At 67.3% G+C, this 114,250-nt stretch carries 98 protein-coding genes and 2 riboswitches (1 of these 100 cut by a window edge); of the genes, 45 read left to right on the top strand and 53 right to left on the bottom strand.

Translation table 11 applies throughout. From position 1 onward, the window contains the following. Both rpoD and dtd read right to left on the bottom strand, forming a co-directional pair. Positions 1-1,023: the 5' portion of an RNA polymerase sigma factor RpoD gene (gene rpoD / locus ACQG3P_RS12140; protein ID WP_068854157.1), read on the bottom strand. Its footprint begins 828 nt before the window's first position; the window shows 1,023 of its 1,851 coding nt (coding positions 1-1,023); its start codon is at positions 1,021-1,023; its stop codon lies beyond the left edge, outside the window. Positions 1,024-1,112: 89 nt separating this feature from the next. After that, a complete protein-coding gene (dtd, locus tag ACQG3P_RS12135) occupies positions 1,113-1,553 on the bottom strand; it encodes a D-aminoacyl-tRNA deacylase (protein ID WP_068854158.1) in 441 nt (146 codons plus the stop codon). Positions 1,554-1,625: 72 nt separating this feature from the next. Between dtd and ACQG3P_RS12130 the strand changes: the two genes are divergently transcribed. The 4 genes from ACQG3P_RS12130 to ACQG3P_RS12115 all read left to right on the top strand — a co-directional run bounded on the left by ACQG3P_RS12130 (position 1,626) and on the right by ACQG3P_RS12115 (position 5,880). Then, a complete protein-coding gene (locus tag ACQG3P_RS12130; RefSeq protein ID WP_426805185.1) occupies positions 1,626-2,543 on the top strand; it encodes a lauroyl acyltransferase in 918 nt (305 codons plus the stop codon). 65 nt (positions 2,544-2,608) lie between these two features. Then, a complete protein-coding gene (gene ribA / locus ACQG3P_RS12125) occupies positions 2,609-3,745 on the top strand; it encodes a GTP cyclohydrolase II RibA (RefSeq protein WP_217537991.1) in 1,137 nt (378 codons plus the stop codon). A gap of 87 nt (positions 3,746-3,832) precedes the next feature. Continuing rightward, complete coding sequence (locus tag ACQG3P_RS12120) at positions 3,833-4,354, top strand: PH domain-containing protein (protein ID WP_245356735.1); 522 nt, start codon at positions 3,833-3,835, stop codon at positions 4,352-4,354. After that, positions 4,351-5,880 (top strand): PH domain-containing protein, encoded by a 1,530-nt coding sequence (locus tag ACQG3P_RS12115; RefSeq protein ID WP_426805184.1) that lies wholly within the window; start codon positions 4,351-4,353, stop codon positions 5,878-5,880. Before ACQG3P_RS12120 ends, ACQG3P_RS12115 begins: the two co-directional genes overlap by 4 nt. Positions 5,881-5,883: 3 nt before the next feature. On the opposite strand, the gene ACQG3P_RS12110 is transcribed toward ACQG3P_RS12115, so the two are convergent. Next, positions 5,884-6,942 carry a CDP-glycerol glycerophosphotransferase family protein gene (locus tag ACQG3P_RS12110; protein ID WP_426805226.1) on the bottom strand — a complete coding sequence of 353 codons (1,059 nt, stop codon included), beginning with the start codon at positions 6,940-6,942 and terminating at the stop codon, positions 5,884-5,886. Here ACQG3P_RS12110 and ACQG3P_RS12105 point away from each other — a divergent pair. Together ACQG3P_RS12105 and ACQG3P_RS12100 are read left to right on the top strand one after the other, a co-directional pair. Continuing rightward, positions 6,941-7,762 carry a glycosyltransferase family 2 protein gene (locus tag ACQG3P_RS12105; RefSeq protein WP_426805183.1) on the top strand — a complete coding sequence of 274 codons (822 nt, stop codon included), beginning with the start codon at positions 6,941-6,943 and terminating at the stop codon, positions 7,760-7,762. The genes ACQG3P_RS12110 and ACQG3P_RS12105 overlap by 2 nt on opposite strands. Before the next feature lie 44 nt (positions 7,763-7,806). Then, a complete protein-coding gene (locus ACQG3P_RS12100) occupies positions 7,807-8,934 on the top strand; it encodes a glycosyltransferase (protein ID WP_426805182.1) in 1,128 nt (375 codons plus the stop codon). A gap of 48 nt (positions 8,935-8,982) precedes the next feature. Here ACQG3P_RS12100 and ACQG3P_RS12095 read toward each other — a convergent pair whose 3' ends face one another. From ACQG3P_RS12095 to def, 5 genes are all read right to left on the bottom strand, one after another. Next, the gene (locus ACQG3P_RS12095; RefSeq protein ID WP_426805225.1) at positions 8,983-10,275 is read right to left on the bottom strand and encodes an O-antigen ligase family protein; all 1,293 of its coding nucleotides are present in this window, start codon (positions 10,273-10,275) and stop codon (positions 8,983-8,985) included. A 70-nt stretch (positions 10,276-10,345) separates the two neighbouring features. Then, positions 10,346-12,070, bottom strand: a complete 1,725-nt coding sequence (locus tag ACQG3P_RS12090) for an ArnT family glycosyltransferase (RefSeq protein ID WP_426805181.1) — start codon at positions 12,068-12,070, stop codon at positions 10,346-10,348. Between the two features lie 24 nt (positions 12,071-12,094). Further along, positions 12,095-13,435, bottom strand: a complete 1,341-nt coding sequence (gene rsmB / locus ACQG3P_RS12085) for a 16S rRNA (cytosine(967)-C(5))-methyltransferase RsmB (protein ID WP_426805180.1) — start codon at positions 13,433-13,435, stop codon at positions 12,095-12,097. A gap of 1 nt (position 13,436) precedes the next feature. Then, positions 13,437-14,360, bottom strand: a complete 924-nt coding sequence (gene fmt / locus ACQG3P_RS12080; RefSeq protein WP_217537986.1) for a methionyl-tRNA formyltransferase — start codon at positions 14,358-14,360, stop codon at positions 13,437-13,439. Between the two features lie 74 nt (positions 14,361-14,434). Then, a complete protein-coding gene (gene def, locus ACQG3P_RS12075) occupies positions 14,435-14,947 on the bottom strand; it encodes a peptide deformylase (protein ID WP_217537985.1) in 513 nt (170 codons plus the stop codon). A 125-nt stretch (positions 14,948-15,072) separates the two neighbouring features. On the opposite strand from def, the gene ACQG3P_RS12070 reads away from it, so the two are divergent. From ACQG3P_RS12070 to ACQG3P_RS12030, 9 genes are all read left to right on the top strand, one after another. Then, positions 15,073-16,206, top strand: a complete 1,134-nt coding sequence (locus ACQG3P_RS12070) for a LysM peptidoglycan-binding domain-containing protein (RefSeq protein WP_068854170.1) — start codon at positions 15,073-15,075, stop codon at positions 16,204-16,206. A gap of 127 nt (positions 16,207-16,333) precedes the next feature. After that, entirely contained in the window at positions 16,334-17,473 is a 1,140-nt protein-coding gene (dprA, locus tag ACQG3P_RS12065) for a DNA-processing protein DprA (protein ID WP_426805179.1), read from the top strand. 42 nt (positions 17,474-17,515) lie between these two features. Then, positions 17,516-17,989, top strand: a complete 474-nt coding sequence (locus ACQG3P_RS12060; protein ID WP_068854172.1) for a DUF494 family protein — start codon at positions 17,516-17,518, stop codon at positions 17,987-17,989. Positions 17,990-18,028: 39 nt separating this feature from the next. After that, positions 18,029-18,826, top strand: coding sequence for a pilin (locus ACQG3P_RS12055; protein ID WP_426805178.1), 798 nt, complete (start codon positions 18,029-18,031; stop codon positions 18,824-18,826). 37 nt (positions 18,827-18,863) lie between these two features. Beyond that, entirely contained in the window at positions 18,864-19,772 is a 909-nt protein-coding gene (locus tag ACQG3P_RS12050) for an RDD family protein (protein WP_426805177.1), read from the top strand. A 189-nt stretch (positions 19,773-19,961) separates the two neighbouring features. Next, the gene (locus ACQG3P_RS12045; RefSeq protein WP_426805176.1) at positions 19,962-22,430 is read left to right on the top strand and encodes a DNA topoisomerase I; all 2,469 of its coding nucleotides are present in this window, start codon (positions 19,962-19,964) and stop codon (positions 22,428-22,430) included. A gap of 60 nt (positions 22,431-22,490) precedes the next feature. After that, on the top strand, positions 22,491-23,051 hold the full coding sequence (locus ACQG3P_RS12040) for a Sua5/YciO/YrdC/YwlC family protein (RefSeq protein WP_426805175.1): 561 nt from the start codon (positions 22,491-22,493) through the stop codon (positions 23,049-23,051). A 50-nt stretch (positions 23,052-23,101) separates the two neighbouring features. Further along, positions 23,102-23,896: a DUF4124 domain-containing protein gene (locus tag ACQG3P_RS12035; protein ID WP_426805174.1), complete on the top strand. Its 795-nt coding sequence runs from the start codon at positions 23,102-23,104 to the stop codon at positions 23,894-23,896. A gap of 33 nt (positions 23,897-23,929) precedes the next feature. Continuing rightward, on the top strand, positions 23,930-24,649 hold the full coding sequence (locus tag ACQG3P_RS12030) for a DUF4124 domain-containing protein (protein ID WP_426805173.1): 720 nt from the start codon (positions 23,930-23,932) through the stop codon (positions 24,647-24,649). A 24-nt stretch (positions 24,650-24,673) separates the two neighbouring features. Here the strand turns inward: ACQG3P_RS12030 and ACQG3P_RS12025 are convergent, their stop codons facing one another. Further along, positions 24,674-25,450 (bottom strand): SDR family oxidoreductase, encoded by a 777-nt coding sequence (locus tag ACQG3P_RS12025; protein ID WP_068854179.1) that lies wholly within the window; start codon positions 25,448-25,450, stop codon positions 24,674-24,676. 122 nt (positions 25,451-25,572) lie between these two features. Here ACQG3P_RS12025 and ACQG3P_RS12020 point away from each other — a divergent pair, with 122 nt between their 5' ends. Next, positions 25,573-25,788 carry a hypothetical protein gene (locus ACQG3P_RS12020; protein ID WP_320457882.1) on the top strand — a complete coding sequence of 72 codons (216 nt, stop codon included), beginning with the start codon at positions 25,573-25,575 and terminating at the stop codon, positions 25,786-25,788. Positions 25,789-25,907: 119 nt separating this feature from the next. Here ACQG3P_RS12020 and sppA read toward each other — a convergent pair whose 3' ends face one another. The 4 genes from sppA to ACQG3P_RS12000 form a co-directional block, all read right to left on the bottom strand. After that, positions 25,908-27,812 (bottom strand): signal peptide peptidase SppA, encoded by a 1,905-nt coding sequence (sppA, locus tag ACQG3P_RS12015; RefSeq protein ID WP_426805172.1) that lies wholly within the window; start codon positions 27,810-27,812, stop codon positions 25,908-25,910. An 85-nt stretch (positions 27,813-27,897) separates the two neighbouring features. Beyond that, positions 27,898-29,268 (bottom strand): MATE family efflux transporter, encoded by a 1,371-nt coding sequence (locus ACQG3P_RS12010; RefSeq protein ID WP_426805171.1) that lies wholly within the window; start codon positions 29,266-29,268, stop codon positions 27,898-27,900. Positions 29,269-29,339: 71 nt separating this feature from the next. Further along, entirely contained in the window at positions 29,340-29,894 is a 555-nt protein-coding gene (locus tag ACQG3P_RS12005; protein WP_426805170.1) for a DUF3106 domain-containing protein, read from the bottom strand. After that, entirely contained in the window at positions 29,887-30,888 is a 1,002-nt protein-coding gene (locus ACQG3P_RS12000; protein WP_426805169.1) for a hypothetical protein, read from the bottom strand. Before ACQG3P_RS12000 ends, ACQG3P_RS12005 begins: the two co-directional genes overlap by 8 nt. A gap of 65 nt (positions 30,889-30,953) precedes the next feature. On the opposite strand from ACQG3P_RS12000, the gene ACQG3P_RS11995 reads away from it, so the two are divergent. Together ACQG3P_RS11995 and ACQG3P_RS11990 are read left to right on the top strand one after the other, a co-directional pair. Next, the gene (locus ACQG3P_RS11995) at positions 30,954-31,124 is read left to right on the top strand and encodes a hypothetical protein (protein WP_426805168.1); all 171 of its coding nucleotides are present in this window, start codon (positions 30,954-30,956) and stop codon (positions 31,122-31,124) included. Between the two features lie 201 nt (positions 31,125-31,325). After that, positions 31,326-33,557, top strand: coding sequence for a primosomal protein N' (locus ACQG3P_RS11990; RefSeq protein ID WP_426805167.1), 2,232 nt, complete (start codon positions 31,326-31,328; stop codon positions 33,555-33,557). 40 nt (positions 33,558-33,597) lie between these two features. Here the strand turns inward: ACQG3P_RS11990 and ACQG3P_RS11985 are convergent, their stop codons facing one another. Continuing rightward, positions 33,598-34,218, bottom strand: coding sequence for a glutathione S-transferase family protein (locus ACQG3P_RS11985; protein WP_068854185.1), 621 nt, complete (start codon positions 34,216-34,218; stop codon positions 33,598-33,600). 234 nt (positions 34,219-34,452) lie between these two features. On the opposite strand from ACQG3P_RS11985, the gene ACQG3P_RS11980 reads away from it, so the two are divergent. After that, positions 34,453-35,763 carry an NAD(P)/FAD-dependent oxidoreductase gene (locus ACQG3P_RS11980; protein WP_426805166.1) on the top strand — a complete coding sequence of 437 codons (1,311 nt, stop codon included), beginning with the start codon at positions 34,453-34,455 and terminating at the stop codon, positions 35,761-35,763. Here the strand turns inward: ACQG3P_RS11980 and ACQG3P_RS11975 are convergent. Both ACQG3P_RS11975 and ACQG3P_RS11970 read right to left on the bottom strand, forming a co-directional pair. Further along, entirely contained in the window at positions 35,736-36,053 is a 318-nt protein-coding gene (locus ACQG3P_RS11975) for a hypothetical protein (RefSeq protein ID WP_426805165.1), read from the bottom strand. The genes ACQG3P_RS11980 and ACQG3P_RS11975 overlap by 28 nt on opposite strands. Then, positions 36,050-36,322, bottom strand: coding sequence for a GIY-YIG nuclease family protein (locus tag ACQG3P_RS11970; RefSeq protein WP_095363055.1), 273 nt, complete (start codon positions 36,320-36,322; stop codon positions 36,050-36,052). Before ACQG3P_RS11970 ends, ACQG3P_RS11975 begins: the two co-directional genes overlap by 4 nt. A 44-nt stretch (positions 36,323-36,366) precedes the next feature. Continuing rightward, positions 36,367-36,461: riboswitch (glycine riboswitch) on the top strand. 8 nt (positions 36,462-36,469) lie between these two features. Next, positions 36,470-36,560, top strand: a riboswitch (glycine riboswitch). Between the two features lie 83 nt (positions 36,561-36,643). On the opposite strand from ACQG3P_RS11970, the gene ACQG3P_RS11965 reads away from it, so the two are divergent. Next, positions 36,644-37,261, top strand: coding sequence for a trimeric intracellular cation channel family protein (locus tag ACQG3P_RS11965; RefSeq protein WP_068854189.1), 618 nt, complete (start codon positions 36,644-36,646; stop codon positions 37,259-37,261). On the opposite strand, the gene ACQG3P_RS11960 is transcribed toward ACQG3P_RS11965, so the two are convergent. From ACQG3P_RS11960 to ACQG3P_RS11950, 3 genes are all read right to left on the bottom strand, one after another. Continuing rightward, on the bottom strand, positions 37,258-37,695 hold the full coding sequence (locus tag ACQG3P_RS11960) for a GNAT family N-acetyltransferase (RefSeq protein ID WP_426805164.1): 438 nt from the start codon (positions 37,693-37,695) through the stop codon (positions 37,258-37,260). The genes ACQG3P_RS11965 and ACQG3P_RS11960 overlap by 4 nt on opposite strands. Positions 37,696-37,741: 46 nt before the next feature. After that, positions 37,742-38,011, bottom strand: coding sequence for a DUF1778 domain-containing protein (locus ACQG3P_RS11955; RefSeq protein ID WP_426805224.1), 270 nt, complete (start codon positions 38,009-38,011; stop codon positions 37,742-37,744). A 183-nt stretch (positions 38,012-38,194) separates the two neighbouring features. Continuing rightward, positions 38,195-39,268, bottom strand: coding sequence for a 3-deoxy-7-phosphoheptulonate synthase (locus tag ACQG3P_RS11950; RefSeq protein ID WP_426805163.1), 1,074 nt, complete (start codon positions 39,266-39,268; stop codon positions 38,195-38,197). 301 nt (positions 39,269-39,569) lie between these two features. Between ACQG3P_RS11950 and ACQG3P_RS11945 the strand changes: the two genes are divergently transcribed. Beyond that, positions 39,570-40,733, top strand: a complete 1,164-nt coding sequence (locus ACQG3P_RS11945) for a serine hydrolase domain-containing protein (RefSeq protein WP_426805162.1) — start codon at positions 39,570-39,572, stop codon at positions 40,731-40,733. A gap of 69 nt (positions 40,734-40,802) precedes the next feature. On the opposite strand, the gene groL is transcribed toward ACQG3P_RS11945, so the two are convergent. Next, positions 40,803-42,452, bottom strand: coding sequence for a chaperonin GroEL (groL, locus tag ACQG3P_RS11940; RefSeq protein ID WP_093534776.1), 1,650 nt, complete (start codon positions 42,450-42,452; stop codon positions 40,803-40,805). 90 nt (positions 42,453-42,542) lie between these two features. After that, the gene (locus tag ACQG3P_RS11935) at positions 42,543-42,830 is read right to left on the bottom strand and encodes a co-chaperone GroES (RefSeq protein WP_068854195.1); all 288 of its coding nucleotides are present in this window, start codon (positions 42,828-42,830) and stop codon (positions 42,543-42,545) included. 279 nt (positions 42,831-43,109) lie between these two features. On the opposite strand from ACQG3P_RS11935, the gene ACQG3P_RS11930 reads away from it, so the two are divergent. From ACQG3P_RS11930 to ACQG3P_RS11915, 4 genes are all read left to right on the top strand, one after another. After that, a complete protein-coding gene (locus ACQG3P_RS11930) occupies positions 43,110-44,894 on the top strand; it encodes an endonuclease (RefSeq protein WP_426805161.1) in 1,785 nt (594 codons plus the stop codon). A 147-nt stretch (positions 44,895-45,041) separates the two neighbouring features. Next, entirely contained in the window at positions 45,042-45,380 is a 339-nt protein-coding gene (gene cutA / locus ACQG3P_RS11925) for a divalent-cation tolerance protein CutA (RefSeq protein WP_426805160.1), read from the top strand. Then, positions 45,380-47,746: a protein-disulfide reductase DsbD domain-containing protein gene (locus tag ACQG3P_RS11920; RefSeq protein ID WP_426805159.1), complete on the top strand. Its 2,367-nt coding sequence runs from the start codon at positions 45,380-45,382 to the stop codon at positions 47,744-47,746. Before cutA ends, ACQG3P_RS11920 begins: the two co-directional genes overlap by 1 nt. Next, on the top strand, positions 47,743-48,354 hold the full coding sequence (locus ACQG3P_RS11915) for a TlpA family protein disulfide reductase (RefSeq protein WP_426805158.1): 612 nt from the start codon (positions 47,743-47,745) through the stop codon (positions 48,352-48,354). Before ACQG3P_RS11920 ends, ACQG3P_RS11915 begins: the two co-directional genes overlap by 4 nt. A gap of 31 nt (positions 48,355-48,385) precedes the next feature. Here the strand turns inward: ACQG3P_RS11915 and ACQG3P_RS11910 are convergent, their stop codons facing one another. From ACQG3P_RS11910 to ACQG3P_RS11880, 7 genes are all read right to left on the bottom strand, one after another. Beyond that, positions 48,386-51,022 carry an excinuclease ABC subunit A gene (locus ACQG3P_RS11910; protein ID WP_426805157.1) on the bottom strand — a complete coding sequence of 879 codons (2,637 nt, stop codon included), beginning with the start codon at positions 51,020-51,022 and terminating at the stop codon, positions 48,386-48,388. 69 nt (positions 51,023-51,091) lie between these two features. Next, positions 51,092-53,620 (bottom strand): methyl-accepting chemotaxis protein, encoded by a 2,529-nt coding sequence (locus ACQG3P_RS11905; protein ID WP_426805156.1) that lies wholly within the window; start codon positions 53,618-53,620, stop codon positions 51,092-51,094. A gap of 206 nt (positions 53,621-53,826) precedes the next feature. Further along, entirely contained in the window at positions 53,827-54,450 is a 624-nt protein-coding gene (locus ACQG3P_RS11900; RefSeq protein WP_426805155.1) for a bestrophin family ion channel, read from the bottom strand. 131 nt (positions 54,451-54,581) lie between these two features. Next, positions 54,582-55,088 carry an Ohr family peroxiredoxin gene (locus ACQG3P_RS11895; protein WP_426805154.1) on the bottom strand — a complete coding sequence of 169 codons (507 nt, stop codon included), beginning with the start codon at positions 55,086-55,088 and terminating at the stop codon, positions 54,582-54,584. Positions 55,089-55,120: 32 nt separating this feature from the next. Continuing rightward, entirely contained in the window at positions 55,121-55,876 is a 756-nt protein-coding gene (locus tag ACQG3P_RS11890; RefSeq protein ID WP_426805153.1) for an SDR family oxidoreductase, read from the bottom strand. 128 nt (positions 55,877-56,004) lie between these two features. Beyond that, positions 56,005-57,039, bottom strand: coding sequence for a LysR substrate-binding domain-containing protein (locus ACQG3P_RS11885; RefSeq protein WP_426805152.1), 1,035 nt, complete (start codon positions 57,037-57,039; stop codon positions 56,005-56,007). Next, positions 57,030-57,293, bottom strand: a complete 264-nt coding sequence (locus tag ACQG3P_RS11880) for a sigma factor-like helix-turn-helix DNA-binding protein (protein ID WP_426805151.1) — start codon at positions 57,291-57,293, stop codon at positions 57,030-57,032. The genes ACQG3P_RS11885 and ACQG3P_RS11880 overlap by 10 nt, the downstream gene beginning before the upstream one ends. A gap of 137 nt (positions 57,294-57,430) precedes the next feature. Here ACQG3P_RS11880 and ACQG3P_RS11875 point away from each other — a divergent pair, with 137 nt between their 5' ends. Together ACQG3P_RS11875 and ACQG3P_RS11870 are read left to right on the top strand one after the other, a co-directional pair. After that, entirely contained in the window at positions 57,431-58,318 is an 888-nt protein-coding gene (locus ACQG3P_RS11875) for an RNA polymerase sigma-70 factor (protein WP_426805150.1), read from the top strand. Then, positions 58,318-58,929 carry a DNA-3-methyladenine glycosylase gene (locus ACQG3P_RS11870; RefSeq protein ID WP_426805149.1) on the top strand — a complete coding sequence of 204 codons (612 nt, stop codon included), beginning with the start codon at positions 58,318-58,320 and terminating at the stop codon, positions 58,927-58,929. Before ACQG3P_RS11875 ends, ACQG3P_RS11870 begins: the two co-directional genes overlap by 1 nt. 17 nt (positions 58,930-58,946) lie before the next feature. Here ACQG3P_RS11870 and ACQG3P_RS11865 read toward each other — a convergent pair whose 3' ends face one another. After that, positions 58,947-59,579 (bottom strand): M23 family metallopeptidase, encoded by a 633-nt coding sequence (locus ACQG3P_RS11865; protein WP_426805148.1) that lies wholly within the window; start codon positions 59,577-59,579, stop codon positions 58,947-58,949. A 62-nt stretch (positions 59,580-59,641) separates the two neighbouring features. Next, on the bottom strand, positions 59,642-60,580 hold the full coding sequence (locus tag ACQG3P_RS11860) for a DUF1254 domain-containing protein (RefSeq protein WP_426805147.1): 939 nt from the start codon (positions 60,578-60,580) through the stop codon (positions 59,642-59,644). A 402-nt stretch (positions 60,581-60,982) separates the two neighbouring features. Here ACQG3P_RS11860 and ACQG3P_RS11855 point away from each other — a divergent pair, with 402 nt between their 5' ends. The 3 genes from ACQG3P_RS11855 (at position 60,983) to ACQG3P_RS11845 (ending at position 62,826) form a co-directional block, all read left to right on the top strand. Continuing rightward, the gene (locus ACQG3P_RS11855) at positions 60,983-61,369 is read left to right on the top strand and encodes a response regulator (protein WP_068854208.1); all 387 of its coding nucleotides are present in this window, start codon (positions 60,983-60,985) and stop codon (positions 61,367-61,369) included. Positions 61,370-61,435: 66 nt separating this feature from the next. After that, positions 61,436-62,041: a TetR/AcrR family transcriptional regulator gene (locus tag ACQG3P_RS11850; RefSeq protein WP_426805146.1), complete on the top strand. Its 606-nt coding sequence runs from the start codon at positions 61,436-61,438 to the stop codon at positions 62,039-62,041. 101 nt (positions 62,042-62,142) lie between these two features. Beyond that, on the top strand, positions 62,143-62,826 hold the full coding sequence (locus ACQG3P_RS11845) for a type 1 glutamine amidotransferase domain-containing protein (RefSeq protein WP_426805145.1): 684 nt from the start codon (positions 62,143-62,145) through the stop codon (positions 62,824-62,826). A 44-nt stretch (positions 62,827-62,870) separates the two neighbouring features. Here the strand turns inward: ACQG3P_RS11845 and arsN2 are convergent, their stop codons facing one another. After that, on the bottom strand, positions 62,871-63,296 hold the full coding sequence (arsN2, locus tag ACQG3P_RS11840) for an arsenic resistance N-acetyltransferase ArsN2 (RefSeq protein WP_426805144.1): 426 nt from the start codon (positions 63,294-63,296) through the stop codon (positions 62,871-62,873). 46 nt (positions 63,297-63,342) lie between these two features. Further along, positions 63,343-63,762, bottom strand: coding sequence for an arsenate reductase (glutaredoxin) (gene arsC, locus ACQG3P_RS11835; RefSeq protein WP_426805143.1), 420 nt, complete (start codon positions 63,760-63,762; stop codon positions 63,343-63,345). Positions 63,763-63,857: 95 nt separating this feature from the next. On the opposite strand from arsC, the gene ACQG3P_RS11830 reads away from it, so the two are divergent. Together ACQG3P_RS11830 and arsB are read left to right on the top strand one after the other, a co-directional pair. Next, positions 63,858-64,172 carry an ArsR/SmtB family transcription factor gene (locus tag ACQG3P_RS11830; protein WP_217537950.1) on the top strand — a complete coding sequence of 105 codons (315 nt, stop codon included), beginning with the start codon at positions 63,858-63,860 and terminating at the stop codon, positions 64,170-64,172. 9 nt (positions 64,173-64,181) lie between these two features. Beyond that, positions 64,182-65,249, top strand: coding sequence for an ACR3 family arsenite efflux transporter (gene arsB / locus ACQG3P_RS11825; protein WP_426805142.1), 1,068 nt, complete (start codon positions 64,182-64,184; stop codon positions 65,247-65,249). Between the two features lie 27 nt (positions 65,250-65,276). Here arsB and ACQG3P_RS11820 read toward each other — a convergent pair whose 3' ends face one another. Beyond that, on the bottom strand, positions 65,277-66,170 hold the full coding sequence (locus ACQG3P_RS11820; protein WP_217537948.1) for a LysR family transcriptional regulator: 894 nt from the start codon (positions 66,168-66,170) through the stop codon (positions 65,277-65,279). A 158-nt stretch (positions 66,171-66,328) separates the two neighbouring features. Between ACQG3P_RS11820 and ACQG3P_RS11815 the strand changes: the two genes are divergently transcribed. Together ACQG3P_RS11815 and ACQG3P_RS11810 are read left to right on the top strand one after the other, a co-directional pair. Beyond that, positions 66,329-66,982 (top strand): hydrolase, encoded by a 654-nt coding sequence (locus ACQG3P_RS11815; RefSeq protein ID WP_426805141.1) that lies wholly within the window; start codon positions 66,329-66,331, stop codon positions 66,980-66,982. A gap of 69 nt (positions 66,983-67,051) precedes the next feature. Next, positions 67,052-70,090 (top strand): sensor histidine kinase, encoded by a 3,039-nt coding sequence (locus ACQG3P_RS11810; RefSeq protein WP_426805140.1) that lies wholly within the window; start codon positions 67,052-67,054, stop codon positions 70,088-70,090. A 53-nt stretch (positions 70,091-70,143) separates the two neighbouring features. On the opposite strand, the gene ACQG3P_RS11805 is transcribed toward ACQG3P_RS11810, so the two are convergent. The 8 genes from ACQG3P_RS11805 to ACQG3P_RS11770 form a co-directional block, all read right to left on the bottom strand. Further along, entirely contained in the window at positions 70,144-70,737 is a 594-nt protein-coding gene (locus ACQG3P_RS11805) for a TetR/AcrR family transcriptional regulator (protein WP_095363083.1), read from the bottom strand. A gap of 12 nt (positions 70,738-70,749) precedes the next feature. Then, on the bottom strand, positions 70,750-71,349 hold the full coding sequence (locus ACQG3P_RS11800; protein WP_426805139.1) for an NAD(P)H-dependent oxidoreductase: 600 nt from the start codon (positions 71,347-71,349) through the stop codon (positions 70,750-70,752). A gap of 159 nt (positions 71,350-71,508) precedes the next feature. Then, positions 71,509-71,793 carry a hypothetical protein gene (locus tag ACQG3P_RS11795; protein WP_426805138.1) on the bottom strand — a complete coding sequence of 95 codons (285 nt, stop codon included), beginning with the start codon at positions 71,791-71,793 and terminating at the stop codon, positions 71,509-71,511. After that, positions 71,790-72,140, bottom strand: a complete 351-nt coding sequence (locus ACQG3P_RS11790; protein ID WP_426805137.1) for a SymE family type I addiction module toxin — start codon at positions 72,138-72,140, stop codon at positions 71,790-71,792. The genes ACQG3P_RS11795 and ACQG3P_RS11790 overlap by 4 nt, the downstream gene beginning before the upstream one ends. 391 nt (positions 72,141-72,531) lie before the next feature. After that, a complete protein-coding gene (locus ACQG3P_RS11785) occupies positions 72,532-73,653 on the bottom strand; it encodes a hypothetical protein (protein ID WP_426805136.1) in 1,122 nt (373 codons plus the stop codon). 299 nt (positions 73,654-73,952) lie between these two features. Continuing rightward, on the bottom strand, positions 73,953-74,897 hold the full coding sequence (locus tag ACQG3P_RS11780; protein ID WP_426805135.1) for an ATP-binding protein: 945 nt from the start codon (positions 74,895-74,897) through the stop codon (positions 73,953-73,955). Continuing rightward, positions 74,830-75,336, bottom strand: coding sequence for an AlbA family DNA-binding domain-containing protein (locus ACQG3P_RS11775; protein WP_426805134.1), 507 nt, complete (start codon positions 75,334-75,336; stop codon positions 74,830-74,832). Before ACQG3P_RS11775 ends, ACQG3P_RS11780 begins: the two co-directional genes overlap by 68 nt. Positions 75,337-75,817: 481 nt before the next feature. Next, positions 75,818-76,672: a hypothetical protein gene (locus ACQG3P_RS11770; protein WP_426805133.1), complete on the bottom strand. Its 855-nt coding sequence runs from the start codon at positions 76,670-76,672 to the stop codon at positions 75,818-75,820. A gap of 186 nt (positions 76,673-76,858) precedes the next feature. On the opposite strand from ACQG3P_RS11770, the gene aroQ reads away from it, so the two are divergent. The 3 genes from aroQ (at position 76,859) to accC (ending at position 79,232) form a co-directional block, all read left to right on the top strand. Then, positions 76,859-77,302, top strand: a complete 444-nt coding sequence (gene aroQ / locus ACQG3P_RS11765) for a type II 3-dehydroquinate dehydratase (protein ID WP_068854220.1) — start codon at positions 76,859-76,861, stop codon at positions 77,300-77,302. 63 nt (positions 77,303-77,365) lie between these two features. Beyond that, entirely contained in the window at positions 77,366-77,854 is a 489-nt protein-coding gene (gene accB, locus ACQG3P_RS11760) for an acetyl-CoA carboxylase biotin carboxyl carrier protein (RefSeq protein ID WP_184125873.1), read from the top strand. A 10-nt stretch (positions 77,855-77,864) separates the two neighbouring features. Continuing rightward, positions 77,865-79,232 carry an acetyl-CoA carboxylase biotin carboxylase subunit gene (accC, locus tag ACQG3P_RS11755; RefSeq protein WP_068854222.1) on the top strand — a complete coding sequence of 456 codons (1,368 nt, stop codon included), beginning with the start codon at positions 77,865-77,867 and terminating at the stop codon, positions 79,230-79,232. A 143-nt stretch (positions 79,233-79,375) separates the two neighbouring features. On the opposite strand, the gene ACQG3P_RS11750 is transcribed toward accC, so the two are convergent. From ACQG3P_RS11750 to ACQG3P_RS11740, 3 genes are all read right to left on the bottom strand, one after another. After that, entirely contained in the window at positions 79,376-81,556 is a 2,181-nt protein-coding gene (locus ACQG3P_RS11750) for a hypothetical protein (RefSeq protein WP_426805132.1), read from the bottom strand. Positions 81,557-81,703: 147 nt separating this feature from the next. Further along, complete coding sequence (locus ACQG3P_RS11745; RefSeq protein ID WP_068854224.1) at positions 81,704-82,075, bottom strand: hypothetical protein; 372 nt, start codon at positions 82,073-82,075, stop codon at positions 81,704-81,706. Continuing rightward, positions 82,072-83,031, bottom strand: a complete 960-nt coding sequence (locus ACQG3P_RS11740) for a hypothetical protein (RefSeq protein ID WP_068854225.1) — start codon at positions 83,029-83,031, stop codon at positions 82,072-82,074. The genes ACQG3P_RS11745 and ACQG3P_RS11740 overlap by 4 nt, the downstream gene beginning before the upstream one ends. A gap of 171 nt (positions 83,032-83,202) precedes the next feature. Between ACQG3P_RS11740 and prmA the strand changes: the two genes are divergently transcribed. The 6 genes from prmA (at position 83,203) to purD (ending at position 89,352) form a co-directional block, all read left to right on the top strand. Further along, on the top strand, positions 83,203-84,123 hold the full coding sequence (gene prmA / locus ACQG3P_RS11735; protein ID WP_426805131.1) for a 50S ribosomal protein L11 methyltransferase: 921 nt from the start codon (positions 83,203-83,205) through the stop codon (positions 84,121-84,123). A gap of 8 nt (positions 84,124-84,131) precedes the next feature. Continuing rightward, on the top strand, positions 84,132-84,872 hold the full coding sequence (locus ACQG3P_RS11730; protein WP_426805130.1) for a DUF3426 domain-containing protein: 741 nt from the start codon (positions 84,132-84,134) through the stop codon (positions 84,870-84,872). Between the two features lie 112 nt (positions 84,873-84,984). Beyond that, complete coding sequence (gene fis, locus ACQG3P_RS11725) at positions 84,985-85,260, top strand: DNA-binding transcriptional regulator Fis (protein ID WP_068854228.1); 276 nt, start codon at positions 84,985-84,987, stop codon at positions 85,258-85,260. 64 nt (positions 85,261-85,324) lie between these two features. Further along, positions 85,325-86,908: a bifunctional phosphoribosylaminoimidazolecarboxamide formyltransferase/IMP cyclohydrolase gene (gene purH, locus ACQG3P_RS11720; protein WP_249833215.1), complete on the top strand. Its 1,584-nt coding sequence runs from the start codon at positions 85,325-85,327 to the stop codon at positions 86,906-86,908. Positions 86,909-86,985: 77 nt separating this feature from the next. After that, positions 86,986-88,020, top strand: a complete 1,035-nt coding sequence (locus ACQG3P_RS11715) for a virulence RhuM family protein (RefSeq protein ID WP_426805129.1) — start codon at positions 86,986-86,988, stop codon at positions 88,018-88,020. Between the two features lie 45 nt (positions 88,021-88,065). Further along, positions 88,066-89,352, top strand: a complete 1,287-nt coding sequence (gene purD, locus ACQG3P_RS11710) for a phosphoribosylamine--glycine ligase (protein ID WP_426805128.1) — start codon at positions 88,066-88,068, stop codon at positions 89,350-89,352. Between the two features lie 120 nt (positions 89,353-89,472). On the opposite strand, the gene rpoH is transcribed toward purD, so the two are convergent. The 4 genes from rpoH to ACQG3P_RS11690 all read right to left on the bottom strand — a co-directional run bounded on the left by rpoH (position 89,473) and on the right by ACQG3P_RS11690 (position 107,305). Next, positions 89,473-90,348 (bottom strand): RNA polymerase sigma factor RpoH, encoded by an 876-nt coding sequence (rpoH, locus tag ACQG3P_RS11705; protein ID WP_068854233.1) that lies wholly within the window; start codon positions 90,346-90,348, stop codon positions 89,473-89,475. 305 nt (positions 90,349-90,653) lie between these two features. After that, positions 90,654-94,268 (bottom strand): hypothetical protein, encoded by a 3,615-nt coding sequence (locus ACQG3P_RS11700; protein WP_426805127.1) that lies wholly within the window; start codon positions 94,266-94,268, stop codon positions 90,654-90,656. 10 nt (positions 94,269-94,278) lie between these two features. Further along, a complete protein-coding gene (locus tag ACQG3P_RS11695; protein ID WP_426805126.1) occupies positions 94,279-105,279 on the bottom strand; it encodes an Ig-like domain-containing protein in 11,001 nt (3,666 codons plus the stop codon). 97 nt (positions 105,280-105,376) lie between these two features. Then, entirely contained in the window at positions 105,377-107,305 is a 1,929-nt protein-coding gene (locus ACQG3P_RS11690; protein ID WP_426805125.1) for a hypothetical protein, read from the bottom strand. A 456-nt stretch (positions 107,306-107,761) separates the two neighbouring features. On the opposite strand from ACQG3P_RS11690, the gene ACQG3P_RS11685 reads away from it, so the two are divergent. Beyond that, positions 107,762-108,238 (top strand): helix-turn-helix domain-containing protein, encoded by a 477-nt coding sequence (locus tag ACQG3P_RS11685; protein ID WP_426805124.1) that lies wholly within the window; start codon positions 107,762-107,764, stop codon positions 108,236-108,238. 30 nt (positions 108,239-108,268) lie between these two features. Here ACQG3P_RS11685 and ung read toward each other — a convergent pair whose 3' ends face one another. The 5 genes from ung to rhlB form a co-directional block, all read right to left on the bottom strand. Continuing rightward, positions 108,269-108,973, bottom strand: a complete 705-nt coding sequence (gene ung, locus ACQG3P_RS11680) for a uracil-DNA glycosylase (protein ID WP_093534854.1) — start codon at positions 108,971-108,973, stop codon at positions 108,269-108,271. Further along, positions 108,970-109,812 (bottom strand): response regulator, encoded by an 843-nt coding sequence (locus ACQG3P_RS11675; protein ID WP_068854238.1) that lies wholly within the window; start codon positions 109,810-109,812, stop codon positions 108,970-108,972. The genes ung and ACQG3P_RS11675 overlap by 4 nt, the downstream gene beginning before the upstream one ends. A 12-nt stretch (positions 109,813-109,824) precedes the next feature. Continuing rightward, entirely contained in the window at positions 109,825-110,775 is a 951-nt protein-coding gene (gene ftsX, locus ACQG3P_RS11670; RefSeq protein WP_426805123.1) for a permease-like cell division protein FtsX, read from the bottom strand. After that, positions 110,772-111,458: a cell division ATP-binding protein FtsE gene (ftsE, locus tag ACQG3P_RS11665; protein WP_068854240.1), complete on the bottom strand. Its 687-nt coding sequence runs from the start codon at positions 111,456-111,458 to the stop codon at positions 110,772-110,774. The genes ftsX and ftsE overlap by 4 nt, the downstream gene beginning before the upstream one ends. Positions 111,459-111,599: 141 nt before the next feature. Further along, positions 111,600-113,312 (bottom strand): ATP-dependent RNA helicase RhlB, encoded by a 1,713-nt coding sequence (gene rhlB, locus ACQG3P_RS11660; protein ID WP_306987367.1) that lies wholly within the window; start codon positions 113,310-113,312, stop codon positions 111,600-111,602. 539 nt (positions 113,313-113,851) lie between these two features. Between rhlB and trxA the strand changes: the two genes are divergently transcribed. Continuing rightward, positions 113,852-114,181: a thioredoxin gene (gene trxA / locus ACQG3P_RS11655; protein ID WP_068854242.1), complete on the top strand. Its 330-nt coding sequence runs from the start codon at positions 113,852-113,854 to the stop codon at positions 114,179-114,181. Positions 114,182-114,250 lie beyond the last annotated feature (69 nt).

Below are 114,250 nucleotides of genomic sequence, written 5' to 3'. Positions count from 1 at the left end.
GGCAATGATCTGGTCCTTGACGTCACGCAGGGCCGAGGACCACTTCTGCTTGCGCTTCAGTGCGTCTTCCACCCACTCCAGGTTGGTCTGGTTGCCTTCCCAGGAACGGATGAAGTCCTTGCGCGGCATGCGGGCGGTCACGGTGGCCAGGTTCAGCACGCGGCGCTCGTGGCCCTTGATGTCGGCCATCACGTCGCGCAGCTGCTTGACCAGCACGTCGGTCAGCGGCAACGGCAGCTTCAGGGTGACGAACACGGCGGCCATGTCGTCGCGCAGCTTGGTCAGCGGCTTGCGGTCGGCCTTGGTCGCCGCCTTCTTGAAGGCAGCGTAGGCAGCAGCCAGCTCGGCCATGCGGCGGGCGACTTCTTCCGGGTCCGGACCGGTCGGGCCGGCTTCTTCTTCGACGTCGTCGCCGTCTTCTTCGTCTTCGTCGGCGTCCGCATCGGCGTCGTCGCTGGTGTCTTCAGCCACGACCGGGGCCGGGACTTCTTCCACCAGGTCGTTGAAGCCGACGATCACTTCGGCCAGGCGCTTCTTGCCTTCCTTGTGCGCTTCGTAATCGGCCAGCAGCGATTCCACCGACACCGGGAAGGTGCCGAGTGCAGCCTGGACCTGGCCCAGGCCTTCTTCGATGCGCTTGGCGATGGCGATTTCGCCTTCGCGGGTCAGCAGCTCCACAGTACCCATTTCGCGCATGTACATGCGCACCGGGTCGGTGGTGCGGCCACCTTCGGTGTCGAGTGCGCTCAGTGCGGCGGCAGCTTCTTCGGCCGCGGTGTCATCGACTTCGCGGTTACCGGTGTTGCCGTCGTTGAGCAGCAGGGTTTCGGCATCGGGCGCAACTTCATGGACATCAATGCCCATGCCGTTGATCATGCCGATGATGTCTTCGATCTGCTCCGGGTCGACAATGTCGTCGGGCAGGTGGTCATTGACTTCGGCGTAGGTCAGGTAGCCCTGTTCCAGGCCCTTGCTGATCAGAAGCTTGATGTCGTTTTGCTGGGCAGGACGTTCGTTGGCCATGTAGTGCTCGCGCCACCGGCAGGGATAGGGAATAGAACCTAGCATTATACCAGCCCAGCGCCCCTCGGGCCCGGGCGGTGGTCCCGGGGTCAGGGTCTGAGCAGGAAGGTCACCGGACCATCGTTGATCAGGCTGACAACCATATGGGCGCCAAACTGACCGGTTTCCACCCCTGAAACGTGCTTTTGACGACAGATCTCCACCAATCTGTTGAATCCACGTTCAGCCTCGTCAGGCGGCGCGGCGGTACTGAAGCCCGGGCGCATCCCGCTGGCCGTGTCTGCCGCGAGGGTGAACTGGCTCACCAGCAGCAGGCCGCCCCCTGTCTCCCCCAGGGATCGGTTCATTTTCCCGCTCTCATCTGCAAACACACGGTAACCAAGCAGGCGATCGGCCATCCGCCGGATCTGGGCCTCGGTATCGCCGGGCTCCATGCCCACCAGGGCCAGCAGGCCCGGGCCGATCTGGCCCACCACGGCGTGGTCCACGCTGACGCTGGCCTGGGTAACACGCTGGATGAGGACAAGCATGGTGGGCATTTCCGGTAAACGTGGCGCCCTACCTTAGGGGTTGGGCGCACGCACCGGCTAGACTTTGCCACGATGAAACCGCAAACCACCGCCCGCCTGGCCTACCGCGCCGCTGCCCTGTTCACCCGCCTGCCCTGGTCCTGGCTGCGCGGCTTTGCCCATGGCCTGGCCGGGCTCTGGATCGCCCTGAACGCCCGCGAGAGCCGGGTGACCCGGCGCAACCTGGAGCTGGCCTACCCCGAGCTGTCGGCCGAGGACCGCGCCGCCCTGCACAAGGCGGTGCTGCGCTCGACCGCGCTGCAGGCGGTGGAAACCCTGCGCCTGTGGACGCGCCCGCGCGACCGGAACCTGGCCCTGCTCACCGAACGCCATGGCGAGGCGCTGTACGACGCGGCCCTGGCCAGCGGCAAGGGCGTGATCGTGGCCGCCCCGCACTACGGCAACTGGGAGCTGCTCAACCAGTGGCTGGCCTCGCGCGGGCCGATCGCCATCGTCTACAAGGCGCCGGATGAAGCGGTGGGCGATGAATTCCTGCAGCTGGTCCGGGGCGGCAGCAACGTGCAGCAGGTCCGGGCCGAAGGGCCAGCGGTGCGCCAGCTGTTCAAGGTGCTCAAGGACGGCGGCGCCACCGGCATCCTGCCGGACCAGCAACCCAAGGCCGGCGATGGCGTGTTCGCCCCGTTCTTCGGGGTGGAAGCGCTGACCATGACCCTGGTCAACCGGCTGGCCGAGCGCACCGGGGCCACGGTGCTGTACGGGTGGTGCGAACGCACCGGGCCGGGCATGCAGTTCGCCCTGCACATCACGCCGGCTGACGCCGCCGTGGCCGATCCTGACGCGCGCACGGCCGCCAGTGCGCTCAATGCCGGCATCGAGGCGATTGCCCGCCGCGATCCGGCCCAGTACCAGTGGACCTACAAGCGTTACACGCTGCGCCCGCCGCACAGCGACGAAGTGGACCCGTACGCCACCGACCGACATCCGCACTGAGCGCGACGCTGCGTCGCACCGGCCACGATTGAATCGGCGCCTTCCGACCCCACTGTGAAACCACGATGTCCCCCACGGCCCCTGCCATGTCCCCAGTTGCTTCTTCCCCGTTCGGCGATCCGGCCGCGATCCGCTGCGAGCGCGCGGTGGCCGAACTGCGTGCCGGCCGCCCGGTGGTGATCGACGACGGCCACGGCCAGCGCCTGGCTTTCATCGCCCTGGACAGCAGTACGCGCAGCAGCTACACCGCCTTTGCCGGGGTGGCCGCCGGGCAGCATTACCTGTTCCTGACCGCTACCCGTGCGCGGGTGCTGGGGGTGGCCGCCGAAGACGGCGCACGCGTCCCGCTGGCGGGGGTCGACTTTGATGCACTGCCCTCGCTGAGCTACCTGCGCGATGCCGAGCCGATGCCGGCCGGCTGGACCGCCGGGCAGGCCCTGGATGAGGGCGCGGTGGAAATCGCCCGGCTGGGCCTGCTGCTCCCGGCCATGGTCGGGGTACTGCTGGCCCCGGGCGATGCCCGCTTCGACAGCTGCGCGCAGGTATCTCTGTGCGACCTGGCCCAGGGCGCCGAGCAGGCCGCCCACGCCTATGAGCTGGTGGCACGCTCGCCGGTGCCGCTGCGCGAAGTGGGCATGACCGAATTTGCGGTGTTCCGCGGCGGCGTGGCCCAGCGCGACCAGGTGGCGATCATCGTGGGCAACCCCGATCTTGCCGGCGTGGTACCGGTGCGCGTGCATTCCTCGTGCCTGACCGGCGATCTGTTCGGCTCGCTCAAGTGCGACTGCGGCGACCAGCTGCGGCGCGGGCTGCGCAAGCTCAAGGAACTGGGCGGTGGGGTGCTGCTGTACCTGGACCAGGAAGGCCGCGGCACCGGCATTGCCGCCAAGATGCGCGCCTATGGCTACCAGCACGATGGGCTGGATACGATCGATGCCGATGCACAGCTGGGCTTCGGCGCCGACGAGCGCCGCTATGGCAGCGCGGTGGCGATGCTGCAGGGCCTGGGCGTACAGCGCGTACAGCTGCTCAGCAACAACCCGACCAAGGCCCAGCGCCTGCGCCATGCCGGGATCGAGGTGGTGGACTGCGTGCCGGTGACCGGCGACATCACCGCCGAGAACGAGCACTACCTGCGCACCAAGGCCGAACGCGCCGGCCACCTGCTGGATGTGGACGCGCTGATCCAGGCCGCGCAATAGCCCGCGCCAACCTGCTACCGTCTGCGCGACGGGCGCAGCCGACCTGATGTGGACGCCCGGCATGTTTCCTCCTGCCGAGCGCTTGCCTTGTCCGACCCGTCCCCTGCCCCGTTGCCGTCCCCGCCACCCCTGCCCGACCAGGGCACGTGGCAGCCGCTGCCGCTGCGCGCGGCCACCATCGCCGGCGTGGCCGGCGCCATCACCGGTGCAATCTTCATCGGGGGCGTGCTCGGCACGCTGTGGGTGGTCTTCGACCTGCCGATGCGCTGGATCGCGGGACCGGCCATGCTGCTTCCCGGCGCGCTGATCGGCGGCGTCTTCGGCTTCCGCCGGCAGCGCCGCACGTGGTGGCGGCTGGATGCGCAGGGGCTGGGCGTGCGCCGTGACCTGATGTGGCAGCTGGAGACCCGGGTGCCGCTGTCGCGCGTGCAGCACCTGGACCTGCGCCGTGGCCCGATCGAACGCACCGCGCGGCTGTCCACCCTGGTGGTGCATACCGCCGGCAGCCGTTTCAGTGCGGTGTCGCTGGCCGGGCTGGACCAGGCCGATGCCGAGCACCTGCGCGATACGCTGGGGCGCCAGCTGGACCAGGACGACGACGCCCTGTGAGCACGCCCCTGGCTGACGACGGCGCCCCCGACCAGCGCCTGCATCCATGGTCGTGGCTGTTCGTGCTGCTGATGCAGCTGCGCCAGTTCCTGCTGCCGCTGGTAGCGCTGGTGGTGTTCGGTGGCCGCGGCGACAGTGACCAGGAGGAGATGTGGTCGAACCTGGCGGCGCTGGTGGTGATCGTGGTGCTGGTGGCCGTTTCCATCCTGCAGTACCTCACCTTCCATTACCGGATCGGCCGCGATGCGATCAGCGTGCGCAGCGGGGTGATTTCACGCAACCGGCGCGAGATTCCCTTCGCACGCATCCACAACGTGGTGGTGCACCAGAATCCGTTGCACCGGCTGTTCGGCGTGGCCGAACTGCGCCTGGAATCGGCCGGCGGGAACCGGCCGGAAGCGGAAATGCGCGTGCTCAAGCTGGACCAGGCGCTGGCGCTGGAGCAGCTGGTGCGCCAGCGCGGGCAGCAGCAGGTGGCCAGCGGGGATACGACGGCGGTGCAAACCCCCGACGTCCCGGCCGAAGATGTCCTGCTGCAGCTGGGTACCACCGATGTGGTGCGCGTCGGGCTGTTGTCCAATCGCGGCTGGGTGGTGGTGCTGGCCGCTATCGGTGCGTCGTACCAGCTGTTCCCGCGCGGCGCGGTCGACGACGCCATTGAACACGGTGGCCGCCAGGCGTTCGGCTATGCCAGCTCCCTGCACCCGGCCACCTGGGTCTGGGTCGTGGCGGCACTGGTAATGGTGATCGGCTTCTGGGCACTGCTGCGGGTGTTCTCCGTGGCGTTGGCGCTGCTGCGCTATCACGGCTTCCGGCTGACCGAACACGAGCGCCGCCTCACCGTGGCCAGCGGCCTGCTCACGCGTATGCGCACCAGTGTGGCGCGCCGGCGGATCCAGGCCTGGACGCTGCGCGAAACCGCGCTGCAGCGCTGGTTCGATCGCCGCCACCTGCGCATCGATATCGCCGCCGGTGTATCCACCGATGGCGAACGCCGCGACCTGCGCGAACTGGCGCCGCTGGCAACGCCCGAGGCCTGCAACACGCTGGTGCAGCACCTTCTGCCGCAGCTGAAGTGGCCACCGGCGCAGTGGCGGCCGGTGCCGCTGCGCGGCTGGTGGCGGTTGTGCCTGCCGGCGCTGGTGATCGTGCCGCTGCTGGCTGCCGGTGCCGTGTGGGAAGTGGGGCCGTGGGGCGCGCTGGTGCTGGCGTGGCTGCCGTGGTCGGCGCTGCGCGCACATCGCACCATGGCGCATATGGGCTGGCACCTGGATGCGCGTTACGTGGCCGTGCGCGGTGGCTGGTGGCAACGCTGGTGGCGGTTTGCCGAGCTGGACAAGCTGCAGGCGCTGCGGCTGGGCCGCTCGCCGCTGGACCGGTGGCTGGGCACGTCCAGCGTATGGCTGGATACGGCGGGGGCAAGCGGCAGCATCGCGTTGTGCCTGCGGTATCTGCCGGAAGCCGAGGCGCGGGCGGTGTTCGAGCAGCTCAATGCTGCGTTCGTGAAGCGCCGCCCGTATCGGTAACCGTTACCGCTTGGAGGGGCCCCAATAACCCAGGTCCCTGCGGATCTGCAGGCCGCGCGTCCACGCGCCGAACGGCTTGCGCTTCAGGATACCCATCTCGCCTGCCAGGAAATCCTCGGTGGCGGCGATTACGCGCTCGCTGGAGCGGCCGTCTCGCCACGGGTGGATGTCGTCGGCGTAGCGGCGGATCTCCGCCATCAACGCCGGCTCCGGGTGCAGCGCGCGTGCCAGCATCGCCGGCAGCTGGGCCGGATCGTCGAAATCGATCATGTGCGGCTGCGGGACGCGGTTGCGGAAGGTCACCACGGGTTTGTGCTGCACCACGAACTCGGAGACGATCGAGGAGGTGTCCGACACCAGCACATCGGCGGCGCGCTGCGCGGCCATCACCTGCTCCGGTTCGATGAAGGCGGCGTTGGCGCCGGCCAGTGCGCGGTAGCGCGCGAACAACTCCGGCGGGCACTTGGGGTGCAGGGTCAGCAGCCAGTAGTGGCCGCCCCGTGCGATGTCCCCGGCGATCTGCTCGTAGAGGTGCGGGGCCGCACTGAGGCGCTCGGTGAAGGTGGAGCCGAACAGGATCACCGGCCGCCCCTGCGCGGGCGCGCGCAGCGCCGCACTGGCGCCGCCGTCGTCCAGGAACAGCGGGTCGAGCTTGGGCCAGCCGGTCTCGGCTACCGCGAAGTGGCCCTCACGTGCGGCCAGCTCGCGGAACGGGGTGGTGGTGGCCGGACCCTGGGTGCAGTACAGGTCGAACAGCCCCCGCACGCGGAAGTGGCCACGGGCACTGTCGCGCTTCTGCACGTTGAAGCCATGGAAGACCTGCACCTTGGCCCCGGCAATGAACGGCGGCACCCAGTTGGCCGCGCTGAACACCGCGCGCGGGCGCAGCGCCAGCGCCTGCTGCAGGCCCACGTTGGGCACGCCTGGCAGGCTGGCCCCGGCCGCTCCGTCGGCAAACCACGCCGACACCGATTGACCGGAGGCGTGCAACGCCTGGGCCAACGGGGCGAGAATAGGCAACGCATAGCGTTCCGTCGCAAACAGCAGGTACTCGGCCATCATGTCCTCCACGACCGCTCCCGTTGAACGGCCTCGCATCTCGGCCTGCATTATCGCGTTCAATGAAGCCGACCGCATCGGTGACTGCCTGGCCTCGCTGGCCTTCTGCGATGAGGTCATCGTGGTGGACTCGTACTCCACCGATGCCACGGTGGCCATCGCCACGGCCGCCGGGGCGCGGGTGCTGCAACGCCCGTTCGACGGCTTCCGCAGCCAGAAGGCATTCTGCGTGGCGCAGGCCACGCACGACTGGGTGCTGTGCCTGGATGCCGACGAACGCATCAGCGATGACCTGCGCGCAGCAATCCTCGCCGCCCAGGCGGCGGGCTTCACCGGCCACCATGGCTACCGCTTTGCCCGGCTTTCCGAGTACTTCGGCAAGTTCCTGCGCCATGGCAATGCCTACCCGGACCGGGTGCTGCGGCTGTTCGACCGCCGCCACGGCGGCTGGCGCGGCAAGCGCGAGATCCACGAAGCAGCCAGTGTCGATGGCAGCGTGGGCACCCTGCGCGGCGACCTCATCCACTACCCCTACCGCTCACTGGAACAGCAGCTGGCCAAGACCCAGCGCTATGCGCGGATGATGGCCGAGCACGAGTTCGCGCGCGGCAAGCGCGCCACGCTGGCCAAGCTGGTGCTGGCCCCGGCGTGGCGGTTCTGGCGGGGGTTGCTGCTGCGCGGCGGTTTCCGCGATGGCTGGCATGGCCTGGTGTATGCCTACGTGCGCGCCAACTACGTGCGGCAGAAGACCATCATGCTGTGGATGCTGCAGCACGGGCAGCCGGTCAGCGATCCGCCACGGGACGTTGGCGACACTCCCTGAACACGGGTATGTCAGACTTTGGGGGCGTATTACCGAAGGCCCCCATGAAGATCCTCTACACCAACTTCCACGCCGGTGATGGCGGTGGGCACACCACCTACCTGGCGTCGCTGGCGCGCGCACTGTCGCCGCGCCATCAGCTGTTCATGGCCGCCCCCGGCGGCAGCCGGATACTGCGGGTAGTGCGCCAGGAGCGCATCGCCGAGCCGGTGGAGATCGCCTTCAGCAGCGGCCTGGCCACGCTGGGCCGGCAGTGGGCAGACCTGCGCACGCTGCGCGGGCTGATCCGCGAGCACGCCATCGATATCGTGCATGCCAACGGCGCACGCGATCACCGGGTGGCCATGGAGGCCGTGGCGGGTCTGTCCCGGCGGCCCAAGCTGGTGTTCACCAAGCACAACAGCAAATCCAGCAACACCTTCGGCAATGCCGTGCGTGCGCGCTGGGGCACCGACCGGGTGATCGCCGTGTCCGAACACACCCGGCAGATGCTGCTGGACAGCCCGTACCGGCACTGCCCGATCGACGTGGTGCGCAACGGGGTGGACCTGCAGCGCTTTTCGCCGGTTGCGCCCGCCGATGGCGCGGCGCTGCGCGCGCGCTGGACGCTCGACCCGGATGCGCTGGTGCTGGTGAGCAACGCCGGCACCGATGGCCACAAGGGCTGGATCGACCTGGCCCGCGCCATCGCCACCCTGCCCGAGCCGCTGCGCGGCAAGGTGCACATGGCCGTGGCCGGACGCGAGCCCGACCCGCTTCTGGTGGCGGAAGTGGAACAGCTTGGCGTGGCCGGGCAGGTGCATTTTGCCGGGCTGCTGGAAGACATCCGCCCGTTCGTGGCCGGCGGCGATGCGGGCTTCGTGCTGTCCTACGATGTGGAAACCATCTCGTTTGCCTGCCGCGAAATGATGGCGATGGGCAAGCCGGTGATGGTCAGCGATTACGCGGGTTTACCTGAGAACATCACACATGGGCACAACGGCTGGATCGTGCCGGTGCGGAACGTGGCAGCCATTGCCGCGCAGGTGGTGGCGCTGTATGAGCAGCGGCAGACATTGCCGGCCGTCGGCCAGGCCGCGCGCGCGCATGCGGTGGAAGCGTTCGGGTTGGAGACGTTCCGTGCGTTGACTGAAGCTTGTTATGTGGCGGTGTTGGGTGGGGCAGCCGACTAACAGTCGGCTCTACACGTCGGCTCTACACGTCGGCTCTACACGTCGGCTCTACACGTCGGTTGGGGTGCGCAGGCGCAGGGGGTCGGACAGGGCCAGGAAGAAGGCGATCCAGGTGGCGTAGAACGAGGCGGTGCGCATGTCGCGGAACATCATTTCGGTCAGGCCGAACACCGCAAAGCCCACGCAGATCATCAGGCCCGCACCGGCGAACAGGCGCGTGGGCCGGTCGGTCACGCCCAACCGCAGGCGCCTGGCGAACACCCAGCCCGGCGCGATGTAGAGCAGTACCAGGCCCAACCCGCCCAGCACGCCGTAGGTGGCCAGGAAGTACAGCAGGTCGTTGTGGGTTTCGCCGAAGTCGCGCGCCACCGTCGGTGTGACCTGCTTGGCCTCGGCCAGCTGCGCCAGCTCCTCGCGGAAGCGGTCACCGCCGCCCACGCCGAACAGCGGCTCGCTGCGGATCATGTGGCCGGCCGCGCTCCACAGCTGCAGGCGGATGCATACCGAGGTATCGGAGAGGTGCGCCACCTGGCACTGGTCGAACTCGCTCACGCCAAGGTGGATGCGCTCGCGCATCGAGGCGTCGCTGGCCACGATGATGCCGGCCAGGCCCAGCAGCAGCGCAGCGGCCAGGACCTTGAAGCGGTTCATGCGGCGCCCCTGCACCAGCAGCGCGATGAACAGGAAGAACGGAATGGCCAGCAGGCCGCCACGGGTCTGCGTGGCCAGGAAGGCCCCGATACCGGCGATGCCGCTGACCAGCTTGAGTGCGAATTCGGTGCGGCGGAAGCGGGTGATGCGCAGGCCCAGCAACAGGAAGGCGATCACCGAGAACAACAGGGTCAGGTCGCCGTAGGTGACGGCGTTGAACTGGCGGGTCGCGGGGCGCGCACCGGTACTCAGCACCAGCCAGGCCACGTTGATCACGGCATACCAGATGCCGGCCAGCAGGCCGAACGCGGCATGGACCAGCACAGGGCGCGGCACGCGCAACGCGGCGGCGAGAATCAGGCCCACGGTGAGGAAACGCACCGCCTTTTCGGTTTCCGACCCCTTCCAGATGCCATGCACGGCAAGGCTGGTCAGCACGCCCAGCAGCATCACGCCCATGCCTGCCACCATCCACAGGTACTCGCGGCGGTTGTCGCACCAGACGGTGCCGAGGGCCGGGCGACGCACCCAGGCCAGCACGATGAAGCTGAGCAGCACCAGCCCGTAATAGCCCGCGCTGCCGCCGTCCATCGTGGACATCAGCAGTACCGGCGACAGGCCAAGCGCGATCGTGAACACCCAGGCCAGGACAGGGTGGACGCCGGCGGTACGGGGAAGCGCGTTGTTCACGTTCAATGCGACTCGGGCGGAGCGGGCGGCATTGTCGCTGATCGGTCGGGAATGATCCATGAGCGCAGGGTCAGTCCTCGCCCTCTTCCTTGCCCTGCTCGCGGCGTATCCGCGCCAGGTCCACGGCACTGGGCTGGCAGGGCCCTGCGAACGCACGGGCCGGTACCAGCCACCAGCCCCGCCGGTTGGCCACCCCCACGCGCTCGGCCTGGGCCCGGTCCACGCAGGCCAGCAGTGCGGCCTGCTGCACGAGCAGCCAGCGCTGCTCGGGCGCCTGTGCCTGCCATGCCCGGCCGTCCTGCAGCTGCACGTACCAGCGCCGCTTGAAGCCGAAGGTGCGCACCGGCCGGTCGGACATGAGCAGGTTCTGTTCCTTCCAGCCCACCAGGCCCAGCTCGGCATCCGGGCCGATGCGCTGGCCCACCTGGTACATCAGCCCGCGCGCCGAACTGGAATCGTTGAACAGCGGGTAGCCCACCAGCCCGTAAGCCACCCATGCCATGGCCAGGATCGACACCACCGCCAGGTGGAAACGACGCGCACCGCTGAACACCAGGCTGACCACGCCCCAGCTGCCCAGTGCGATGCCGACCCAGCCCAGCGCGGCGGTCACCGAGGTGTCGATGCCGCGCTCAAGGATGAGCTTGCGCTCGAAGCTGGGCTCACCGCCGAGCATGGCCACGCCGATCCCCAGCAGCGCGACGGTAAGCAGGAGCGCGAAGCCGCCCAGCACCCATTGCACGTCGCGCCGACGCAGCAGGCCCGGCAGCAGCGGTGCCAGCGCCAGGCAGAACATCGGCAGCGCCGGCAGGATGTAGACGTCGCGCTTGCCGTGCGGAATGGAGAAGAACAGCACGATCAGCAGCCACCAGCCCAGCAGCAGCAGGTAGCGCGGGTCGCGCCGGCGCAGGCGTCGCCACCAGGCGGGAATCGCCCACGGCACCAGCAGGAACGCCGGGATCCACATGGACGGCATGGTGGCCAGGAAATACCACCACGGCTGGTGGTGGTCCCAGGACTGCGCGTAACGCTTGGCGGTCTGCCGGAACAGGATATCGTTCATGTACGCACGGTATTCGGCCGAGCCGCTGGCGGTGGCGGCCAGCACCATCGGCACCAGCCACAGCGCAATGGCGGCCAGGAAGGCCAACGGCCCTACCCAGAACCGCCAGTTGCGCAGGTCGAGCCGGACGCGCGGCCAGCCCATGGCGACCGCGGCCAGCGCCGGTACCAGCATGAACAGCGCCAGCACGCCCACGCCCTTGGTGATCACCCCCAGCCCGGCGGCGAACCAGCCCAGCCACCACCAGCGCCAGGCCGGCCCGCACAGCAGGTGGCGCAGCAGGCCGTAGTTGGCCAGGGTGATGAAGAACACCACGAGCGGGTCAATCTGGGCCTTCTTTGCCTGGAAGGTGAAGTGCACCGCGAACAGCAGTGCCCAGGCGGCGTACAGGCCCACCTTGCGGGTCCACAGCCGGCGTCCCAGGTCATACACGCAGGCCAGCGTGCCCAGCGACGCCAGCAGGGTGGGCAGCAGGAACGCCACCCGCCAGTCGCGCAGCACGGTATAGAGCACGGCCTGCAGCCACATCAGCATCGGCGGCTTGTCCGAGTAAAGCTCGGTGCCACGGTGCGGGAACAGCCAGTCCCCGCTGAGCACCATCTGCTTGGCCACCAGCGCAAAGCGCGGTTCGTCCGATGGCCAGGGATCGCGCATGCCCAGCCCTGCCCCCAGTACCAGCAGGGCCATCAGCGCAAGCAACCAGAATTCCCGGGATTCGCGTGTTTTCAGCATGGGCGCGATTCTAACGGTGCAGGGTTACCCTTTCTTTAGCAGACGTGCATAGAAGAAGCCGTCAGCACCCTGTTCCCCCGGCAGGCGCTGGCGCCCGGCCCAGGAGTCATGACCGTAAGCGTCACCCAGTGGCAGGAAACCCGCGCCGCGGGTGCGCTGCAGGAAGGCCTCGATCTGGAACTGGTTTTCCTCGCGCAGGATCGAGCATGTCGCATACAACAAGGTGCCGCCCGGGGCGAGCATGCCGAAGCAGGCATCGAGCAGGCGCGCCTGCAACGCCACCAGCGCCGGAATATCGGTAGCGCGGCGGTGCAGCAGCACGTCCGGCTGGCGGCGGATGATGCCGGTGGCCGAGCACGGCGCATCGAGCAGGATCACGTCGAAGGGCTGCCCGTCCCACCAGCTGGCCGGGTCGGTGGCATCGGCCGCACGCACCTGGGCGTGTTCGCCCACGCCGGTGCGCGCAAAGGTCTCACTGATGCGCTTGAGCCGGCGCGCATCGATATCCAGCGCCAGCAGGCGCAGGCTGGGGTCGCGCTCGAGCAGGTGCGCGGACTTGCCGCCCGGCGCGGCGCAGGCGTCAAGCACGCGCGCGCCCTTGGGCACGGCCAGCGCATCCGCCACCTGCTGGGCCGACAGGTCCTGCACCGACAACGCGCCATCGCTGAAGCCTGGCAACGCGGAGACGGCCACCGGTACCGGAAGGCGGATCGCATCGCTGCCCAGCGCGCTGGCCTCGGCGGCGATGCCGGCCGCTTGCAGCCGCTCCAGCATCACATCGCGACTGCCGTGCTGGCGGTTGACCCGCAGCCACAACGGCGCCGGCTGCAGGCTGGCGGCAAAAACGTCCTCGGCCTGGTCGGGCCAGTCCTGTTCGATCTGTTCGGCCATCCACTGCGGGAAGGCCTCGCGCGCCGGCAGCGCTGGAATGCCATCGCGCTGGGCGCGGCGCAGCAATGCATTGACCATTCCGGCCTGGCGCTCCTTGCCCAGCGCGCGGGCGGCGTCGACCGTGGCCGAAAGTGCGGCATGCGCCGGCAGGTCGAGCGCATCGAGCTGGGCAAAGCCGACCAGCAGCAGCGCGCGCAGTTCGTCCTCGCGCACGCTGAGCGGGCGCTGCATCCATTTCGCCAGGGCGGCGTCATAGGCGGTGCGCCGGCGCAGCACGGCAAAGCACAGCGCTTCGAGAAGGGCGCGGTCGCGGCTGTCGTCCAGCGTAGGCAGCGCGGTGGCCAGTTCGGCCTTGAGCGAGCGCCCACGGCCGATCACCTGGGCCAGCACGCGGGCGGCGAGCACGCGGGTGGGTACGCCCGGGGCCAGGCCGGACAGCGCGGGGGACGGTTTGTTCTGGCGGGGCTGGGCCATCTCAGGTGCCCACGGCCAGGTCGCGGCGGGCATTGAGGTAGTCGGCCGCGGTGATCGCCTTGCCGCCCTCGCGCTGCAGCACGCGCAGGCGCAGCGCACCCTGGCCACAGGCGATATCGATGCCGTCGCGGCCGGCCGCCAGCAGCGTGCCCGGGGCCTTGCCCTGGTTGTCCGCCAGCGCCACCGCGCCGTGGATGCGCACGCGCTCGCCAGCCAGCTGGGCTTCGGCAATCGGCCACGGGTTGAAGGCGCGCACGGTGCGCTCCAGCACCTGCGCATCCTGCGACCAGTCCAGCCGCGCTTCGGCCTTGTCCAGCTTGTGCGCGTAGGTCACCCCTTGTTCCGGCTGCGGCTGGGCGATCGGCTTGAGGCCGGCGCGCAGCAGGCCCAGGCCGTCGGACAGCACCTGCGCGCCAAGTTCGGCCAGGCGGTCGTGCAGCGAGCCGCCCAGTTCACCGGCCTGGATCGGGGTGTGCTGGCGCAGCAGCACCGGGCCGGTGTCCAGCCCGGCTTCCATCTGCATCAGGCACACACCGGTGTCGGCATCGCCGGCCTGGATGGCGCGCTGGATGGGCGCGGCGCCGCGCCAGCGTGGCAGCAGCGAGGCATGCACGTTCCAGCAGCCGTAGGTCGGGATGGCCAGCACCGCCTTGGGCAGGATCAGCCCGTAGGCCACCACCACCATCAGGTCCGGCTGCAGGTCGCGCAGCTGCTGCTGGGCCTGTTCGCCCTTGAGCGATTCGGGCTGGAACACCGGGATGCCGCGGGCGATCGCTTCCAGCTTCACCGGCGAGGGCATCAGCCCCCGGCCACGGCCGGCCGGGCGGTCCGGCTGGGTGTACACGCCCACCACCTCCTGGTGGCGCGCGGCGGCGCGCAGCGAGGCGACGGCGAACTCAGGCGTTCCGGCAAAGACGATCTTCATGGCGTTCCCACTTGCAGAAAGAAAAACGGCGCCGGGGCACGGCGCCGAACAACCGGTCAGGCGGCGTGGCCAGGTCAGGCAACGTGCTTGCGCGACTTGGCCAGCTTCTTGCGGACCATCTCGCGCTTGAGCGGAGACAGGTAATCAATGAACAGCTTGCCGTCCAGGTGGTCCATCTCATGCTGCACGCACACCGCCAGCAGGCCGTCGGTGGTCAGCTCCTGGGCCACGCCCTGGCGGTCCAGGAAGCGCACGGTGATGGTGTCGGCGCGGGTCACGTCGGCAAAGATGCCGGGCACCGACAGACAGCCTTCCTGGTAGACCTGGCCGCCTTCGCTGGCCACGATCTCCGGGTTGATGAACACCCGCGGGGTGTCCTTCTCTTCGCTGACGTCGATGACCATGAAGCGCTTGTGGACGTCGACCTGGGAGGCCGCCAGGCCGATGCCCGGGGCGTCGTACATGGTCTGGAACATGTTGTCGATCAGTTCCTGGAAGACCGGGGTGGTCACTTCGGCGGCGTCGATCAGCGCCGCCTTGGTGCGCAGGCGCGGGTCCGGGAACTCGAGAATGGGCAGGATGGCCATGGCAAATACCGTTTGGGGGCGCCCTTAAAGCGGCGTACGTCGCAATTCTATCGCCAACGCTTGCCTTGCGCCCCGGTTTCTGGACTATAGTGCTCGAACCTGTTGGGGAATCAGGCACCACACCTATGTTTGAAAGAACTCGTACGGTCGTCGCCGTCGCGATGCTGACCGTCGCTACCTATGCTACCGCCGTTGAAGTGAATGGCGGGCACCCGGAAACCTACGTCGTCCAGAAGGGCGATACCTTGTGGGACATTTCCGCGCGCTTCCTTAAAAAGCCGTGGTTGTGGCCGGAAATCTGGCAGGCCAACCCGCAGGTCAAGAACCCGCACCTCATCTATCCAGGTGACGTGCTGAGCCTGGCCTACCTGGACCGCGTCGTGGCCCAGCCCGGCCCGCGCCAGGAAGCGCCGATCAATGCGATCCCGCTCAGCCAGGTCGAACCCTTCCTGAAGCAGCTCAGCGTGGTGGACGAGATCGACTCGCTGCCCTACGTGGTGGCCCTGGAAGACAACCGCCTGCGCGCCACCACCGGCCAGACCGCCTACGTGCGGGGGCTGGAAGGGGCACAGGTGGGCCAGCGCTGGGCCGTGGTCCGACCGACCGTGCGCTACTCGCTGCCCAAGCCGACCGAGGACCTGACCGCCAACGGGGATGTCACTCCGGGCAGCGGCAACCTGTGGAAGAACTTCGTGGCCGCGCCGAGCAAGCGCAACGAGATGCTGGGCTACGAGCTGTCCCAGCTGAACGTGGGCACGGTCGTGAAGGTGCCGGACGACAAGTCGGACGTGACCTCCATCGCGCTGCAGGGCCGGACCGACGGGCGTGAAGTGCGCGCCGGCGACCGCCTGGTGCCGGTGGAAGCCACCCCGTATGACCTGCAGTTCTTCCCGCACGCCCCCGCCGCCCAGACCGAAGGCCTGGACGTTCGCGTGCTGGCGGTGACGGACATGTACTTGGCCGGCGGCCCGCGCGACGTCATCGCGATCTCGGCAGGCAGCGCCAACGGCATCGATAACGGAACCGTGGTTTCGCTGTGGCGCCAGGGGCGGCATGTGGCCCACCGCATGAAGTACCCGGGCTCCTCGCGCATGGACGACTCGCTCACCGACGGTGCCGGGCGCGTTTCCCTGCCCGATGAGTACGCCGCCCACGCGATGGTGTTCCGCACCTTCGACAAGGTCAGCTATGCGCTGGTGATGCAGGGCGTGAAGCCGGTCCTGGTCGGCTATTCGGCCAAGCACCCCGACGCGCAATAACCGCGCCGGGTCGGCGCTGCCGACCCCACCACGCGGTAGGTACCGACCGTTGGTCGGTACACATCCTGACGCAACAACACGACGGCGCCCCAGGGCGCCGTCGTCGTATGCGGGCTAGCCTGAGCCGATGCCCGATGACCTGCCCTGCTCTACCGAGGCGCTGCTGCGCCTGGTCCTTGCCGGTGGCGCCCCGGCGCCCCGCCGCGCCCTGCTGGCCCGCTTCGCTGATCCCGCCCAGGCTCTGGGTGCGGGCCCTGCCGCATGGCGCGCCGCCGGTTGCAGCCCGCACCAGCGGGCACTGCTGGCGCTGCCCGACCGCGACGCGCTCGCTCGCGGCCTGCATTGGCTGTCGCAACCCGGCCGGCACCTGCTGTCGATCGAAACCGACGACTATCCCACTCTGCTGCGCCCGCTGGATCCGGCGCCGCTGGCGCTGTTCGTGCACGGCGACCCGGCCACCCTCTGGCACCCCGCGGTGGCCGTGGTCGGCAGCCGCACCCCATCGCCCACGGGTGCCGAGCTGGCCGCCGAGTTCGCCGGCGCCCTGGCCCGCAGCGGCCTGGGCGTGGTCAGCGGGCTGGCCGCCGGGGTCGATGCGCGGGCCCACCAGGCCGCCCTGGACGTACCCGGCGGGCGCACCGTGGCCGTGGTGGCCACCGGCCTGGACCTGACCTATCCGCCCCGGCACGAAGCGCTGCAGGCACGCATCGCCGAGCGCGGCGCCGTGGTCAGCGAGTATCCGCCCGGCACCGTGGCGCGCCCGGGGCAGTTCCCGGCCCGCAACCGGATCGTGGCCGGGCTGACCCTGGGCACCCTGGTGATCGAGGCGGCAGCCCGCTCCGGGGCCCTGATCACCGCGCGCCTGGCCGCGGAGATCGGGCGTGAGGTATTCGCGCTGCCCGGCTCGGTGCGCAACCCGCGCGCGCGCGGCTGCCACCGGCTGATCCGTGATGGCGCCCAGCTGGTGGAAACCCCGGCCGAGGTCGTCACCGGGCTGACCGGGGCCGCCGCCAGCTTGGGGCAGGCCTTGCGTTGGCGCCTGGACGCCCCCACTGAACAGGCACGGTCGGCGCATGCCAGCGCTTCCCCCTTCCCCCTCCCCGACTACCAGCGCTTGTGGAACGCGCTGGATGAAAACCCAACGGGTATGGATTCATTGATCCAGCGCAGCGGATTGACGGCGGACCAGCTGTCGGCCATGCTGCTGATCATGGAACTGGATGGAAAGGTGGTCGCCAACCATGGCCGCTACTGTCGAAAACCCTAGTTTCTTCACCTCCACAGCGTCGTTGACGCAGGCCGAGGGGCAATGAAAGAGAGCATTCTGGATGTCCTGCTGTACCTGTTCGAACACTATTTCAGCGAGGACGCGGACCTCATCCGCGACCGCGACTCCCTCCAGAACGGCCTGATACAGGCCGGCTTCAGCCCCACCGAAATCAACAAAGCCTTCGATTGGCTGGACGCCCTGGCCGAGCAGCGCCCGGCCGTGACCCTGGCCCGCGTCGACGGTCCCGTGCGCATTTTCCATGGCCCGGAGCTGGACAAGCTCGACGTGGAAGGCCGTGGCTTCCTGATGTTCCTGGAACAGCACGGCATCCTGGATGCCAACCAGCGCGAGCTGGTGCTGGACCGCGCCATGGCCCTGGACCAGGACGAACTGGACCTGGACGACCTCAAGTGGGTGGTGCTGATGGTGCTGTTCAACCAGCCCGGCGCCGAGGCAGCGTATGCCTGGATGGAAACCCAGATGTTCGTCGACGAACCGGAACCCCTTCACTGACCGTACACTGGGTGCTTCGCGCATTCAGGGGAATGGAAAGTGAGCCAGTGGTTCTATGCAGAAGGGAATCGTCAGCAGCGGGGTCCGCTGACATCTGAAGAGTTGATCGCGCTGTACCAGTCCAGCCGCATTGCGCTGGATACCCTGGTATGGCGCGACGGGCTTGCCCAATGGCAGCCCCTGCGAACTGTCGCCGACGAGATCGGCCTGGTGATCGCACCGCCGCCGGCGGTGGAGCCGCCGCTCCCGCTGGACGGCCCGCAGTTGGAGCCGGTCGTGCCCAGCCCGCCGAGGATTCCCGGGTTCGACACGCCTGCGCCGCGCGCCACCGGACCCGGACCCGGAGCGGCCGCGCCCGCCTATGCCTCGGCGCCGGGTTACCCGCGCGCCGCGCCGCCGCCGAAGAAGACCTCCGGGTGCCTGATCATCGGGCTGGTGGTGGGCCTGGTGTTCCTGGTGGTGATCGCGATCCTTGCCGCGATCGCGCTTCCTGCCTACAGCGATTACCAGCACCGTGCCCGCGTGGCCAATGCGGTGGGCATCGTGTCGCAGCTGAAGAACCAGGTGACCGAGTTCGCCATGAGCACCGACCGCTGCCCGGTCAACGGCGATGATGGCTTCCAGAGCCCGACCTCGTACGCCGGCGACTACGTGGGCGCGGTGCGCATCGGCCGCATCGGCGAAGACAAGTGCGGCATCGAAATGGAATTTGCCGTGCCGGGCAAGCGCACACTCGATGGCAAAATGTTGTGGTTCGAATACGACATGCAGAGCCAGGCGTGGACCTGCAGCAGCGATCTCGACACCAAGTATCTGCCCGCGCAGTGCCGCGGTTGAGCAGCACTTCAATTATGGATGAGAGGGGAAGCACGCAATGACTGAGTGGTATTACGCAGACGGCCAGGACCGCCAGGGTCCGTTGCTGGTCGAAGACCTGCGCCAGCGCTTCCAGCGCGGTGAAATCAGCCTCACTACGCTGGTATGGCGCGAAGGCTACCCGCAGTGGAAGCCGCTGTCCGAGGCGGTCGAGGAACTGCAGCTGCAGAACCTGACCAGCGCCGCGAGCAACCTGGGCAGCGGCTTCGACCTGCGCGGGGATTACACCGCCATCGACAACGGCACCGCACCGCTGCCCGGCACCGGCGGCGGCACCTATTCCCCGTATACCGCACCTGCCGCCACCGGCGGCTACGGCGCGGCCGTGGTGGGCGGTGGCGAGGTGGTCTACGCCGGCTTCTGGAAGCGTTACGCGGCGTACTTCCTGGACTCGATCGTGGTGGCCATCATCAACGTCCCGGTCAGCGTGGTGTTCAACCTGATCGGCGCGTCCAGCGGCAATGAAAGCCTGGCCCTGGCCATGAGCCTGGTGGCCATGCTGAGCGGTTTCGCCATCGGCATCGGCTACTACGCCGGCTTCCACGCCTCGCGCGGCGGCGCCACCCTGGGCAAGATGGCCGTGGGCATCAAGGTGGTGCGCAGCGACGGCGAGCGGATCACCTTCCTGCGCGGCGTGGGCCGCTACTTCGGTTTCATCCTGAGCAGCCTGACCCTTTTCATCGGCTTCATCATGGCCGCCTTCACCGAGCGCAAGCAGGCACTGCACGACATGCTGTGCGACACGCTGGTGGTGGACAAGTGGGCCTTCACCGAGAACGCCGAGTTCCAGGAACGCGGCCTGGGCACGGTCACCATCGTGATCCTGATCATCAGCGGCATCCTGACGGTGGCCATGATCGGCCTGTTGATCCTCGGTTTCGGGGCCATTGCCGCGTCCATGTCCTGACCGGCCCTCACACCCGGCCGCTTGACACAGGCGGCTCCGGCGTGATTCCTCTAGCAGGCGCAAAACCTGAACGCCCGGCGCATACCCGGGCGTTCAGCATATGGAATTCGACGGCTGCCCTTCACTAATGCGGCCATTTGCTCCACCCTAGCGCCCTCTCCCGGGCTGCTGCCCACAGAAATCAACGACATGCCCAAGCACCTGCTCATCGTCGAATCGCCCGCCAAGGCCAAGACGATCAACAAATACCTCGGCAAGGACTTCACCGTCCTGGCCTCGTATGGGCATGTGCGCGACCTGGTCCCCAAGGAAGGTGCGGTCGACCCCGACAACAACTTCGCGATGCGCTATGACCTGATCGAGAAGAACGAGAAGCACGTCGATGCGATCGCCAAGGCCGCCAAGGGCGCCGACGACATCTTCCTGGCCACCGACCCGGATCGCGAGGGTGAGGCGATCAGCTGGCACATCGCCGAAATCCTGAAGGAACGCGGGCTGGTCAAGGACAAGCCGATGCAGCGGGTGGTCTTCACCGAGATCACCCCGCGCGCGATCAAGGAGGCCATGAGCCAGCCGCGCGCCATCGCCAGCGACCTGGTCGATGCCCAGCAGGCGCGCCGCGCGCTGGATTACCTGGTCGGCTTCAACCTGTCCCCGGTGCTGTGGCGCAAGGTCCAGCGCGGCCTGTCCGCCGGCCGCGTGCAGAGCCCGGCGCTGCGCATGATCGTCGAGCGCGAGGAGGAAATCGAAGCCTTCATCGCCCGCGAATATTGGAGCATCGATGCCGCCTGCGCGCACCCCTCGCAGCCGTTCAATGCCCGCCTTATCAAGCTGGACGGCCAGAAGTTCGAGCAGTTCACCGTGACCGACGGCGACACCGCCGAGGCCGCGCGCCTGCGCATCCAGCAGGCCGCCCAGGGCAACCTGCACGTCACCGACGTGGCCAGCAAGGAGCGCAAGCGCCGCCCGGCCGCCCCGTTCACCACCTCCACGCTGCAGCAGGAAGCCTCACGCAAGCTGGGCTTCACCACCCGCAAGACCATGCAGGTGGCGCAGAAGCTGTACGAAGGCGTGGCGATCGGCGACGAAGGCACCGTAGGCCTGATTTCGTACATGCGTACCGACTCGGTCAACCTGTCCCAGGATGCGCTGGCCGAGATCCGCGACGTGATCGCCCGCGATTACGGCATTGCCGCCCTGCCGGACAAGCCCAACACCTACCAGACCAAGTCCAAGAACGCCCAGGAAGCGCATGAAGCGGTGCGCCCGACGGCCGCGCTGCGCACCCCGGCGTCGGTGGCGCGCTACCTCACCGATGACGAGCGCAAGCTGTACGAGCTGATCTGGAAGCGTGCGGTGGCCAGCCAGATGATTCCGGCCACGCTCAACACCGTCAGCGTGGACCTGTCAGCCGGCAGCGAACACGTGTTCCGCGCCAGCGGCACCACCGTGGTGGTACCCGGCTTCCTGGCCGTGTACGAGGAAGGCAAGGACAACAAGAGCGCCGAGGACGACGACGAAGGCCGCAAGCTGCCGGCGATGAAGCCCGGCGACCGCGTGCCGCTGGAGCGCATCCTGGCCGAACAGCATTTCACCCAGCCGCCGCCGCGCTTCACCGAAGCCGCGCTGGTCAAGGCGCTGGAAGAGTATGGCATCGGCCGTCCGTCGACCTATTCGTCGATCATCCAGACCCTGCTGTTCCGCAAGTACGTGGAAATGGAAGGCCGCAGCTTCCGCCCGTCCGACGTGGGCCGTGCGGTCTCCAAGTTCCTCTCCAGCCACTTCACCCAGTACGTGGACTACGACTTCACCGCCAAGCTCGAAGACGAGCTCGATGCGGTGTCGCGCGGCGAAGAAGACTGGATTCCGTTGATGGCCCGCTTCTGGGAACCCTTCAACCAGCTGGTGGAAGAGAAGAAGGAATCGGTCGACCGCGCCGAGGCCAGTGGCGCGCGCGAGCTCGGCACCGACCCCAAGACCGGCAAGCCGGTCAGCGTGCGGCTGGGCCGGTTCGGGCCGTACGCGGCCATCGGCAGCACCGCCGAGGACGCCGAGGACAAGCCCAAGTTCGCCTCGCTGCGCCCGGGCCAGTCGATGCACACCATCAATCTGGAAGACGCGCTGGAGCTGTTCCTGATGCCGCGCGCGCTGGGTGAGGACAAGGGCGAGGACGTCAGCGTGGGCATCGGCCGCTTCGGCCCGTTCGCCAAGCGTGGCAGCACCTACGCTTCGCTGAAGAAGGAAGATGACCCCTACACCATCGATCTGGCCCGCGCGGTGTTCCTGATCGAAGAGAAGGAAGAGATCGCCCGCAACCGCATCATCAAGGAATTCGACGGCAGCGAGATCCAGGTATTGAACGGCCGTTTCGGCCCGTACCTGAGCGACGGCAAGATGAACGGCAAGATCCCGAAGGATCGCGAGCCGGCCTCGCTGACCCTGGCCGACGTGCAGCAGCTGATGGAAGAAACCGGCAAGCCGGTGCGCAAGGGCTTCGGAAAGAAGGCCGCCAAGAAGGTCGTGGCCAAGAAGGCACCGGCGAAGAAGGCGGCAGTGAAGAAGGAGCCGGCGGCGAAGAAGGCGGCCGTCAAGAAGGCCCCCGCCAAGAAGGCCGCCACGAAGAAGGCCGCAGCAAAGAAAGCAGTTAAGAAGGCCTGACCCCGGTAGCGCCCGACCGTTGGTCGGGCGACAACACGGCGCACTGGAACGGTCGTCACCATGAATGAACTCACCGTCGACTCTGCCTCTCCCGCGCTGCGCGCCGGCGGCGTGATCGCCTACCCCACCGAAGCGGTTTGGGGACTGGGCTGCGACCCGGCCAACGAAGCGGCCGTGCTGAAGCTGCTGCACCTCAAGCAGCGGCCGGTCGAGAAGGGCATGATCCTGGTCGCTGGCGACCTGGCCCAGCTGGAAGGTTGGGTGCGGATCGACGCGCTGCCTGCCGAGCGCAGGGCCGAGGTACTGGCCAGCTGGCCCGGCGCCAACACCTGGATCCTGCCCGCCGGGCCTCGCGCGCCACGATGGATCACAGGGGAACACACCGGCATTGCCGTGCGGGTCAGCGCCCACCCGCTGGTGGCGGCGCTGTGCCGCGCCTGGGGCGGGCCGCTGGTGTCCACCAGCGCCAACCTGGCCGGCCAGCCGCCGGCGCGCAGCCGTGCCGGACTGGACCCGAACCTGCTGCGCGACCTGGACGGGCTGGTTGACGGCGCCACCGGTGGCCTGGACCAGCCCACCCCGATCCGCGACGCCCTCACCGGCCACGTCCTGCGCACCTGAGCCGCATGGCGTTCTTTGCGCCTGCACAGGCAAGGCCGCACACTGCGGCCATGCGCCCACACCCTGCCCTCCCGCTGTACCTGTTGCTGCTGTGCAGCGCCCCGCTGGCGGCGCAGGACAGCAGCGTGCGTGTCTACCGCTGCGTAGGCAGCAACGGGGCGGTATCGCTGCAGGACGCCCCATGCCGCGACGGCCGCCAGGAAGTGCGCGAGATGCAGCGCCCGCGCGATCCGGCGCCGCGCGTGGTGCGCAGCGATCGCGCCCCCGCCACGTCCGCGCCTGCCGCACCCGAACGCGAGGTGCGCTACGTGCAGGTACAGCCACCGCAGCCGATGTACGAATGCATCCGCGACGACGGCAGCCGCTATACCAGCGAAACCAGCGAGGGCAATCCGCGCTGGGTGCCGGTGTGGACCAGCGCCTGGATCCCAGGACGCCGGCCCGGTGGCATCCATCCCGGCCCTGGCCCGGGGCCGGGACCACGCCCATTGCCCCCGATCGCGCCGATGGGCAGCGGCTCGGTCAGCTCCAGTGGCGGCTCGCTGACCGTCTCCGGCGGCGGCTCACGGGTCGGCGGCAGCCTCTCCGTCGGCAGCGGCAGTACCCAGTGGCACAGCGAAGGGTCGGCGTACCCGGGCACCTACCAGGACGTGGTGGTTCCGGCCGGCAACGTGCTGGTGCGCGACCAGTGCCACCCGTTGCCCGCCAGCGAAGTGTGTTCGATCCTGCGCGACCGCCGCTGGGAGCTGGTGCGGCGCTACAACAGCGCGCTGCAGAGCGAGCGCGATGCGATCAGCCGCGAGCAGCGTGGCGTGGATGCGCGCCTTGACCGGGATTGCCGGTAGGGCGCGGCAGCCGGCGCGTTGTATCCTTCGCCGATGAAACCGTATTGGCTCCTGTTGCTGCTGTGCGTGGCGTCGTCGGCGATGGCCGATGAGCCGATCGTGTTCCGCTGCACCGATGCAGACGACAACGTGACGGTGCAGGGCAAGCCCTGCCCGGCCGGCAGCCACCAGGTCATCCAGCGCATGAATGCCGCGCCATCGCGCGCGGAGGTGTCCGTGTCGGCCCAGGCGACGCCCCCGCCGCCTGCCGCGCCAACGGTCCAGCCGTTGTCACCCGCAACGATGCCGCCGCAGGTCCCCGGCAAGGCGCAGCCGATGGAGCGCATGATTTCAGAGGCGTACGAAGTGCCACGGGGCACTGCGATCCTGGATAGTGCGAACCTGCCCAAGCCCGGCGACGAGCTGCCCGGCGACGGCCCGGCAAAACCGCCACTGCCGGAGATCTACCAGTGCCAGGGCCAGGACGGCGGACGCTACCTGCACGAGCGTGAGCCGGCACCGCCGACCTGCGTGCTGCTGTCGGTCACAGCGCTGGGCGGCAACACGCCGGTCAACGCCGCCAGCTGCGAAGTGGTCCGCGATACCTGCGAGCCGCTGGCTGAAGACCAGCGCTGCAATGCGTGGCAGCAGCGCTTCCGCGATGCGCGTGGGCGGGAACGCTTCGCCTCGCCCGGCACCGCAGCCGCCGCTACCGCCGAGCGCGAGCGCCTGCAGGGCGTGCTGTCGGAAAGCAACTGCGCGGTACCCCGGTAGGTACCGACCGTTGGTCGGTACGCCTCAGAACCCGTAGCGCAGGAATCCACCGTCCACGGCAATGCACTCGCCGGTGACATAGCTGGCCGCAGGCAGGCACAGGAACCCGACGGCGGCGGCTACTTCCTCAGGCTCGCCGATGCGCCGCATCGGAGTGCGGTCGATCACCTGTTCGTAGTAATCCGGGTCCGCCAGCGGGCCGGAGGTGCGGCGGGTGCGGATGTACCACGGCGCCACCGCGTTGACCCGGATGCCGTCTTCGGCCCACTCCACCGCCAGGTTGCGGGTCATCTGGTGCATCGCCGCCTTGGTCATCCCGTACACCGCGCCACTGCGCACATGGGTGAGCCCGGAGACACTGCCGACATTGACGATGGCCGAGGCGGCGTGGCGGGCCAGCAACGGGTGCGCATAACGCGACAGTTCGAACGCGGAAAACAGGTTCGTCTCGAAGATGCCGCGCCACTCGTCTTCGGTGTATTCGGTGGCCGGCTTGGTGATGTTGCCGCCCGCGTTGTTGATCAGCAGGTGCAGCCCATCGCTGTGGTCTTCCACCCAGTCCAGGATCTCGCGACGATCCTCGTCGTCGGAAACGTCGGCGGACAGGCCGTGGATCTCACGATCCGGATAGGCATCGGCCAGCTCATCGCGGGCCATTTCCAATGCGTCCGCGTCGCGCCCCACGATCAGCAGGTCGGCGCCGAATCCCAGCAGCTCGCGCGCGATCGCCAGGCCGATACCGGCGCTGGCGCCGGTGATCAATGCGGTCTGTCCATCCAGTCGCCAACGATGCGCACTCACCTGCTTCTCCTGCCTTGGGGCACTGCAGGATAGCCCGCATGCCGGTGCGGCGCACCCCATCACACACGGGCCGGCAAAGCGGTGCGAAACTGCGCTTCCCTGGGTTCGCCTGCGAGGTTGCCATGTTGATCCGTATCGCCCTGCCAATGGCCGGCCTGCTTGCGCTGTGCGGCTGCAACCGCCCGGTGCCGCCGGCCCCGGACAAGCCACCCGAACCGCAGGCCACGGCACTTCGCGACGCCATGCAGCAACCGCTCGACAAGGCCAAGGCCGCACGCGAAACGCTGGAAAAAGCACCGGACACCAGCGCCGCCGATGAGGCCGAAGCGGGCCGGTAAAGAATGAAAAAAACCCGGCCTTGGCCGGGTTTTTTTGTTGAAGCGCGTCACCACCAACGGTGGTGACCTACCGGGACAATCGCATCGGGTAGATCACGACCGTTGGTCGTGATCCGCCATCAGAAACCGCAGAAGCAGTACGCCAGCGCCTTGACCGGGGCGCTGCCGCGCGGGTCGCGGGCGGCGTCTTCGACGAAGCGCAGCTGGGTGTCCACTTCCGGCATCGACCGGGCCAGCATCATCCGCGCCACGCCTGATTCGCCCAGCATCCAGGCACCGGCATGACTGCCGGCGAAGCCGCTGAGGAACTGCGCGAACGGAGTGGCAGGCTTTTCGATGTAGCGCACGCGCACCTTGTCCGGGCCGCCCAGCTTGGCGCGGTTGGAGGCGTCGGCGATGGCCGCCTTGAGGCCGCCGAAGGCATCGACCAGGCCGCGTTCCTTGGCCTGTGCACCGCTCCACACGCGACCGCGGGCGACTTCGTCCACCGCTTCCACCGGCTTGCTGCGTGCATCGGCCACCTTGCCGGTGAAATCGGCGTAGCCCTTGTTGATCACCGACTGGATAACCTGGCCCACGGCCGGGTCCATCGGGCGGGTGATGTCGAACGCACCGGCGAAGCGGGTGGTGCCCACGCCGTCGGTGTGCACGCCGATCTTGTCCAGCGAACGCGACAGGTTGGGGATCATGCCGAAGATGCCGATCGAACCGGTGATCGTCGACGGATCGGCGTAAATGCGGTCGGCATTCATGCTGATCCAGTAGCCGCCCGATGCCGCCAGGTCGCCCATCGATACCACCACCGGCTTGCCGGCCGCCTTCAGCGCCACCACCTCACGGCGGATCTGTTCGGAGGCGAACACTTCACCGCCGGGCGAATCCACGCGAAGCACCACCGCCTTCACGTTGTCGTCGTCGCGCGCTTCGCGCAACAGCGCCGAGGTGGACTCACCGCCCACGCGGCCGGCCGGCAGGTCGCCACCGGCGATCTCGCCGGACGCCACCACCACCGCCACCTGCGGCCGCGAATCCACCGGCGAACGACGGGTGTCGATCTGGGTCAGGTATTCGTCAAGGTTGATGCTGCGGAAGCCACCGTCGGCATCTTCATCGGCCACGCCACGATCGGCCAGCAGGTCTTCGACTTCCTCGCGGGTCTTCAGGCCATCCACCAGCTTCTGCTGCAGGGCGAACTTGGCCAGGTCGCCACCGGCAGCGGCGATGCCTTCGGGCATGGTGTCGATGCCGGCGGCCAGCTGCGCGGCGTCCAGCTTGCGCGCCTTGGCGATGTCGGCCAGGTAGCGCTGCCACACGTCGTTCATCCAGAACAGGTCGGCTTCCTTGGCCTGCGGCGAGGCCGCGTCCAGCACGTACGGTTCGGCGGCGGACTTGTATTCGCCCACCTTGAACAGGTGCACGTCCACGCCCAGCTTGTCCTGCAGGCCGGTGCGGAAGTACTGGCGGTAACGACCGAGGCCTTCCAGCACCACCCCACCCATCGGGTCGAGGTAGATCTCCTTGGCCTGCGCGGCCAGCAGGTACTGCCACTGGCTCATGTTGTCGCTGTAGGCCACGATGTCCTTGCCCGACGCGCGCAGTTCCTGCAGCGACGCGGCTACTTCACGCATCGAGGCAAAACCGCTCGGCTGCAGCTTGTCCAGCTGCAGGACCACGCGTTCGATCTTCTTGTCCTCGCGCGCCGCATCCAGCGCGCGCACCAGGTCGCGCAGCTGCACTTCCTCGGCGCTGTTGTCGCCAATGGCCTTTGCGAGTGCACGGCTGACCGGATCGGCACTGAACTGTTCGACCAGGCGGCCTTCCGGCGCGATCACCAGCGTGGTGCGGTCCTGCAGGGTGCGGCCACTGCTGGCGCCCTTGCCCATCGCGAAGACGAACAGGACCAGGATCAGCAGCAACAGGCCGAAGAACAGCAGGTTGAGGATCAGCCTGCGGGTAAAGTTCATCACATCCCACAGCCCGATGAAGAAGCTGGCGACGGGATTGCGACGCACGGGTTGGTTCATGGGGAAAACTCCAGTTGGCTTCTTGCCGTGGTACCAGCATAGCCCGTGCCGGACAGCCCGGCATCGGACACAAGTAAGGGGGCCATCAGGCCGGCAGGTTCAGTTCATTGCCGACACGACGGCTGCTCACGCGCAGCCGCCAGCCCATCAGGATCGCCGCCGCGGTCAGGCCCAGGATCAGGCCCAGCCACATGCCCTGCGGACCCATGCCCAGGCCCAGGCCGAGCCCGGCGCCGAGCGGCATGCCCAGCCCCCAGTAGGAGAACATGGCGATGAACATCGGCACGCGGGTGTCCTTCAGGCCGCGCAGCGCGCCGGCTGACAGCACCTGGATGCCATCCGGGAACTGGAACGCGGCCGCATACAGCAGCAGGGTGGAGGCCAGCGCGGCCACGCCCATGTCGGCGGTATACACCCCGACGATGGCGTCGTGCCCGAACAGCAGCACCAGCGCCGACAGCGTCTGCGTGCCCAGGATGATCAGCAGGCCGGCGATGGCAGCGCGCCGCACGCCCAGCCCGTTGCCGCTGCCTACCGCATGGCCCACGCGCACGGTGGTGGCTTCGGCCACGCCCATCGGGATCATGAAGCACAGCTGGGCCACATTGATGGCGATCTGGTGCGAGGCCGCCTCGGTGGCGCCCAGGCGACCGATCAGCAGGGCGGTAACGATGAACAGCCCGCCCTCCATCAGCACCGTGATGCCGATCGGCAGGCCGGTACGCAGCAGGTCCCAGATCGCCGCCCAGCGCGGCAGCTCCAGGTGCGAGAACAGTTCCAAATGGGCAAAGCGCTTGGTCTTCCACAGGTAGCCGGCAAAGCACAGCGCCTGGATCCACATCATGGTGGCCGAGGCGATGCCCAGGCCTTCGGCGCCCATTTCCGGGAAGCCCAGCTTGCCGTAACACAGCACGTAACCCAGCGGCGCCAGCACCAGCAGGCCGCCGAAGCCGAGCAGCATGGTCGGGAGCGTCCAGTGCATGCCTTCGCTGAGGTAACGCATGCAGAAGTACAGGGTCAGCGCCGGGCCACCCCATCGCACCGCATGCAGGAACGCGGTCGCGCCCGGCACGATGTCCGGGGCGATGCCGAACGCGGGCAGCAACGGCGGCACCACCGTGAGGAAGGTGAACATGATCAGGCCCAGGCCCAGCGCCAGCCACAGCGCCTGGCGGAACAGCGGGCCGATCTCCCGCTCGCGGCCGGCGCCATGCAGCTGCGACACCGAGGCGGTGAGTGAGATCAACGTGCCGATCGGGATCAGCATCGGCAGCCACAGCAGCGCCGTGCCGATGGTGACCGCCGCCAGGGTCTGGGTGCCGTGGTGGCCGGCAATGACATTGTCGACGAAGGAAATCAGGCCAGTGGAGATGTGGCCAAGGACCAGCGGCAGCGCAAGCAGGCCGGTGGCGCGCACTTCCCGGGAGAGGCGCGGCGTTGCGGTAACGGTAGACATGGGATCACAGACGGCAACTACGGCAGCGCGCGGAGGGCACAGGCACCGGGTTGCGGCCGGTCATCTTACGCTCAACGCACCAGGTTTTCCTTCAACCAGGCATCGCGCGCGGCCGGCGCCAGCCCCAGGAACTGGTCGCGCACCTGGTCGCGCTCCTGCGGCGGCGTGCGCTGGGCGATCAGCGTGAGCTGGGCCAGCTGGCCCTCGTGGAGCTGGCGCAGCGCGGCCAGGGCGGGTTCGCGCTGGTCAGCGGGCAGGTAGCCGAACAGACCCTGCAGCTTGGGGAAATGCTGGCCCAGCTGCGGGCCCAGCAGCCAGCCGTCGCGGAACCGCTGGTCCTGTTCGTCGAAGCGGGCCCGCAGCGCCTGCTGCTGTGCAGCGGGCATCGCGGCAATACGGCCGGCGGCCTCGCGGATACGGGCACGTTCGGATGCAGGCAATGCCTGCCATTGCGCATAGCGGCTGCGCAGTTCACGCAGCTGGGCCGGGTCCAGCGCGGCGGGGGTGGCGGGAATGGCGGGTGTGGTAACCGGCACAGGCGTGGCCGATGGCAGGGGCAGCGGCTGTGGCGCGGCATGCGCACCGGTCGCCAGGCCCATGGCGAGCAGCAGGATCGACTTATTCATCAGCGGCTGCCGTCTCCAGGCCGGCGGTGGCAGGTTCGGGGCGGCTGGGCTGCGGTTGCGACTCGTCCACCGGGACCGGCCCACCGGCGGCAGCCCACGCGTACAGGTCCGCATCGCGGGCGAGCATCAGGTCCGGGTCGGCCAGCATGGCCGCGTCACTGGCGGCGTGGGCCGGATCGGCCGGCGCCGTTACCGGCAGGTCTTCAGCCGCCAACGGTTCGACCCGCACCGGGTCGGCGGTGGACACCGCGCCGTCGGGCACGCTGGCCTCGGGCGCGAGCGCCGGGCTGCGGTGCTTCCACCACACCGCACCGCCCAGCAGCACGGCGATGGTGACCAGCAGGATCAGCAGGCCACGCCACAGCGGCCGGCGATTGTGACGGCGCACCGGCGTGCGCCGGGGCGCCGCATCGGCCGGGGCCGGCGCGCGCCATGAGGCCGGACCCTTGCCCGGCGCGGGGGCCGGCGCGGGCTGGTGCAGTTGCTGCAGCCTGCTGGCCGGCAGGTCACGCAGGCGCTGCTGCACCTGTTCGGCCAGGGCACGCCAGCCTGCCGCATCGGGGTGGCCCTGCGCATCGCGTGGGCAGGCCTGGGCCAGCGCCTGCTGGTAGTCGGCGACCGGCAGGTCCAGGATCTGCGCGGCGGCCGCCTCGTCCAGCCCGCCACCTACCCGCAGCAGCAGCGCCAGACGTGCCGGCGGCGCCAGGCTGGGAAGGTGCGCCAGGCCAGGGGCCCACTGGCCGCCAGGGGCCGGCATGCGGATCGGGGTGCGGTGGGCGAGCAGGATCCAGAACCGGTCCGGCCACTGTGCCATCGGCACGTCACTGGCGATGCCGGCGAAGGCGCGCATCACCGCCACCAGTGCCTGTTCGGCGACGGTCGGGTCGCCGCACTGCAGCTCGGCAACCACCAGGGCACGGCGTTCGACGCCTCGCAGGAATGCGGACAGGGCACCCGCTGCAGTAGAGGAAACAGGGGCGTTCACAGCCGTCATAGCAACTCCATCAAGTGCCGAAATGATAGCGAGTGCGCCCGCGCAGGGGGATGCCGATACGGGTCATGTGCGACTACCGCGGTGATGTAGATGGCTTGACAGCGGCGCAGGTTGTGCACAGCACCAACAAAATCGGCAGAAAACCGGCAGGTGAAGCCGGCGTCACCCATGTGTCAGCTGTGTTTCACAGCCATCTTCTTGATTTAAATACATTTAGTTGTGTGGCTATTTTTTGACCAACCCAGGCTTCACTGCGGAACTCCCTGACAAACAGCTCGGAGTTCGACACTCGCACACAGACTTATCCACAGAAGATGTGGATAAGACCGAATCTCCAATGGCCACGGATATTTAGCTCCTATTTAGGTTCCACGGCGCCACGCGGCGATCGGTTTTGTGCGCTGAACAGGGCCGGTTCGGGCCGCTACACTGGCGCGATGCTGCCCCCCGATCCAGCCCCCCTGCTGACCCTGGAAAGTGCCCCGGCGCCGCTGCCGGATGCCCCCTCTCTCCAGGTTGCCCTGCCCCTGCCACTGCCGCAGTGGTTCGACTACGCGCCGCCGCCGGGTGCGCCGCCCGGGCCTGGCATGGTCGGTCGCCGGCTGCGGGTGCCGTTCGGCTCGCGCGAGCTGGTGGGCGTGGTGGCCGGGATCGGTACGGTGACCGACGGCAACGCGCTGCGCGCTGCCGTGGAATGGCTGGACCCGGCGCCGCTGCTGGGCGGCGAGCTGTGGACCTCGCTGCAGTGGCTGGCACGTTATACCCATGCCCCGCTGGGCGAGGTGGTCAGCACCGCCCTGCCCGCGCCATTGCGCCGTGGTGAACCGGTGCCCGACACCCACCGCTGGGGTTGGCAGCTCACTGCCGAAGGAATCGAACACCGCGCCAGGCTGCGGGCCGGCACCCGTCCGCACCGCCTGGCCGAACAGCTGGCCGGCGGCAGCGTGGACGAGGACCTGCTCGACGAGGCGATGGACGACTGGCGCAGCGCGGCGCGCTCGCTGGCCAAGCGCGGCCTGGTCGAGCGCATCGCGCTGGAGCACGCCCCGGCGCAGCCGGCCCTGCGGCCGGGCCCGACCCCGAATGCGGAGCAGGCCAACGCCATCGCCGCGATCACCGCCCACGCGCGGTTCGGCGCGTTCCTGCTCGACGGGGTGACCGGCAGCGGCAAGACCGAGGTGTACCTGCAGGCCATCGTGGACTGCCTGGGCCGCGGCCGACAGGCGCTGGTGCTGGTGCCCGAGATCGGGCTGACTCCGCAGACGCTGGCGCGCTTCCGCAGCCGCCTGGGCATTGCGGTGCACGTGCTGCATTCGGGCCTGAACGACAACGAGCGCGCACGGGTCTGGGCGGCCGCCGCGCGCGGCGAGGCACAGGTGATCGTGGGCACGCGCTCGGCCGTGTTCACCCCATTGCCCAACGCCGGGCTGATCGTGGTCGATGAAGAGCACGACGGCAGCTACAAGCAACAGGACGGCATTCGATACCACGCGCGCGATTTCGCGCTGGTGCGGGCCAAGGCGCTGGATGTGCCGGTGGTACTGGGCAGCGCCACGCCGTCGCTGGAATCACTGCACAACGCCCATGCCGGCCGCTACACCCATCTGCGCCTGAAACAGCGCGCAGGCGAGGCCCGCCCGCCGCGCGTGCGGGTGCTGGACGTGCGCAAGCGCCCGTTGAAGGACGGCCTTTCGGCCGAGGTGATGGAAGGCATCGGCCAGCACCTGGCGGCCGGCCACCAGGTACTGGTGTTCAAGAACCGCCGCGGTTACGCGCCGGTGCTGCTGTGCCACGACTGCGGCTGGACCGCGCCCTGTAAACGCTGCGATGCGCCGATGACCGTGCACGCCGGCGGCCGCCGGCTGCAATGCCACCACTGCGGTGCGCGCCAGCCGGCGCCACTGGCCTGCCCCGACTGCGCCAGCCTGGCGCTGCAGCCACAGGGCATCGGCACCGAGCGGCTGGAAGAACACCTGGTGGAAGCCTTCGCCGATTTCCCGGTGATCCGCATCGACCGCGGCACCACCAACCGGCGCGACGCGCTGGAGACCCAACTTGCCACGCTGGGCGACCGCGCCGGCATCCTGGTCGGCACGCAGATCCTGGCCAAGGGCCACGACCTGCCCAAGCTGACCCTGGTGGTGGTGGTGGGCATCGATGAGGGACTGTTCTCCGCCGATTTCCGCGCCAGCGAGAAACTGGCCCAGCAGCTGATCCAGGTGGCCGGGCGCGCGGGGCGCGCCACCGATGCCGGCGAGGTCTGGCTGCAGACCCATCACCCCGGACACCCGTTGCTGGAAACACTGGTCAATGGGGGCTACCACGCTTTCGCCGACGCCGAGCTGCAGCAGCGCGAAGCGGCCGGCTTCCCGCCGTTCGCGCATCTGGCGCTGATGCGCGCCGAGGCGCAGCAGGTGGAGCACGCCAACGCCATGCTGATGGCGGTGCGCGAGCTGATCGCGCATGAGTGCCCAGTGGAACGCTTCGGTCCGATGCCGGCGCCGATGCCGCGCCGCGCGGGTTACCAGCGCACGCAGCTGCTGCTGTCGGCCCCGGCGCGGCGGCCGCTGCACGCGCTGCTGGATCAGATCATGCCGCTGGTTTACGGCTTGCCGCAGGCACGCAAGGTGCGCTGGTCATTGGACGTCGATCCCACCGACCTGTATTGAAAGCGTGCGGACCAATGGTCCGCACCTGCCGTCCGTTACCTCACGTCAACGGCGTCATGACCGCTTTGACATAGGCCGGGCGCTGCTGCAGGCGCTGGTACCACGCTTCCAGGTGCGGCAACGACGGCCGCTGGATCGGCAGCTCGAACCACGCATAGACCAGCGCGCCCAACGGAATGTCGCCCATCGCGAACTGCTCGCCGGACAACCACGGTTGCTGCGCCAGGGTGGCATCGGCCATGCCCAGCAACTCGCCGGCACGGGTGATCGCGGCATTGATGCGGGCCTCGTCGCGGTCGGCCGGGGCGGTGCGCATGATCCCCCAGATCAGGTCGGTGTACAGCGGTGCCATGCGCGAGGTGCTCCAGTCCATCCACTTCTCGGCCTGGGCGCGCGCCATCGCATCTTCCGGGTACAGCGTGCCCAGCGCGTAGCGCGCGCTCAGGTAACGCACGATGGTGTTGGATTCCCACAGCGGCAGGCCGTGGTCTTCGATCACCGGCACCAGGCCGTTGGGGTTCATGCCCACGTATTCCGGCGACTGGGTGCCACCGAAGGGGCCGCCCACTTCGATGGATTCGTACGGCAGGCCGATTTCCTCCGCGCACCACAGCACTTTGCGCACGTTGCTGGAATTGCGGCGGCCCCAGATCTTCAGCATGTTGGTGTTCCCGGTTGTCGATAGGCGCCGATACGATACGCCGATCAACGCGCCGGTGTTGACGGGTCTTCTTTCGGAAATGCGCGCCCGCAGGTGGACTTTCCAGGCAACGAACGGATCGGCCGCCGGCAGGCGCGACGGCTGCTGAACCCCGTATCTGCCATCCACGTGAATATCGCGCGTCACGTGCGAACATGCAGTGCTTCGCTTCGACCCCCGCCAAGGAGTCATTGCATGACCCGCGATTCCCTGCCCCACCTGGTCGTCATCGGTGGCGGCTTCGCCGGCCTCTGGGCCACCCGCGCGCTGGCCAGCGCGCGCATCCGCATCACCCTGGTGGACCGTCGCAACCACCATCTGTTCCAGCCGCTGCTGTACCAGGTCGCCACCGCCGGCCTGTCCGCACCCGACATCGCCGCGCCGCTGCGCCACATCCTGGGCGACCAGCGCAATGTTGAAGTGCGGCTGGGCGAGGTGACCTCGATCGACAAGGCCAGCCGCCAGATCACCCTGGCCGACGGCAGCCAGCTCGGCTACGACACCCTGATGCTGTGCACCGGCGCTACCCACGCGTATTTCGGGCACGACGAGTGGGCCGCCGACGCGCCTGGCCTGAAGACCCTGGACGATGCCATCGCGCTGCGCCGCAAGCTGCTGCTGGCCTTCGAACGCGCCGAGGCCGAGCCGGATCCGGCACGCAAGGCGGCGTGGCTGAGCTTCGCGGTGGTCGGCGGCGGCCCCACCGGGGTGGAACTGGCCGGCACGTTGGCCGAGATCGCGCGGCACACGCTACGCAACGAGTTCCGCCATATCGATCCGGCCAGCGCCAAGGTGCGGCTGGTCGAAGCCGGGCCGCGGGTGCTGTCCAGCTTCCCCGAGGTGCTGTCGCTGAAAGCGCGGCGCCAGCTGGAGAAGCTCGGGGTGGAAGTGCTGACCGGTACGGCGGTGAGCCATATCGACGGCGAGGGCTTCCAGCTCGGCGAGCAGTTCGTTGCGGCGCGCACCGTGGTGTGGGCCGCGGGCGTGGCCGCTTCGCCGCTGGCGCGGACGCTGGAGGTGCCGTTGGACCGCGCCGGACGCGTGCCGGTGCAGCCCGACCTGACCCTGGCCGGACACCCGGAGATCTTCGTCGCCGGCGACCTGGCCGCGCTGCAGCAGGCCGATGGACGGCCGGTGCCGGGCGTTGCCCCGGCCGCCAAGCAGATGGGCAAGCATGTGGCCGCGACAATTCGTGCGCGGCTGGACGGCAAGCCGTCACCCGGGCCGTTCAAGTACCAGGACTTCGGCAACCTGGCCACGATCGGGCGCATGGCCGCCATCGTGCACCTGGGCCGGCTGCAGTTGTCGGGCGTGCTGGCGTGGTGGTTCTGGCTGGCCGCGCACGTGTTCTTCCTGATCGGGTTCCGCAACCGGATCGTGGTGCTGCTCAACTGGGCGGTGGCGTATTGGAGCTACCAGCGCAGCGCGCGGATCATCTTCGGTGATGACCGCGAGGACCGGCGGCCGAAGCCATCCGATCAGGGATCGTTGCCGGGCGCGAGGTGAACGTCCCAGGTGCACAGGAAATCCGGATCGCTGATGGTCAGCGCCATTGAGCGCAGGGTGTAGTCGCCTGGAGCGGCCGGCGTGTAGTGGTCCAGCGTGGGCGGCAGGAACAGCTCCTCGCCGTCCACTGCGCTGGCCAGTACCACGCCTTCTTCGTCATTGATGCGCAGCACTTGCCCGGCCATCTGGCGGTGCTCCAGGGCGTTGCCTTGGGCGTCAAGGTAGGTCATGCCGGCGAGCACGGTCTTGCCGATCATCGCGCGCGCCTTGGCCGGGTCGATTCCGGTCATGTTTCGGCACTCCGTTGCTGCAGCCATGCCAGCTTGCGTGCGCGCGGCTGGCGCTTGAGCTCGCATTCGGCCTTGGAGGCCGCCGAGCGGTCGGGGTAGGCGCGCATGGCCAGCAGCTTCACCGGTGGGTTGGCGCGGGTGTAGCGCGCGCCTTTGCCGCACAGGTGTGCCTGGAAGCGGGCGTCCACGTCGTTGCTGATGCCGGCGTAATAGCTGCCGTTGCGGCATTCCAGCAGATAGACATACCAGGGGGCGGGTTCAGCGGGCATACCGGGATTATCCACCGGCGGGGGCGCGCTGGCTGCTAGAATCCGACCCGGATGCAGGAGAGAGGCGCCGCGCTGGCGCCCGCCGAAGGCGCAGGCTCCCATAATCGCTCAGGCCGGTGGCTCGATACGCCACCAACCATGCATCCAACACGCCGATCTGGAGAGAGGTCTTCAATGACCCGCCGAAGGGGCACGTGGCCTGGCCACTGAACTCTCAGGCAAAAGGACAGCGGGAGCGGCAACGGAATCCCACCCCACGACAGTGCTGCGGCGCTGGCGCGTGCGCGTTTCCGTCCCCGCCTGCCCCTCCGGAGCCGTTGCATGCTGCTGTCCATCATCTACCTCATCGCCATTTCCGCCGAAGCCATGACCGGCGCGCTGTCTGCCGGTCGTCGGCGGATGGACCTGTTCGGCGTGGTCATCATCGCCTGCGTCACGGCCCTGGGCGGCGGGTCACTGCGTGACATCGTGCTGGGCCATTACCCGCTGGGCTGGGTCAAGCACCCCGAGTACCTGGGCTTCACCATCTGCGCGGCATTGATCGCCACCTGGGTGGCGCGCTGGATGCACCACTTCCGCCGCACCTTCCTGGTGCTCGATGGCCTGGGCCTGATCTGCTTCACCCTGATCGGCTGCGCGGTGGCGCGCGACGGCGGCCACGCCGTGCCGATCGTGCTCATCGCCGGCATGCTCACCGGCGCCTTCGGCGGCGTGCTGCGCGACGTGCTGTGCAACGAGGTGCCGCTGATCTTCCAGAAGGAGCTGTACGCGGTGATCACCCTGCTTACCGGCGCGGCATGGCTGGGCCTGCTCGAACTGGGTGTGTCGCTCAACGCCGCCACGCTGTGGTGCCTGGGCGGCGGCTTCGCCTTCCGCCTGCTGGCGATCCATTTCAAGTGGGAGATGCCGAAGTTCGTGTACCGCGACGAGGTGCATTAGCACGCAAGGGGCAGCATCAGCGTGAGAGGGTGAATGGGGGAAGCGATGAAACCGTGCTTGAGGTAGAACGCCCTGGCGGGCTCATCGATGGCATGGCAGAGCAACGCCCGTGCTCCGACCTGACCGCACGCCTGCAGCGAACGTAGCACCGCATCCTTCAACAAGCCCTGGCCAATGCCTTGCCCCGCCCTGTCCGCATGTACCGCCAACCGCCCCAACACGATGACCGGAATGGGATCGGGCATGTTGCGGCGGATTCGTCCGGGCACGGCGTCATGCGCTATCGAACCGGCTGAGAGCGCGTAGTAACCGACAACGCGGCGCTGCTCGTCGCAGGCCACGAAGCATCTGGATGCGCCGGATGCCTGGTTCTGGCGTGCGCGTTCAAGCAGCCATTTCGCCAGGGCTGGAGCACTGCAGCGGAAGTCATCCAACAGATGTTCCGCGTGCAGCGGGCTTGGAGCGGAGAGCCACAAGGGCTCAGCGTTCCCAAGGCGCCGGCGTGCTCAACAACCGGCGCAGCGCCAGGTTGTCCTCCAGCGGCGCGTCCAGCAGCGCATTGAAGCGCTGCAGCTGCTGGGCATTCAACGTGAACTGCGTCTGGTCGGCCAGCACCTCGCGCGCCCTGTCGCACGCGGCATCCAGGATGAACTCGGTGCGATTCACGCCACTGATTGCTACGGCACGATCGATCAGATCCTGCTTATCGGCAGGGGCCCGGAAATTGATGACTTTGCTTGCGGTTCCCATGGGAAGCACCCGCACGTTGCTGGACTGTGCATACATTGTACATACACCCTGTAGGACCCTCAAGTGAGGCCTGCAGTCTGCAGCGCCGGGTGCGCAGTATCCAATTGATTCTCTTTAACAAAACCAGACTTCCGGTAGAGCGGATCTTTCGTGGAGCCGGCCGGCGGCCGGCTCCCTGCGGGGTCAAGCCGCCTCGGCCAGTCGCCGTGCGCGCCGCGCACGCACCGCCTCGGCCAGCGCTTCGAGCACCTGCAGCGAACTGTCCCAGCCGATGCAACCATCGGTGATGCTCTGGCCGTACACCAGCGGCTGGCCTTCCACCAGTTCCTGGCGGCCAGCCACCAGGTGGCTTTCCACCATCACGCCCACGATGCGCTCTTCGCCTGCCGCCAGCTGTGCGTTGATATCGGCGATCACCTTCGGCTGGTTCTCCGGATTCTTGCTGCTGTTGGCGTGGCTGGCATCAATCATCACCCGCGCCGGCAGCTGCGCCTTGGCCAGCGTCTGGCTGGCGGCATCCACGCTGGCGGCATCGAAGTTGGGCACCTTGCCGCCGCGCAGGATCACGTGGCAATCCGGGTTGCCGGCGGTGGCCACAATGGCCGTATCACCCTGCTTGGTCACCGACAGGAAATGATGCGGGTTGGATGCGGCCCCCACCGCGTCGGCGGCAATCTTGATGTTGCCATCGGTACCGTTCTTGAAGCCCACCGGGCACGACAGCCCGGAGGCCAGCTCGCGATGCACCTGGCTTTCGGTGGTACGTGCGCCAATCGCGCCCCAGGCAACCAGGTCGGCGATGTACTGCGGCGAGATCACATCCAGGAACTCCACGCCGGCCGGCAGGCCCAACTTGTTGATGTCGCGCAGCAGGCCGCGCGCAATGCGCAGGCCCTTGTTGATCTGGAAGCTGCCATCCAGGTCCGGGTCATTGATCAGGCCCTTCCAGCCCACCGTGGTGCGCGGCTTTTCGAAGTAGACGCGCATGACGATTTCCAGTTCGCCCGCGTACGCATCGCGCAGCGGCTTCAGGCGCTGCGCGTATTCGATCGCCGCGACCGGGTCATGGATCGAGCACGGGCCGATCACCACCGCCAGGCGGTCATCGCGGCCGTGCAGGATCTCGTGCAGTGCGGCGCGCGAGGCGCTCACCGTGGAGGAGGCTTCATCGTCGCAGGGCAGCATCGCCAACAGCTGCGCCGGCGGGGTCAACGGTTCGATCTTGCGGATGCGCAGGTCGTCGGTGTGGGGGGGCATGGGGGTGTCTCCTGGAAGGTGGGGGTCCCCAGCGCGGCGGCAACAAAAAAGCCGCCAGGTGCGCTGGCGGCTTTCGGGAATGCGTCTGAAGGTTTCTTCAGGGTGAGCGCATGCCTTCCTCCGCCGGTGGCTTCGGAAAGTAATACCAAAAGTAGGAATTGGCGTGGCGTGCGTTCATTGGGGAGTATTGATAGCACAGGGGTCTGGGAGTGCCAACTGTTTCATTCGCAACTGGGGTGCGGTGTTCAGGGCTGCAGGCGCGACGGTACGATTGGCGCTGAGACCCGGAGGAGTGTCGTGCATGCGCCCGTTCGTCCTGATGTTCTCCCTGTTGATGCCCGCGTCCGCTGCGCTGGCCGCCGCCCCACCCCACGCGCTGCCGTCCCCGCCCGCAGTGGATGCGCAGATGCAGCGTCTGATGCGGGCAACCCAGGCCCAGGGGCTGGCGTTGGCCGTAATCGATGACGGCAAGGTCGTGCAGGTGCACGCGGCCGGCAAGCGCAATGCGGCCGGCGAGCCGCTGCAGCCAGACACCATCATGTATGCCGCGTCGCTGACCAAGGCGGCGTTTGCCTACATGGTGCTGCAGCTGGTGGACGACGGCATCGTGGATCTGGATCGCCCCATCGCCGCCTACCTGGACCGTCCACTGCCGGAGTATCCGGCCGACAAGCGCTACGCGCCTTGGCCCGACCTGAAGGATGACCCGCGCTGGCAGCAGATCACCCCGCGCATGCTGCTCAGCCATCGCAGCGGTTTCTCCAACTTCGCCTTCCTTGAACCGGAGGGAAAACTGCGGCTGCATTTCGACCCGGGCACGCGATATGCGTATTCCGGGGAAGGGCTGATCCTGCTTCAGTTCGTGCTCGAACAGGGCGTAGGCCTGGACGTGGGCAAGGAAATGCAGCGGCGGGTGTTTGATCGCCTCGGCATGACCCGTACCAGCATGACCTGGCGCGCGGACTTCGCCGGCAACCTGGCCGACGGCTGGACCCAGGATGGCAGCACCGAACCGCATGACGAGCGCAGCCGTGTGCGGGCGGCGGGTTCGATGGACACCACCATCACCGATATCGCGCGGCTTGCCGCAGCGCTGGTGAGCGGTGAAGGCCTTTCGCCCGCATCGCGACGTGAGCTGGTGCGCGCGCAGTGGCCGATCACCACCGCCTCGCAGTTCCCCACGCTGCAGGACGAACTGCCCCCGGCGAAGCGGCGTGCCGACCTTGCCGCCGGGCTGGGCGTGGTGGTGTTCGACGGCCCGCAGGGCCATGGTTTCTACAAAGGCGGGCATGACGACGCGGTGGGCAACACGATGGTCTGCCTGGCACGTGGCCAGCGCTGCGTGGTGATCCTGGGCAACGATGTGCGCGCGGAGGCGGCATTCCCCGCACTGGTGCGCTACGTCCTGGGTGACACCGGCGCGCCGTGGGCCTGGGAATACGGCAACAAGGTGTTTGTCCCATAACGAAAGAACCCCGCCTTTCGGCGGGGTTCTTCGTTTACAGCACGACGGGATGTCGCGTGTGCGGGGACCTTAGAAGTCCATGCCGCCCATGCCACCCATGCCGCCCATGCCGCCGCCTGCTGCGCCGGCGCCGTCATCCTTCTTCGGGGCTTCGGCCACCATCGCTTCGGTGGTGATCATCAGGCCGGCGATCGAGGCAGCGTTCTGCAGGGCAGAACGGGTCACCTTGGTCGGGTCCAGGATGCCGAACTGCAGCATGTCGCCGAACTCGCCGGTGGCGGCGTTGTAGCCGTAGCTGCCGGTGCCTTCCTTGACCTTGTTGACGATCACGGACGGCTCTTCGCCGGCGTTGGCGACGATTTCACGCAGCGGGGCTTCCATCGCGCGCAGGGCGATCTGGATGCCGTGGTTCTGGTCTTCGTTGGCACCCTTCAGGCCAGCCAGCGCGGTGACCGCACGGACCAGGGCAACACCGCCGCCCGGCACCACGCCTTCTTCGACCGCCGCACGGGTAGCGTGCAGGGCGTCGTCGACGCGGTCCTTCTTTTCCTTCATTTCGATTTCGGTCGACGCACCGACCTTGATCACGGCAACACCGCCGGCCAGCTTGGCCACGCGTTCCTGCAGCTTCTCACGGTCGTAATCGGACGAGGTGTCTTCGATCTGGGTCTTGATGCGGGCCACGCGTGCCTGCACCGCGTCCTGGTCGCCCTGGCCGTCGACGATGGTGGTGTTTTCCTTGGAAACCTGCACCTTCTTGGCGCGGCCGAGGTCGGCGATGGTCGCCTTCTCCAGCGACAGGCCGATTTCTTCGGAGATCACGGTGCCGCCGGTCAGGGTGGCCATGTCTTCCAGCATCGCCTTGCGACGATCGCCGAAGCCCGGTGCCTTGACGGCCACGACCTTGACGATGCCGCGGATGGTGTTGACCACCAGGGTCGCCAGCGCTTCGCCTTCGACTTCTTCGGCCACGATCAGCAGCGGCTTGCCGGCCTTGGCGACGCCTTCCAGCACCGGCAGCAGGTCACGCACGTTGGAGATCTTCTTGTCGTGCAGCAGGATGTACGGATCATCCAGGTCGGCGGTCTGCGCCTGCTGGTTGTTGATGAAGTACGGGGACAGGTAGCCGCGGTCGAACTGCATGCCCTTGACCACGTCCAGCTCGTTTTCCAGGCCCGAGCCTTCTTCAACGGTGATCACGCCTTCCTTGCCGACTTCACGCATCGCTTCGGCGATGATGTTGCCGATCGACTCGTCCGAGTTGGCCGAGATCGTACCGACCTGGGCAATCGCCTTGTCGTCGGCGGTGGGCTTGGAGATGTTCTTCAGCTCGGCGACGGCGGCGACGACGGCCTTGTCGATACCGCGCTTGAGGTCCATCGGGTTCATGCCGGCAGCCACGGCCTTGGCGCCTTCGCGGATCAGGGCCTGGGCCAGCACGGTGGCGGTGGTGGTGCCGTCGCCGGCGTCATCGTTGGTACGCGAGGCGACTTCCTTCACCATCTGCGCGCCCATGTTCTCGAACTTGTCAGCCAGTTCGATTTCCTTGGCGACGGACACGCCGTCCTTGGTGATGGTCGGGGCGCCGAAGCTCTTTTCGAGCACGACGTTGCGGCCCTTCGGGCCCAGGGTGGCCTTGACGGCATTGGCGAGAACGTTGACGCCGCGCACCATGCGGGCGCGGGCGTCTTCACCGAAACGAATTTCCTTGGCAGCCATTGCGATTACCTTTTATGTGGCGCCGGGCGATGCCCGGCTGCGTTGATCTGAAAAAAGAAGAAGCGGCGGGGCGAGCCCGGCGGCGCAAACTCAGCCGATGACGGCGAGGATGTCGTCTTCGCGCAGGACCTTGTATTCCACGCCTTCGCTCTTGTAGGTGCTGCCGGCGTACTGGCCGTAGATCACCTTGTCGCCAACCTTCAGCGACGGCGCGCGCACGCTGCCGTTGTCCAGCGGCTTGCCCGGGCCCACGGCCACGACTTCACCCTTGGTCGACTTTTCCTTGGCCGAGTCGGGGATCACGATGCCGCCGGCGGAGACTTCGTCGGCTTCGATCGGCTTGACCACAACGCGGTCGTGAAGCGGCTTGATGTTCATGCGTGCCTCTTAAGTTGTTGATTGGTTTGAAAAAGTCCGGCGATATTAGCACTCACCCCAGGTGACTGCCAGCACCGCTCGTGAAAAAACCCGCCAGTGCGGGACAGGGCAGAGATGGTGCTGTCCCGAGCCCTTTCAAGGGGGTGCCGACGAATTCCCCCAGACCGCCATTTTCTTGACGCACGTCCCACTGCGGAGTGCCGAAGCCGACAAATCGATAGATGTGTCATATGGATTAGCTAGATTCGGCCGGCAAAACCCAATCACAAGGAGCCGTAGATGAGGTTGCTCACACCGCTGTCCCTGGGGTGCCTGTTGGCGCTGGCCGCTGGTCCCGCCCAGGCGGACGTATTCATCAATGAACTGCACTACGACGACAGCACCCCGGCCGGGGATGTCGGCGAAGCCATCGAGGTGGTCGCCACCGGCGGCGAGGACCTCAGTACCTACCGGCTGTACCTGTACAACGGCAGCACTCCGTCGGCGGCCACGGTCTATGCCGACAACGCCGTGCCGGCCGGTACCGCCGCCGGCTGCGGCAAGGCCAGCATCGCCACCGTCACCTACCCCACCAACGGCCTGCAGAACGGCGCCAACGACGGCATCGCGCTGGTGGATGCCAGCGGCAAGGTCATCCAGTTCATCAGCTACGAAGGCACCATCACCGCCTCCGGCGGCCCCGCCGCCGGCCTGACCAGCCAGAACATCCCGGTCAGCGAGAGCAACAGCACCGCCCCGGGCACGTCCCTGCAGCTCACCGGCAGCGGCAGCCAGTACACCCACTTCACTTGGGCCGGATCGGCGGCGCAGACCTTCGGGGCCTGCAACACCGGCCAGACCTTTAGCGGCGGTGGCAGCACCGGCCCCAACACGCCCCCGTCCGTGAGCACCACCACCCCGGAACAGGGCGCAACCAGCTTCCCGGCCGCCGCCGACCTGGCCGTGACCTTCAGTGAAAGCGTCACCGTCAGCGCCGGCGCCTTCACCCTCAGCTGCGGCCAGTCCGGCACGGTGCCGCTCACCCACGCCAGCAGCGGTACCCGCTTCACCCTGTCGACCAACACCGCGCTGGTGGCCGGTGAAGCCTGCCGCTTCGACATCCGTGCCGCGCGCATCAAGGACGCCCAGGGCGCACGACCGGCAGCCGACACGCGCATCGCGTTCACCGTGGCCGCCGGCGGTACCGATCCCGGCCCCGACCCGGATCCGGGCAGCTATTACTCCAGGGTCAACACCTCCAGCCCCAGCCAGCTGCGCTGCTCGCTGCACGCCACCATCAAGGGCCACACCTCGTACCCGTACAGCGGCACGGGCACCAGCACGTGGACCATCCTGGAAATCGCCGACGAGGATCCCAACAACAGCGGCCGCATCCTGGACGCGTACCGCAACCGCAGCTACGCCAAGGTCACCGACCGGGCCGGCACCGGCAGCGGGCTGACCTACAACCGCGAGCACACCTGGCCCAATTCACTGGGCTTTGCCAGCACCACCGGCGACAAGGGCCTGCCGTACGCGCCCTATACCGACACCCACATGCTGTACCTGACCGATGCGCAGTGGAACGCGGACCGCGGCAACAAGCCGTTCGCCAAGTGCGACAGCAACTGCGGCGAGCGCGCCACCGAGGCCAACAACGGCACCGGCGGCGGCAGTGGCGGCTACCCGGGCAATTCCAACTGGGTGCGCACCCCGGACGGGAATGCCGGCACCTTCGAAGTATGGGGCCACCGCAAGGGCGACATGGCGCGTGCGGTGATGTACATGGCGATCCGTTATGAGGGGGGCAAGGACGCAGCCACCGGCCAGTCCGAACCGGACCTGGAGCTGACCGACGACCGCAGCAGGATCGTGAAGACCTCGGCCTCGCCGGCCTACATGGGCCTGCTCTCGACCCTGATCGATTGGCACCTGTCCGACCCGCCGGATGCTGCAGAAAAAGCCCGCAATGAAGTGATCTACAGCTTCCAGGGCAACCGCAACCCGTTCATCGACCACCCGGAATGGGGCACGCCTGCCCTGTTCACGTCGGCCAAGCCGGCGACCTGCGAGTTGGCGAACTGAGGCATCCCGGGTTGCCGGCCAGGGGCCGGCACCAGGGCAATACGGTGCCCCGGCTACCCGTCGGCGCCACCGGGATTCGACTCTCCGGCCGGTTCCCATGCGGAACCGGCCGGCATCGCCAGGCCGCGATCTCTATACTCGGCGGTCATGTCGACCCCCGATACCGTATTCATCCTTCTGACCACCTGCCCCGATGCGGCCACCGCCACGCGGCTGGCGCATGCGCTGGTGGAAGAACGCCTGGCCGCCTGCGTGACCTGGCTGGATGGCGCGCACTCGACCTACCGCTGGCACGGTGAGGTGACCGAGGACCCTGAGGTCCAACTGCTGATCAAGACCACCGGCAGCCGCCTGGATGCGGCCATCGCGCGCGTGCAGGTGCTGCACCCGTATGAACTCCCCGAGTGCATCGCGGTCGAAACCCGCGCCGGCCTGCCGGCGTACCTGGATTGGATTCGGGCCCAGACCCGAGAGGAAACTGATTGATGACGCTGTTTCGTCGTGTTGCCGCGCTGTGCGCGCTGTTCGTGGTATCCCTGCCGGCACTGGCCGTCAGCGAGAAAGACCTGCTGCCGGTGGATGAAGCCTTCGGGCTGAGCGCGCAGGCGCGCGACCGCGACCGTATCGAGGTGAGCTGGAAGATCGCGCCGGGCTACTACCTCTACCGCCACCGCACCACGGTCAAGAGCGACGCCGGCTTCAGTGCCGAGGCGCTGCAGATGCCGGCCGGCAAGAAGCACCACGATGACTTCTTCGGCGAAGTGGAAACCTACCGTGAGCGGCTGACCGCCGTACTGCCCGGCAAGGCTGCCGACGGTGCTGAAACGGTGACGCTGGAAGTGCGTTACCAGGGCTGCGCCGATGCCGGCGTGTGCTACCCGCCGCAGAAGCGCAGCGTGCAGGTCACGCTGCCGGGTGGCAGCGCCCGCGCCGACAGCGCCATGACCCCGGCCTTGGGCGCCGCCGCCGCGTCGCCGTTCAACAACCCGCTGGCCGGCAATGCCGCCGGTGGCCTGCGCCTGCCCGGCGCGGCCAGCACCCCGTCACTGCCGCTGCCGTCCGAACGCGCCTTCGGCTTCGAAGCCATCGTCGGCGATGGCAATACCGTGCTGCTGCGTTTCAGTCCGGCGCCGGGCTACTACCTCTACCGCGACCGCACTTCGCTGAAGCTGGAAGGCGCCCCGGGCATCCGCGCGGACAAGCCGCTGTGGCCGGCCGCCAAGTCGCACCGCGACGAACACTTCGGCGATGTGTCGGTGTATTTCGACCAGGTCGATGTGAAGCTGCCGCTGCGCCGCAGCGTGGCCGACGCCGGCGATGCCACGCTGGTGATCACCTTCCAGGGCTGCCAGACCGATGGCATCTGCTACCCGCCGATGACCCGGCGGGTGAAGCTTGCGCTGCCGGCCGGCAAGGTCAACGCCAGTGCGGATGAAGAAGCGCGCCGCAGCGAAGTGATCGCCCCGCTGGTGACGCGCGACAAGCGTGCGCAGGAACGCGAGGCCAACGGCATTGCGACCCAGCCGATGCTGATCCGCCCGAACGAACCGGCGCTGGCGCTGCCTGCCGACGGCACGCCCGACGCCAGCGCCGACAACGACCAGCGCACGCGTCCGCCGGGCAGCAGCGGCAGTGCCACGCCGATCACCCTGATCACCGCGTTGCTGCTGGCCTTGGCCGGCGGCCTGATCCTCAACCTCATGCCGTGCGTGCTGCCGATCCTGTCGCTGAAGGTGCTGGGCGTGGCGCAGAGCGGCGAAAGCCGCCAGCGCGCGCGCAGCCACGCGCTCTGGTACACCGCAGGCGTGCTGGTGGCGTTCGCCGCGATTGGCGCACTGGTGCTGGCGCTGCGTGCCGCCGGGCAGGCGGCGGGCTGGGGCTTCCAGCTGCAGCACCCGTGGTTCATTGCCGCACTGGTGTACCTGATGTTCACCGTGGGCTTGAGCCTGTCCGGGGTGTTCACCCTGGGCGGCAGCCTGGGCGGCGTGGGCCAGTCGCTGGCCTCGCGCAGCGGACCGATGGGCGATTTCTTCACCGGCGTGCTCGCCTGCGTGGTGGCCAGCCCGTGCGTGGCGCCGTTCATGGGGGCGCCGCTGGCCTATGCCTTCACCGCACCGGCGGTGCCGGCGATGCTGGTGTTCCTGATGCTGGGCCTGGGCCTGGCGCTGCCGTTCCTGCTGATCGGCTTCGTGCCTTCGCTGGCCAAGCGCCTGCCGCGCCCGGGCGCGTGGATGGAAACCCTGAAGCAGGTGCTGGCCTTCCCGATGTACGCCACCGCGCTGTGGCTGCTGTGGGTGCTGGGCAAGCAGCGTGGCGTGGATGCGATGGCGCTGGTGCTGGCCGGGTTGGTGGTGCTGGGCCTGGCGCTGTGGTGGTTCGAGCGCAGCCGCTGGCGCAGCCAGCGCGTCGGTGCCGCATTGGCGCTGGTGCTGCTGCTGGGCGCACTCGTGCCGGTGTGGGGCGTGACCCGCATCGCTGCACCGGCCAAAGCCGCACTGGCCGCCGCCGACAACGTGGTGGCCTATTCGCCGCAGATGCTCGACCGGCTGCGCCAGGACAACCGCGTGGTGTTCGTCAACATGACCGCCGACTGGTGCGTGACCTGCAAGGCCAACGAACGCGCGGTGCTGGGCACCCAGGGTTTCGAGGAAACCCTGCGCCGTACCAACGCGGTGTACATGCGCGGTGACTACACCAACGTGGACCCGGAGATCACCGCGTTCCTGGAAGAACACAAGGCGGTCGGCGTGCCGCTGTACGTGGTCTACGGCCCCGGCGCACCGCCGACCGTGCTGCCCACCGTGCTGACCCAGGCGCTGGTGGAAGAAGCGCTGCTGCGCACCGCGCGATGAGCACCCCGCCGCCACGAACCTCGTTGATGGTGGTGGCGGCGCTGGCTGCGGCGCTGGGATTGGGCACCGGCGTGTACTACGTGGCACGCACGCCACAGGAAACGCGTTTTCCCGCAGTGGACCGCCCGGCCGCCGCGCCGGCCCAACCCGGCGATGCGATGCCGGCCATCACCCTGCCGGACGTGGATGGCAAGCCCGTGGACTTCGCCCGCTTCGGTGGCCGCCCCCTGTTGATCAACGTGTGGGCCAGCTGGTGCGGTCCGTGCGTGGAAGAGATGCCCATGCTGGCCGCGTTTGCCGCTGCACAGCCGTCCGATGGCGTGCAGGTGGTGGGCCTGGCCATCGATACGCCGGACGGCGTACGCGATTTTCTTGACCGCGTGCCGGTGACCTACCCGATCGTGATCGAGCAGCCTGCGCCGGATGACGCCAGCGTGCGCTTGGGCAACGCCCAGGGTCTGCTGCCCTACACGGTGCTGGTGGGCGCGGACGGGAAGATCGTCAAGCAGAAACTGGGGCCCTTCGCAGAGGGGGAGGTCGAACGGTGGGTGGGCAGTACCGACCAACGGTCGGTACCTACCGCCGGGGCGCCGGCGACTACGCGGTAGGTGCCCACCGTTGGTGGGTACGGATGCCCACTCAGGCGAAGAACCGCCGCAGGTAGCCCGCCGTCCTGCCTGCTTTCGATCGGCTCACCTGCTCCGGCGTTCCCGCCGCCACGATCTGCCCACCCTGCTCGCCCGCGCCGGGACCCACATCGATCACCCAGTCCGCATCGGCCACCACGCGCAGGTCGTGCTCGACCACCACCACCGTGTTGCCCGCATCCACCAGCCCGTGCAGCTGCACCATCAGCTTGTCCACGTCGGCCGGGTGCAGGCCGGTGGTGGGCTCGTCGAGCACATACAGGCTGTTGCCGTGCTGGCTGCGCTGCAGTTCGGTGGCCAGCTTGATCCGCTGCGCTTCGCCACCGGACAGTTCCGTGGCCGGTTGCCCCAGGCGCAGGTAGCCCAGCCCGATATCACGCAGCAGCTGCAGCGGGCGCTGCACCACGGTTTCCTCGGCAAAGAACGCCAGCGCCTCCTCCACCGTCATCGCCAGCACCTGCGCGATGTTGCGGCCGTTCCACTCCACCTCCAGCGTCCTGGCGTTGTAGCGCTGGCCGTGGCAGGTCGGGCATGGCGCGTACACGCTCGGCATGAACAGCAGCTCCACGTGCACGAAGCCTTCACCTTCGCAGGTTTCGCAGCGGCCCTGCGCCACGTTGAAGGAAAAACGGCTGGCGCTGTAGCGCCGCGCCTTGGCCATGCGGGTGCCGGCGAACAGCTTGCGCACGTGGTCGAACAGGCCGGTGTAGGTGGCCAGGTTGGAACGTGGCGTGCGCCCGATCGGCTTCTGGTCCACGTTCACCAGGCGCTTGATCGCCGTGTGACCGGCATGCAGGCGGCCGCGGGTGCGCTCGATCCGGCTGGGTTGTGGCAGGTCATCGTCCGCATCGGGCGCCACCGGCTCATGGCCCAGGTGCTCACCCACCAGCTCCACCAGCGCCTGGCTGACCAGGCTGGACTTGCCCGAGCCGGAGACACCGGTAACCGCGCAGAACGTGCCCAGCGGGAAGCGTGAATCCAGCCCGTGCAGGTTGTTGCGGTGGATGCCGCGCAGCTCCAGCCAGCCGGCAGGCGTGCGCGGGCTGCGGGTGGCACGGTCGTGCTTGCCGAACAGGTAGGGTGCAGTGGCCGACGCGGCGACGCCGCGCAGCCCCTCGGGCTCACCGCTGTACAGCACCTGCCCACCGTGCTGGCCCGCACCGGGACCGACATCCACCAGCCAATCGGCACGGCGCAGCATCTCCAGATCGTGCTCCACCACGAACAACGTGTTGCCGCCTGCCTTGAGCTGGTCAAGCGCGCCATACAGGGCCTCACCATCTGCCGGATGCAGGCCGGCGGTGGGCTCATCCAGCACGTACACCACGCCGAACAGGCTGGAGCGGATCTGGGTGGCCAGGCGCAGACGCTGCAGCTCACCCGGCGACAGCGTCGGGGTGGCGCGGTCCATCGACAGGTAGCCCAACCCCAGCGATTCGAGCGTACCGATACGCTCCACCAGATCGTGCGCGATGCGTTGGGCAGCGATACGCTTCTCCTCGGACAGGTCCGGCGTGCGGCGCACGTCACTGCTGCCTGCATGCAGCGGCCCGCCGTTCTCCACCCGCAGCTGTTCGGCCTTGCGCCCGGCTGCGCGGCTGCGCGTTGCCCCCTTTGCCGGCGCGTTGAAGCGACCTTCCGCCGCCGGCCGCAGCGCCTCGGCCATCGCCGCCAGCGACAGCTGGGACAGCGCGCCGATGTCCATGCCGGCGAAGGTCACCGACAAGGCAGCACGCTTGAGCCGCTTGCCATCGCAGACCGGACAGACCGTACCCACCATGTAGCGCGCCACGCGCTTCTTCATCATGGCGCTCTGGGTGGTGGCGAAGGTGTGCAGCACATAGCGGCGCGCGCCACTGAAGGTGCCCATGTAGCTGGGCTCTTCCTTGCGGCGCATCGCGGCGCGGGTTTCTGCCGGGGTGAACCCGGCATACACCGGCGCCACCGGCTGCTCGTCGGTGAACAGGATCCAGTCGCGCTGCTTCTTCGGCAGGTCGCGCCAGGGAATGTCAACGTCGTAGCCCAGCGTCACCAGGATGTCGCGCTGGTTCTGCCCGTGCCACGCCGGCGGCCATGCGGCGATGGCGCGCTCGCGGATGGTCAGCGAGGGATCGGGCACCATGGACTGTTCGGTCACTTCATACACGTGGCCCAGGCCATGGCAGTTCGGGCAGGCGCCCTGCGGTGTGTTCGGCGAAAAGTCCTCGGCATACAGCATCGGCTGTCTGGCCGGGTACGTACCAGCGCGCGAATACAACATGCGCAGCAGGCTGGACAGCGTGGTCACGCTGCCCACGCTGGAGCGTACGCTCGCGGTGCCGCGCTGCTGCTGCAGCGCCACCGCCGGCGGCAGGCCGTCGATGGCATCCACATCAGGCACGCCCACCTGGTCGATCAGGCGGCGCGCATAGGGTGACAACGACTCCAGGTAGCGACGCTGCGCTTCGGCATACAGTGTGCCGAAGGCGAGCGAGGACTTGCCGGATCCCGAAATTCCCGAGAACACCACCAGCGCATCGCGCGGGATGTCCACGTCGACGTTCTTCAGGTTGTGCTCGCGCGCCCCGCGCACGCGGACAAATGCGTTGCGGGGCTGGGCGGGAGACGATGTTTTTCGACGTGTGCTCATGGTGGGAAGCATACCGCCGGTGGTGCCGCCCGTTGGGCGGCCCACGTAGACGCCGCAATCACAAACCCATCACACTACCGCCGGACGAAGCCCGCGCACCAGCGCAGGCCGTGCCAACACGAACGCCGCCACCGCTTCGGACAACAGCGCCGCCTGCCGCTGCATCGCCTGCGCGGATGCCGAGGCTTCCTCCACCATCGCTGCGTTCTGCTGCGTACTGCCGTCCATCTGCAACAACGTCCTGCCCACCTGCTCGATGCCCACGCTCTGCTGCTGCGAGGCCGCCGCGATGCTGGCGCTGATCGCGGTGACCTGCTCCACGCTGCCGACGATGCGGCGCATGGTGGCACCAGCCTCGCCTACCAGGCGGGTACCGGCGTTGACCGTCTCCACCGAGGCTTCGATCAGCTGCTTGATCTGGCGGGCGGCATCGGCGCTGCGCTGGGCCAGCAGGCGTACTTCGCCCGCGACCACCGCGAAACTCCGGCCCTGCTCGCCGGCCCGTGCGGCTTCCACCGCAGCGTTGAGGGCAAGGATGTTGGTCTGGAAGGCGATGCCGTCGATCACCCCGGTGATGTCGCCGATGTGCCGTGAGGAGGCGGCGATGTCGTGCATCGTGGACACGACCTGTGCCACCGCGTTGCCGCCCTGCCCCGCAATGGCAGCGGCATCCATCGCCAGCTGGTTGGCCTGCTGCGCCGAATCCGCGTTCTCGCGCACGGTTGCAGTGAGTTCCTCCATGGAGGACGCGGTTTCTTCAAGATGCGCCGCCTGCCGTTCCGTGCGTTCGGCGAGGTCACGGTTGCCGGCCACGATTTCACCGGCCGCGCCGTTGATCGCCGAGGTGGCGTGCTGGATGCGCGCCACGATGTCGGCCAGCTGTGCCACGCTGGCGTTGGCATCGTCGCGCATCTGCGCGAACACGCCCTGGTAGTCACCCTGCATGCGGACGCCCAGGTCGCCGTGCGCCAGCCCGGACAGCAGCGCCTGCAGCCCGGCCAGGTTGCCCTGGAAGGTATCCAGCAGGCGGTTGATGCTCACGGCCAGGGTCAGCACGAAGCCCTGCTTGTCGTTCACCGCGATGCGCGCCTGCAGCTGACCCTGCGCGGCGGCATCCACCAGCGCGGCCACTTCGGTTTCGACCGTGGTTTCCAGCGCGCGGCTGCGCCATTCCACCGCGGCTCCCAGCAACTGGTCGTGGTCGAGGATGGGGTTGAGTACCAGCTGATAGCGGATTCCGCCCTGCTCGATCTCGTGTGCACTGGCATGGCCGCGCTGCAGCTGCGCGGCGACGCCCGCAAACACCGGATGCAGCACCTGCGCCGGTTGGCCATGCCACTGCCCGGGCGTGCAGCCCAGCGCAGTGCACAGCGCCTGGTTGAGGAAGCCGATGCGGCCGTCAGGCTCCAGCACCATCAAGCCGGTCTGGGCACTGTCCAGCGCCTGGCGCGCACGGGTGTTGTCGCGCGCGGCGGCCCTCTCGGCCTCGATCCGGCCGCGCAGTCGTTCCTGCATATGTCGCAGGCGTTGCGCCAGCTGGCCGAATTCATCGTGCGGGTTATGCACGACCAGCACCGTATCCAGCCGGTCCTCGGCGATGTCCTCGGCGAAGCGCAACGTGTTCGCGATCGGGCGCTGCACCGCCTGCAGGGTCAGCAGCAGCGTGGCGATGAGCAACGCAGCCACCAGCAGCAGCGTGACCGCGAACACCACCGTCATCGCCCTCGCTTGTGCCTGCAGGCGCCCGCGCGCGGCCTCCAGTGCCGTTTCCTGCGCACGCTGCGCCTGCTCAAGCGACGGCGCTATCTGTGCAGCGGTATCGGCCAGCGACTGCGCTTCCACATCCAGCCCCACTCGCGCGGCGGTGTAGCCAAGCAGTGCACCCTGGTAGCTGTCCATCGCGGTGCGAAGCGCGTCCTGTGCCGCCACCGGCACGCCCGGCGCTGCCAACGCCAGTTCGAACGGCAGCTTGGCGTCGCTGGCGCGGTCGGCATGGGTGGAATCGCCGGTGAGCAGCAGCAGCGCTTCCTGCCGGCGGATGGCCTGCCACTGGGCGTCCAGTGCGGGTCGTTGCAGGGGGCCCAGCGCGGCCTCCATCGCAGCAGCGGCGGCCTCCAGCTGCGCGCGCAACCCGGCCTCGCCCCTTCCCATTTCATCCACGCGTGCATTCAGCGCGTTGATGCCCTCGGCAAACTCGCCGATGCGGGTGCCCAGGACCCTCAGTGAAGCCGCATTGCCGTTGGCGGCGACGGTGCGCTGCAGTGCCTCCAGCGACACCTGCAGGCGTTGGCGTGCCTGCTGCAGTGCGTTCCGGTCGGCATCGTCGAAGCTCGCCGCGTAGCGGGTCTGCAGGCGACGGGCATCGGCCACCTGGGTGCCCAGCAGCGCCATCAGGCTGGTCGCCTGCTGGTGGGTGGCGAAGGTGTCGGCGGCGCGTTCGCTGTTGTACCTTGTCCAAGCGTACACGGCGGCCACCAGAAGCAGGCCCGCTGCACAGGCCACCAGGCTGATTTTCAGCTTGCGCGCCACGCTGAGCCGGCGCAGGGGTTCAGCCCTGCGGGCAAGGGACGACAGCACACGGCGGGGGATGGCCGACATGACGCACTCCAGACAGAAGGACGCATCGGTATCGGCCGCATTCGCCTGGACTTTAGGGCAGGATCCGTTTGCATCCTGCCCTGTCCGCGCAGTGCCTACGTTGTAGCGGGCGTTGAAGACCGCACGATGACGGTCGGCGGTGCGGGCATTGGATTGGGAAGGTGCACCCGCGGCAGAGGCCAACGTAGTGCGCAACGCTGGCGCGATCACATCACGATGGGGCTGGCCGGCACCTGCGGCACCGGAATGGCGCGCTCATCCAGCAGCAGGCGCAGGTCCAGCTCGATGGAGGTGCACAGCTGCGAGATCGGAATGTCGTTGGCGCCACCTTCGAAGGGATTGGCGCTGCTTTCGCCGACCTGGTCCAGCGCGGCATACATCCACGACACCAGCACGCTCAACGGAATCGCCAGCCACACCATGTGCCCGGCCATCGCCCCGCCCACGGTGTCGTTCATGGGTGCCAGCAGGTCGATCATGCCCAGTGGCAGCAGCAGGCACAGGATGCGGACAAAGATCACGTTGATCACCGCGTACTGGCGCGGATAGGGGTAGTTCTTGATCCGTTCGCTGCGCGCCTGCTGGTCGTGCAGGTCGCGCAGCACGCGCTGCAGTTCGGCGAAGCTGGCCTGCGGTATGTCACCTGCATCCAGCAGCTGACGCAGCGATGCCCCCTGCAGGGACAGTACTTCGGTGGCCTTGCCGCCAGCGCCCAGGATGCGCGAGCGCTCTTCGGGAGTGACGTACTTGATCAGCTCGGCATCCAGCGTGCGCACCTTTTCCGGCACGTCATAGCGCTTGCGGTACTCGATGTTGGGTGCCAGCTGCACGGTCTCGCCACCAGCGCCACATCCAGCAGGATCAACAAATACAGCGGGCGGCGGGTCCACAACAGGAATTCGGTGAAGGTATAGGAGCGGCCGGCGTGCATGAGGGTTTTCTCAGCAGGGGGAAACGCCGCTCAGGGGGCGGCGGTGGGCACCACGCTCACCACGTGGGTGATGCCGTTGCGGAACATCTTTGCGTAGGGGCAGACACGTTCGGTGTTGCGCACCAGCTCGGCGGCCACGCCCGCCTCCAGGCCGGGCAGATAGGCTTCCACCTCGGCCGACAGCAGGTACAGGCCGTCGATCGGGTCGCGCGAGAAGGTCACCGCCACCTCGATGCAGGGGTCCACCAGCACCAGCCCGGCACGGCTGGCCAACAGGTTCATCGCGCCGTGGAAGCAGGCCGCATAGCCGGCAGCCAACAGCTGCTCGGGGTTGCTGCCGCCGCCCGGGCCGCCCAGCGAGGAAGGCAGGCGCAGGTCGAGCGACAAGGCGCCATCGTCGGAGACGACCACGCCCGAAGCGCGTCCGTGTCCCGTTTCGCCGCCGCTCACCCGCACCCGCCCGGTGTAGAGCGGGCGCACCTCGTCGCCACGGTACTTGTCGAGGACGGCGGGCGAAGGGGGCTTCAGGTCGGACATGGCGTTTCCACGAGGTGCGGGCGGACGGGCAATCAGTTGCTGCGTACCAACCCGGACTGCTGCAGCCAGGCATCGAAGCCCTGGCGGCCCAGCCACGCCTGGCCGACCGGCACCAGTGTGTCGTCCTGCAGTTGCGCACCGAAGTACGGTGCCTGTGCGTCGCCCACCACCTGGCGGGGATCGTGGGTGCGGTCGAGGAAGCGCTGTGCCAGTTCGTCCATCGGTGCGCGCTCCGGGCCGGCGATCTCCACCACCCCATTGACGGCAGGCTGCAGCGCAATGCGCGCCACTGCGTCGGCCACGTCGTCCGCCGAAATCGGCTGCACCAGCGCGGTAGGCAGGCGTAGCGCTTCACCGGCGGACTGCAGGATGCCCGGCAGGAATTCGAAGAACTGGGTGGAATGGATGATGGTGTAGGCGATGCCCGCCTCGCGGATCAACCTCTCCTGCGCGATCTTGCCGCGGAAGTAACCACTGGCTGCCAGCTTGTCGGTGCCCACCACGGAGAGGGCCACGTGATGGCGTACGCCGGCCTTGGCTTCGGCGGCCAGGATGTTGCGCCCGGCGGTCTGGAAGAAGGCCAGCACCGCCGCGTCTTCGAACGACGGCGAGTTGGCGAGGTCGATGACCACGTCGGTGCCGGCCATGGCCGCCTCCAGGCCGTCGCCACTGATGGTGTCGATGCCGGTGGACGGTGCGGCGATGACGATGTCATGGCCTGCCGCGCGCAGACGGTCGACGACCTTGCTGCCAATGCGGCCGGTGCCGCCGATGACCAGGATCTTCATGTACTTGCTCCAGGAGGGGAAGGTAGAACCCCGGGGGCCGGGGCATGTGACGATGCTAGGCAGGCCGCTGCGGCGGCAGTAGGTCCGCGCGCGGACGCGCACTGTTGCCTGTCAGGCACCAATGGCGTTCATTGCCACGCGCCGGCATCGACGTCGCGCGGCGGTGCACTGGCCTGCTGCACGCTTTCCCAATGGGTCACCACGTCCAGGTCAAGTGCACGCACCTCGCTGGTGATGAAGTCGATGAACGCGCGGATGCGCTTGGGCAGCTGGCGTCGGCTGAGGTAGCACAGGTAGTGCCCGCGGTCGTCGGCGGCGTACTGGTCCAGGCAGCTCACCGCCAACCCGGCATCCAGCGCAGCGCGCACCTGGTAGTTCGGCAGCTGCGCCAGGCCCTGCCCCTGCAGGACCGCCTGCAGCGCCAGGTCGGCGTCGTTGAACACCAGCGCCGACGCCGGTTCCACGCTCAGCGGCCGGCCGTCCACACGAAACTCCCATGGCTGCAGCCGCCCGTTGGCCTGGCGCTGGCTGATGCAGGCATGCGCGGCCAGCTCGCCCACGGTGGCCGGCAGGCCGTGCCGCACCACGTAGTCCGGTGCGGCGCAGACCAGCAGCTGCATCGGGATCAGGTGTTTTGCGATGACCTCGCTGTCTTCCAGCACGCCGTCGCGGAACGCCACATCGATCCGGTCGGCGGCCAGGTCCAGCGGGCGCTCCTCCAGCTGCAGTTCGAGCGTGACTTCGGGGAAGTGGGCCCGGAATGCAGACAGCAGCGGCGCGATCACCTTGCGCCCGAACCCATGCGTGGCACTCACCCGCAGGTGCCCCCGTGGCGGCCCGTCACGCAGGTCGCGCATTTCCTCCAGCGCCTGCAGGATGCGGTCGACACCGGGGCGGCAGCCGTCGTGGAACAGCTCGCCTTCGCGGGTGAGCGAGGTCGACCGGGTGGTGCGCAGGAACAGGCGCACGCCCAGCTGCCCCTCCAGTTTCTGCACGCTGCGGCTGACCGCCGAGCGTCCGATGCCGAGCCGGTCGGCCGCGCGCGAGAAGCTGCCCTCGTGGGCCACGGCAATGAACGCCATCACCCCGGCGTAGCTGGCCGAAAAGCCGGTGGTGAGCGGGTCGACACCGTCGTCTACGGTGGCCGGATCAGTCAGGGACATGCGGGCGGCGCTCCAAGATGGCGCGCATGTGCGCGCAGGCAGGCGTGGACCGCTTCCAGCCGTTGCCTGCATTCAGCAGCAGGCAACCCCAGCAACGGCATGAGCTCCTCGATCGACGCACCGGCCACGTCATGCAGCAACAGCAGCAGGCGGGCGTCGGCAGGTAGCGCCTCCAGCGCAGACAGGAACGTGGTCCAGACCTGGTCGGCGGGGCGTGGCAGGCCTGCGGCGTCGGCGGTGGATGAGGTGCTCATGCAAGGCAGACGGATCAGCGCGATGCCCTGTGACAGCCCCCGTCCGTTGAATTGGTGCGCAGCGCTCAACACCGTGCGTCGACAATGTCCTGCTTACGGCACTGTCCCTGCGGCGCGCGCTCGTGTTGAATGCCGCCATGGATACTTCCCTCGACCGTTTCACCCAGCTGCGCCCGCGCGTGCTTGGCGTGGCCTATCGCATGCTGGGCTCCATGGCCGAAGCTGAAGACGTCGCGCAGGAGGTGTGGCTGCGCTGGAACGGCACCGACCGCGACGCGATCGAGAATGCCGAAGCCTGGCTGGTCGCCACCACCACCCGCATCGCCATCGACGAGCTGCGCATGGCGCGCCGCAGCCGCGAGCACTATGTGGGCATCTGGCTGCCCGAGCCGGTACTGACCGACGATGCCAGCACGCCTGAGCGCCTGCACGAAGCGGCCAGCGATCTCTCCGTTGCCTTCCTTGCGGTCCTGGAACGGCTGGCGCCGGAAGCACGCGCCGCCTTCCTGCTGCACGATGTGTTCGACCGTGACTATCCCGAGATCGCCCGCATCCTCGACAAGAGCGAAGCAGCCTGCCGCCAGATCGTGCACCGCGCACGCGCCCGCCTGCGCGAGGAGCGCCCCCTGCACGCGGTGCCGCACCGCACCCACCAGCAACTGCTGCAGGCGTTCACCGAGGCGCTGGACAAGGGCGACCTGAAGTCGATGATCGCGCTGATGGACACGTCGGCGCAGCTGATCGGCGATGGTGGCGGCTTCGTCAGCAGCTTCCCCAGGCCGATGCTTGGCGGTGCGCGCATCGCCCAGCTCCTGTTCGCGCCCACCCTGCGGCGCCGCGCCGAGCTGCGCATGGTGCCCGCGTTCATCAATGGCCGCTTGGGGGTGCTGCGCTACTTTGGCGAGCACCTGGATTCGGCGATGTCGTTCGATACCGATGGTGAGCGCATCACCCAGATCCTGGTGCAGCGCAATCCGAACAAGCTGGCGCGGATCCTGGCCGCGCAGCAGCCGGCGCTACGCTGATGCCCCTGTCTCCGTCGCGCTGGCGTACGCTCCCGCGCAGCTTCTACCGGCGGCATCCGACCGAGGTCGCGCCCGAGCTGCTGAACAAGCTGCTGGTGCGCGACGATGGCCGGGCCGGTCGCATCGTTGAAGTCGAGGCCTATGCAGGCGACCAGGATCCGGCCGCGCATTCGTTCCGGGGCATGACCCCGCGTACGGCCACCATGTTTGGCGAATGCGGCCATCTCTATGTCTACTTCACCTACGGCATGCACTGGGGCAGCAACGCGGTCTGCGGCGAGGTCGGCCAGGGCTGGGGCGTGCTGCTGCGGGCACTGGAACCCGTGCAGGGATTGGAACTGATCCGTGAGGCGCGGCCAGCCATTGGCCGCGATCGCGAACTGGCCAGCGGGCCTGGACGGCTGTCGCAGGCGATGGGCATCAACAAGGCATTGGATGGCGCGGATCTGGTCAGGAACGATCGAGGCATACGCATCGTGTCGGACGGCATGCCCCCACCGGACGATCCGGTGGCTGGGCCGCGGATCGGCATCAGCCGCGCCGTGGAGTTCCCATGGCGTTGGCATGTGCGCGGGCATGCGCACGTGTCCGGCCGGCGGTCGAAGGCGTAACGACCAACGGTCGTTACCTACCGGGGTAGCGCACGACCGTTGGTCGTGCGGTGCGCCTTCAGCAGCGGCAGCGGATCGTAGGCCCCATCGGCACCGTAGATCCCCCAGTGGAGGTGCGGCGGCGTACCGGCCGCATTGCCACTGTCACCGACGTAGCCCAGCACGGTGCCTTCGCTGACCACCTCGCCTTGGGCCAGCCCCTCGCGCCAGTCCTCGAGGTGCGCGTAGTAGTAACGCTCGCGCGCCGGCCCAATGACCCATACCTGACGCCCGCCCAGCCCGCTGTCGCGCACCGCGACCACCACGCCCGGCGCCGCGCTCCGTACCGGCGTGCCGCGCTTGGCGAAGATGTCCACGCCGGCATGGGTGCGGTCGCGTCCGCGCGGCGCGCCGAACGTATCGGCGATGCGCCGGGCCGCAACCCCGTCCACCGGAACCGGCAACGTCGTCGGCGCGGGCATGCGCGACAGTTCCCACATCGCGCGTGGCGCCTTGAGCCACTCGCCATTCCACAGGGTCAGCAGCACCAGGCCCAGCAGCAGCGGAAACACCAGCCAGCCCAGCCAGCGGCGTAGTGCGAACGCTCGCGAGCGCGGCGGGTTGTCTGCTGCCACGCTGGCTTCATGATCGGAACGGGTCGACGGATTCATGCGTACAGCATCGCAGGTGCCGCGTACACGGCACCTGTACGGAGGGGCCGCGGCCGGCTGCGCTATTGCACCGGCACGGCGTCAGGGAAGGTCCAGCGCCCTTCCAGGATCTCCGCACGGGGCCGGTACAGCCGCACCATGTAGTTCCAGCCGGCCATGGTGGGCAGGCAGTTGAGCACCTGGCCATCGCAGCCACCGAACTGGATGTCGATCGAGCCGTCGGCGCTCTTCTTCGCGGTGAGGTTGTTGAGCGTGTAGGCGTTCTGCGGGTTTTTTTCGTAGTACCCGTCGGCGTTGTACAGGCTCACCGACCAGAACCCGTCCACGGGCACATCGGCCACGTGCAGCCGGTACACGGTGCTCCCATCGTTCCGGGCCGGCACCACGTTGAGGTACATCGCGTCCTTGTCAGGGTTGCCGCCCCAGGCCGAGGCGGCACCGATCACGCGGCGCACCGGGTCGACCGTGTCGCGGGTGCCGAACATGTGCCGGGTGTCCGGCAGCGTGGATGCCAGCGTCAGCAGCGCGGCGCGCACCTTGTCCTGGCTCACCGTGTCCCACTTCGGTACCTCGAAGCTGCCCGGCGCGGCCTGCTGGACCTTGATCGCATCCTGCAGCGCGTGCACCTTTGCGACGTCATCCGGGCTGGATGGATCCACCAGCGTTCGAAGGGCGACCACCACGTAGCGGGTGCCGTCCTTGCCACGGCTGAGCGTGTAGTCGCCGGGCGTGTAGTTGACCTGGGTGGTGTACTGGTCCTCGTCGATGACCTGCATGGACATGAAGCGATCACCCGCATCGGGGAGCGTGATCGTGACCGGGCCGGCATCGAGGTCGAACACCGCGCTGGAGTACAGCGTGTCGCGATTCAAACGGACCACGGTCTGGCTGTCGATCGATGCCGGTTCGCGATGATGGAACAGCTTGCCCAGTCCCTGCTCCTTCACCAGCGCGCCGAGATAGCGATCGGATTCGGCGCGTACGAAGTTGTCGGCGGTCACCGGCACGCTTCCGGGTTCTGGCGCGCGGTTGGGTTGGGCGGGCGCCGGTGCGGGTGGCGCCGTTGACGAAGCAGGCGTCGGTGGCGCACTGGCTGCCTCTGCGGCGGGCGCGTCCGGCTCCCGTCGGCAGGCGGATAAGGCTACCGCTAAGGCGAGGGCGACCAACGGGAAGGCGAAGTGGGACTTACGCGTAACGTCGTGATTCACGGCGGGAGACTCCAACGCGGAAAGCTGGAGCGTAGCAATGGCCCCGTGCGCCAAAAACCGTACTTCTACTGCGGTTCGGCCCGCATTGCCCGCAGCGGGGTCGACCGCTGTGATGAAGACCGCGACTAGAGGACTTTCCGCCGCGTTGACACCTGAAGGTAGACCTTAGGCGTATCTACCGTTCCTGCGCACTTCATGAGCACCCTGGCGTCATCACGTACAAACAAGGTCATCCTGGTGGTCGAGGATGAAATCGAGCTGTCGAGACTCTTCATTGAAGTACTCAGTGGCGCGGGCTACACGGTCGTTCCGGCCTACTCGGTGACCGATGCACTGTTCGCCATTGCCGACCAGCCGTTCGACGCGGCGATCCTGGACGTTGAGCTGCGCGACGGCGCCGTGTTTCCGGTTGCTGATCGCCTTGCGCGTCTGGGCACACCGTATCTGTTTGCGTCCGCTGTGTACCTGCAGGCGGTGCCCGCCGCACACAAGGCGGTGCCCTTCATCGCCAAGCCGTTCGAGATAGACGACCTGCTGGCCCACGTGGAGCGTGCGTTGGGCTGCAGCCGGAAGGCCAGCTAGCTTGGGCGCCGGCCGACCGTGCCGCGACACTAGACGACCGGTCTAATCCAGAGTACAGTGCGGTCCATGAGCCCGACCGCAGCCACTGAAAGCACCGACGTCCGCGACAGGATCCTGTCCACCGGCCAGCGCATCATGGGCGGCAAGGGGTTCTCGGCGGTGGGCTTGAATGAAGTGTTGAGTGCCGCGGGCGTACCGAAAGGCTCGTTCTACCACTACTTCGCGTCCAAGGAAGCCTTCGGCGACGCCCTGCTTGACGACTACTTCGCGGCCTATCTGGCCGACATGGACCGTACCTTTGCCCAGCCCGAGAAGAACCGCGCGCAGCAGTTGGAGGCGTATTTCGCCGCCTGGAAGGACAACCAGTCGTTCGAGGACTGCCAGGGCAAGTGCCTGGCGGTGAAACTCGGCGCCGAAGTGGCAGACCTGTCCCACAGCATGCGCACAACGCTGCAGCGGGGCACCGCCGGCATCATCGAGCGGCTGGCGCATGTACTGGAAGCAGGCGCCGCCGAGGGCTCGCTTGCCTTCACCGGCAAACCCGACGCAGTGGCGCAGAGCCTCTACGCGCTGTGGTTGGGGGCCAGCCTGATGGTGAAAATCGTGCGCGATACCCAGCCCTTCGACACCGCGTGGCGGACCACGCAACAGATTCTCCACCCTTCGGCCTGACCCCAGGCCGCAGGTACTTCACGCCCTGTGGGCGTTTTTTCACGCCGGCATTCTAGACGACCGGTCTACTGTACTCCTCCATCTACCAGGAACCGTTCCCCATGAAGGTATTGATCGTCCTCACCTCCCACGACGCGCTTGGCAACACCGGTCGCAAGACCGGCTTCTGGCTCGAAGAACTCGCCGCGCCCTACTACGCGTTCCAGGACGCGGGCGCCACCATCACCCTGGCCTCGCCCAACGGCGGGCAGCCGCCGCTGGATCCAAAGAGCAACGAGCCCGACTTCCAGACCGACCTCACCCGTCGCTTCGAGGCCGATGCGGCGGCGACCGCACAACTGGCCAGCACCGTTCGCCTGGACAGCGTTTCGCAGGCCGACTTCGACACCGTGTTCTATCCCGGTGGCCATGGTCCGCTTTGGGACCTGGCCGAAGACAGCCAGTCCATCGCGCTGATCGAATCGTTCATTGCCGCCGAAAAGCCGGTCGCGCTGGTCTGCCACGCCCCGGGCGTGCTTCGCCACGTCAAGGCCGCCAACGGCAAGCCGCTGGTGCAGGGCCGGAAGGTCACCGGTTTCACCAACAGCGAGGAAGCCGGCGTCGGCCTGACCGACGTAGTGCCCTTCCTGGTCGAAGACACGCTCAAGGCGCTGGGCGGCGACTACTCGAAGGGGCCGGACTGGGGCTCTTACGTGGTCAGCGATGGCCTGCTGATCACCGGCCAGAACCCCGCGTCGTCCGCTGAAACCGCCGCCGTGCTGCTGAAGCGGCTGGCGGCGAAGTAAGCGCGGCCTGCGACCATCGCCCGCCGTGCGGCGGGCGATGCGTATCAGATCCGCTTGCGCATGACCGCGCAGGTGGCCGGGCACAGGCCGGAGAACTGCTTGGTTTCCCGAATCGAAACGGGGACATCGTCCCGTGCAACGTGGGCAAAGCCGCAGCGCTCGAACAGGGTGCTGGAAGAGACCGTAAGCAGATAAAGCTCCTCCACGCCCACGCGGCGGGCAAGCTCCTCCGCCTTGCCCACCAGCACCTCACCCTGGCCGCGGCCTCGAAACGCGGGGCTGACCGCGAGCGACCTCAGCAGTCCGACATCGTGGTACGGCTCGATCGCGATGACCCCGCACAGCATTTCGTCTTCCCACATACCGCAGAACGTGGTGGACACCGGGTCGAGGTCTTCGGTGGGCAACCCGACGCGTCGAAGCAACGCAATGACCTCTGCGTTCAATGCCATCTGCTTGAAGGACAACATGTTCTCGGCTCCAACAGGGCTGACCCTGGCTGCAATACGGCGGTGGTCAGGGAACCCGTTTGCCGTGCTGATCGATCACCACCTCACCGTCTTCCTTGGCGAAGGGCACGGTGACGGTCGGAAGAATTTCCAGGACGACCTCGGAAGGCCGACACAGGCGCGTTCCCAGATCGGTCTGCACCCACGGCCGTTCGATCAGGATCGGGTTGTCCATCAGCGCATCCAGCAATGCGTCATCGCTGAGCGCAACGTCGTCCAGCCCCAATTCCAGGTAGCGCTTCTCTTTCTTGCGGATGGCGCCGCGTACGTTAACGCCGGCGGCATTGATCAGTTCGACCAGGCGCGCACGGCTTGGCGGATCAACCAGGTACTCGATCACCTCAGGTTCGATCCCCGCATGCCGGATCAACGCCAGCGTGTTGCGCGAGGTGCCGCATTTCGGGTTGTGGTAGATGACGGCCTTCATGTGCCCTCCTCATCAAGAACGGTTTCGACGACGCCGGCAGCAGCGAAGGTCAGTCATGGTTTGTCGTGTCGCGCCATTTCCATTATTCTAGAATTATGGAACATAAGCACGCAACCCGGGCCCTTGGTGCCCTGAGCCATGCCACCCGCCTGTCCATCTACCGTCTCCTGGTACAGGCCGGTACGGGCGGCAAACCGGCGGGCGATATCGCCCAGGCACTCAACCTGCCTGGCGCGACGCTGTCTTTCCACTTGAAGGCACTGTCAGCCGCCAAGCTGATTACCGCCGAACACCTGGGCCGGTCCATCTGCTATCGGGCGAACTTCACTGCGATGAACGCCTTGGTGGGCTACCTCACCGAGAATTGCTGCGCTGACGACACGCCGTCCGAGCGGCCTGGCTGCTGCTGAGTCCCTTCCATGCGCATGGAGACCTCCCGCCTGTCCTTCCTCGATCGATATCTGACGCTGTGGATATTCTCCGCGATGGCGGTGGGCGTGGGCCTCGGTGCACTGTTCCACGACGTTCCCACCGCGCTGAACCGCCTGTCGATCGGCACGACGAACGTACCGATTGCCATCGGCCTGATCCTGATGATGTACCCGCCGCTGGCCAAGGTGAAGTACGAGGCGCTGCCAGAGGTGTTTGCCGACAAACGGGTGCTGGCGCTCTCGCTGCTGCAGAACTGGATCGTGGGGCCGTGCCTCATGTTCGGCCTGGCGGTGCTGTTCCTGCGCGATTCCCCCGAGTACATGACCGGGCTTATCCTGATCGGGTTGGCGCGCTGCATTGCCATGGTGCTGGTGTGGAACCAGCTTGCACGCGGCGACAACCAGTACGTGGCCGGGCTGGTGGCCTTCAACTCGATCTTCCAGATCCTGTTGTTCAGCGTGTACGCCTGGTTCTTCCTTTCCTGGCTGCCGCCGATGTTCGGCCTGCAGGGCAGCGTGGTCAACGTCAGCATGTGGACCATCGCCGAAGCGGTGCTGATCTACCTGGGCGTTCCATTCCTCGCCGGCTATCTCACGCGGCGCTGGTTGAAAGCAGCCAAGGGCGCCCAGTGGTATGAGCAGCGCTTCCTGCCCGCGATCAGCCCGATCACGCTGGTTGCGCTGCTGCTGACCATCGTGGCGATGTTCAGCCTGAAGGGCGCCGACGTGCTGCGCCTTCCGCTGGATGCGGTACGCATCGCCATTCCGCTCACGCTCTATTTCATCATCCAGTTCGGCCTCAGCTTCTTCATGGGGCGGCTTATCGCCAGGGATTATCCGCGTACCACGGCCATAGCCTTCACTGCCGCCGGCAACAACTTTGAACTGGCCATCGCCGTTGCCATCGCCGCCTTCGGGCTCGCCTCCCCGGTGGCCTTTGCCGCCGTCATCGGGCCACTGGTCGAAGTACCCGTGCTGGTGCTGCTGGTCCGCGTGGCGTTGGGGCTGGGCGGGCGCTTCTTTCCCGCCGAGCACGCGATCAAACAGCGTAGATGATGGCCCCGACGCGGCCAGCCTGAGGCACTACCGCGAATGCTTCACTGGCAGAGGCGCCAGATCGAAACACGCGATCAGCAGCTCGGTGAGCGCCCGCACCTTCAATGACGGGTGCTGGCCCGGCGGCCTGACGACATAGATGCCGGCCGGCGGTGGCGGATGGCGCGGCATGACCGGCACCAGCGCACCCGCATCCAGGTGCTCACGGGTGATGCCATCGGGCAGCCACGCGATGCCGAGGCCGGCCAAGGCGGCGGCAAGCAGCGCGGTACCGTTGTCGGCCTTGAAGCGACCACGCGGATGCACCGTCACCACGCTGTCGCCGTCCATGAACTGCCACGCTTCGGTGCCCTGCATCAGCGCCTCGTGGTCGGCCAGCTGGTCCGGCGACTGCGGGGAGCCGTTCGCGGTGACATAGCCCGGGCTGGCGACCAGGCCGCCGTGGAGCGGCCCGACGCAGCGCGCGATCAGGTTGGAATCCTGCAGATACCCCACGCGGATCGCACAGTCATAGCCTTCCCCCACCAGATCGACGAAGCGATCGCTGTAGGTAGCATGCACGTGCAGCTGGGGATGTCGCCGCGCCAGGTCCGCGAAGACCGGTGCGAAGTGGGTGGGACCAAAAGTCAGCGGCGCTGCAACGCGCAGCCGCCCGCGCAGGTCGCCACTGGGCAGGATGGCATCGCGCGCCGCATCGATCTCGGCGCAGGCCTTGGCCGCGTGGATACGGAACGTGGCACCGGCCTCGGTCAGCGATGCACCGCGCGTGGTCCGCGCCAGCAGTTGCACGCCCAGCTCGCCTTCGAGGCGCCCAAGCCGTCGGCTGACGATCGACTTGGCCACGCCGAGTCGACGCGCCGCCGGTGACACGCCACCGGCGCTGGCCACTTCCACGAATGTCCGCAGGTCTTCGATATCCACGCCGTTCCTCCCGGGTTCGCCCACCAGCCTGACACAGCAATGGCCCAACGCGCGTTCCACTTTCCGCGACACAGCTTGGCACGGAACGCGGCTACCGCCTCACGGAGGGGAATGACAAGGTTTGGGCTTGTTCTGCCCCACCCACACAGGATGCATCCATGACCTTCCGCAATGGCCTCGACTCGCTGCTTCGCCCCGAAGATTCCGTCCTCGTGCTCATCGACCACCAGCCCTACCAGCTGGCCAACCTCAACAGCCACGACCCGCATGCCGTGGTGAACAGTGCCACGGCCCTGGCCAAGACCGCCAAGGCTTACCGCGTTCCCACCATCCTCACCAGCGTGATCGCCGAACGCGGCGGGCTGATCTTCCCGCACATCACCGATGTGTTTCCAGACCAGCAGGTCATCGACCGCACCCTGATCAACACCTGGCAGGACAAGGCCGTGGTGGATGCGGTCAAGGCCACTGGCCGCAAGCAGCTGATCATCGCCGGTCTGTGGACCGAGATCTGCGTGGCGATGCCGGTCATCCAGGCGCTCGGCGAGGGCTGGGATGTCACCGTCATTACCGATGCATGTGGCGCGGTGTCGGTGGAAGCGCACCACGTTGCCATCCAGCGCATGATCGCCGCCGGCGCCAACGTGATGACCTGGATGGCCCTGGCTGGCGAATGGCAGCGCGACTGGGCACGGCTGGATCACGTGGCCGAAGTGACCGAGGTATTCAAGCAGCACGCCGCCGGCAGTGGCATCGCCTACCTGTGGGAGCAGCAGCTGCTCAACACGCCGGTGCCGCCCAGCGGCGGGTGATAAGCTCCGGCGCGTCCCGCTGCGGTCTTCACCGCAGTGGGCCCCTGCCCCGGCCCCGTAGTTCACCGCATGCCCCTGTTGTCTTCGTTCCCCGGCCACGCCATGCGTGCGCTGCTGCTGGTTGTTCTTTTCACCCTGTCTCCGCCGGGTCTTGCGCAACAGCATCCGTCGCCTGGTACCGGGTTTACCGGCTACCACCACACCGCGTGGCGGGCCGGCCAGGGCGCACCGGGCGATATCTGGGACATCCAGCAGGACCCCAACGGCACGCTGTGGCTGGCGACAGGCTCCGGGCTGTACAGCTTCGATGGGCACCGGTACGTACGCCAGCAGACGAACGCCGGTGCTGCGCAGCCCTCGCTCAACCTGGTGACCCTGCGGGGCGACAGGAGCGGTGGCCTGTGGTTGGGGTATTACCACGCCGGCATCGCCCATCTGGGCAGCGACGGCACCCTGCGCTCTTACCAGCGAAATGAAGGGGTGCCGCCGGGCGTGGTGTCGGGGTTTGCATACGACAGCAACGGCGTGCTCTGGGCAGCGGTTGACGAAGGCCTGCGCCGGTTCAACGGCACGCGCTGGGAGAAACCGCCCGCATCCATGGGCCTGCCCGAGCGCCACGCGCACTGGCTGCTCAACGATTCGCGGGGCCGGTTCTGGGCGCTGGTCGGCCAGAAGGTGTGGTTCATTCCCAAGGGCGGCGCTGCGTTCGTCCCCACCGGCATCGACGTCTCATTGATGGCGACGCTGGCCGAAAGCCCGTCGGGGGAGATCTGGCTGGCCGACCGACGCCGCGGTGCCGTGCCCATCGCCGATGCCCACGGCCTGCTCCCGGCCGCGGAACGGCAGGCCCGCCTGCTTCCGGACGTGCTGGCCAGCCGCCTGCATTTCACCTCGGACGGCGCCATGTGGGCGCCCATGCGCGGGGGCGGCGGCATCCTGCGGGTGCTGTTCGACGGCAAGCACGCGGTGGGGATGGAGCGCTTCGATGTTCCGCAGGGGCTGACCTCCACCTCGGCCGTGCCGGTCTTCGAGGATCGCGAGGGCAACGTGTGGGTGGGTACCAACCTCGGCCTCAACCGCTTCCGCGCGCAGAGCGTGCGCACCCTCACGGAAGGGCCCAACGACCCTTACCGCATCCTGGCGAGGAATGCGGACGGCGCGCTCTTCGGGTATGGCGAAGACATGGTGCCGTATGACCTCGACCGCCACGGCCTTGGCCTGGATCGGGCCGGTCTGCAGCGCGCGGCATTGAGGGACACCCGCCCGCTGTGGCAGTTCGAATGGACCAGCCTCGCCCGGCGCAGGGGAACGGCGCTGGAGGTAGTGCAGTTCCCCGGCACTGCACGCGGCCTGCAACCGCAGGCACTGCATTTTCCGGGCGCCGAAGAGGCCTGGGCCTGCGTGGGCGAGAACCGCGTCGTGCATTACCTGCGCGGCTCCTGGACGGAGGACGCGCGCATCACCCTGCCCGGCTGCACCGTCATTGCACCGGGCAGCGCGCAGGGCCTGCTGTTCGGCTATGCGAGCGGGGAGCTGGTGCTGCGCGACGCGACCGGGGTGCACCGCATCGGCTCGACCCGGGGCCTCGACGCAGGCCCGGTCACCGCCGTGCTTGCGCATGAGCACCTGCTGCTGGTTGCCGGCGAGAAGGGCTTCAGCATCAGCAGCAACGGAGGTACGTTCAGCGCGGTAACCGCCGACATTCCCGGCGTGCTGGAAGGCATTACCGGCATCGTCATCGACCCGGACCAGCAGGTGTGGTTGAACGGCGGGCGCGGACTGGTGCGCCTGGATCTTGCCGATGCGATCGCCAGCGCGCGCACCGGAAACGCCGTCTCGCCGAGGCTGTTCGATGACGTCGATGGCATGCCCGGTATCGCGCTGCAGAGCGGCCCGATTCCCACCGCGCAACTTTCGAAGGATGGACTGCTGTGGCTTGCAACCAACCAGGGCCTGGCGTGGCTGGATACCACCCGCCTCCACCGCACCCGCGCCGCCCCCAGCGCGCGCATCGGCGATGTGCACTTCGGCGATGAAACCCTGCCCCTGCGCGACGGCACCGTGGTTCCCGCGGGCATCACCCAGCTGCAGATCGACTTCGTCGCGCAGTCGCTGGCCCGCCCGGAACGCAACCGCTACCGGTACCGGCTTTCCGGCGTGGACCCCGGCTGGCGCGACGCCGGCAGCACCACCACGGCGTACTACACCAACCTTGGCCCGGGCAGCTACACCTTCGAGGTGCTGGCTGCCAACGAAGACGGCGTATGGGGGAGCGCCCCAACCACGCGTGCCTTCCGGATCGAGCCGCTGCTGACGCAGACGTTCTGGTTCCGCGGGCTGTTGTTGATCGCGCTGGTGGTGTTTGTCGCTGCGGCCGCGCGCGTGCGGGGCCGCCACATCACCGCCCTCGTCAAAGCGCGCTACGAAGAGCGGCTGGAGGAACGTGAGCGCATTGCCCGTGACCTGCACGACACCCTGCTGCAGGGCGGACAGGGCCTGTTGTTGCGGCTGCACGCGATCAGCGCCATGCCTTCCCTTCCGGACGAGGCGCAGGCGCGGCTTGAATCGGCCATGCAGGCTGCGGAAGACAGTCTCCGGGAAGGCCGCGAACGCGTCGCTTCGCTGCGCAGTGACACCGGCGCCGGGCTCGATCTCGCTGCGGCGCTCACCCATGTCTACAACGAAGAGACGAACCCGGCGGGCACGCGGTTGCGGGTGGTGGTCTCGGGCGAAGCGCCGCGCCTGAACGACGCCGCCGCCGAAGAAGTGTTCCTGATCGGCCGCGAGGCAATCCGCAATGCGTTGGCGCATTCGGCCGCCGCGGACATCGACATTGAGCTGAGCTTCGGCCACACCTTCTGCCTGCGAGTACGCGACAACGGCCGGGGCATGGTGGAGGGCACCGTGAAGCAGGGGCGCTGGGGCGTGCAGGGAATGCACGAGCGCTCAGCGCGCCTGGGCGGCACCCTGCGCATCGGGTCCAGGCCAGCACGAGGTACCGACGTTGCGCTGTCAGTGCCGGGTGTGCGTCTGTATGCACGTCAGCAGGCCGTTGCGCCGCAACGGTGGCATGCTTTCTTCGGGAGAGGGCGGGGGCGTCAGGGCTGAGGGACTGCAATTCCCTTGGCCCGCTGGCGCACTGGTCGCCGCGGAGGGATCTATCAGCTGCGCTTGATGGTCGACACGATCAGCCGCACCAGCTCTGCCTCCGCCACTGCGTGCTCAACCACCCCGGCGGCGACCGCTTCGGAGAGCGACTCCGCCGCGCCCAGGATCGCCCAGTAGCCCGCGTCGGGTACTTCGCTGCCGGTGGCAAAGCCACCCACCCATTCCGCGCACTTGGCGATGAACTCCTGCTGGTACCGCCGCTTTACCTCCATCAACTCGGGTGACCCCGCGAGGGCAGCGAGGATTCCCTGGATCTCGCTGCCCTGCGACAGCACGCAGTCGATGTAGCCACCGGCAATGGCATGGGCGCGATCCTTCAACCGAGCCTTGGCCTTGCCGATGCGCGCTTCGAACACCGCCGTCTGGCGCTGGTCGTAGTCCTGGTAGAGCGCAGCGAGCAGGCCGTTGCGAGTGATGAAGTGGTCGTAGGCCACCGGCTTGGTGACACCGGCAGCTTCGGCCAGGCGCCCGAGCGACAGCGCATCGGTTCCCTCTTCGCCCACCAGCGCCCACGCCACATCCAGCAACTGGCGCGCGCGTTGTTCACGCGGCATGCGGCGACGGGGCGGTTCGGGGCGTGCGGGCATCGGAAGGGTCGGTCAGGCAGCAGCAGACGCGCCAATGGTACGGCCGATGTCCGCCGCGTTGCGCAGGTGCGCTTCGGCGGAACCGCTGTCCGATTCCAGCAGCAGCGTGGACGACTGCACGCGTGCGCCGCAGTAATCAAAGATGCCCATGTCGATCTGCGTCTTCATCGCGGTGCCGTAGCCACGCCGCTCGATCATGGCCGCGTCCGCGCCCCCCAGTCCCACGAGGTGCACCTGCAGGCGCTGCAGCTTCTTGACCACCTTGCCATCCGGACTCTCGGCATAGGCCCAGCCCTGGGTGAACACGCGGTCGATCCAGCCTTTGAGCAGCGCCGGGAATGACCACCAGTACAGTGGATAGACCAGCACCAGCGCGTCCGCCCGATCCATCCGGGCATGTTCGGCGGCCACATCCTCCGGCGGCGCTGCGGTTTGGCGGAACAAGGCGTTGTCGGCCTGGTTGAAGCGGGGGTCGAAGCCCTCCGCAGCAAGGTCGGCGATCTCCACCGTGTTGCCGGTGCTGGCGGCAAGTATGGCGTCGCCGATCCGGCTCGCCACCGCGTGGGTGAGTGAGCCGGGTTCGGGGTGGGCAACTACGATCAGGCTGTGCATGGGGAATGCTCCCGGAGTGACGTTACCTACTAAAGGTAATATCGCTCTCCCGGAAGACCAGTGCCATGAGCGGAACGCTGGGGTGCCACCAGCCCGTCCGAACCCCCGGCGTCCCGCCGTGGCGGGCGCCCTGCCCGCTGCGCTCTGCCCGACGCAGCTTCAGTGTTTCGAATGGACCCCCTGTTTCGGGAGCCATCTCTCCACCCGCGCCACTATATGCACGCTCGGCGGTGCCTTGGCCACGACGGCATGCGCCACGCGCTCGAAAGTGCGTTCGTCCAAGGGCGTGCACACCGACGGATGGCCGCCCTGGGCCAGCACATACTCCTCCATCAACAGCCTCAGAGCGCGCGCGGGACGTACATGCGCGCGTGCTGCAGCCATTCGGAAGCTGGAGCGCAGCGCCTCGTCCACCTTCGCCCGAACCAATACAGGCTTGGTCATGACTGTTCCTCCTGGCGGCGCTGCTTGAGTGACGCAAGCCGTGCGTCCACAACGCCCGCTCGCTGTCGTGGGGCTTTGCGCATTTTTGGCTCTACAGGCATGGCTCGGTGCTCAAGCACGATATTGATCTGGCCTTCGCTGGCACCGATCACTACCTTCGTGCCTACGGCAAAGCCCATATCGCGCAGCCAACTCCCCCGCAGAACGAGACATGGCAAAGGCTCGCCGGCATCGTGCGCCTGGCGTAGGTGGAATGAAAAACGGGAAGCGGACTTCTCCAGCGCCGCGGGATCACACCGGCCATTCCGGCGCACGATGTGGGGCGTCTCACCCCAGTACATAGTCATGACGGACCTCCAATGGGAATCTCCCTCGCCGGGATGACGAGGGAGTCGGGAGGTTAGGAACCGACATACGAGAAGCGGTGGGCGTATTTCCTCAAGGGTGTTGTATTAGCCACCCTCCCGACAAATGGACGTCCGAGTATCTCGTATGAAGGAGTTCCTACACTCCGGAACCCACCATGACAAATGTCGAGAAGGTTGGGAAATCGTTTATTTCTCTTGATCCAGGCAGTTTAGTAGGCGCAGACTTCCAACGACGCATCTAGCACGCATTCACAGCCAGTCGCGGCCTCTGTTTTTGCAACCAGACGACATGCCTCATTGCTATGGCCGAGCAGCCCGTCGTGGCGCGTGGCGCTCTCCAATGCGTGACGCTTGCGACTCGTGATTTACCTCAAGGTACCTCCAGCTCTCCCATCCAGACGTGACGAGAGTCAGTCACGATCGGGCGCGACACCTCCGGAATCTGTTCAAACACGTCATGGATCCAGCCTCTTAAGCTACCCAAGTACAAGCGACATGAACCTTCGTCGATTAGGGCTGACAGTACCGACGATTGGACCGATGCATCGATGTCGTCAGCACTTTCCTTCGCGTGCATGAAGCGATTACGCAGCTGGCGAACGCGATCGAGCACCTCGTACAGCTGATCCCCTCTCCCAATTGACGCATAGCCCCTGTGGCTGACAGTCGCGATCTGCGCAGCTGCCATGTTGATCTTCTCGATAGGTTGACGCCGATCCGCCGGACCTGGGTGATGCCCTGTCGCCGAGTGCACCAAGTAGTTGCCAATCGCCTCAAGAGAAGCTGCAACAGCAACCACGCAATAAATCCCGCTCAGAAATGCCTCGTCTCGCCTGCCAGATGCAACGTGCGTCTTCAGCCCATTGAACTCCCTGATGGCCTTCTCGTAGTGCGCCAGTGCGAAGGAGACTTCAGACATTGGCCGATCAAGCGAATCATGGGTTAGCCTTTCGTACTTCGTTAAACGGGGAGGCGGGTAGTCGGCGGACCTGATCCCTGGCGAAACTTCGCGTTGGTAGCGCCCAGCGGCGTCAAGGCTCAACCCGTTTTCCTCGAATGTCTCATCCAGCAAGGAAGAAAGCAGGGCGAGATCCTGCGTACTGTCTTTTGCGCCATTGAAGAATTTCGTCAAGTATCTGTCGCGAAGCTCGACCAACCTTGAGAAGTCAAAATTATCTGAGACAGTCCGACTTCGCGGCCCCGAGGAGTCCAGTTCCCCATAGCGGTACTGGAATAGATCATCTCCATCCACGAATATAAGGTGCGCACCCTCCGCACACCAAGGCGTGCTACCAACCACTAATGCTGGATTCCAATCCAAGAGGAAATGACCCATCGCATTCGCCTTACCCTCTACGAAAGCCCGGCTATTTGAGCCGATTCCAGCTGTCACCCCAGATACGCCGAGCCCCGTAACAATACGCGCACCGAGATCTCGAGGACTCAAGTTCTGCCAAAGCTGCCCCGACGAAAAAACGGGAAAAGCTTTCAAACCGTGTAGCCTCGAGCGCATTCGTACCCGGTCGATCGCGAGAAACGGCCAAGTAGGAACGACCACCCAAGCCTCTCGATATCGCTGAAGAACATGCTCAACCTGAAGGCGCCTTATCGTGGATTGAAACTTCAGGTTCGCACCAGCAAGCGTTCTGTAAGTCTCCATTGCACTTCTGCCTCCGCAACCCAGATCATGTTTGGCTCATTTCTTTGCTCCCGCCTGAGATCGAGCCACGTTGTACGTATAGATCTGCAGCACAATCGACGCCCGACCGTGGAATTGCTGCGACTATACGATCACAGTCTCTTGCGCCACTCCGCCTTATTTCCCTTCAGATCCGGATTCATCTCCAAGATTCCTGCATCTCTCAACTTGTAGAACTCAGCCTTCATCGCGTTTTCGCTCTTGATTCCCGTGATATCCCGAGCTTGACGATTGTTGATCGCACCATTCTTCTCAACGAACTCCATGATCGCCTCCTGAGGAGTGGCTAGCGCTGCATGAGGAAGAATCACGCGAACTGAGTTCCCCTCCTCAAGAATCTGCGGACTCCTCAATCGCCAATCCTTCATCTTTTGAAAGGCAGTATTCAGGCCTTCGCCGATGTCTTTATTGGGGGCATCTCGGTATTTCGAAAGGATACCGACTATCTTGGCGTTCCTCGCATATCTGGAATCAAGAATGTTTTCGGTCGTCACGAAGGCAGGCAACCTACCAGGGCTAATCACTTCAATCCTATTGTCAAAGATCTTTATTTGCACATCATCAGATACCGAGTAGTCGCGATGAATCAGTGCATTCACAACAACCTCCCAAAGAGTTTCGGGAGGGTACTCCATTGATTTTGCACCATCGGTAGTCCAGACCTTGATTCCGGACATGATCTCGGTTACACGCGCAACTGTTAGGTGAATTAGCGTGTACAGCGGACCCTCGATTGACTCTACGAATGCCAAGTGCTCTCTGTCCGGATCGTCTTCCTTCGTCGCATACCGAGCAATTCGAACTGAACACTTTCTGGGAACGACACCTGTCGGATTCTCTGAAAAAAGAAGTAGCCCGGCCACCTTAGGCTTGAAGGTCTTCTTGTCGACAAGTCCCTTGTTGAGGCTTAAGTCTAGGGGATCGGTGCTCGGCGAGTACTCTTCCAAGAAGGTTCGAATCGGGTAGCCGTCAACAATGTCCTCGGCGATAGCATCCTCGACAGAGAAATCTTCGAAAGATGTTGCACCTTTTTGCATGCGAAAGAGCCGTCACTTGAGCCGCATCCTCCAAAGGTAGGGATTGCGCACCTTTCCGCACGTATACGGTACGGTCTGCGGTTTGGTGCACATGCTGACTCTTTTCAACTTGCACAAAGAGCACATAGTTTTCGCTCAAGGGAGACTTGAGGAATGAGAATTCCAAAGGCAAAGGCGGCTGTACTTCAAGGAGGGCCTGGATATGCTGATTGAAGTCCTCAACGTTCTCGGCACCGCTCCAACGGAGCTCTGGATTATCCTGCTCTCTGTCGTCTGCCACTCCGACGCAGAACTCACCACCTTCCGCATTCGCCAATGCAACTGCAATCCTCTGCAGCTTGGCCCCTTTGATGGCGGCAGCCTTTCGATCAAAGAAGTGATCTTCCTTCCTGCCACAGATGGAGATCGCCTCTTCCTTCGAAACAACCTTAATCCTCATGTCTGGCTCCCGAATTTTGCACCTAAGCTATCCATTGTTGTGGAACTTGTGAATAGGCAGCCATTAGCGCCCTGTCTAACAGCGAGACGCCCCCCTCCGGCCTACTCGTGCTCTACCCCCGGGCAGAAAGCGCGGGAGACGATCCAACCTGGCACGCAAATGCCACACCAAATGTAACCGCGCACGCGCTCCGCCACCTGTTGAAGGCCCAACTCACGATCACGCAACAGCCGCTTCGCCAGCCCCATGCGCCGCTGCGAAACGCTTCAATCAGCATTACCTCGCGCCGGCCTGCGCGTCAACGACGCCTGTTACGGCGCTCCGGCACCGGTCGAGCCGACGCCGATGGAAACCGCACGCGCGTTGTTCGACACCAACCCGCTGGGCGCGCTCCGTCACCCAGGCGGTGCTGCCACAACTGCGTGAGCGCGGCGCGGGCCTGGTCGTCAACGTGACTTCCACGGCGAGCATCAAGGCGCTGCTACTCGTAGGCCTTTAAACCGCCAGCAAGGCAGCAGTGAATGTGTTCACCGAATCGCTTGCCATCGAAGTGGAGCCATTCGGCGTTCGGTTGCGGTTGGTGCTGCCCGGGCGCTCGCCCGCCACCCGGTTCGGCGCGAACGCAGGCATTCATCTGGGCGGCATGGACCATCCGGCCTATGGCCCGTTGGTGACCGGCGTGATTGCCAGCTTCCGTGACAGCAGCGGGCTGGTCACCCACGCATCGGACGTCGCCTACGCCGTATGGCGCGCAGAAACTTGACCCTGCCGCGTCGATGCGCATTGCCGCTGGCGCCGACGCGGAAGCATGGATGACGGCGCTGGGACCGGCCGCGTGACCTGGCGCCGGCTGAACCTGCTGCAGCAAACCGACCGTCAGTAGACGGTCGTGTTGTGCAGCGTCACCTTCTCCCCCCTCGCGCTTCAACGCATCCTGCGCGAACTGTTCCGCATCCAGGGCGACGATCCGGCAGCCTTCCAGGTCCGGCTTGAGGTTCACCACGTCCCCGCACAGTTGAAGAAACGTCGGCAGGCGGGCGACGCGGGCGTTCTTTGTATGAAAATCGGCGGCATGGCCGCGCAGTACCACGGCGTGCCCGCCGAGTTCACCGGCTTGCTTCTGCAGCTTTGCGAAGGCCTTCCTGTAGCTCACCGGCGAGGGGTTCATGCCAGTGCGCTGGTTGGGCTCATTGCTGCCCAGCTTCACCGTGACCCGGCCGACCCGCTCCGCCACGCAGGTGGGCGGCCCCGACGTCAGCAGCTCCACCGGCTCCGGCGGGCGGGCGGCTGCGCCGGCAGCCATCAAGCACGACACCAGCACTGCACTCCATTTCATCGTAGCTCTCCTCGGGTTCAGCCGACCCTGGCGGACGGTTCAGCGAGGGTCGAGATGCGACATCCCCTGCGGCACAAGCGGTGGACCACAAATTCAAACGGTCACTTGAAACACCCGTAACTTCGCCGAACTGGACACGATCCACCAGTTCCGCCAGACTCCGCCCTTTCTTGTTGCGTGGCACCCATGGCGAAACTGCTGGTCCTGCATGGCCCCAACCTCAACCTGCTCGGTACGCGCGAGCCGGGCGTGTATGGGCACACCACGCTGGCGCAGATCGACCAGGCCCTGCTGGCTCAGGCGCAGGGCGCCGGGCACGCGGTGGAAAGCCTGCAGTCCAACGCCGAGCACGTGCTGGTGGACAGGGTGCAGGCCGCCCGTACCGACGGTACCACCTTCATCCTGATCAATCCGGCTGCGTTCACCCACACCTCGGTCGCCCTGCGCGATGCGCTGGCGGCGGTGGATGTGCCGTTCATCGAAATCCACCTGTCCAACCCGCACGCCCGCGAACCGTTCCGCCAGCACAGCTACTTCAGCGACAAGGCGGTAGGCGTGATCTGCGGCTTTGGCGCCGACAGCTACCGCTACGCGATGGACGCGGCGCTGGTGCGGCTGGCCGCCGCCTGAAACCCCATTGACCCGAGCGCTCCGCGCTTCCCACCACACTGACATCAAACACCAGAGGCCCCTATGGATCTCCGCAAAATCAAGAAGCTGATCGACCTGTTGGAAGAGTCGAACCTTGCCGAAATCGAAATCAAGGAAGGCGAAGAATCCGTCCGCCTGTCGCGCGCCCCGGTGTCGGGCTACGGCATGGTGCAGGCCCAGCCGCAGATGATGATGGCCCCGGCCCCGGCCCAGCCGGCCGCCCAGGCGATGCCGATGCAGTCGCCGACCGAAGCCTCCACCGGCGGTACCGCCAAGCCGGCTGCGGCGCTGCCGGAAGGCCACGTGCTGCGCTCGCCGATGGTCGGCACGTTCTACACCTCGTCCGCACCGGACAAGCCGGCCTTCGTCACCATCGGCCAGCAGGTCAAGGCCGGCGAAACGCTGGCGATCATCGAAGCGATGAAGATGTTCAACCCGATCGAAGCCGATGCTTCCGGCACCATCGTGGCCATCCTGGCTGAAAACGGCCTTCCGGTCGAATTTGACCAGCCGCTGTTCGTGATCGGCTAAGGATCCGTCCATGCTCGACAAAGTCGTTATTGCCAACCGAGGGGAGATCGCGCTGCGCATCCTGCGCGCGTGCCATACCCTGGGCATCCGCACGGTGGCCGTGCATTCCACGGTCGACCGCAACCTCAAGCACGTGGCCATGGCCGACGAGTCGGTCTGCATCGGTCCGGCGCCGTCGCCGCAGAGCTACCTCAACATACCGGCGCTGATCGCGGCGGCGGAAGTCACCGATGCCCAGGCCATCCACCCGGGTTACGGTTTCCTGTCGGAAAACGCCGACTTCGCCGAGCGCGTGGAAGAATCCGGCTTCATCTTCATCGGTCCCAAGGCCGACACCATCCGCATGATGGGTGACAAGGTCGAAGCGATCCGCGCGATGAAGGCCGCCGGCGTGCCGTGCGTGCCGGGTTCGGGCGGCCCGCTGGGCGAAGACATCGTGGCCAACACCAAGATCGCCCGTGAGATCGGCTATCCGGTCATCATCAAGGCTGCTGGTGGTGGCGGCGGGCGCGGCATGCGCGTGGTGCATGCCGAGGCCTCGCTGAAGACCTCCATTGAAACCACCAAGAGCGAGGCCAAGGCCGCGTTCGGCAATGGTGAGGTCTACATGGAGAAGTTCCTGGAGAATCCGCGCCACGTGGAAATCCAAGTGCTGGCCGATGGCCAGGGCAACGCCATCCACCTCGGTGAGCGCGACTGCTCCATGCAGCGCCGCCACCAGAAGGTGGTGGAAGAAGCGCCGGCACCGGGCATCAGCGCCGAACAGCGCGAAGAGATCGGCAAGGTCTGCACCGAAGCGTGCGTGCGCATCGGTTACCGCGGCGCGGGCACCTTCGAGTTCCTCTACGAAGACGGCCGCTTCTACTTCATCGAAATGAACACCCGCATCCAGGTGGAGCACCCGGTAACCGAAATGGTGACCGGCATCGACCTGGTGGTGGAGCAGCTGAAGATCGCCGCCGGCCACAAGCTCAGCATCAAGCAGAGCGATGTGGTGCTCACCGGCCATGCGATCGAATGCCGCATCAACGCTGAAGATGCCGAAACCTTCGTGCCGAGCCCGGGCCTGATCACCGCGTTCCATCCGCCTGGCGGTCCGGGTGTGCGCGTGGATACGCACATCTATGCCGGCTACCGCGTGCCGTCGAACTACGACTCGATGATCGGCAAGCTGATCGTGCACGGGCCGGATCGCGAAACGGCCATCGCGCGCATGCGCGTGGCGCTGAGCGAAATGGTGGTGGACGGGATCAAGACCAACGTGGCGCTGCAGCAGCGCATCATGCGGGACAAGGGCTTCCAGGCCGGTGGGCAGAACATCCATTACCTGGAGAAGCGGCTGGCCGAGCGCAAGAACAAGTCGATTGCATTGACCTGATCCGTTCGGTGGTGGATTGAACAGGGAGGCGGGCATTGCCCGCCTTTCTGCTTTCCTGCGTCATGGGTGACTCACTGTTGCCGGGTGATCCTGCTCTACGTGGGCCGACCAACGGTCGGCGCTACCCGGGCAGCGCGCGGTGCTCAATCGCGCAGCGGGATGGCCAGCAGCGGCTGCGCGCCGAGGGTACCCATGGCCTGCCGTGCGGCACCCAGCTCTTCCAGGTGCAGCTCGCCGGGTGCCTTGGCGATGACCTTGAACAGTACGTTGTTGCCGATCATGACCTGCGCTTCGTCCTGCAGCGAGAGCAGGCCGGTGGGATGGGCATGCTGGCGCATGGCAAGGGTCACCAGGGTGGTGGCGCCCCGCACGCTGTTGTTGTTGGCTGCAGCGGCGGCATGCACCGCACGCCCCCGGTCACCGCTGGCCACCAGGAATGTGCGGCTGTACAGCGTCTGCCCTTCCTGCAGGCCGGCGAACTGCGCGGCATCCAGCGCCAGTGCCGTGTACACCCGGCCGGCGTGCGGCGGAATGCGCGCCAGGGCGCGGTTGATGCGCGCCACCGCCTGCTCCGAATCGCGGAACACAGGCTGTAGGCTGCCGTATTGCAGGAAATCGTCCATGGAGCGGCGGCGCCAGGTGAGGTAGCTGCGGATGGCGGCGCGCTGCAGCTGGCTCAACCGCAGCCGCGCGTTCTGCGCCACGGCGCTTTCATACACCTGCGCCGCTTCCAGGCTGGGCATGCCGCGATATTCCACGTTGAACTCGGCCTGGGTCATGAAGCGATGCTCCTGCGCCGGAATCGCCTGGCGGATGTCGACAATGCGGTGCGCCGGGTCATTTCGGCGATGCAGGCGGCCGGCACCGGCGCCGCGTGGCAGATACACCGAAATGCGCTGGGTGTGCTCGTCCACCTGGCGCAGGCGCACGCGGAAGTAGCGGTCGTTGAAACGCAGGTAGTGGCGCAGCCGGTTGCCTTGGCGGCTCATGTACCAGCCTGGCCGACCCACATCGGGCACGATGCCCCGTCGGCGCGCCTGGTGCTCGCCCAGTGCCTGCCCGTGATGGGTCTCCAGCTGGCGGGACAGTTCCGGCGAGAACTCGGGTGGCAGCGCGGCGCAGGCGTCGCCCGGTGCCCGGCGACAGCGCAGCGTGCGGACAGGCTTGGGGGCTTCCTCGCGCAGCTGGTAGACGCCGTCGCGCTTGACCAGTTCCAGCGCGCCGATGCGCAGGCCCAGTCCATCGGTCAGCGTGGCGGCGTAATAGCGCCCATCCACGCACACGGCGTTGCCTGCAAGCTGCGCGGCCGGATCGTTGTAGTACAGGATGCCATCGGGTCCAAGCAGGTCCAGGCGCAGCCGGGCATGCTCGATTGGCGCCTGCTGATGCACCCGCCCGGCCAGGTGGTCGAACACCGCAATGGAACTGTCCGCGCGGTGCACGCTGGACGTTGCCGGGCGTGTGGCCGGTGCGCGTTTCCATTGCCAGTCGCCGGTATCGAAGATCACGTCGACGGTGCCATGATCGGTCAGCACCTGCAGCCGACCCTCACTGATGCTGAGATCCCGTTCGGCACCCTCAAACCGCACCTGGACGCGACCGTGGTGCAGGTCGGCGGTGGTCTGGCGGATCGTCATGCCCGGCCGCCGAGGCGCAACCGGCGGGGTGTCACTTTCGCCAGAGCCACGCGACGCCGCGGCGGCTGGCACCGGCTCCTCGGCTTCCGGTCCTGCGGGTGCGCCGGGTTCGAGTCCATGCATGCCGCCCAGCACCATCACCGCGTCGGTCAGCTCGCTCCGATCGAGTGGTTGATGGTCGAGCACATCGGCGCCCATATCGAGTACGACCGCCGCCTCCTGCATGCCCAGCACGCTGCGCCCGCCCAGCATGGCAGCTTCGGCCAGGGTGGAGAGCGCATCCCCCACCTGCAGCAACGCGCGCATGCCCGTGCCCAACGGCGGCGCACACCGTACTCCTTCGTGCCGTAGCCACGCGGTGCGGGTGTCGCTGAACAGCTCGGTCACCGGGCTGCGCAACAAACCCGCGACGCCATGCAGCACGCCCGGCAGGCTCGGCGAGACAGGCACCGGGATGCAGTTGGCCGGGCGTGCGCTGGGAGCTGCGTGCGCTGGCAGCGGCCGCGCGGTGCTCAGTGGCAGCCTCGCGGCATTGGTCACCGTCAGCACCGCCGCCAGGGCCTGCATGGGGGTTTCAACGCGACGGATGACGGTGGGGTCCACCGGCTGCGGCTGCGGACCGGTGACAGGACTGCGGGCGTGGAAGCGACCGGCGGCATGCCGGTGATCGACTGCGGTGGTGGGCATGGAGGGCTCGTTCAGAAGGCGAGCCCGATGAGATCGAAGCTGCGCCTTTCTGTCCAAGCGAATATCCCTACCGGGATCGCATCTCTGATAGACGTGGACAATCGCTGATGCGACCCAGGCCCGGCAGCGGGGTGCCAAGGCCCTGCATCAGCGGCTGGCGTCGGCGGCCGTGATCTGGGTGTCCTTGACCGGCGCCACGCCCAGCGACGACGTCGGGTCGACGATCACCATGGTTTCGGTCGAGCCGTCCGGCCAGACCACCTGGAACGTACTGCCCGCCGGCAACGAAGCGAAGGGCATGCCGCTCTGCGCGCGGTACACCGCAGCCACCTGGCTGGCACCGGCGCGGCGCACGTCTTCGTGTGCCTTCACCGAGGTCAGGGTCACCTTCGACAACTTCCGGTAGCGGTCATCGTAGGTGTCGATCATGACCAGGCCCACGGCACCGGCCGAGTAGGCCACGAACAATGCCACCCAGAACCAGAACTTGGCACCATGCAGGAATCGACGGTAATTCATGACCGGTCACTCCGCTTGATCAACTGCTCAACCAACGTTTTCATTTTCCCCGCACCTTGCCGCGAAACCGCAGCGTCATACACAAAAGTGGCGAAGTCCTGCCCACCGTCCTGCGAACAGATCCCTCCGTTCGCGCAGAAATTGTTCATCAATACACTGTCCGGCCCGCAGGCCATGCCCAGCTCGCACGCCGCCAGGCGCCAGGCCAGTTCACTGAACTGGTCGCCGGCCACCAGGCCCTGCAGGGCGCCGTCGCCACTGGCGCGCTGGCCCATGGCGGTGGAAATGGCCATGTACGCTTCTGGATCACGCGAATCCATCACCCGCTCCACCAGGCCACGGCGGTACTCGGGGGTGTCTTTCAATGGCTGGCCATCGGCAAACAGCGCCGCCTCGGCCGCCAGGTTGCCTGCGCGCGCAGCCAGCACGCGCTGGGTGACAATCAACGAGCGGCCAAGGCCGTCGCTGGAGACGAATCCCGCGCAACGGCGCGCTACACGCTCGCGTGCCTGCACCATCGGCGAAGATGCGTTCATGCCCAGCCCGGTAAGCACGTTGTTGTCGAGCTGGTAACCGCCCGGGTCCATCGCATAGATCGCGCAGTAGTCATACACGCGGCTGACCATCCAGCCTGCCTCGGCATTGCCGTTGGCCGCCTGCAGGCGCAGTCGCTGGGCGTAGGCGAACAGGTCGGTGTCGCCCTCGATATCGGCGCGGATGTCCAGCGGCAATCCCGACGGCACCGCCGTGCTGCGCTCGCTGGCCAGCAACTGGCGCGCCAACTGCTGGGCCTGCAGCGGCGCAGCCGACCCCGTGCCGACCTGCAGCTCACTCACCGCAGCCGACGCGTGGTCGGCCTGCAGCGCACGGCCGCCCGCGCGGTAACCCACCACCCCCAGCAACGCCAGGGCCGGTACCACCAGCAGCCAGGTTTTAAGCGTGGGCGCGAGGGCCATTCAGCGAACCGGTTCAAAGGAGACAGACAGCAGGATGCGGAGTTTAGCAATGGCGTACCCTGTTGTCTGAACAGGCCGTCGCGTCGCTTCTCACCGCCTTCTGAGACGGTCGTCGCCGCGACCGTCCGCAATCGTCTAGCATTCACCGTTTTCCGCAGGTCCTTATCGCCCATGCCGTTCCTGGAACTCACTCTCCACTGCACCGAAGCCACCCAGCCGCGCTATGAGAATGCGCTGGACGACGTGGGCGCGCTGGCGGTGACCCTGCTCGACGCCGATGCCGACACCAGCAACGAGCGCGCCATCCTGGAACCGGGCGTGGGCGAAACCCCGTTGTGGAATGACCTGGTGCTCAGCGCCCTGTTCCCCGCCGACTCCAATGCCCTGGCGCTGCTGGCCGCGCTGGAGGCGTTCGACCCGGGCCTGGAATGGACCGATGTCAGCTTCCGCGCAGTGCAGGACGAGGATTGGGAACGCGCTTGGCTGGACCAGTTCCAGCCGATGGCCTTCGGCGACCGCACCTGGATCGTGCCGTGGAACCACGAACTGCCCGAGGCTGCGCAAGCCGCTGATGCTGCCGTGGTAAGGCTGGACCCGGGCCTGGCGTTCGGTTCGGGAACCCACCCCACCACCGCGCTGTGCCTGCGCTGGCTGGACGGGCTGGCCGCCGAAGGCGCGTTGGCCGGGCAGACGGTACTGGATTTCGGTTGCGGCTCGGGCATCCTGGCGCTGGCTGCGCTCAAGCTCGGCGCGGCCAGGGCCGTGGGCGTGGACAACGATCCGCAGGCGGTACTCGCCACGGGCGACAACGCCGAGCGCAACGCGCTGCAGGACCGCATGCAGGTCTACCTGCCGGCCGACGAACCGCAGGCCACCTATCCGGTGGTGGTGGCCAATATCCTGGCCTCGGCGCTGGATGCGCTGGCCGATGTGCTGGCCGCACGCGTGGCACCAGGCGGCCGCATTGCGCTGTCGGGCATCCTGCATGGGCAGGAAGACGAACTGCTGGTGCGGTATGCGCCCTGGTTCGAGCAGCTTGAAGTGGCGCGCGACGACGACTGGATGCGCATCACCGGCGTGCGCCGTGCTTGAATGACCCGATGAGCGAACCGACTCCGCCACCGCGACGTCCCCTGGCCACGTTCCTGCGTGCGTCCGCTGAACCCACGCCCGAGGCGGTCGACGCGGTCGCCCCGGACAGCGAGGCGGACAACAACGAGGACAATCCCGTTGGTGCCGAGGCGTATGTGGAGGACATCGAGCAGACCGAAGCGGACATCGACCCCGCTCCGGTCGCAGTGGCCGAGCCCATCGCGCCCAACGGTGCTGCCACGCCCGCACCCAGTTTCATGCGCGCTACCGAACGTGCAGCGCCCACGCCGCGTTGGCAGTGGGCACTGGTCGGTGGCCTGGTCGTGCTGCTGTTGCTGCAGATCGCCGTCGCCGACCGCGCGCGACTGGCCGCCGATGCTGGAAGCCGGCCGTGGATTGCCGGGCTGTGCAGCGTGCTGCGCTGCAGCCTGCCGGCCTGGCAGGAACCGGCCGCCTTCAGCATGATCAGCCGCGACGTGCGGCCGGTGCCCGGGCAGCCCGGCGCGCTGCAGGTGCAGGCCAGTTTCCGCAACGATGCCCGCTGGGCACAAGCCTGGCCGTCGCTGCGGCTGTCGCTGTCCGACGCCGATGGCCGCGTGATCGGTACCCGCGTCTTCGCGCCGCACGACTACCTGGACCCTACGGCCGATGCCGCTTCCGTACTGGAATCGGGCCAGAGCGCGCAGATCGCGTTCCGGGTGCGCGAACCGGCGGCGTCCACGGTCGCATTCACCTTCGAGTTCCTGTAACCCGGCGTCCTGCCAACGAGCGTGGCGGCACGGCCACGCACGCGCTAGACTGGCCCCCTCCAAATTCTCCGCCAGGGTTGTGGTCCGCCCTGGCTTCGCACCGGGATCCTTCTTGAACGCTGTCCTTTCTCGTCCTGACAATAGTCGTGGCGCGCCGAAGCCGCCGCTGCGCGAACACGTGGCCCAGTCGGTCCGGCGTTACCTGCGCGACCTGGACGGCTGCGATGCGGATGACGTGTACGAGATCGTCCTGCGTGAAATGGAAATACCGCTGTTCGTGGAAGTGCTCAACCACTGCGAAGGCAACCAGAGCCGCGCGGCGTCGATGCTGGGCATCCACCGTGCCACCCTGCGCAAGAAGCTGAAAGAGTACGGCATCGCCACCTGAGGCCCCGGTGGGGGTGCGGGACGGCCTACAATATGGGCCCGCTCCGCTTCGATCTCCTGCCCCCATGAGTTCCGATCTGCTGCCCGTGCGCCGGGCCCTGCTTTCCGTTTCCGACAAGACCGGTCTGATCGACCTGGCCCGCGCCCTGGCCGCGCGCAACGTCGAGCTGCTTTCCACTGGCGGTACCGCCAAGGCAATCCGCGACGCCGGCCTGCCGGTCAAGGACGTGGCCGACGTCACCGGCTTCCCGGAAATGATGGATGGCCGGGTCAAGACCCTGCACCCGCTGGTGCACGGCGGCCTGCTTGGCCGTGCCGGCCAGGATGAGGCGGTGATGGCCGAACATGGCATTGCGGCGATCGACCTGCTGGTGCTGAACCTGTACCCGTTCGAGCGCGTCACCGCCAACGCGGACTGCACACTGGCCGATGCGGTGGAAAACATCGACATCGGCGGCCCGGCCATGTTGCGATCGGCGGCGAAGAACTTCGCCCGTGTTGCAGTGGCCACCGATCCGTCGCAGTACGCCGAATTGCTCGCCGAGCTGGATGCCAATGATGGCAGGCTGTCGGCCGCCAAGCGCTTCGCGCTGTCGGTGGCCGCGTTCAACCGCGTGGCGCAGTACGACGCGGCGATCAGCAACTACCTGTCGGCGGTAACCGCCACCGATGCGGCCGTGCCGATGCGGACCGAGTTCCCGGCGCAGATGAATTCCAGCTTCGTGAAGGTCATGGACCTGCGCTACGGCGAGAACCCGCACCAGGCCGGCGCGTTCTACCGCGACCTGTCGCCGGTGGCCGGCACGCTGGCCACGTTCCAGCAGCTGCAGGGCAAGGAACTGAGCTACAACAACCTGGCCGATGCCGATGCCGCATGGGAATGCGTGCGCCAGTTCGACGCGCCGGCCTGTGTGATCGTCAAGCATGCCAACCCGTGCGGCGTGGCCGTGGGCGCCGGCAACGGCGATGCCTACGAATTGGCGTACGCCACTGACCCGACCAGCGCCTTCGGCGGCATCATCGCCTTCAACAAGCCGCTCGACGCCGCCACGGCCAAGGTGATCCTGGACCGCCAGTTCGTGGAAGTGCTGATCGCTCCGGATTACGAACCGGCTGCGCTGGAGTACGCGCAGAAAAAGGCGAACGTGCGCGTGCTGCGCATTCCGCACGGCGAAGGCCGCAACAATTACGACACCAAGCGCATTGGCTCGGGCCTGCTGGTGCAGAGCGCGGACAACCGTGGCATGCGCCGTGACGAACTGACCGTGGTCAGCAAGCTGGCTCCGACCGAGAAGCAGTTCACCGACCTGCTGTTCGCCTGGAGCGTGGCCAAGTTCGTCAAGTCCAACGCGATCGTCTACGCCAAGGACAACCGCACCATCGGCGTCGGCGCCGGCCAGATGAGCCGCGTGTATTCGGCGCGCATCGCCGGCATCAAGGCGGCCGACGCGAACCTGGTGGTCGAAGGTTCAGTGATGGCGTCCGACGCGTTCTTCCCGTTCCGCGACGGCATCGACGCCGCCGCCGCCGCCGGCATCAAGGCGGTGATCCAGCCGGGTGGTTCGATGCGCGACGCCGAAGTGATTGCCGCGGCTGACGAACACGGCCTGGCGATGGTGTTTACCGGCGTGCGTCACTTCCGCCATTGATTGTTCGGCGTAAGGTGGGGGCCGACCAGGCGTCGGCGCCCGCTGACAGGTTCTGACCGGAGCTGGAGGGTGATCGCATGACCGACAACCATGGCGAGCTGATTCTGTACCGCACCGATGACGGTCGGACGGAGGTTCATCTGCGCGCCGCGGAAGGTACGGTCTGGCTGACGCAGGCAGAAATGGCGGCCTTGTTCCAAACCACGCCCCAGAACATCACCCAGCACATCCAGTCAGTCTACGATGACGCTGAGATTGAGGAGTCGGCAACGTGTAAGGAATACTTACAGGTTCGACAGGAAGGGAGCCGCGAGGTGCGGCGTACCGTGAAGACCTATCGGCTTGAACTCATCATGGCGGTGGGGTTCCGCGTGCGATCACCACGAGGCGCGCAGTTTCGCCGTTGGGCAGCGGAGGGCCTGTCGCAGTACTTGGTAAAAGGCTTCCTGCTCAACGACGAACGACTCAAGGACGCCGAGCGCGCGGACTACTTCAAAGAACTGCTGCTCCGCATCCGCGACATCCGAAGTTCGGAGAAGCGGTTCTACCAGACGCTGCGTGATCTGTTCAAAGCCAGCAGCAGCGATTACGACGGCACGGCAGCAACAGCCAAGACGTTCTTCGCCACCATCCAGAACAAGCTGGTCTTCGCCATTACCGGCCGCACCGCTGCGCAGCTGATTGTCGAGCGCGCCGATCCCGACGTGCCTCACATGGGCCTGACAAACTGGTCCGGCGACAAGCTCCGCAAGTCCGACGCGGTCGTGTCAAAGAACTACCTGACACAGAGGGAACTCGATCAGCTGAACCGGCTGGTCACCATGTTCCTCGACTTCGCAGAAGACCGTGCCGAGCGTCGCATCGAAATGCGGATGGACGACTGGATCACGCAGACCGACCGTTTCCTCGACTTCAACGAACGCGCTGTGCTCAACGGTCCGGGCCGCATCTCAAGTCAGCAGATGGAGTTGATCATCGCGGAGCGCTACGCAGCATTCGATGCGCAGCGGCGCGGAGCGGACAGGATCACATCAGAACGCGAGGCCGAGGTCGACCTGCAGCAGTTGCACACCGAAGCCAAGCGTCTTTTCTCCGCCGTGAAGCCGGACTGACCGCCTTCCACCCTACTTTCTAACTGTTACCCCAGGAATGTCTCAATGAAAATCCTCGTCATCGGCTCCGGCGGCCGTGAACATGCCCTGGCCTGGAAGCTGGCCCAGTCGTCCCGTGTCACCGAGGTGCTGGTTGCACCGGGCAATGCGGGCACCGCCACCGAGGCCGGCTGCCGCAATGTCCCGGTGAAAGTCACGGACCTGGACGGGCTGCTGGCACTTGTGCAGGCGGAAGGTGTCGAGCTGACCGTGGTTGGCCCGGAAGTACCGCTGGTGGCCGGCGTGGTCGACCGCTTCCGCGCTGCTGGCCATCGCATCTTCGGCCCCACCGCTGCGGCGGCGCAGCTGGAAGGCAGCAAGGCCTACGCCAAGGACTTCCTGGCCCGCCACAACATTCCCACCGCGTTCTATGCCGTGCATACCGAGGTGGATGCTGCGCTGGCCTACGTCCGCGACAAGGGCGCACCGATCGTGGTCAAGGCCGATGGCCTGGCCGCGGGCAAGGGCGTGATCGTGGCGATGACGCAGCAGGAGGCCGAAGACGCGGTGCGCGACATGCTGTCGGGCAATGCGTTCGGCGATGCAGGCGCGCGCGTGGTGATCGAGGAATTCCTCGATGGCGAGGAAGCCAGCTTCATCTCGATGGTCGATGGCACCACGGCGCTGCCGATGGCCACCTCGCAGGACCACAAGCGCGTGGGCGATGGCGATACCGGCCCGAACACCGGCGGCATGGGCGCGTATTCGCCCGCACCGGTGGTTACCGAGGAGGTGCACGCACGGGTGATGCGCGAGGTGGTGAACCCCACCGTGCAGGGCATGATCGCCGACGGCATCCCATTCACCGGCTTCCTCTATGCCGGGCTGATGATCGATGCCAGTGGCGCGCCGAAGGTGATTGAATTCAACGTGCGCTTCGGCGACCCGGAAACCCAGCCGGTAATGCTGCGCCTGCAGTCGGACCTGGTGGAACTGGTGGAGGCGGCGATCGATGCACGCCTGCATGAAGTGGAAGCGCGGTGGGACCCGCGTCCGTCGCTGGGCGTGGTGATGGCGGCGGCGCCGTATCCGGAAACGCCGATCACCGGTGATGTGATCCACGGGCTGGACCAGGTGCCGTCTACGGCCAAGGTGTTCCACGCCGGCACCACGCTGGACGCGCAGGGCCAGGTGCTCAGCGCTGGCGGCCGCGTGTTGTGCGTGGCCGCGCTGGGCGACAGCGTGGGCGATGCACAGGCCAATGCGTATGCGGGCGTGGAGAAGGTGACGTGGGAAAACGAATTCCACCGCAATGACATTGGCTGGCGGGCTATCGCGCGCGAGAGGGCGTAAGAGCAGCCGACTGACAGTCGGCTCTACTCTCGGTAGGTGCCCACCGTTGGTGGGCACGCTCTTGGCGCAACAAAAAAGCCCGGCGATGCCGGGCTTTTGTTTGATGCGTTGGATGCCGCGTTACGCGGTGAACAGCGCCTTCATCTTCTTCAGCGCGTTTGCTTCGACCTGGCGGATGCGTTCGGCGGACACGCCGTACTCATCGGCCAGCTCCTGCAGGGTGACCTTGCTGTCGGCGTCCAGCCAGCGACGACGGATGATGTCGCGCGAGCGGGCGTCGAGTTCGGCCAGGCCCTCGCGCAGCAGCTGCAGCTGGTTGTCTTCGCTGTCGGCACGCTCGTAGGCCATCGACGGATCTTCATCGTTGGCGACCAGGAACGCAGCCGGCGACGGCGGCGCATGCTCGTTATCGTCATCGCTGGGCGCATCGAAACCGATGTCGCGACCCGAGAGGCGCGATTCCATTTCCAGCACTTCGCGTTCGGACACGTTGAGGTCCTTGGCGACAGCGGTGACTTCCGCCGCGTTCAACCAGCCCAGGCGGGTCTTGGACTTGCGCAGGTTGAAGAACAGCTTGCGCTGCGCCTTCGTCGTGGCGACCTTGACGATGCGCCAGTTCTTCAGGATGAACTCGTGCATTTCGGCACGGATCCAGTGCACCGCGAAGGACACCAGGCGGACGCCCATGTCCGGGTCGAAGCGCTTCACGGCCTTCATCAGGCCGATGTTGCCTTCCTGGATCAGGTCGCCCAGCTGTAGGCCGTAGCCGTTATAGCCACGGGCCACGTGCACCACGAAGCGCAGGTGGGAATGGACCAGCTCGCGCGCGGCGTCCAGGTCCTGCTCGTCGCGGAAGCGGCGGGCCAGGTCCTGCTCGTCATCGACCGTCAACACCGGGATCTGGTGCACGGCGCCGATGTAGGCGTCCAGCGAACCGAGCGCACTGGGAATCGGAAGATTGTTTGCCACAAGGGCAGTAGACATGTTCTGGCTCATAGGGGTCATCTTATCAGTCCTGTATTTGGACTGCTGACAGTTCAAAAAGTTCCAGCGTTCCGCAGGTGAAACGCTGACGCAGATCAGGCCCCTAACGTACCGCGAAATGGTGACAGTTGCGAGTGGCCGCCCTTCGGCGCAATTCCAATATAAATCAATATGATACAGTCCAAAACGTCACCACCACGTCGTTTTGGGCAGGACAATCCCACAAAGATCGGCCCATTCAGGATGAAAACGTTGCCAGGCATTCAGCCGAAGCGCCCGAATGAGATGAACGGTGGCAGGCCAGACAATGCCGAAGCCTAGTAATACCCGGACAAATTCAGGAAGAACCCCTTCGCTTCATACCGCAACTCGGTCAGGTCATCACTGAACTCGGTGAAGTTGTACCCCGCACCAATCTTGAAGTTCTGCCCCACCTGGCGGTCCACGCCCACCAGCCAGCCCTTCTTGTCGCCGCCCTCGCGCACGTCCAGCCAGCGGTACTCGCCCATCGCCTCCCACTGCGCGAACAACCGGTAGCGCAACTGCAAGGCGGAGAAGTTGACCCGGCTGTCCAGCCACGCGCCCTCGCCGCGCCCGGTGCGGTAATCGCCCCAGCGCCCCGCCAGCTTTCCGGCCAGCTCCCACCGGTCGCTGAGCTGCATCACGCCTTCAAACGAGATGATCTGCGACTTCTGGTCGTACACGTTGCCACCTTCCTGGCCCAGCGACGCCACGTCATAGAGATACGTGTACTTGCCGAAGGCCGCCCAGCGCGTGTTGTCGTGCGGACGCCAGGCAAAGCCCAGGTTGGACTCCACCAGCTTGGCATCGGCCAGCGGGTTGCGCTTGTCATCCGTGTCGGCGTAGTTGGCGCGCAGCGCGATGCGCCAGTCCTCGTTGACCTTGTACAGCAGCCGGTTGGTGGTCACCCACTGCCGACGATCTTCAGCGCCTTCGTCGCGGCGGTATTCGAGCTTGCTCGTCCACTGCGTATCGGCATCGGTGCGGCCACCGCTGACGCTGTAGGCGCGGCGATCGACGCGCCCGGTCGTCGCATCCAGTTCGCCGTCCATCACGCTGAAGCCCAGCGTCCAGCCCTGCGCGGGGTAGAAGTCCATGCCGAAGGTATGCACCAGCCCGGCGCTGTCGTCGCGGCGGTCCTTCAGGTACTGGCTTTCGTTGAACACGTTGACCTGGTTGCTCAGGCGCCAGCGCTGGCCCAGCGTCCAGCCCGACTGCAGCCCGGTGTCGTAGAGCGGGTCGGTGGTGGTCCGGTCGGTGCTGTAGCTGTAGTTGCCATAGAAGCTGTGCTCGGGCGTCATCCAGTATTCGCCTTCGAGCTTGGCGCCATCGCCGCGGCTGCCGCTGCTCACTTCCGCGCCCAGGCTGGAGCGGTCGCCGAACAGGTAGCGCGCGCCCAGCGTGGCCAGGTCGTTCTTCTCATAGGCGCCGCTGTCGTCATCCACGGTCAGCTGCCCTACCCCATACAGCTCCCACTTGGCACCGAAGCGCTGCCGGTAACTCAGCGCCGCCAGGGTGCCGTCCACGTCGGTACCGGCGTTCTCCTCGCGCACCCGGCGCAGCTCGGCGCCGAGCTGACCGTCATTGCCCAGCCGCCAGTCCATGGTCAGCTGCGACTGCTCCACTGCTACCTCACCGCGCTCGGCGCGGCTGTGCCGACCGTACAGGCTCAGGTTGTCGGTGAAGTAGCCCAGGAACTCGGCACCGTATTCCTCCAGCGCCAGCCCACTGTCCATGCGCGAGACCGAGAAGCCGGCGTCCACGTCGCGCCACCAGGCGCCCATGCTCCAATCCTGCTTGGTCCACCCCAGCTCGCGCAGGTTGGCGCGCGCTTCCACCGCGCGGGCATCGCCCTTGCGGTCGCCGCTGACCGGGTTGCGCTGGATGAAGCTCAGGCCGCCGTTGTCGGAGTAGAAGATCGGCGCGGCAGTAGCCTCGGTGCGGGTCTGTTCCAGTTTCAGGTAAGTGCCGCGCCCAGCCTGAAGGGTAAGGTCGGCGCCCATCAGGCTGTAGTCGTCGCCACTGCGGTTCTCGTCGACGTAGGTGCCGCCCACCGCCACGTGGTCGCCGAACCACTGCTTGCCGCGCAGCCCGGCGCTCACGTCGTCGGTGCTGAAGCCCAGCGGGATGTACTCGTAGTCCACCAGGAGCAGCTGGTCATAGCCATCCAGTGGCGTATCACGGGTCAGCGTGCGCACGTTCTCGCGCGTGATCTGCGACAGCGCGCGGGTCAGGAACAGGCGGCCCTGGATCTCGTTGATCTCGTAATCCCGACCGCGCTGCAGGGTGGTGCGTGTCTCGGTTCGGCCGGTGGTGCGATCGCGCACTTCCATCACCACCTGCTCCGACCCGGGCAGCAGGTCGGTGTGGCGCAGGTAATAGAGGCTGCCGCCGGTGCCGAGGAACTCGGTGTGGCCAAGCGCGGACTGCGCCTCGGAACCGAAGGCCTTGAGCAGCGAACGCGGGTCGCCCAGCGGGGTGGTCGCGCGCGAGCGCCAGCTCACCGCCGCGCCGTACAGCGAACGCACGTACTGGCCGTACTCGGTGCCGGTGAAGCCAGTGGCGAAGTTGCCCCACAGCGCCTGGTTCTGGTCCCAGTCCACGCGCACGTACAGCTTGCCCTGCGTGTCGATGTCGCGATACGTGGTGGAGTCGTCACCGTATACCGGGTAGTACTGGTCCGGATCGAGGCGGCGGAACACATCGCGCGCGTCGGCGTCCAGGAAGCCGTCGAACAGCCGCTTCAGCTCGCGGTCGTAGGTGTCGGCCTGCGCGGTGACCAGGTACTTCCCGCGCAGCTTGCTCTTCAGGTAGAACGCCAACCGGCCTTCGCTGAGGAAGCTGTCGTCCTGGTCGCGGTCGGCGGCGAGCGGATCCAGGTTGCCGCTGGCGGTATTGCGCGACAGCGTCACATCGGCCAGCGCCACCAGGAAGCGGTAGCTGCCGGTCACTTCCACGTCGAGCGTGCGGGTCAGCGTCGGCGCATCCATGGCCTCCACCTGCACGGTGTACCGGTGCTCGCCAATCGGCTCCAGGAACTCGGCGGCAAACTTCTGCTCCAGGTCCACCGGGAAGCTCTGCCCGTTGATCATCACCCGTGCATTGGGGCTCAACCCACGCCCGTAGATCCGCACCCGCGAGCCATAGATCGGAATGTTCTGCTGGCGCAGCGCGTTCTGCCCGTAGATGGCATTGCTCAGCTGCTGTGCCTGCGCATCGTCTCCATCGAGCACGCGACCCAGGGTGCGCTGCACGTTGTCCCGCACCAGCTGGGTGCCGCGTTCGTAGTCGGTGGGCAGTACCAGCTGGAAGCGCTGCGCGTTGGTTTCATCGAAGGAACCATCCCGGCCGTAGGCCCGGGCGATGTACTGCAGGTCATCGCCAACGCGCAGGTTGAGGTTTTCCGGCAGCTGCCCGTCCCACTCGGTGTTGCCGACGTAGTCCACCGGCATCTCGATGCGCGCCAGTGGCGTGACCAGGTCAGTGTCGCTGCCGCGGTAGATCACCACTTCCAGGCGCTCGATGAACGAGGCGTAGTTGTTGTAGCCGTGGAAGCGCAGCGGCTTGGTCAGCCGGCCGTTCTCGAACGGGGCCATGGAGCCCGTCTGCACATTGAGCACCGGCGCCGACAGCGCCGGATCTTCGGTGGCCCAGACCACGGCGCCATCGGGGAGCTCGGTGGCCGACGCACCATTGGGTGCCGGCACCACCGCGCCGGGTTCCGCAGGACCGGCGGGAGCATCCGCCGCCGGACGCACCTGCAGCAGCAGGTCATTGCCCTGCCGACAGCCGTCCACCCCGCACAGGGTGGTGGGCACTTCGGGCAGCGGTTGCGGCGCCTGCGCGTGGGTGATCGGCGACCACAGCGCCAACAGGAGCATCAGGGAGCTGAGTGAGGTCTTGCGGTTCATGGTCATCTCCTCAGCGGTCCGCACGGTCGGCGGGGCGGGCCGGCGCAGCGGGCTGCACCTGGACCTGCACACGGGCGGCAATATCGGCAGGCAGCCGTGGCAGCAGGGCCTTGCGCAGCACCTCGGCGCGCTGCCCGGCCAGTGCAGGCGTGGCCTGCCCGGCGGCTACGTTGACCTGCCCCCCGCCCTGCGCCTCCAGCGTGCGTGCTGCATGCGCCAGCACCGTCTCGGCAGCGGCGCCCAGCGTGGCCTGGCCGGGAACGAACAGCCCTTCCCCAACCTCCAGCACCGATTGCGGTGGCCCGGCGTTGAACCTGCCTTCGGGCAATGCGACGCCGAAGTCGAAGCGCACCGGCAACCCCGGGGTGATCCGGCGCAGCAGCGGATTGCGGGTCGTGAAGCGTGCGTCGGCCGGCAACGTGGTCGGATCGACCTTGAGGATGAAGTTGCGTCCGCGCGCCTGGCCACCGTTGATGCCGACCAAGTGATAGCGGCCGTACGCATCGGTTTCGATCACCAGGCCTTCCACCGATGCCACGCGGACACCGGGGATGCCACGTTCGCCTGCGTCCTGCACGCCGTTGCCGTTGCGATCGTTGAACACGCTGCCGATCACCAGGCTTTCGTCCAGCAGCGGGTCGCCGATCACCTCCACGTCGGCAGAGGCCACGTTGCTGATGGTGGTGCCCAGCACGTCATTGGCAGTGATGCGGTTGGTATGCACACCCAGCCCCACGCCCGCCCCCACCCGCAGGTAGTACACCAGCGTGGCCGATCCACCGGCGCGGATGTCCAGGCCGTCGATGCGCAGCGGTGCCACGCCGCTGGCACGTGCGGAATTGTCGATGTCCTGCGCCTCGAACCCGCCCGGGATGAAGGTGAAGCCACTGGGCAGGGTGTCGAACAGGGTGACGCCCAGCGCGTCGAAGTCGCCCATGTTCTCCACGGTGACCACATAGCGCACCACGTCACCCACCTTCACGCTGCGCTGGGTGGCCTGCTTGGTCAGGCGCAGCACCACCGCATCGGCGGTGACCACCACGTTGACCCAGCCTTCCACGCACACCGGGGTCGGCATCGAGGCATCGCAGATGTTGTAGCTGAAGTTGTCCAGACCGCTGTAACCGACGAAGGCGGTGTAGATGCATTCGCCGTTGCCGCAGGTTGCGCGTCCGTTGCCCGCCGCCCTGCCCAGCCGCATCGATGCCGGGTTGATGCGAGCGCCGCTGGTGGTGAGGTTGTCCAGCAGCGGTACGGTGGTGGTGGTCCCACTGAGCACGGTGATGTTCTCGTCCACCACGTCCACGTCATTGACCTGGGTCTGCACGGTGACCGTGGCACTGCTGCAGACCGCCGGCGAGGCCTGGTTGCAGAGGCTGTAGGTGAAGCTGTCGGCACCGCTGAAGTTGGTCATCGGGGTGTAGCGCACGCTGCCGTCAGGCAGCACCACCGCCGTGCCCATGGTCGGCGCGGTGGTGATGGTCACCGCCACCGTGCCCGGATCGACCGGCGTGCCATTGGCCAGGTCGTTGGCCAGCACCGGCACATCGACGGCCGTGTCCTGCGGTGTGCTGGCCTGGTCGTTGTTGGCAACCGGCACGCTGTTCGGCGCTGCCGCCAGGGTGACCGACACCGTACCCACCGCGCATACCGTGGGCTGCGCCACCAGGCAGATCTGGTAGGTGGTGGTGTAGGTCGTCCCGGGCGTACCGGCAGTGACGTCGACGCTGCCGTCGGGCTGGATGGTCAGCGCCGGGGTGTTGGTCGGCGTCAGCACCACCGTGGTCGGGTCCACGGGCGTGCCGTTCAACGTGTCGTTGGTCAGCACGTTGGTCACGCCGGTGGCGCCGCCCGGGGGCACGCCGGGCACGCTGTCGTCGTTGGCCACCAGGACACCCGCGCTGGCCAGGGTGACCGACACCGTGCCGATATCGCACACCGCCGGCTGGGCCACCAGGCAGATCTGGTAGGTGGTGGTGTAGGTGGTGCCGGGCGTGCCCGCCGCGACGTTGACACTGCCGTTGGGCTGGATGGTGATGGCGGCGGTGTTGACCGGGGTCAGCACCACCGTGGCCGGGTCCAGCGCGGCACTGTTGTAGGTGTCGTTGGTCAACACGTTGGCCACACCGTTGGCGCCGGCGGCCGGCACATTGGCCACCGTGTCGTCCACCGCGTCGAGCAGGCCTGGCGTGGTGGCCAGGGTGACCGACACCGTGCCGATGTCGCACACCGTCGGCTGTGCCACCAGGCAGAGGCGGTAGGTGGTGGTGTAGGTGACACCCGGGGTACCGGCCGCCACGTCCAGGCTGCCGTTGGGCTGGATGGTCAGCGCCGTGGTGTTGTTCGGGGTCAGCACCACCGTGGCCGGGTCGAGCGCGGCGCCGTTGAAGGTGTCGTTGGCGAAGACGTTGAGCACGCCGAGCGCCCCGGTCGCCGGTACGTTGCTGGCAGTGTCGTCCACCGCATCGAGCAGCGCCGCGGTGACCGTCACGCTGACGGTGGCGGTGTCGCACACGTTGAGGTTGGGCGCGGGCAGGCACACCTGGTAGGTGAAGGTGTCGGTACCGGTGAAGCCCGCGTTGGGGGTGTAGCTGATGGTGTTGTCGCCGTTGACCACGGCGGTGCCGTTGGACGGCGGCACCGGCACGGTGAACACCGCGCCGACCGGCAAGGTGTCGTTGGCGGCCACGGCCAGTACCGTGGTGCCGGTCCCGGCGGGCAGCGCGTCGTCGGCCGCATCCGGGCGCACCGCGACCAGCGCGGTGGCCTGGGCGCAGTTGCCCGGCTGTGCGTTCTCGCACACCTGGTAGGTGAGCGTGGTCGCTGCCGGCAGCGTGCCCGGTGCCACGGTCACCACGCCGTTGGCGGCCATGCTGTAACCCGGCACCGCGCCGACCAGCGAGGCGGTCACCGGCGTGGTCCCCGGAACGATCGGGGCGCCGTTGAAGGTGTCGTTGAGCAGCACGCTGGCGGTGGTGCCACCGGTCGGCGCAACCGGCGCGCCGCTGAAGTCATCGGCCTGCGCGACCAGCGCGCTGGCCGTCACCGTCAGGCTTACCGACGCGGTATCGCACACGCTGCCATTCGGTGCGGGCAGGCACACCTGGTAGGTGAAGCTGTCCGCGCCGGTGAAGCCTGCGGTTGGCGTGTAGCTGATGCTGCCATCGGGATTGACCACGGCGGTGCCGTTGGCCGGCGCGACCGGGACGGTGATCGTCGGGTTGAGCGGCAGCGTGTCGTTGGCGGTCACTGCAAGCACCGTGGTGGCGCCCGCCGTGGCCGACAGCGTGTCGTCCGCAGCGGCCGGGCTGACCGCCACCAGCGCGGTGGACTGTGCACAGTTGGTCGGCACGGCGGTCTCGCAGACCTGGTAGGTCAGCGTGACTGCAGCGGGCGTGGTGCCGGCCGCAACGGTGACGACACCGTTGGCGGCCATGCTGTAGCCCGGCACCGGGCCCAGCAACGACGCGGTCACCGGGGTCGTGCCGGGCACGATCGGGGTGCCATTGAAGGTGTCGTTGAGCAGCACGCTGGACGTGCTGCCACCGGCAGCCGGTGCGATCGGGGTGCTGCTGAAGTCATCGGCCACGGCGGTGACCGTGGTGACGGCGACGGTGATCGAGACCGTCGCGCTGTCGCACACACCGGCACCCGGGGCGGGCAGGCAGGCCTGGTAGGTGAAGCTGTCCGGGCCGGTGTAGCCGGGGTTGGGCGTGTAGCTGATGGTGCCGTCGCCGTTGACGATGACGCTGCCGTTGGCCGGGCCGGCCGATACGGTAATGGTCGGATTGACCGGCAGGGTGTCGTTGGCGATGACGTTGAGCACCGTGGTGGTACCCGCCGCTGCGGTCAGCGTGTCATCAACCACGACCGGGCTGACCGCAACTACGGCGGTGGACTGCGCGCAGTTGGTCGGCACGGCCACTTCGCACACCTGGTAGCTGAGCGTCACCGCCGCCGGCGTGGTGCCGGGGGCCACGCTCACCACACCGTTGGGGGCCATGCTGTACCCGGTCACCGGGGTCACCAGCGATGCCGCGACCGGAGTGGTCCCGGGCACGATGGCAGCGCCGTTGAAGGTGTCGTTGAGCAGCACGCTGGCGGTGCTGCCGCCGGTCGCGGGTGCGATCGGTGCCGCGGTGAAGTCATCGGCCACCGCAGTGAGCGTGGTGGCGCTGACGGTGAGGGTCACCGTGGCGGTATCGCACACACTGCCGCCAGGTGCCGGCAGGCACAGCTGGTAGGTGAAGCTGTCCGGGCCGGTGTAGCCGGCGGTCGGGGTGTAGCTGATGGTGCCGTCGCCATTGACCACGGCGGTGCCGTTGGTCGGTGCGACCGGAAGGGTGACCACCGGGTTCAGCGGCGCCGCATCGTTGGCCAGGACGTTGAGCACGGTGGTGGTGCCGGCGGTGGCCGGCAGTGCATCGGCGACGGCATCCGGGCTCACCGCCACCAGCACGGTCGCGGCCGCGCAGTTGGTCGGCACCGCGTTCTCGCACACCTGGTAGTTGAGCGTCACCGCGGCGGGCGTGGTGCCAGCCGCAACGGTGACGACACCGTTGCCGGCCATGGTGTAGCCGGGCGCCGTGGTCAGCAGCGATGCGGTTACCGCCGTGGTCCCGGGCACGATGGCGGCACCATTGAAGGTGTCATTGAGCAGCACGCTGGCGGTGCTGCCGCCGGTCGCCGGTGCGATCGGTGCTGCGGTGAAGTCATCGGCCACCGCGGTGAGCGTGGTCGCGCTGACAGTGAGGGTCACCGTGGCGGTATCGCAGACACTGCCGCCCGGTGCGGGCAGGCACAGCTGGTAGGTGAAGCTGTCCGGGCCGGTGTAGCCGGCGGTCGGGGTGTAGCTGATGGTGCCGTCGCCATTGACCACGGCGATGCCGTTGCTCGGTGCGACCGGGAGGGTGACCACCGGGTTCAGCGGCGCCGCATCGTTGGCCAGGACGTTGAGCACGGTGGTGGTGCCGGCGGTGGCCGGCAGTGCATCGGCCACCGCATCGGGGCTGACCGCGACCACCACGGTGGCGCCGGCGCAGTTGGTCGGCACCGCGTTCTCGCACACCTGGTAGTTCAGCGTCACCGCGGCGGGCGTGGTGCCGGCCGCAACGGTGACGACACCGTTGCCGGCCATGCTGTAGCCGGGCTCGACGGTGAGCAGGGTGGCGGTCACCGGGGTGGTACCCGGCACGATCGGCGCACCGTTGAAGGTGTCGTTGAGCAGCACACTGGCGGTACTGCCGCCGGTCGCCGGCGCGATGGGCGCGCTGGTGAAGTCGTCGTTGACCGCGGCAAGGCCGGTCAGGCTGACAGTGACCGCCACCGATGCCGTATCGCAGACGGACGCGCCGGGGGCCGGCAGGCACACCTGGTAGGAGAAGGTGTCCGCGCCGGTGAAGCCGGCCGTGGGCGTATACGTGATGGTGCCGTCGCCATTGACCACGGCGACGCCGTTGGCGGGCGCAACCGCGATCGTGATCGACGGGTTGGCCGGCAGCGTGTCATTGGCGCCGACATTGAGCACGGTGGCGGTACCCGCCGTGGCCGGCAGGGTGTCGTCCACCGCGTCCGGGCTGACCGCCACCACGGCGGCAGCCGCGGCGCAGTTGGTCGGGACGGCGGTCTCGCAGACCTGGTAGTTCAGGGTGACCGCGGCAGGCGTGGTGCCCGGGGCCACGCTGATCACGCCGTCGGCGGCCATGCTGTAGCCGGTTTCCACGGTCAGCAGGGTGGCGGTCACCGGGGTGGTGCCCGGCACGATGGGTGCACCATTGAACGTGTCGTTGAGCAGCACGCTGGCGGTGCTGCCACCGGCTGCCGGGGCGATCGGCGTGGCGGTGAAGTCATCGGCCGCAGCGGTGAGCGAGGTCACCGCCACGGTCACGGCGACCGTGGCGGTGTCGCAGACACCGGCTGCCGGCGCGGGCAGGCAGACCTGGTAGGTGAAGCTGTCCGCGCCGGTGAAGCCGGCCGTGGGCGTATAGCTGACGGTGCCGTCGCCGTTGACGAGCGCCGTGCCGTTGGTCGGCGCGGCAGCCACGGTCACGGTCGGTGCAAGCGGGGCGGTGTCGTTGGCCAGCACGTTGAGCACGGTGGTGGCGCCGGCAGTGGCCGGCAGCGCGTCGTCCACCGCGTCCGGGCTGACCGCCACCACGGCCGTGGCACCGGCGCAGTTGGTCGGCACCGCGTTCTCGCAGACCTGGTAATTCAGCGTCACCGCCGCCGGCGTGGTACCGGCGGCCACGGTGATCACGCCATTGGCCGCCATGCTGTAGCCGGTGACCGGCGAGGACAGCGAGGCGGTCACCGCCGTGGTACCGGGATTGATCGGTGCACCGTTGAAAGTGTCGTTCAGCAGCACGCTGGTGGTGCTGCCACCGGTCGCCGGCGCGATGGGCGTGGCGGTGAAGTCATCGTTGGTCGCGGTGAGCGTGGTGGCGCTCACGGTCAGCGACACCGTGGCGGTGTCACACACTCCGGCACCCGGCGCCGGGAGGCACACCTGGTAGGTGAAGCTGTCAGGACCGGTGTAGGCGCCGGCCGGGGTGTAGGTGATGCTGCCGTCGCCGTTGGCCACCGCCGTGCCGTTCGCGGGCGCGCCGACAACGGTGACCACCGGGTTCAGCGGTGCGCTGTCGTTGGCAAGCACGTTGAGCACGTTGGCGGTGCCGGCGGTAGCCGGCAGCGTGTCATCGGTCGCGTCCGGGCTGACCGCAACGAGCGCGGTGGCGGCTGCGCAGTTGGTCGGCAGCGCGGTCTCGCACACCTGGTAGCTCAGGGTCACCGCGGCAGGCGTGGTGCCTGGCGCCACGCTGACCACGCCGTTGGCGGCCATCGTGTAGCCGATAACCGGACTGATCAGCGTGGCGGTCACCGGGGTGGTGCCCGGCACGATCGGCGCGCCATTGAAGGTGTCGTTGAGCAGCACGCTGGCGGTGCTGCCGCCCGCCGCCGGCGGGATCGGCGACGCGGTAAAGTCGTCGTTTGTCGCGGTGACCGTGGTCGCCGTCACCGTGAGCGCCACCGTGGCGGTATCGCACACGCTGCCATGCGGGGCCGGCAGGCACAGCTGGTAGGTGAAAGTATCGGGTCCGACAAACGCACCGGTGGGCGTATAGCTGAGCGTACCGTCGCCGTTGACGACCACGTTGCCGCCGGTCGGGGCGGTGGTCACGCTGAGCACCGGGGTGAGCGGCGCCACATCGTTGGCCAGCACGTTGAGCACGGTGGTGGCGCCGGCGGCCGCCGGCAGCACGTCGTTGACCGCGTCCGGGCTCATCACGACCACGGCGGTGGCCGTGGCGCAGTTGCTGGGCAGCGCGGTTTCGCAGACCTGGTAGTTCAGGGCGATGGAACCTGGCAGCGTGCCGGCCGCTACGGAGATCACGCCGTTGGCGGCCATGCTGTAGCCCGAGGTCAGCGTGGTGAGCGAGGCGGTGACCGGGGTGGTGCCCGGCACGATGGCCACGCCGTTGAAGGTGTCGTTGAGCAGCACGCTGGGCGTGCTGCCGCCCGTGGGCGGGATCGGGCTGGCGCTGTAGTCGTCGTTGACCGCGACCAGGGCACCCGCGGCAATGGTGATCGCGACCTGTGCGGTATCGCAGGTGGCGCCGTCCGGTGCCGGCAGGCACACCTGGTAGGTGAGCGAGTCCGCGCCGCTCTGCCCGGCGTTGGCGGTGTACTGCAGGGTGCCATCGGCCGCGAGCACGGCAACGCCCTTGGTCGGCAGCTGGGTCACCGTGAAGGTGACGCCGGCGGGCACATTGTCATTGGCGGCCAGGTTGAAGCTGCCCGGCTGGGTGCCGGTGACGCTGGCCGTGTCATCGGCCGCATCCGGCGCGATCAGCACCTGTACGTCGGCCGTGTCGCAGTTGGTCGTGGAGCCGAGTTCGCACAGGGCATAGCTGAGCGTGGTGGCGCCAGCCGGGGCGAACCCGGCCACGGTGATGACACCGGCACCATCGATGCTGAAGCCGGCCGGTGCGCCCACCAGGTTCACCGTGACCTGCAGCGGATTGGCGGCGGCCCCGTTGAAGGTGTCGTTGCCCAGCACGCTGGGCGTGGTGCCGCCCACGCCCGGCGCGAACACCGGTGCGCGGAAGTTGTCGTCCAGCGCGTCGAGGGTGTTGGCGACCACGGTGATGTTCACCGTGCCGGTGGCGCAGGTGGTGGCGTCCGGCGCAGGCAGGCACACCTGGTACTGCGCGGTCTGCGGGCCGGCGGCAGCCGGCGTGTAAGTGAAGTTGCCGTTGGGCTGCAGGGTGAAGGTGCCTGCGGCGGGCGGCGTGAGCAGGGTATAGCCCGCGCCGGCCGGTGCGTTGTCGTTGATGCTGACGTCGCCCACCAGCGGTTGCCCGGCCGGCGTGGTGTAGGTGTCGTCGGTAGCCGCGGGGGCGATCAGCAGGGCCACCTGCGCGGTATCGCAGTTGCTGCCCGCGCCGGCTTCGCACAGTTCGTAGGTGAGGCTGACTGCACCGGCGGCGGCACCGGCGGGCACGTTGATGACCCCGGCGCTGGTGATGGTGAAGCCCGGTGGCGGCGCGTTGACCAGGCTCAGGGTGACCTGGGCGGCGGTGACCGGGGCGGCATTGAAGGTGTCGTTGCCCAGCACGCTGGCGGTGCTCCCGCCGGTGACCGGCGAAATCACCGGGGCGGTGAACACATCGTCGACCGCGTCGATCGTATTGGCCGCGATGATCACGCTCACCGTGGCCGTCGCGCAGGTGCCACCGTTCGGCGCCGGCAGGCAGACGCGGTAGTCGAAGGTGTCGGTGCCGCTGGTTCCCGGGTTGGCGGTGTAGGTGAGCGTGCCGTTGCCGGCAAGATCGATGGTGCCCAGCGTGGGCGCGGTAATGGCGAAATACTCCGAACCGACCGGTGCGTTGTCATTGGTCGCGATCGAACCGTTCACCGACTGCCCGGCCTGCACGTTGAAGGTATCGGCCAGCGCAGTAGGCGCGACCAGCAGCTGGACGTCGGCGTCGTCGCAGTTGGCCGGCACGGCGACTTCGCAGAGCCGGTAGCTGAGCGTGACCAGGCCCGACGGAATGTTGGCGGCGACGGCGATGGTGCCGCTGGTCGGGTCCAGGGTGTATCCCGGCGTGGTCGACAGCAGGGTCGCGGTCACCGTCCCCGGCACCACGGCGCTGCCATTGAGGGTGTCATTGCCCAGCACGCTGGGCGTGGTGCCGCCGGCGCCCGGGATGGCGGTGGCGAAGGTGTCATCGTTGGCCAGCAGCGCGTTCGCGCCGAGAGTGACGGTGACGGTCGCGGTATCGCAGACAGTGCCATTCGGTGCAGGCAGGCAGACCTGGTAGCTGAAGGTGTCGGTACCGGCAGCGCCCGCGTTGGGGGTGTAGGTGAAGGCGCCATCGCCGCCGATGACGGCAGTGCCCTGGGTGGCCGGGGTGACCAGCGAGAAGGCTGCGCCGGGCGCGGCAATGTCGTTGGTGCCCACGTTACCCAGCGCCGGTTGCCCTGCCCCGGGTGTGGTCACGGCATCGTCCACCGCATCGGGCCCGACCACCAGCTGCACGTTGGCGGTATCGCAGAGGGTCGGCGCGCTGGTGAGGCAGATGCGGTAGGCCAGGGTCACCGCGCCGGCAGCGGTGCCTGCAGGCACGGTGATGAAGCCGCCGGCGTCCATCACGTAGCCGGCCGGAGCGGTGATCAGCGTAGTGGTCAGATTGGCCGCGACGACCGGATTGCCGTCGAAGGTGTCGTTGGCCAGCACGCTGGTGGCCAGCGTGCCGCCGCTCTGTGCCGGCACCGGGGTTGCGGTGAAGTCATCGGCCACCGCGTCGATGACGCTGGCGTTGATGTTCAGCGTGACCGTGGCGGTATCGCACGCGGCGCCATTGGGCGCGGGCAGGCACAACTGGTAGCTGAAGGTGTCGGTGCCGGTCGCGCCTGCATTGGCGGTGTAGGTGAAGCTGCCATCGCCGAGCAGCTGCAGGGTGCCCTGGGTGGGCGCGGTGCCGGTCTGGGTGAAGGTGGAGTCGACCACGTAGTTGTCGTTGTCGCGCACGTTGGCGACCAGCTGCGCGCCAGCCTGCACGGCGTAGCTGTCGTCCACGGCATTGGGCCCGACCACCAGCAGCACGTTGGCGGTATCGCAGTTGGCCGGCGATGCCTGTTCGCACAGCTGGTAGGTCAAGGTCACCGGGCCGGCGGCGGCGGTGGCCGGCACGTTGACGGTGCCATCGGCGGCAATGCTGTAACCCGACGGCGCACTGGTCAGCGACAGCACCATGTTGGCGGCCACGACCGGGACGCCGTTGAGGGTGTCGTTGGTCAACACGCTGGCGGTGGTGCCACCGGCACCCGGCGGCAACGGCGCGGCGCGGAAGTCGTCGTCGTTGGCAAGCAGCGCTGCGGCCTGCACGGGAATGGTGGGGGTGGTGGCGGTGTTGTCGCCCGGGGTCGGGTCGGTGGTGCCCAGCGGCGGGGTGATGGTGGCCACGTTGGCGGCGATGGTGGCCGGCGTTGTGGTCGGCGCGGTGCCGTTGACCAGCACCACCAGGACTTCACCGACGCCGACGTTGACGCCGATGTTGACGCTGCCGGTGCCCGATGCCGCCGCACACTGCGTGCTGGGCGAGACCACCGCGCAGGTCCAGCTCACTGCGGTCAGCTGCGCCGGCACGCTGTCGACCAGCGTGGCCCCCACCGCCTGCGACGGCCCCTGGTTGCGCAGCTCGATGCGGTACTGCACCGCGCCGCCGGCGGCGACCGGCGTGGGCGTGGTGATGGTCTTGAGCACGCTCAGCTGCGCGCTGGCGGCCAGCGTGTTGCTGTCGCTGCTGGTGTTGTTGCCCGGGGTGGGATCGGAGATGTCGGCCGGTGCGGCGACCGTGGCGGTGTTCACCAGCGGGTTGCGGTAGGCCTGCGCCTGCGCACCGCTCGCGGCCAGGGTCGTCAGCAGGATGCCGGCCAGCGGCAGCGCGCGGGCGCGCAGGCAGCTTTCAGCGAGCTGGGAAAGGAAGCGTCGGGCGCTGGCGGTCGACATGCAGGAATCCTCGAAAGCAGCGCGCAGGCATTCGGCCGCGCACCACGTGTTGCGACGTTGCTGTCGGCGCGCCACCGGGCGCGCCGGGTGGATACGGCTAGTACGCGGCAGGGTCGGCGCTGAAGATCACCGGCACGGTGATCGTTGCCTGCCCGCCGTTGATCAGGTCCACACCCAGGCTCACCCCATTGGTTCCCGCCGCACCGCCACTGGCGGCGCTGCAGACGCTTCCCGCCGACGCGATGCAGCTCCATGGCGCGCTCAGCGTGGCGCCGGCCGGCAAGGTGTCGGTCACCTGCGCCGCCGTGACCGGATCGGGCCCGGCATTGCTGACGGTGATGACGTAGCTGGCGGTTCCGCCGGGGGTATAGGAACCGCTGCCATCGGACTTGGTGATCGAAAGATCGGCCTGGCGCGTGCGGTTGGTGATCCGGCACACCACGTTGAGCGGCTGCGCCGACAATGCCGGCGAAGTGAAATTGAAGTTCTGCCCGGTACCGCTGGTCAGCGTGGTGCCGGCCTGGTCCTTGCACTCCCAGGTGCTGGCGTAACGCGCAAGCACCGTGGCGGTGCCTGCGGTTTCAGCCAGGGTGTAGACCGTGCCGGGCGTGGTGACCACCGCGGTGGTGGCGCCGTTGTTGCCGACATTGGCCACGCTGGCCAGTACCGTCGCGCCCTGGGCGACACTGAGGTTGAACAGTCCGGGGTCGGTGGTGGGCGCCAGCGTCTTGACCAGCTGCACGGTGGCCGCGCAGCTCTGCGAGATGCTTTCGACGGTGAATACCGCCTGGCCGATGCGGATGCCGAGCAGGCCCAGCAGGTTGTCCACCACGCCGCCAAGCACGGCGCTCAGGACCGGTGCGATGACGGTGTTGATCACGCCGCGCAACGGCGTCAGCAACGCAGGAATGATGGCGTTGACGATGCTGTTCACCGGCAACGGCAACTGGATGAGGTTGTTGACCAGCCGTACCACCGGCGTGCCGCTGGTGATCTGGATTTCGAGCGAGTTGACCAGCGAGGTGACCAGTGCCGTGGCGGTCACCGTGCCGCTGCTCAAGGTGCGTGTCTGTGGATAGGGACCGTTGAACACCACGGACTGGGTGGATGGGGTGCCGGTGGCCACCGCACGCAGGGACACGGTCAGCGGCACATCGACATCCGCCACTTTCAGACCGCTGAGCAGGTTCACGCCCACCGTGACCGCCAGCGAGGTGGCGCTGATCGGGGTCACGCTGGCGGGGGTGAGCACGGCGCTGCGGTTGAAGAACACCGCGTCGCTGATGGTGCCGATGTACAGGTTGACCAGGCCCGGCCGCGCCTGCAGGGTCACCGCGTTGCTGGCCAGGTTGACCGCGTTGATGGTGCCTTCGGCGCGGGCGACATCGGCATACACGGACAGATGCAGCAGCGAGGCGGTGATGTTGGTGCCGGCCAGCGAGACCAGGCCACCTACGTTGAGCCCGTTCAACGCGGACACCAGCGGTGCGATGTTCAGCCCCTGGGCGACGTCGAAATCGAATTTGAGGCGGATCGCGGCGCTGTGGAAGCCGGTGCCGACCGGGCCGCAGTTGTACACCGGCGGTTCGACCACCTGCGCCCAGATGCGCACATTGGCCAGGCCAGCCAGGCCGAGCGGGGCCAGCTGCGCGGTGGTGAGGGTGATCGGCGTGGGCGTGGTCACCACGTTGCGGAAGTTGTACAGCTGCACGCCACCGGTGATCAGGTCCAGTACGTCCAGGTTGACGTTGGCCAGCGAGCCGGGCGGCAGGCTCACCTGCAGCAGGTCGGCCAGGCGGATGTTGCCGGTCAGGCCGCTGAGCGATGGCGTGAGCAGGTTGAGTGCGTTGGCGGCCAGCGTGTTGCCGTCAGCCTGGAGCACCGAAACCAGCGCGGCCTGCAGCTGGCCCAGGGTGATGTTGGCGTTGAGCACCTGGCTGGGGTCGCTGACCGCGACACCCCCGTTGAGGCGGGTCAGCAGGGCATTGAGATTCACATCGGCACCGGCGATGTGGTTCCAGTCCACTGCGGTGATATTGATATTCGTTCCGGGCAAAAGCGTCGTGAAAAGCAGATTCAGGACCGGACTCTGGGTGCTGTCCACCTGCGCAAGTCGCGGACCAGCAGAAACACACGCGCCATTTGCCGTGCACGCATCCTGGGCATTTGCGACAGTGAAAATGCTGGATAACGCGAGCCCCATCACAATTAATGCGGAGATACTGACAATCCTGAACCGCACTAACATCCTTTTCACACCTGAAACATTATCCATCGGCCATCCCCCGGTCGTGGCCGCAGCACTCCATCCCGGGTAGGAAAATGCCTACCATGGGTGACCGGGTGCTGGCCTGTCTCGTTCAGATTCTGCCGGCGGACTTTCTGGCCGGCATGGAGGATTAACTACGTGGACGGGCGACAATCGTCAAACCGGCCAGTAGTTTTACTGAGGGAAGTTTGGCTGTCGCTGCGGGTTTTACGGATGGGTAACCCTGCGGTGCCAACGACGGACAGCGATTCTGTACATTCTGTTGAAAGAATTGCTGTCTCGTTAGTATCGATAACCATCCACCACTCAAGGAACGGGAAGGGGATTGCCATGCTCACGATGTCAGACCGGATCCGTGGGGCGCGGACCAGTGCAGGGCTGTCGCAAACGCAACTCGCGAATGAGACTGGCGTGAAAAGAAGTGCGGTAGCGCAATGGGAAAGAAGGGAGGGCACGCATCCGAGCGTGGAGCACCTGGCCCGCATTGCGGTGGTGACGCAGGTGCGTTTCGAGTGGCTGGCCACCGGGCGGGGCTGCGGCAAGGCCGATGGCGGGGAGCTGAGCGCCGCGGCGCCCACCGCCGATTACGCGCGCAACGACCTGGAGGGCAACATCCTGTCGCTGTTCCGGCGCCTGCCGCCGCGCAAGCGGCAGGTAGCGCAATCCATCATCGAAATGCTGGGTGTGTAGACAACGACGGTAGGTAACGACTGTTGGTCGTTACGCCGACATCGGCGGCAACGACCAGTCGATGCCGCCCAGGCCCCGTCGCTCCAGGTACTGGTTGGCCGACGAGAAGTGTCGGCATCCCAGGAAACCGCGATGTGCCGACAGCGGCGACGGATGCGGTGCCTTGAGCACGCGGTGGCGGCCGGTATCGATCACCTTGCCCTTCTGCTGGGCGTAGCTGCCCCACAGCAGGAACACCAGGCCCTCACGCTCGCGGTTGAGGGTGTCCACGACGTGGTCGGTGAAGCCTTCCCAGCCGCGTTTCTGGTGGGAGCCGGCCTGCCCCTCTTCAACAGTCAGCACCGCGTTGAGCAGCAGCACGCCACGGCGGGCCCACGGCAGCAGGCAGCCATGGTCCGGGCGTGGCAGGCCGAGGTCGGCTTCCAGTTCCTTGTACATGTTCAACAGCGATGGCGGCACCGGCACGCCGGGCATCACCGAGAAGCTCAGGCCATGGGCCTGGCCCGCACCGTGGTACGGATCCTGGCCCAGGATGACTACCTTGACCTGGTCGAACGGGGTGGCGTCGAACGCGGCAAAGATCTGTGGGCCTGGCGGAAACACGTGCGCGCCGGCCGCCTTGCGCTGGCGCAGGAAGGCCGCCAGGTCGCGCATTTCGGGGCGCAGCAGGTAATCGCCAATACGCGCCTTCCAGCTCGGTTCAAGCTGGATGGTCGGGTGTACGTCGTCGTTCATCGCACCAGGGGTTTGTCGTTGAGGCGTGACAGGCGCAGCTGGAACAGCACCTTGGTGACCAGCAGGCGCTCTTCGATCGGCTTCTGCACCAGGTCGTTGGCGCCGGCCTGCAGCAGCCCGGACTGGTTGAGCGGGTTGCCGTCGCCGGTCATCACCAGCACCGGCAGGCGCCGCTTGCCGTAGCCGAAGTCCACGCGCACGCGCTCGACCACATCCAGCCCACTCAGCTCGCCCTTCAGGGTGACGTCCGTAAGCACCAGGTCGATGCGGTGGCTGCTGCGCCCCAGCGATTCGGCGGTAAGCAGTGCGAACGCCTCTTCGGCGGTCATCACATGCAGCACGTTCAGGCTCTGCCGTTCGAGCATGCGCTTGGTCGCTTCGGCGACCACGCGGCTGTCTTCCACGTACAGGATGGTGGCGCCGGGAATGGTTTCCGGCTGCACATAGCCACGGATGAACGTCGCCAGGGCTTCATGGCCCAGCGCCTTGTCGAAATAATCGGTGACGTAATCGGTGAAACGGCGCTGCTCAAGGTGCTGCTGGGCATCACCGGAAACCACGATCACCGGCACGTAGGCCTGCCCGGCGGTTTCGCGTACCAGCCGGGCCAGGTCCAGGCCATCGCCATCACTGAGCGTCAGCGAGGTGGTGACCAGGTTGACCGGACCGGCGGCCAACGCCATGCGCGCGTCTTCAATGCTGGCGCAGCCCACCACCTCGACCGCCGGCAGCTCGCGCTGCAGCACGTCGGCGATGAGCTTGCGGACCAGCTTGGAACCATCGACCACCATGACGCGTGGTGCGTCGTCGACCAGGTGCTTCAGTACTTGCGGACGCATGCAGGGCGGGCCTCAGGTTTCGGTCGGACGGGTCTGGCGCAGGAAATGCCCCGTCACCAGCCACGCGCCCAGCCAGCCCAGCACGACAGTGCCGACCAGCACGAGCGAAGAATGCAACAGGTCCAGCCCATGCAGCACGAAGGGGCTGGCATAGCTCTGCGACAGCGCGGCCAGTGGCGGGCGCAGCGCGAGCCCGGCCCCACCGACCAGCGCCAGGGCCAGCGCACCGGCACCCAGCCCGTACCACGCGCCCAGGTAAAGGAACGGGCGGCGGATGAATCCATCGCTGGCGCCCAGCAGCTGCAGCACGCCGATTTCATCGCGGCGCGCCTGGATATCCAGCCGCACCGTGTTGCCGACCACCAGCGCCGCGCCCAGGCCCAGCAGCACCGACAGCACCTGCACCAGGCGCGTGCCGAAGCCCAGCCAGGCATCCAGGCGCTTGCGCCACAGCGCATCGTGCTGGACCAGATCGGCCTGCGGCATGCCTTCCAGCGACTGCGCCAGGCGTGCGTCGTCGGTACCGTTGGCCGGGGTGATGATCAGCAGCGATGGCAACGGGTTGTCGTGCAGCGCATCGATGGCTTCGCCCAGCCCGGCGCTGTCGCGCAGCTCGGCCAGGCCTTCGTCCGGCGAGCGCAGGGTCACCCCGGCCACATCGGCGCGACCGCGCAGCGTGTCGGCGACCTGACGGGCGGCGGCGGCGTCGACGTCGGTCTTCAGGAACAGGTTGATGTCGCGCGACTGCTGCACGCTGCCGGCGAAATGCGTGAGGTTGTCCAGCGCGATCGACAGGCCCAGCGGCAGGGCCAGGGCGAGCGCCATCACCATCACGGTCAGCAGCGTGGCCCACGGCTTGCGCCAGGCACGGCCCAGGCTGAACACCACGCTGTGGCCGTGGTGGTGCAGCCACACGCCCAGGCGCGACGGCGCCGCGGCTTCCTTGTTGGTGGCGGTACTCATTCGGCCAGGTCCTGCGGCGAGATGTCGTCAATGAGCTTGCCGTGGTCCAGGATCAGCACGCGCTTGCGCATGGCGCGCAGCAGCGCCAGGTCGTGGCTGACCACCAGCACGCTGGTGCCGCGCTCGGGCAGTTCGGCGAACAGCGCCATGATTTCAGCGGCCAGGGTCGGATCGAGGTTGCCGGTGGGTTCGTCGGCCACAAGCAGCTTGGGCTCGCCGACGATCGCACGGGCGATGCCCACGCGCTGCTGCTCACCCGCCGACAGCTGAGACGGCAGCGCCTTTTCCCGATGGCCAAGGCCCATGCGCTCGAGCACCGAACGCACGCGCTTGCCGATATCGCCCCGCCGGGTACCGCGCAGGATCAGCGGCAGGGCCACGTTTTCGGCAATGCTGCGGTCCATCAGCAGGCGGTGGTCCTGGTAGACCGCACCCACCGCGCGACGGTGGTGCGGGATATCGCCGCCGCGCACCTTGAGCAGGTTGCGCTCGTCGAACACCACCGCGCCACGGCTGGGCCGTTCGTCGAGGTGGATCAACTTGAGCAGGGTGCTCTTGCCGGCGCCGGAGTGCCCGGTCACGAACAGCATTTCACCGGGCGCGACATCGAAGCTGACGTCCACCAGAGCCTGGTGGCCGCCCGCATAGTGTTTGCTGACATTGTCAAAACGCAGGACGCTCATTCCTCCGATTATGCAGGAGGAGGATGGCGGCGTGGGAACGGCGTGTCGCCCGGCCACCGGCCGGGCGCTACCGTTGATCGGTTTTGGAATGCCGCCCCACCAACGGTGGGGCGCTACGCGGTAGGTAACGACCGTTGGTCGTTACGCCCCTGAAAGCATCCGGCGGATCTTGCGGCCGATGCGGGTCAGGAAGCCTGCACCCGGGTCGGCGGCCGGCGCGGTGTTGCGCATCGGCTTGGCGGTGACCTGCACCGGCGTGACCGACTGCGCGGCACCCTCGGCACCTTCCACCGGACGACCGTGGCGACGGCGGCGGCGCTTGCGCGGTGCACGCTCGCCCTCGGCCGCACCTTCCGGCGCACCTTCGGCGCGCGGCGGGCGCGGTGCCTGGGCAGGCGTTGCAGCCTCCACCGGTGCAGCGCCTTCCACGGCCACGGCGGGCTGCTCGCCTTCCACGCGCGGCTTGCGCGGGCCACGCGGACGGCGTTCGCCGCTGCGCTCACCACTGCGCTCGCCACGGCCACCGCCGGAACGGCTGCCGCTGGACGACCGACCGCCGCCGCGACGCTCTTCCTCGGCGGCGCGGGCTTCGCGCGCTTCGCGGAAGATCTGGCCGACGCTTTCGTTCTCGTCGCCTTCCTCGCCCGGTGCGGCCGGCGCGCGTTCCGGACGCGGCAACGCGGTCAGGATTTCGCTGGTGACCGCTTCCACCGGGATCTTCTGCTCGATGTAGGCCTCGATGTCCGGCAGGCCCATCGCGTAGCGTTCGCAGGCGAAGCTGATCGCATCGCCTTCCTCGCCCAGGCGGGCGGTACGGCCGATGCGGTGCACGTAGTCTTCGGCGTCGAACGGCAGGTCGTAGTTGTAAACGTACTTGATGCCGTCGATGTGCAGGCCGCGCGCGGCAACATCGGTGGCCACCAGGATTTCCAGCTGGCCCTTCTGGAAGCGGTTGAGCAGGCTCTCGCGCTTCTTCTGCGGCACATCGCCGGAGAGCACGCCGACGCGGTAGCCGGCCTTCTCCAGCGAGCGCGCCACGCGCTCCACGAACACCTTGGTGTTGACGAACACCATGGTGCGCGCGCCTTCGCTGCGCGAGAGCAGGCCCAGCAACAGCGGGATCTTCTCTTCGTCGGCCGGGAAGTAGATGCGCTGGCGCACGCGCGCGGCGGTGATCGATTCGCTTTCCACCACCAGCTTCTGCGGCTCGTTCATGTGCTCATAGGCCAGCTCCAGCACGCGGTGGCTGAGCGTGGCGCTGAACAGCAGGGTCTGCCGGGTGGTGCGCTCGGGCATGCGGCGCAGCAGGAAGCGGATGTCCTTGATGAAGCCCAGGTCGAACATGCGGTCGGCTTCGTCGAGCACGCAGATTTCGCAGGCGTGCAGCGAGACCACCTTGTGCTGCTTGACGTAATCGATCAGGCGGCCCGGGGTGGCGATGATCACGTCCACGCCCTGCTGCAGCAGTTCGCGCTGCTTGTCGTAATCCACGCCGCCGTAGACCAGCGCAAAGCGCAGGCCGAGGTCCGAGCCGAACTTCACCGCATCCTTGTGGATCTGGATGGCCAGTTCGCGGGTGGGCGCCAGGATCAGCGCGCGCGGGTCTTCCGGCTTGCGGTCGGCCAGCGCCGGGCGGGTCAGCAGCCGGTTCACCACGGCCACCAGGAACGCCAGCGTCTTGCCGGTACCGGTCTGGGCCTGGCCGGCGACATCGCCGCCGGGCAGTGCCACGGGCAGGGTCAGCGCCTGGATCGGGGTGCAGCGGGTAAAACCAGCGCCTTCAAGGCCAGCCTGCAGGGCCGGATGCAGCTCGAAGGAGGAGAAGGTCAAATCGGTCAGCGGTTTGTCGCTCATGAGTCCGTCTTGGTAAGGCCAGCCGACAGAGATGCGGGTGGCTTGCAATCTTGGGGGCACCGTCGCCATTGGGCCCTGCGCCTGGGAAGGCGGAGGCCGGACCGAACCGGTCCCGGGGCGCCGCACAGTGGGCCAGTTTAACGCAAAGCGGGCGGCAAACCGGGGGAGGCCGTCGCAGACCCCCATGCGACGGACCGCCCAGCCGTAGCGCCACGCCCTGCGTGGCGGCCTTTCACGGCCCCCACCCCCAGTTGAACGCCCGGATCCAGGGGGCTGGAACCGCCAGAGCCCCACCCGCATATAGTTCCCGCCAGCCCCGGCAAAGCGCGATGACGGTCACAGGATGATTCTTTCCAATCGGTGTCTGTCGCCCCGCGACGATAGGGGTACACTGCCGGCCGTGAGCGTCCAGGCATCCATCGGACGCACCGCTGGCCGCACCCGCGGCCACGAGGCAGCAGACGCGGACCAGGCCCCCAGCCCTGTCCAGGTTCAACCCCTCCGGCCCTGCCGGGTGCACTCCAAAACGAGAGACCAAGATGAGCGACAAGGTTGTACATGTCGGCGATGCCGACTTCGATAGCGCCGTGCTGAATTCCAAGGAACCGGTCCTGGTCGATTTCTGGGCCGAATGGTGTGGTCCCTGCAAGATGATCGCCCCGGCCCTCGACGAGCTGGCCGACGCCTACCAGGGCCGCGCCAAGGTCGTGAAGGTCAACGTGGACAACAACCGCGCACTGGCGGCCAAGTACCATGTGCGCTCGATCCCGTACCTGGTGGTGTTCAAGGGCGGTGAGAAGGTTGGCGAGCAGATCGGTGCCGTCGGCAAGGCCCAGCTGGCCGGCCTGCTCGACAAGGCCCTGGCCTGAGCCACCCGGCAGCCGGCCACCCCGGCTGCCCCGGCTGCCCCGCGGGCCCCACGCCCGCATGAATGACCA

The organism is Stenotrophomonas sp. SrG, assembly GCF_050031795.1.
Taxonomy (GTDB): Bacteria; Pseudomonadota; Gammaproteobacteria; order Xanthomonadales; family Xanthomonadaceae; genus Stenotrophomonas; species Stenotrophomonas rhizophila_A.
This window is presented reverse-complemented; position numbering and strand designations above follow the sequence as displayed.

Coding starts and splice junctions, on each gene's coding strand:
- dtd (WP_068854158.1), bottom strand. CDS start 1,553: ATGCTTGTCCTCATCCAGCGTGTTACCCAGGCCAGCGTCAGCGTGGAC.
- ACQG3P_RS12130 (WP_426805185.1), top strand. CDS start 1,626: ATGAAACCGCAAACCACCGCCCGCCTGGCCTACCGCGCCGCTGCCCTG.
- ribA (WP_217537991.1), top strand. CDS start 2,609: ATGTCCCCCACGGCCCCTGCCATGTCCCCAGTTGCTTCTTCCCCGTTC.
- ACQG3P_RS12105 (WP_426805183.1), top strand. CDS start 6,941: ATGTCCTCCACGACCGCTCCCGTTGAACGGCCTCGCATCTCGGCCTGC.
- ACQG3P_RS12110 (WP_426805226.1), bottom strand. CDS start 6,942: ATGATGGCCGAGTACCTGCTGTTTGCGACGGAACGCTATGCGTTGCCT.
- ACQG3P_RS12100 (WP_426805182.1), top strand. CDS start 7,807: ATGAAGATCCTCTACACCAACTTCCACGCCGGTGATGGCGGTGGGCAC.
- ACQG3P_RS12090 (WP_426805181.1), bottom strand. CDS start 12,070: ATGCTGAAAACACGCGAATCCCGGGAATTCTGGTTGCTTGCGCTGATG.
- rsmB (WP_426805180.1), bottom strand. CDS start 13,435: ATGGCCCAGCCCCGCCAGAACAAACCGTCCCCCGCGCTGTCCGGCCTG.
- fmt (WP_217537986.1), bottom strand. CDS start 14,360: ATGAAGATCGTCTTTGCCGGAACGCCTGAGTTCGCCGTCGCCTCGCTG.
- def (WP_217537985.1), bottom strand. CDS start 14,947: ATGGCCATCCTGCCCATTCTCGAGTTCCCGGACCCGCGCCTGCGCACC.
- ACQG3P_RS12070 (WP_068854170.1), top strand. CDS start 15,073: ATGTTTGAAAGAACTCGTACGGTCGTCGCCGTCGCGATGCTGACCGTC.
- dprA (WP_426805179.1), top strand. CDS start 16,334: ATGCCCGATGACCTGCCCTGCTCTACCGAGGCGCTGCTGCGCCTGGTC.
- ACQG3P_RS12060 (WP_068854172.1), top strand. CDS start 17,516: ATGAAAGAGAGCATTCTGGATGTCCTGCTGTACCTGTTCGAACACTAT.
- ACQG3P_RS12050 (WP_426805177.1), top strand. CDS start 18,864: ATGACTGAGTGGTATTACGCAGACGGCCAGGACCGCCAGGGTCCGTTG.
- ACQG3P_RS12045 (WP_426805176.1), top strand. CDS start 19,962: ATGCCCAAGCACCTGCTCATCGTCGAATCGCCCGCCAAGGCCAAGACG.
- ACQG3P_RS12040 (WP_426805175.1), top strand. CDS start 22,491: ATGAATGAACTCACCGTCGACTCTGCCTCTCCCGCGCTGCGCGCCGGC.
- ACQG3P_RS12035 (WP_426805174.1), top strand. CDS start 23,102: ATGCGCCCACACCCTGCCCTCCCGCTGTACCTGTTGCTGCTGTGCAGC.
- ACQG3P_RS12030 (WP_426805173.1), top strand. CDS start 23,930: ATGAAACCGTATTGGCTCCTGTTGCTGCTGTGCGTGGCGTCGTCGGCG.
- ACQG3P_RS12020 (WP_320457882.1), top strand. CDS start 25,573: ATGTTGATCCGTATCGCCCTGCCAATGGCCGGCCTGCTTGCGCTGTGC.
- sppA (WP_426805172.1), bottom strand. CDS start 27,812: ATGAACCAACCCGTGCGTCGCAATCCCGTCGCCAGCTTCTTCATCGGG.
- ACQG3P_RS12010 (WP_426805171.1), bottom strand. CDS start 29,268: ATGTCTACCGTTACCGCAACGCCGCGCCTCTCCCGGGAAGTGCGCGCC.
- ACQG3P_RS12005 (WP_426805170.1), bottom strand. CDS start 29,894: ATGAATAAGTCGATCCTGCTGCTCGCCATGGGCCTGGCGACCGGTGCG.
- ACQG3P_RS12000 (WP_426805169.1), bottom strand. CDS start 30,888: ATGACGGCTGTGAACGCCCCTGTTTCCTCTACTGCAGCGGGTGCCCTG.
- ACQG3P_RS11995 (WP_426805168.1), top strand. CDS start 30,954: ATGTGCGACTACCGCGGTGATGTAGATGGCTTGACAGCGGCGCAGGTT.
- ACQG3P_RS11990 (WP_426805167.1), top strand. CDS start 31,326: ATGCTGCCCCCCGATCCAGCCCCCCTGCTGACCCTGGAAAGTGCCCCG.
- ACQG3P_RS11985 (WP_068854185.1), bottom strand. CDS start 34,218: ATGCTGAAGATCTGGGGCCGCCGCAATTCCAGCAACGTGCGCAAAGTG.
- ACQG3P_RS11980 (WP_426805166.1), top strand. CDS start 34,453: ATGACCCGCGATTCCCTGCCCCACCTGGTCGTCATCGGTGGCGGCTTC.
- ACQG3P_RS11975 (WP_426805165.1), bottom strand. CDS start 36,053: ATGACCGGAATCGACCCGGCCAAGGCGCGCGCGATGATCGGCAAGACC.
- ACQG3P_RS11970 (WP_095363055.1), bottom strand. CDS start 36,322: ATGCCCGCTGAACCCGCCCCCTGGTATGTCTATCTGCTGGAATGCCGC.
- ACQG3P_RS11965 (WP_068854189.1), top strand. CDS start 36,644: ATGCTGCTGTCCATCATCTACCTCATCGCCATTTCCGCCGAAGCCATG.
- ACQG3P_RS11955 (WP_426805224.1), bottom strand. CDS start 38,011: ATGGGAACCGCAAGCAAAGTCATCAATTTCCGGGCCCCTGCCGATAAG.
- ACQG3P_RS11950 (WP_426805163.1), bottom strand. CDS start 39,268: ATGCCCCCCCACACCGACGACCTGCGCATCCGCAAGATCGAACCGTTG.
- ACQG3P_RS11945 (WP_426805162.1), top strand. CDS start 39,570: ATGCGCCCGTTCGTCCTGATGTTCTCCCTGTTGATGCCCGCGTCCGCT.
- groL (WP_093534776.1), bottom strand. CDS start 42,452: ATGGCTGCCAAGGAAATTCGTTTCGGTGAAGACGCCCGCGCCCGCATG.
- ACQG3P_RS11935 (WP_068854195.1), bottom strand. CDS start 42,830: ATGAACATCAAGCCGCTTCACGACCGCGTTGTGGTCAAGCCGATCGAA.
- ACQG3P_RS11930 (WP_426805161.1), top strand. CDS start 43,110: ATGAGGTTGCTCACACCGCTGTCCCTGGGGTGCCTGTTGGCGCTGGCC.
- cutA (WP_426805160.1), top strand. CDS start 45,042: ATGTCGACCCCCGATACCGTATTCATCCTTCTGACCACCTGCCCCGAT.
- ACQG3P_RS11920 (WP_426805159.1), top strand. CDS start 45,380: ATGACGCTGTTTCGTCGTGTTGCCGCGCTGTGCGCGCTGTTCGTGGTA.
- ACQG3P_RS11915 (WP_426805158.1), top strand. CDS start 47,743: ATGAGCACCCCGCCGCCACGAACCTCGTTGATGGTGGTGGCGGCGCTG.
- ACQG3P_RS11910 (WP_426805157.1), bottom strand. CDS start 51,022: ATGAGCACACGTCGAAAAACATCGTCTCCCGCCCAGCCCCGCAACGCA.
- ACQG3P_RS11905 (WP_426805156.1), bottom strand. CDS start 53,620: ATGTCGGCCATCCCCCGCCGTGTGCTGTCGTCCCTTGCCCGCAGGGCT.
- ACQG3P_RS11895 (WP_426805154.1), bottom strand. CDS start 55,088: ATGTCCGACCTGAAGCCCCCTTCGCCCGCCGTCCTCGACAAGTACCGT.
- ACQG3P_RS11890 (WP_426805153.1), bottom strand. CDS start 55,876: ATGAAGATCCTGGTCATCGGCGGCACCGGCCGCATTGGCAGCAAGGTC.
- ACQG3P_RS11885 (WP_426805152.1), bottom strand. CDS start 57,039: ATGTCCCTGACTGATCCGGCCACCGTAGACGACGGTGTCGACCCGCTC.
- ACQG3P_RS11880 (WP_426805151.1), bottom strand. CDS start 57,293: ATGAGCACCTCATCCACCGCCGACGCCGCAGGCCTGCCACGCCCCGCC.
- ACQG3P_RS11875 (WP_426805150.1), top strand. CDS start 57,431: ATGGATACTTCCCTCGACCGTTTCACCCAGCTGCGCCCGCGCGTGCTT.
- ACQG3P_RS11870 (WP_426805149.1), top strand. CDS start 58,318: ATGCCCCTGTCTCCGTCGCGCTGGCGTACGCTCCCGCGCAGCTTCTAC.
- ACQG3P_RS11865 (WP_426805148.1), bottom strand. CDS start 59,579: ATGAATCCGTCGACCCGTTCCGATCATGAAGCCAGCGTGGCAGCAGAC.
- ACQG3P_RS11855 (WP_068854208.1), top strand. CDS start 60,983: ATGAGCACCCTGGCGTCATCACGTACAAACAAGGTCATCCTGGTGGTC.
- ACQG3P_RS11850 (WP_426805146.1), top strand. CDS start 61,436: ATGAGCCCGACCGCAGCCACTGAAAGCACCGACGTCCGCGACAGGATC.
- ACQG3P_RS11845 (WP_426805145.1), top strand. CDS start 62,143: ATGAAGGTATTGATCGTCCTCACCTCCCACGACGCGCTTGGCAACACC.
- arsN2 (WP_426805144.1), bottom strand. CDS start 63,296: ATGTTGTCCTTCAAGCAGATGGCATTGAACGCAGAGGTCATTGCGTTG.
- arsC (WP_426805143.1), bottom strand. CDS start 63,762: ATGAAGGCCGTCATCTACCACAACCCGAAATGCGGCACCTCGCGCAAC.
- ACQG3P_RS11830 (WP_217537950.1), top strand. CDS start 63,858: ATGGAACATAAGCACGCAACCCGGGCCCTTGGTGCCCTGAGCCATGCC.
- arsB (WP_426805142.1), top strand. CDS start 64,182: ATGCGCATGGAGACCTCCCGCCTGTCCTTCCTCGATCGATATCTGACG.
- ACQG3P_RS11815 (WP_426805141.1), top strand. CDS start 66,329: ATGACCTTCCGCAATGGCCTCGACTCGCTGCTTCGCCCCGAAGATTCC.
- ACQG3P_RS11810 (WP_426805140.1), top strand. CDS start 67,052: ATGCCCCTGTTGTCTTCGTTCCCCGGCCACGCCATGCGTGCGCTGCTG.
- ACQG3P_RS11805 (WP_095363083.1), bottom strand. CDS start 70,737: ATGCCCGCACGCCCCGAACCGCCCCGTCGCCGCATGCCGCGTGAACAA.
- ACQG3P_RS11800 (WP_426805139.1), bottom strand. CDS start 71,349: ATGCACAGCCTGATCGTAGTTGCCCACCCCGAACCCGGCTCACTCACC.
- ACQG3P_RS11795 (WP_426805138.1), bottom strand. CDS start 71,793: ATGACCAAGCCTGTATTGGTTCGGGCGAAGGTGGACGAGGCGCTGCGC.
- ACQG3P_RS11790 (WP_426805137.1), bottom strand. CDS start 72,140: ATGACTATGTACTGGGGTGAGACGCCCCACATCGTGCGCCGGAATGGC.
- ACQG3P_RS11780 (WP_426805135.1), bottom strand. CDS start 74,897: ATGCAAAAAGGTGCAACATCTTTCGAAGATTTCTCTGTCGAGGATGCT.
- ACQG3P_RS11775 (WP_426805134.1), bottom strand. CDS start 75,336: ATGAGGATTAAGGTTGTTTCGAAGGAAGAGGCGATCTCCATCTGTGGC.
- ACQG3P_RS11770 (WP_426805133.1), bottom strand. CDS start 76,672: ATGAAATGGAGTGCAGTGCTGGTGTCGTGCTTGATGGCTGCCGGCGCA.
- aroQ (WP_068854220.1), top strand. CDS start 76,859: ATGGCGAAACTGCTGGTCCTGCATGGCCCCAACCTCAACCTGCTCGGT.
- accB (WP_184125873.1), top strand. CDS start 77,366: ATGGATCTCCGCAAAATCAAGAAGCTGATCGACCTGTTGGAAGAGTCG.
- accC (WP_068854222.1), top strand. CDS start 77,865: ATGCTCGACAAAGTCGTTATTGCCAACCGAGGGGAGATCGCGCTGCGC.
- ACQG3P_RS11750 (WP_426805132.1), bottom strand. CDS start 81,556: ATGCCCACCACCGCAGTCGATCACCGGCATGCCGCCGGTCGCTTCCAC.
- ACQG3P_RS11745 (WP_068854224.1), bottom strand. CDS start 82,075: ATGAATTACCGTCGATTCCTGCATGGTGCCAAGTTCTGGTTCTGGGTG.
- ACQG3P_RS11740 (WP_068854225.1), bottom strand. CDS start 83,031: ATGGCCCTCGCGCCCACGCTTAAAACCTGGCTGCTGGTGGTACCGGCC.
- prmA (WP_426805131.1), top strand. CDS start 83,203: ATGCCGTTCCTGGAACTCACTCTCCACTGCACCGAAGCCACCCAGCCG.
- ACQG3P_RS11730 (WP_426805130.1), top strand. CDS start 84,132: ATGAGCGAACCGACTCCGCCACCGCGACGTCCCCTGGCCACGTTCCTG.
- purH (WP_249833215.1), top strand. CDS start 85,325: ATGAGTTCCGATCTGCTGCCCGTGCGCCGGGCCCTGCTTTCCGTTTCC.
- ACQG3P_RS11715 (WP_426805129.1), top strand. CDS start 86,986: ATGACCGACAACCATGGCGAGCTGATTCTGTACCGCACCGATGACGGT.
- purD (WP_426805128.1), top strand. CDS start 88,066: ATGAAAATCCTCGTCATCGGCTCCGGCGGCCGTGAACATGCCCTGGCC.
- rpoH (WP_068854233.1), bottom strand. CDS start 90,348: ATGAGCCAGAACATGTCTACTGCCCTTGTGGCAAACAATCTTCCGATT.
- ACQG3P_RS11700 (WP_426805127.1), bottom strand. CDS start 94,268: ATGAACCGCAAGACCTCACTCAGCTCCCTGATGCTCCTGTTGGCGCTG.
- ACQG3P_RS11695 (WP_426805126.1), bottom strand. CDS start 105,279: ATGTCGACCGCCAGCGCCCGACGCTTCCTTTCCCAGCTCGCTGAAAGC.
- ACQG3P_RS11685 (WP_426805124.1), top strand. CDS start 107,762: ATGGGTAACCCTGCGGTGCCAACGACGGACAGCGATTCTGTACATTCT.
- ung (WP_093534854.1), bottom strand. CDS start 108,973: ATGAACGACGACGTACACCCGACCATCCAGCTTGAACCGAGCTGGAAG.
- ACQG3P_RS11675 (WP_068854238.1), bottom strand. CDS start 109,812: ATGCGTCCGCAAGTACTGAAGCACCTGGTCGACGACGCACCACGCGTC.
- ftsX (WP_426805123.1), bottom strand. CDS start 110,775: ATGAGTACCGCCACCAACAAGGAAGCCGCGGCGCCGTCGCGCCTGGGC.
- ftsE (WP_068854240.1), bottom strand. CDS start 111,458: ATGAGCGTCCTGCGTTTTGACAATGTCAGCAAACACTATGCGGGCGGC.
- rhlB (WP_306987367.1), bottom strand. CDS start 113,312: ATGAGCGACAAACCGCTGACCGATTTGACCTTCTCCTCCTTCGAGCTG.
- trxA (WP_068854242.1), top strand. CDS start 113,852: ATGAGCGACAAGGTTGTACATGTCGGCGATGCCGACTTCGATAGCGCC.